At 74.2% G+C, this 111,092-nt stretch carries 102 protein-coding genes (2 of these 102 cut by a window edge); 49 read left to right on the top strand and 53 right to left on the bottom strand.

Annotation, left to right across the window (positions count from 1 at the left end; translation table 11 throughout):
- Window positions 1-758, top strand: the 3' portion of a protein-coding gene (locus tag AC07B0_RS05875) for a DeoR/GlpR family DNA-binding transcription regulator (RefSeq protein WP_356870542.1). 22 nt of this gene lie to the left of the window's left edge; 758 of the gene's 780 nt are visible here — the last part of the coding sequence; its start codon lies beyond the left edge, outside the window; its stop codon occupies window positions 756-758.
- Window positions 759-791: 33 nt separating this feature from the next.
- Here AC07B0_RS05875 and AC07B0_RS05870 read toward each other — a convergent pair whose 3' ends face one another.
- The 3 genes from AC07B0_RS05870 to tdh form a co-directional block, all read right to left on the bottom strand.
- Entirely contained in the window at window positions 792-1,706 is a 915-nt protein-coding gene (locus AC07B0_RS05870; RefSeq protein ID WP_467292411.1) for a LysR family transcriptional regulator, read from the bottom strand.
- A 12-nt stretch (window positions 1,707-1,718) separates the two neighbouring features.
- The gene (locus AC07B0_RS05865; protein ID WP_356870538.1) at window positions 1,719-2,927 is read right to left on the bottom strand and encodes a glycine C-acetyltransferase; all 1,209 of its coding nucleotides are present in this window, start codon (window positions 2,925-2,927) and stop codon (window positions 1,719-1,721) included.
- A gap of 176 nt (window positions 2,928-3,103) precedes the next feature.
- Window positions 3,104-4,132 (bottom strand): L-threonine 3-dehydrogenase, encoded by a 1,029-nt coding sequence (gene tdh / locus AC07B0_RS05860; RefSeq protein ID WP_356870536.1) that lies wholly within the window; start codon window positions 4,130-4,132, stop codon window positions 3,104-3,106.
- Window positions 4,133-4,345: 213 nt separating this feature from the next.
- Here tdh and AC07B0_RS05855 point away from each other — a divergent pair, with 213 nt between their 5' ends.
- The gene (locus AC07B0_RS05855; RefSeq protein WP_356870534.1) at window positions 4,346-5,275 is read left to right on the top strand and encodes an alpha/beta hydrolase; all 930 of its coding nucleotides are present in this window, start codon (window positions 4,346-4,348) and stop codon (window positions 5,273-5,275) included.
- A gap of 18 nt (window positions 5,276-5,293) precedes the next feature.
- Here the strand turns inward: AC07B0_RS05855 and AC07B0_RS05850 are convergent, their stop codons facing one another.
- Entirely contained in the window at window positions 5,294-6,022 is a 729-nt protein-coding gene (locus AC07B0_RS05850; protein WP_469377437.1) for a class I SAM-dependent methyltransferase, read from the bottom strand.
- A gap of 280 nt (window positions 6,023-6,302) precedes the next feature.
- On the opposite strand from AC07B0_RS05850, the gene AC07B0_RS05845 reads away from it, so the two are divergent.
- Window positions 6,303-8,474: a GAF domain-containing SpoIIE family protein phosphatase gene (locus tag AC07B0_RS05845; protein WP_478896925.1), complete on the top strand. Its 2,172-nt coding sequence runs from the start codon at window positions 6,303-6,305 to the stop codon at window positions 8,472-8,474.
- Window positions 8,475-8,482: 8 nt separating this feature from the next.
- On the opposite strand, the gene AC07B0_RS05840 is transcribed toward AC07B0_RS05845, so the two are convergent.
- Both AC07B0_RS05840 and AC07B0_RS05835 read right to left on the bottom strand, forming a co-directional pair.
- Window positions 8,483-10,285: a glycoside hydrolase family 15 protein gene (locus tag AC07B0_RS05840; RefSeq protein ID WP_478896923.1), complete on the bottom strand. Its 1,803-nt coding sequence runs from the start codon at window positions 10,283-10,285 to the stop codon at window positions 8,483-8,485.
- A gap of 46 nt (window positions 10,286-10,331) precedes the next feature.
- The gene (locus tag AC07B0_RS05835; RefSeq protein ID WP_478896921.1) at window positions 10,332-10,901 is read right to left on the bottom strand and encodes a DoxX family protein; all 570 of its coding nucleotides are present in this window, start codon (window positions 10,899-10,901) and stop codon (window positions 10,332-10,334) included.
- 111 nt (window positions 10,902-11,012) lie between these two features.
- Between AC07B0_RS05835 and AC07B0_RS05830 the strand changes: the two genes are divergently transcribed.
- A complete protein-coding gene (locus tag AC07B0_RS05830) occupies window positions 11,013-11,477 on the top strand; it encodes a MarR family winged helix-turn-helix transcriptional regulator (protein WP_356870524.1) in 465 nt (154 codons plus the stop codon).
- 17 nt (window positions 11,478-11,494) lie between these two features.
- The gene (locus AC07B0_RS05825; protein ID WP_469377443.1) at window positions 11,495-11,785 is read left to right on the top strand and encodes a YkvA family protein; all 291 of its coding nucleotides are present in this window, start codon (window positions 11,495-11,497) and stop codon (window positions 11,783-11,785) included.
- A 121-nt stretch (window positions 11,786-11,906) separates the two neighbouring features.
- Here AC07B0_RS05825 and AC07B0_RS05820 read toward each other — a convergent pair whose 3' ends face one another.
- The 4 genes from AC07B0_RS05820 to AC07B0_RS05805 all read right to left on the bottom strand — a co-directional run bounded on the left by AC07B0_RS05820 (window position 11,907) and on the right by AC07B0_RS05805 (window position 16,603).
- On the bottom strand, window positions 11,907-12,494 hold the full coding sequence (locus AC07B0_RS05820) for a hypothetical protein (protein WP_478896919.1): 588 nt from the start codon (window positions 12,492-12,494) through the stop codon (window positions 11,907-11,909).
- Between the two features lie 60 nt (window positions 12,495-12,554).
- Window positions 12,555-13,640 carry an SCO0930 family lipoprotein gene (locus AC07B0_RS05815; protein ID WP_356870518.1) on the bottom strand — a complete coding sequence of 362 codons (1,086 nt, stop codon included), beginning with the start codon at window positions 13,638-13,640 and terminating at the stop codon, window positions 12,555-12,557.
- Between the two features lie 144 nt (window positions 13,641-13,784).
- Window positions 13,785-15,233, bottom strand: coding sequence for an NADH-ubiquinone oxidoreductase-F iron-sulfur binding region domain-containing protein (locus AC07B0_RS05810; protein WP_356870516.1), 1,449 nt, complete (start codon window positions 15,231-15,233; stop codon window positions 13,785-13,787).
- The gene (locus AC07B0_RS05805; RefSeq protein ID WP_478896917.1) at window positions 15,230-16,603 is read right to left on the bottom strand and encodes a hypothetical protein; all 1,374 of its coding nucleotides are present in this window, start codon (window positions 16,601-16,603) and stop codon (window positions 15,230-15,232) included. Before AC07B0_RS05805 ends, AC07B0_RS05810 begins: the two co-directional genes overlap by 4 nt.
- Window positions 16,604-17,183: 580 nt before the next feature.
- On the opposite strand from AC07B0_RS05805, the gene AC07B0_RS05800 reads away from it, so the two are divergent.
- Entirely contained in the window at window positions 17,184-18,434 is a 1,251-nt protein-coding gene (locus AC07B0_RS05800) for a PucR family transcriptional regulator (RefSeq protein WP_356870512.1), read from the top strand.
- Between the two features lie 669 nt (window positions 18,435-19,103).
- Here the strand turns inward: AC07B0_RS05800 and AC07B0_RS05795 are convergent.
- Window positions 19,104-20,477, bottom strand: coding sequence for a DUF1996 domain-containing protein (locus AC07B0_RS05795; RefSeq protein WP_356870510.1), 1,374 nt, complete (start codon window positions 20,475-20,477; stop codon window positions 19,104-19,106).
- Between the two features lie 9 nt (window positions 20,478-20,486).
- Window positions 20,487-21,149 (bottom strand): DUF4142 domain-containing protein, encoded by a 663-nt coding sequence (locus AC07B0_RS05790; protein ID WP_467293962.1) that lies wholly within the window; start codon window positions 21,147-21,149, stop codon window positions 20,487-20,489.
- Between the two features lie 507 nt (window positions 21,150-21,656).
- Between AC07B0_RS05790 and dhaL the strand changes: the two genes are divergently transcribed.
- Together dhaL and AC07B0_RS05780 are read left to right on the top strand one after the other, a co-directional pair.
- A complete protein-coding gene (dhaL, locus tag AC07B0_RS05785) occupies window positions 21,657-22,265 on the top strand; it encodes a dihydroxyacetone kinase subunit DhaL (protein ID WP_478896915.1) in 609 nt (202 codons plus the stop codon).
- Entirely contained in the window at window positions 22,262-22,669 is a 408-nt protein-coding gene (locus AC07B0_RS05780; protein ID WP_356870504.1) for a PTS-dependent dihydroxyacetone kinase phosphotransferase subunit DhaM, read from the top strand. Before dhaL ends, AC07B0_RS05780 begins: the two co-directional genes overlap by 4 nt.
- 70 nt (window positions 22,670-22,739) lie before the next feature.
- On the opposite strand, the gene AC07B0_RS05775 is transcribed toward AC07B0_RS05780, so the two are convergent.
- Window positions 22,740-23,165 (bottom strand): RNA-binding S4 domain-containing protein, encoded by a 426-nt coding sequence (locus AC07B0_RS05775; RefSeq protein WP_467293909.1) that lies wholly within the window; start codon window positions 23,163-23,165, stop codon window positions 22,740-22,742.
- A gap of 134 nt (window positions 23,166-23,299) precedes the next feature.
- On the opposite strand from AC07B0_RS05775, the gene AC07B0_RS05770 reads away from it, so the two are divergent.
- The 4 genes from AC07B0_RS05770 to AC07B0_RS05755 all read left to right on the top strand — a co-directional run bounded on the left by AC07B0_RS05770 (window position 23,300) and on the right by AC07B0_RS05755 (window position 28,303).
- The gene (locus AC07B0_RS05770) at window positions 23,300-23,695 is read left to right on the top strand and encodes a TOBE domain-containing protein (protein WP_281210276.1); all 396 of its coding nucleotides are present in this window, start codon (window positions 23,300-23,302) and stop codon (window positions 23,693-23,695) included.
- 167 nt (window positions 23,696-23,862) lie between these two features.
- Window positions 23,863-24,672, top strand: a complete 810-nt coding sequence (modA, locus tag AC07B0_RS05765) for a molybdate ABC transporter substrate-binding protein (RefSeq protein ID WP_469377457.1) — start codon at window positions 23,863-23,865, stop codon at window positions 24,670-24,672.
- A 212-nt stretch (window positions 24,673-24,884) separates the two neighbouring features.
- Window positions 24,885-26,828, top strand: coding sequence for an ABC transporter permease (locus tag AC07B0_RS05760; RefSeq protein ID WP_478896912.1), 1,944 nt, complete (start codon window positions 24,885-24,887; stop codon window positions 26,826-26,828).
- A 371-nt stretch (window positions 26,829-27,199) separates the two neighbouring features.
- Entirely contained in the window at window positions 27,200-28,303 is a 1,104-nt protein-coding gene (locus tag AC07B0_RS05755) for a serine hydrolase domain-containing protein (RefSeq protein ID WP_478896910.1), read from the top strand.
- 11 nt (window positions 28,304-28,314) lie between these two features.
- On the opposite strand, the gene AC07B0_RS05750 is transcribed toward AC07B0_RS05755, so the two are convergent.
- The gene (locus AC07B0_RS05750) at window positions 28,315-30,501 is read right to left on the bottom strand and encodes a SpoIIE family protein phosphatase (protein ID WP_478896909.1); all 2,187 of its coding nucleotides are present in this window, start codon (window positions 30,499-30,501) and stop codon (window positions 28,315-28,317) included.
- A 167-nt stretch (window positions 30,502-30,668) separates the two neighbouring features.
- Here AC07B0_RS05750 and AC07B0_RS05745 point away from each other — a divergent pair, with 167 nt between their 5' ends.
- Window positions 30,669-31,265, top strand: coding sequence for a hypothetical protein (locus AC07B0_RS05745; protein ID WP_478896907.1), 597 nt, complete (start codon window positions 30,669-30,671; stop codon window positions 31,263-31,265).
- A gap of 27 nt (window positions 31,266-31,292) precedes the next feature.
- Here AC07B0_RS05745 and AC07B0_RS05740 read toward each other — a convergent pair whose 3' ends face one another.
- Window positions 31,293-32,483, bottom strand: coding sequence for a DUF6777 domain-containing protein (locus AC07B0_RS05740; protein ID WP_478896905.1), 1,191 nt, complete (start codon window positions 32,481-32,483; stop codon window positions 31,293-31,295).
- A 444-nt stretch (window positions 32,484-32,927) separates the two neighbouring features.
- On the opposite strand from AC07B0_RS05740, the gene AC07B0_RS05735 reads away from it, so the two are divergent.
- Entirely contained in the window at window positions 32,928-34,184 is a 1,257-nt protein-coding gene (locus AC07B0_RS05735; protein WP_478896903.1) for a streptophobe family protein, read from the top strand.
- 35 nt (window positions 34,185-34,219) lie between these two features.
- Here the strand turns inward: AC07B0_RS05735 and AC07B0_RS05730 are convergent, their stop codons facing one another.
- Genes AC07B0_RS05730 through AC07B0_RS05720 form a run of 3 tightly spaced genes read right to left on the bottom strand, consistent with a single transcriptional unit; the run spans window position 34,220 to window position 38,213 of the window.
- Complete coding sequence (locus AC07B0_RS05730) at window positions 34,220-35,179, bottom strand: serine/threonine-protein kinase (RefSeq protein ID WP_478896901.1); 960 nt, start codon at window positions 35,177-35,179, stop codon at window positions 34,220-34,222.
- Complete coding sequence (locus AC07B0_RS05725) at window positions 35,176-35,799, bottom strand: hypothetical protein (protein WP_478896899.1); 624 nt, start codon at window positions 35,797-35,799, stop codon at window positions 35,176-35,178. Before AC07B0_RS05725 ends, AC07B0_RS05730 begins: the two co-directional genes overlap by 4 nt.
- Before the next feature lie 5 nt (window positions 35,800-35,804).
- A complete protein-coding gene (locus AC07B0_RS05720) occupies window positions 35,805-38,213 on the bottom strand; it encodes an FHA domain-containing protein (protein ID WP_478896897.1) in 2,409 nt (802 codons plus the stop codon).
- Window positions 38,214-38,364: 151 nt separating this feature from the next.
- Between AC07B0_RS05720 and AC07B0_RS05715 the strand changes: the two genes are divergently transcribed.
- The 5 genes from AC07B0_RS05715 to AC07B0_RS05695 all read left to right on the top strand — a co-directional run bounded on the left by AC07B0_RS05715 (window position 38,365) and on the right by AC07B0_RS05695 (window position 43,634).
- Window positions 38,365-39,396, top strand: coding sequence for a cation diffusion facilitator family transporter (locus tag AC07B0_RS05715; RefSeq protein WP_478896895.1), 1,032 nt, complete (start codon window positions 38,365-38,367; stop codon window positions 39,394-39,396).
- Window positions 39,397-39,461: 65 nt separating this feature from the next.
- Window positions 39,462-39,956, top strand: a complete 495-nt coding sequence (locus AC07B0_RS05710) for an NUDIX hydrolase (protein WP_356870481.1) — start codon at window positions 39,462-39,464, stop codon at window positions 39,954-39,956.
- Between the two features lie 48 nt (window positions 39,957-40,004).
- The gene (locus AC07B0_RS05705) at window positions 40,005-41,261 is read left to right on the top strand and encodes a Tm-1-like ATP-binding domain-containing protein (protein ID WP_356870705.1); all 1,257 of its coding nucleotides are present in this window, start codon (window positions 40,005-40,007) and stop codon (window positions 41,259-41,261) included.
- A gap of 133 nt (window positions 41,262-41,394) precedes the next feature.
- Complete coding sequence (locus AC07B0_RS05700; RefSeq protein ID WP_469377476.1) at window positions 41,395-43,029, top strand: serine/threonine-protein kinase; 1,635 nt, start codon at window positions 41,395-41,397, stop codon at window positions 43,027-43,029.
- Complete coding sequence (locus AC07B0_RS05695; RefSeq protein WP_469377477.1) at window positions 43,026-43,634, top strand: hypothetical protein; 609 nt, start codon at window positions 43,026-43,028, stop codon at window positions 43,632-43,634. The genes AC07B0_RS05700 and AC07B0_RS05695 overlap by 4 nt, the downstream gene beginning before the upstream one ends.
- A 301-nt stretch (window positions 43,635-43,935) precedes the next feature.
- On the opposite strand, the gene AC07B0_RS05690 is transcribed toward AC07B0_RS05695, so the two are convergent.
- A complete protein-coding gene (locus tag AC07B0_RS05690; protein WP_467293880.1) occupies window positions 43,936-45,225 on the bottom strand; it encodes an ATP-binding protein in 1,290 nt (429 codons plus the stop codon).
- A gap of 160 nt (window positions 45,226-45,385) precedes the next feature.
- On the opposite strand from AC07B0_RS05690, the gene AC07B0_RS05685 reads away from it, so the two are divergent.
- The gene (locus AC07B0_RS05685) at window positions 45,386-46,837 is read left to right on the top strand and encodes a glycosyltransferase family 39 protein (protein WP_469377479.1); all 1,452 of its coding nucleotides are present in this window, start codon (window positions 45,386-45,388) and stop codon (window positions 46,835-46,837) included.
- Between the two features lie 33 nt (window positions 46,838-46,870).
- On the opposite strand, the gene AC07B0_RS05680 is transcribed toward AC07B0_RS05685, so the two are convergent.
- Entirely contained in the window at window positions 46,871-47,689 is an 819-nt protein-coding gene (locus tag AC07B0_RS05680) for an alpha/beta hydrolase (protein WP_469377481.1), read from the bottom strand.
- 179 nt (window positions 47,690-47,868) lie between these two features.
- Between AC07B0_RS05680 and AC07B0_RS05675 the strand changes: the two genes are divergently transcribed.
- Window positions 47,869-48,678 carry a trypsin-like serine peptidase gene (locus tag AC07B0_RS05675; RefSeq protein WP_469377483.1) on the top strand — a complete coding sequence of 270 codons (810 nt, stop codon included), beginning with the start codon at window positions 47,869-47,871 and terminating at the stop codon, window positions 48,676-48,678.
- An 89-nt stretch (window positions 48,679-48,767) separates the two neighbouring features.
- The gene (locus AC07B0_RS05670) at window positions 48,768-49,241 is read left to right on the top strand and encodes a carboxymuconolactone decarboxylase family protein (RefSeq protein WP_469377485.1); all 474 of its coding nucleotides are present in this window, start codon (window positions 48,768-48,770) and stop codon (window positions 49,239-49,241) included.
- 62 nt (window positions 49,242-49,303) lie between these two features.
- Here the strand turns inward: AC07B0_RS05670 and AC07B0_RS05665 are convergent, their stop codons facing one another.
- From AC07B0_RS05665 to AC07B0_RS05650, 4 genes are all read right to left on the bottom strand, one after another.
- Window positions 49,304-49,783 carry an NUDIX hydrolase gene (locus AC07B0_RS05665; RefSeq protein WP_469377487.1) on the bottom strand — a complete coding sequence of 160 codons (480 nt, stop codon included), beginning with the start codon at window positions 49,781-49,783 and terminating at the stop codon, window positions 49,304-49,306.
- Between the two features lie 37 nt (window positions 49,784-49,820).
- Window positions 49,821-51,458: an apolipoprotein N-acyltransferase gene (gene lnt / locus AC07B0_RS05660; RefSeq protein ID WP_469377489.1), complete on the bottom strand. Its 1,638-nt coding sequence runs from the start codon at window positions 51,456-51,458 to the stop codon at window positions 49,821-49,823.
- Window positions 51,459-51,555: 97 nt separating this feature from the next.
- Entirely contained in the window at window positions 51,556-52,071 is a 516-nt protein-coding gene (locus tag AC07B0_RS05655; RefSeq protein ID WP_356870463.1) for a hypothetical protein, read from the bottom strand.
- A gap of 133 nt (window positions 52,072-52,204) precedes the next feature.
- Window positions 52,205-53,275 (bottom strand): FAD-dependent oxidoreductase, encoded by a 1,071-nt coding sequence (locus AC07B0_RS05650; protein WP_469377491.1) that lies wholly within the window; start codon window positions 53,273-53,275, stop codon window positions 52,205-52,207.
- A 105-nt stretch (window positions 53,276-53,380) separates the two neighbouring features.
- On the opposite strand from AC07B0_RS05650, the gene AC07B0_RS05645 reads away from it, so the two are divergent.
- Together AC07B0_RS05645 and AC07B0_RS05640 are read left to right on the top strand one after the other, a co-directional pair.
- A complete protein-coding gene (locus tag AC07B0_RS05645; RefSeq protein WP_469377493.1) occupies window positions 53,381-53,971 on the top strand; it encodes a TetR/AcrR family transcriptional regulator in 591 nt (196 codons plus the stop codon).
- Window positions 53,971-54,888: an ADP-ribosylglycohydrolase family protein gene (locus tag AC07B0_RS05640; RefSeq protein ID WP_469377760.1), complete on the top strand. Its 918-nt coding sequence runs from the start codon at window positions 53,971-53,973 to the stop codon at window positions 54,886-54,888. Before AC07B0_RS05645 ends, AC07B0_RS05640 begins: the two co-directional genes overlap by 1 nt.
- An 81-nt stretch (window positions 54,889-54,969) precedes the next feature.
- Here the strand turns inward: AC07B0_RS05640 and AC07B0_RS05635 are convergent, their stop codons facing one another.
- Window positions 54,970-56,259 carry a hypothetical protein gene (locus AC07B0_RS05635; RefSeq protein ID WP_469377495.1) on the bottom strand — a complete coding sequence of 430 codons (1,290 nt, stop codon included), beginning with the start codon at window positions 56,257-56,259 and terminating at the stop codon, window positions 54,970-54,972.
- A 210-nt stretch (window positions 56,260-56,469) separates the two neighbouring features.
- Entirely contained in the window at window positions 56,470-57,270 is an 801-nt protein-coding gene (locus AC07B0_RS05630) for a glutamate racemase (RefSeq protein ID WP_469377497.1), read from the bottom strand.
- Window positions 57,271-58,016: 746 nt separating this feature from the next.
- On the opposite strand from AC07B0_RS05630, the gene AC07B0_RS05625 reads away from it, so the two are divergent.
- The 6 genes from AC07B0_RS05625 (at window position 58,017) to AC07B0_RS05600 (ending at window position 65,099) form a co-directional block, all read left to right on the top strand.
- Window positions 58,017-59,189 (top strand): glycosyltransferase, encoded by a 1,173-nt coding sequence (locus AC07B0_RS05625; RefSeq protein ID WP_469377499.1) that lies wholly within the window; start codon window positions 58,017-58,019, stop codon window positions 59,187-59,189.
- A 246-nt stretch (window positions 59,190-59,435) separates the two neighbouring features.
- Window positions 59,436-59,945, top strand: coding sequence for a DUF6643 family protein (locus AC07B0_RS05620; protein ID WP_356870453.1), 510 nt, complete (start codon window positions 59,436-59,438; stop codon window positions 59,943-59,945).
- Window positions 59,946-60,135: 190 nt separating this feature from the next.
- On the top strand, window positions 60,136-60,966 hold the full coding sequence (locus AC07B0_RS05615) for an MOSC domain-containing protein (RefSeq protein ID WP_478896889.1): 831 nt from the start codon (window positions 60,136-60,138) through the stop codon (window positions 60,964-60,966).
- Window positions 60,967-61,286: 320 nt separating this feature from the next.
- Window positions 61,287-61,898: an Rv1733c family protein gene (locus AC07B0_RS05610; protein ID WP_356870449.1), complete on the top strand. Its 612-nt coding sequence runs from the start codon at window positions 61,287-61,289 to the stop codon at window positions 61,896-61,898.
- Window positions 61,899-62,033: 135 nt separating this feature from the next.
- The gene (locus tag AC07B0_RS05605) at window positions 62,034-64,484 is read left to right on the top strand and encodes a right-handed parallel beta-helix repeat-containing protein (protein ID WP_478896887.1); all 2,451 of its coding nucleotides are present in this window, start codon (window positions 62,034-62,036) and stop codon (window positions 64,482-64,484) included.
- A 99-nt stretch (window positions 64,485-64,583) separates the two neighbouring features.
- A complete protein-coding gene (locus tag AC07B0_RS05600) occupies window positions 64,584-65,099 on the top strand; it encodes an SRPBCC family protein (RefSeq protein WP_469377505.1) in 516 nt (171 codons plus the stop codon).
- 24 nt (window positions 65,100-65,123) lie between these two features.
- Here AC07B0_RS05600 and AC07B0_RS05595 read toward each other — a convergent pair whose 3' ends face one another.
- Together AC07B0_RS05595 and cds1 are read right to left on the bottom strand one after the other, a co-directional pair.
- A complete protein-coding gene (locus AC07B0_RS05595; protein ID WP_478865845.1) occupies window positions 65,124-65,627 on the bottom strand; it encodes an FBP domain-containing protein in 504 nt (167 codons plus the stop codon).
- Window positions 65,628-65,701: 74 nt separating this feature from the next.
- Window positions 65,702-66,844, bottom strand: coding sequence for an L-cysteine desulfhydrase Cds1 (cds1, locus tag AC07B0_RS05590; RefSeq protein ID WP_356870441.1), 1,143 nt, complete (start codon window positions 66,842-66,844; stop codon window positions 65,702-65,704).
- A 198-nt stretch (window positions 66,845-67,042) separates the two neighbouring features.
- Between cds1 and AC07B0_RS05585 the strand changes: the two genes are divergently transcribed.
- On the top strand, window positions 67,043-67,558 hold the full coding sequence (locus tag AC07B0_RS05585; RefSeq protein ID WP_356870439.1) for an ATP-binding protein: 516 nt from the start codon (window positions 67,043-67,045) through the stop codon (window positions 67,556-67,558).
- 124 nt (window positions 67,559-67,682) lie between these two features.
- On the opposite strand, the gene AC07B0_RS05580 is transcribed toward AC07B0_RS05585, so the two are convergent.
- Both AC07B0_RS05580 and AC07B0_RS05575 read right to left on the bottom strand, forming a co-directional pair.
- Window positions 67,683-69,035 (bottom strand): ROK family protein, encoded by a 1,353-nt coding sequence (locus AC07B0_RS05580; RefSeq protein WP_478896885.1) that lies wholly within the window; start codon window positions 69,033-69,035, stop codon window positions 67,683-67,685.
- Window positions 69,036-69,076: 41 nt separating this feature from the next.
- The gene (locus AC07B0_RS05575) at window positions 69,077-69,751 is read right to left on the bottom strand and encodes an alpha-ketoglutarate-dependent dioxygenase AlkB family protein (protein WP_467293851.1); all 675 of its coding nucleotides are present in this window, start codon (window positions 69,749-69,751) and stop codon (window positions 69,077-69,079) included.
- Window positions 69,752-69,786: 35 nt separating this feature from the next.
- On the opposite strand from AC07B0_RS05575, the gene AC07B0_RS05570 reads away from it, so the two are divergent.
- Both AC07B0_RS05570 and AC07B0_RS05565 read left to right on the top strand, forming a co-directional pair.
- Complete coding sequence (locus AC07B0_RS05570) at window positions 69,787-70,530, top strand: maleylpyruvate isomerase family mycothiol-dependent enzyme (protein ID WP_356870433.1); 744 nt, start codon at window positions 69,787-69,789, stop codon at window positions 70,528-70,530.
- An 88-nt stretch (window positions 70,531-70,618) separates the two neighbouring features.
- Window positions 70,619-70,885 (top strand): DUF6332 family protein, encoded by a 267-nt coding sequence (locus AC07B0_RS05565; protein ID WP_478865848.1) that lies wholly within the window; start codon window positions 70,619-70,621, stop codon window positions 70,883-70,885.
- 88 nt (window positions 70,886-70,973) lie between these two features.
- Here AC07B0_RS05565 and AC07B0_RS05560 read toward each other — a convergent pair whose 3' ends face one another.
- Both AC07B0_RS05560 and AC07B0_RS05555 read right to left on the bottom strand, forming a co-directional pair.
- Window positions 70,974-71,996, bottom strand: coding sequence for a spherulation-specific family 4 protein (locus AC07B0_RS05560; RefSeq protein ID WP_478896882.1), 1,023 nt, complete (start codon window positions 71,994-71,996; stop codon window positions 70,974-70,976).
- A 239-nt stretch (window positions 71,997-72,235) separates the two neighbouring features.
- Complete coding sequence (locus tag AC07B0_RS05555; RefSeq protein WP_469377517.1) at window positions 72,236-72,934, bottom strand: TetR/AcrR family transcriptional regulator; 699 nt, start codon at window positions 72,932-72,934, stop codon at window positions 72,236-72,238.
- Window positions 72,935-73,083: 149 nt separating this feature from the next.
- Here AC07B0_RS05555 and AC07B0_RS05550 point away from each other — a divergent pair, with 149 nt between their 5' ends.
- On the top strand, window positions 73,084-73,560 hold the full coding sequence (locus AC07B0_RS05550; protein WP_478865850.1) for a nitroreductase/quinone reductase family protein: 477 nt from the start codon (window positions 73,084-73,086) through the stop codon (window positions 73,558-73,560).
- 108 nt (window positions 73,561-73,668) lie between these two features.
- On the opposite strand, the gene AC07B0_RS05545 is transcribed toward AC07B0_RS05550, so the two are convergent.
- Together AC07B0_RS05545 and AC07B0_RS05540 are read right to left on the bottom strand one after the other, a co-directional pair.
- Window positions 73,669-76,149: a dolichyl-phosphate beta-glucosyltransferase gene (locus AC07B0_RS05545; RefSeq protein WP_478896879.1), complete on the bottom strand. Its 2,481-nt coding sequence runs from the start codon at window positions 76,147-76,149 to the stop codon at window positions 73,669-73,671.
- A 423-nt stretch (window positions 76,150-76,572) separates the two neighbouring features.
- A complete protein-coding gene (locus AC07B0_RS05540) occupies window positions 76,573-77,934 on the bottom strand; it encodes a geranylgeranyl reductase family protein (protein ID WP_478896877.1) in 1,362 nt (453 codons plus the stop codon).
- A gap of 160 nt (window positions 77,935-78,094) precedes the next feature.
- On the opposite strand from AC07B0_RS05540, the gene AC07B0_RS05535 reads away from it, so the two are divergent.
- Window positions 78,095-79,459 carry a M20/M25/M40 family metallo-hydrolase gene (locus AC07B0_RS05535; protein ID WP_469377525.1) on the top strand — a complete coding sequence of 455 codons (1,365 nt, stop codon included), beginning with the start codon at window positions 78,095-78,097 and terminating at the stop codon, window positions 79,457-79,459.
- 492 nt (window positions 79,460-79,951) lie between these two features.
- Here the strand turns inward: AC07B0_RS05535 and AC07B0_RS05530 are convergent, their stop codons facing one another.
- A complete protein-coding gene (locus AC07B0_RS05530) occupies window positions 79,952-80,989 on the bottom strand; it encodes an NUDIX hydrolase (RefSeq protein ID WP_478896875.1) in 1,038 nt (345 codons plus the stop codon).
- Between the two features lie 198 nt (window positions 80,990-81,187).
- Here AC07B0_RS05530 and AC07B0_RS05525 point away from each other — a divergent pair, with 198 nt between their 5' ends.
- Window positions 81,188-82,174: a LacI family DNA-binding transcriptional regulator gene (locus tag AC07B0_RS05525; protein ID WP_478897239.1), complete on the top strand. Its 987-nt coding sequence runs from the start codon at window positions 81,188-81,190 to the stop codon at window positions 82,172-82,174.
- 83 nt (window positions 82,175-82,257) lie between these two features.
- On the opposite strand, the gene AC07B0_RS05520 is transcribed toward AC07B0_RS05525, so the two are convergent.
- The 6 genes from AC07B0_RS05520 to AC07B0_RS05495 form a co-directional block, all read right to left on the bottom strand.
- Window positions 82,258-83,556 carry a DUF6986 family protein gene (locus AC07B0_RS05520; RefSeq protein WP_356870415.1) on the bottom strand — a complete coding sequence of 433 codons (1,299 nt, stop codon included), beginning with the start codon at window positions 83,554-83,556 and terminating at the stop codon, window positions 82,258-82,260.
- Between the two features lie 163 nt (window positions 83,557-83,719).
- A complete protein-coding gene (locus tag AC07B0_RS05515) occupies window positions 83,720-84,682 on the bottom strand; it encodes an electron transfer flavoprotein subunit alpha/FixB family protein (RefSeq protein ID WP_356870413.1) in 963 nt (320 codons plus the stop codon).
- A gap of 60 nt (window positions 84,683-84,742) precedes the next feature.
- Complete coding sequence (locus tag AC07B0_RS05510; protein WP_356870411.1) at window positions 84,743-85,528, bottom strand: electron transfer flavoprotein subunit beta/FixA family protein; 786 nt, start codon at window positions 85,526-85,528, stop codon at window positions 84,743-84,745.
- 201 nt (window positions 85,529-85,729) lie between these two features.
- A complete protein-coding gene (locus AC07B0_RS05505; protein ID WP_356870697.1) occupies window positions 85,730-86,248 on the bottom strand; it encodes a flavin reductase family protein in 519 nt (172 codons plus the stop codon).
- Between the two features lie 83 nt (window positions 86,249-86,331).
- Window positions 86,332-86,412, bottom strand: a complete 81-nt coding sequence (locus AC07B0_RS05500; RefSeq protein WP_356870695.1) for a putative leader peptide — start codon at window positions 86,410-86,412, stop codon at window positions 86,332-86,334.
- Between the two features lie 103 nt (window positions 86,413-86,515).
- Window positions 86,516-86,869, bottom strand: a complete 354-nt coding sequence (locus AC07B0_RS05495; protein ID WP_356870409.1) for a thioredoxin family protein — start codon at window positions 86,867-86,869, stop codon at window positions 86,516-86,518.
- A gap of 243 nt (window positions 86,870-87,112) precedes the next feature.
- Between AC07B0_RS05495 and AC07B0_RS05490 the strand changes: the two genes are divergently transcribed.
- Window positions 87,113-87,835 (top strand): lysophospholipid acyltransferase family protein, encoded by a 723-nt coding sequence (locus tag AC07B0_RS05490; RefSeq protein ID WP_467293827.1) that lies wholly within the window; start codon window positions 87,113-87,115, stop codon window positions 87,833-87,835.
- Between the two features lie 37 nt (window positions 87,836-87,872).
- Here AC07B0_RS05490 and AC07B0_RS05485 read toward each other — a convergent pair whose 3' ends face one another.
- A complete protein-coding gene (locus AC07B0_RS05485) occupies window positions 87,873-88,454 on the bottom strand; it encodes a CGNR zinc finger domain-containing protein (protein ID WP_356870405.1) in 582 nt (193 codons plus the stop codon).
- An 81-nt stretch (window positions 88,455-88,535) separates the two neighbouring features.
- Between AC07B0_RS05485 and AC07B0_RS05480 the strand changes: the two genes are divergently transcribed.
- On the top strand, window positions 88,536-89,771 hold the full coding sequence (locus tag AC07B0_RS05480) for an MFS transporter (protein ID WP_356870403.1): 1,236 nt from the start codon (window positions 88,536-88,538) through the stop codon (window positions 89,769-89,771).
- On the opposite strand, the gene AC07B0_RS05475 is transcribed toward AC07B0_RS05480, so the two are convergent.
- From AC07B0_RS05475 to AC07B0_RS05455, 5 genes are all read right to left on the bottom strand, one after another.
- Entirely contained in the window at window positions 89,707-90,309 is a 603-nt protein-coding gene (locus AC07B0_RS05475) for a transglutaminase-like domain-containing protein (protein WP_356870401.1), read from the bottom strand. The two genes, AC07B0_RS05480 and AC07B0_RS05475, sit on opposite strands and share 65 nt — an antisense overlap.
- Window positions 90,310-90,369: 60 nt before the next feature.
- A complete protein-coding gene (locus tag AC07B0_RS05470; RefSeq protein ID WP_478897237.1) occupies window positions 90,370-91,431 on the bottom strand; it encodes a threonine aldolase family protein in 1,062 nt (353 codons plus the stop codon).
- A gap of 26 nt (window positions 91,432-91,457) precedes the next feature.
- On the bottom strand, window positions 91,458-92,219 hold the full coding sequence (locus AC07B0_RS05465) for an SDR family oxidoreductase (protein WP_356870399.1): 762 nt from the start codon (window positions 92,217-92,219) through the stop codon (window positions 91,458-91,460).
- A gap of 26 nt (window positions 92,220-92,245) precedes the next feature.
- Complete coding sequence (locus AC07B0_RS05460) at window positions 92,246-93,652, bottom strand: DUF6421 family protein (RefSeq protein ID WP_356870397.1); 1,407 nt, start codon at window positions 93,650-93,652, stop codon at window positions 92,246-92,248.
- 140 nt (window positions 93,653-93,792) lie between these two features.
- Window positions 93,793-94,932, bottom strand: coding sequence for an LLM class flavin-dependent oxidoreductase (locus AC07B0_RS05455; RefSeq protein ID WP_478896871.1), 1,140 nt, complete (start codon window positions 94,930-94,932; stop codon window positions 93,793-93,795).
- Window positions 94,933-94,981: 49 nt separating this feature from the next.
- On the opposite strand from AC07B0_RS05455, the gene AC07B0_RS05450 reads away from it, so the two are divergent.
- Together AC07B0_RS05450 and AC07B0_RS05445 are read left to right on the top strand one after the other, a co-directional pair.
- Complete coding sequence (locus tag AC07B0_RS05450; protein ID WP_478896869.1) at window positions 94,982-95,650, top strand: PadR family transcriptional regulator; 669 nt, start codon at window positions 94,982-94,984, stop codon at window positions 95,648-95,650.
- Window positions 95,651-96,040: 390 nt separating this feature from the next.
- Window positions 96,041-96,724, top strand: a complete 684-nt coding sequence (locus AC07B0_RS05445) for a glycerophosphodiester phosphodiesterase (RefSeq protein ID WP_478896867.1) — start codon at window positions 96,041-96,043, stop codon at window positions 96,722-96,724.
- A 16-nt stretch (window positions 96,725-96,740) separates the two neighbouring features.
- Here AC07B0_RS05445 and AC07B0_RS05440 read toward each other — a convergent pair whose 3' ends face one another.
- A complete protein-coding gene (locus AC07B0_RS05440) occupies window positions 96,741-97,280 on the bottom strand; it encodes a GNAT family N-acetyltransferase (protein ID WP_467293813.1) in 540 nt (179 codons plus the stop codon).
- Window positions 97,281-97,426: 146 nt separating this feature from the next.
- Here AC07B0_RS05440 and AC07B0_RS05435 point away from each other — a divergent pair, with 146 nt between their 5' ends.
- The 4 genes from AC07B0_RS05435 (at window position 97,427) to AC07B0_RS05420 (ending at window position 100,380) form a co-directional block, all read left to right on the top strand.
- Window positions 97,427-97,960, top strand: a complete 534-nt coding sequence (locus AC07B0_RS05435) for a DUF5134 domain-containing protein (RefSeq protein ID WP_478896865.1) — start codon at window positions 97,427-97,429, stop codon at window positions 97,958-97,960.
- Window positions 97,961-98,083: 123 nt separating this feature from the next.
- Window positions 98,084-99,022 carry a M56 family metallopeptidase gene (locus AC07B0_RS05430; protein WP_469377543.1) on the top strand — a complete coding sequence of 313 codons (939 nt, stop codon included), beginning with the start codon at window positions 98,084-98,086 and terminating at the stop codon, window positions 99,020-99,022.
- Between the two features lie 34 nt (window positions 99,023-99,056).
- Window positions 99,057-99,722, top strand: a complete 666-nt coding sequence (locus tag AC07B0_RS05425; protein WP_469377545.1) for a phosphatase PAP2 family protein — start codon at window positions 99,057-99,059, stop codon at window positions 99,720-99,722.
- A 37-nt stretch (window positions 99,723-99,759) separates the two neighbouring features.
- Window positions 99,760-100,380, top strand: coding sequence for a TetR/AcrR family transcriptional regulator (locus AC07B0_RS05420; protein WP_356870381.1), 621 nt, complete (start codon window positions 99,760-99,762; stop codon window positions 100,378-100,380).
- Window positions 100,381-100,436: 56 nt separating this feature from the next.
- Here the strand turns inward: AC07B0_RS05420 and AC07B0_RS05415 are convergent, their stop codons facing one another.
- Window positions 100,437-101,963, bottom strand: a complete 1,527-nt coding sequence (locus tag AC07B0_RS05415; RefSeq protein WP_478896862.1) for an LVIVD repeat-containing protein — start codon at window positions 101,961-101,963, stop codon at window positions 100,437-100,439.
- Window positions 101,964-102,001: 38 nt separating this feature from the next.
- On the opposite strand from AC07B0_RS05415, the gene AC07B0_RS05410 reads away from it, so the two are divergent.
- Window positions 102,002-102,655, top strand: coding sequence for a DUF305 domain-containing protein (locus AC07B0_RS05410; protein WP_356870377.1), 654 nt, complete (start codon window positions 102,002-102,004; stop codon window positions 102,653-102,655).
- A gap of 52 nt (window positions 102,656-102,707) precedes the next feature.
- Window positions 102,708-104,069, top strand: a complete 1,362-nt coding sequence (locus AC07B0_RS05405; RefSeq protein WP_478865862.1) for an FAD-dependent oxidoreductase — start codon at window positions 102,708-102,710, stop codon at window positions 104,067-104,069.
- A gap of 488 nt (window positions 104,070-104,557) precedes the next feature.
- Here AC07B0_RS05405 and AC07B0_RS05400 read toward each other — a convergent pair whose 3' ends face one another.
- Entirely contained in the window at window positions 104,558-104,914 is a 357-nt protein-coding gene (locus tag AC07B0_RS05400; protein WP_469377552.1) for an ArsR/SmtB family transcription factor, read from the bottom strand.
- 73 nt (window positions 104,915-104,987) lie between these two features.
- A complete protein-coding gene (locus AC07B0_RS05395) occupies window positions 104,988-106,088 on the bottom strand; it encodes an NADH:flavin oxidoreductase/NADH oxidase (RefSeq protein WP_469377554.1) in 1,101 nt (366 codons plus the stop codon).
- A 205-nt stretch (window positions 106,089-106,293) separates the two neighbouring features.
- On the opposite strand from AC07B0_RS05395, the gene AC07B0_RS05390 reads away from it, so the two are divergent.
- The 3 genes from AC07B0_RS05390 to AC07B0_RS05380 all read left to right on the top strand — a co-directional run bounded on the left by AC07B0_RS05390 (window position 106,294) and on the right by AC07B0_RS05380 (window position 109,123).
- Window positions 106,294-107,382: a WD40/YVTN/BNR-like repeat-containing protein gene (locus tag AC07B0_RS05390; protein ID WP_356870369.1), complete on the top strand. Its 1,089-nt coding sequence runs from the start codon at window positions 106,294-106,296 to the stop codon at window positions 107,380-107,382.
- A 27-nt stretch (window positions 107,383-107,409) separates the two neighbouring features.
- On the top strand, window positions 107,410-108,096 hold the full coding sequence (locus AC07B0_RS05385) for a uracil-DNA glycosylase (RefSeq protein WP_356870367.1): 687 nt from the start codon (window positions 107,410-107,412) through the stop codon (window positions 108,094-108,096).
- A gap of 97 nt (window positions 108,097-108,193) precedes the next feature.
- Entirely contained in the window at window positions 108,194-109,123 is a 930-nt protein-coding gene (locus tag AC07B0_RS05380) for a sirohydrochlorin chelatase (protein ID WP_356870363.1), read from the top strand.
- A 96-nt stretch (window positions 109,124-109,219) separates the two neighbouring features.
- Here the strand turns inward: AC07B0_RS05380 and AC07B0_RS05375 are convergent, their stop codons facing one another.
- Both AC07B0_RS05375 and AC07B0_RS05370 read right to left on the bottom strand, forming a co-directional pair.
- The gene (locus tag AC07B0_RS05375) at window positions 109,220-110,287 is read right to left on the bottom strand and encodes a lactonase family protein (protein WP_478896860.1); all 1,068 of its coding nucleotides are present in this window, start codon (window positions 110,285-110,287) and stop codon (window positions 109,220-109,222) included.
- A gap of 53 nt (window positions 110,288-110,340) precedes the next feature.
- A protein-coding gene (locus tag AC07B0_RS05370) for a nitric oxide synthase oxygenase (RefSeq protein ID WP_356870359.1) crosses the window boundary here: on the bottom strand, window positions 110,341-111,092 show its 3' portion. It continues 388 nt past the right edge of the window; 752 of the gene's 1,140 nt are visible here — the last part of the coding sequence; the start codon falls outside the window, past its right edge — the gene reads right to left on this strand; its stop codon occupies window positions 110,341-110,343.

The following is a 111,092-nucleotide window of genomic DNA, read 5'->3' as shown; positions in this document are numbered from 1 at the left end:
AGAGACTGCTGGATCTGCTGGTGGAGCGGGGCGGGCTGGAGGTGGAGCCGGCCGCCGGGGCACTCGGCGTGTCCGCCGCGACGATCCGCCGCGACCTCGACCAGCTCGCCGAGCAGCAGTTGCTGGTCCGTACGCGCGGCGGGGCGGTGCCGCACGGCGTGTCGTACGAACTCCCCCTGCGCTACCGGACCTCGCGCCGGGCCGCCGAGAAGCAGCGGATCAGCGAGGCGGTGGCCGCGCTGATCGCCCCGGGCGAGGTCGTCGGGCTGACCGGCGGCACCACGACGACGGAGGTGGCCCGCGCGCTGGCCGCCCGCCCGGACCTGGCCACGGGTTCCCCGGCGCTCACCGTGGTCACCAACGCCCTGAACATCGCGGGCGAACTGGTGATCCGACCCCAGTTCAAGATCGTCCTGACGGGCGGGGTGGCCCGCCCCCAGTCGTACGAACTCACCGGCCCGCTGGCCCAGCAGACGCTCGCTCAGCTCACCGTGGACACCGCGGTGGTCGGGGTCGACGCCTTCGACGCGGCGGACGGCGCCGCCACCCGGCACGAGGACGAGGCGGCGGTGAACAGCCTGCTCTGCGAGCGGGCGCGCCGCCTGGTCATCGCCGCGGACTCCTCGAAGCTCGGGGTGCGCGCCTTCGCCCGGATCTGCGCCACCGCCGCCGTGGACGTCCTGGTGACGGACACGGCCCTCTCGGACGCGGACGCCCGCCCGTTCCGCGCGGCGGGCGTAGAGGTGGTGCGGGTGTAGGAGCGGGCGGGCCGGATCAGGGCCCCGGCGGCGTCAGGGCGCCGGTACGCGCTCCGCCTCGCGGGACAGGGCGGCCAGCACCGGGGCGATCAGGGGGTGGGACTCGGCGCCGCGCCGGGTGGCGGCGAAGACGCGGCGGGTGGCGGCGGGGCCGGCGACCGGGCGGACGCGGACCTCCTTGAGGTCCATGCCGCGCAGCGCCGAACGCGGCACCAGCGCCACTCCGGCGCCGGCCCCCACCAGGGCGGTCACCGCGCGGAAGTCGTCGGAGGAGTGCAGGAACCGGGGCTGGAACCCGGCCAGTTCGCACGCCAGCAGGGTGACGTCGTGGCAGGGGTTGCCCGGGTACTGGCCCACCCAGTCCGAGTCGGAGAGGTCCGCCAGCGCGACGGCGGGGAGATCGGCCAACGGGTGGCCGGCCGGGAGGACCGCGTCGAAGGGTTCGGCGTACAGCGGCACGACCGACAGCCGGCCGTCGTCGGCGCCCGGGGCGCCCCGGTACTCCACGGCCAGCGCGAGGTCGGCCTCGCCGTCGAGGAGCAGCGGCAGGCTCTGGTCGCCCTCCGCGTCCCGGACGCGGAGCCGGATGCCCGGGTGCTCCCGCGCCAGCCGGGAGATCGCGGGGGCCAGGACCTCGGCAATGCCGGTCGCGAAGGCGGCGACGGTGACCTCGCCCGCCGCTCCGCCCGCGTACGCGGCGAGTTCGGCCTCGGCGCGCTCCAGCTGGGCGAGCACCTCGTGCGCGTGGCCCAGCAGGATCTCCCCGGCGGCGGTGAGCCGTACGCCGCGGCCGCTGCGGGTCAGCAGGACGTGGCCGGTCTCCTGCTCCAGTGCCGCGAGCTGCTGGGAGACGGCGGACGGGGTGAGGTACAGGGCTGCGGCCGCGGCGGTCACCGTACGGTGGTCCGCCACGGCCCGCAGGATGCGCAGCCGGCGGGGGTCGATCACCCCCCTATGATGTCAGCCCTGAGCAGCGGAGAGAGCCGTACGGGCGTCCACGAACGCGGCCACCGCGCGCTCCACGTCGGCCGTCGAGTGGGCCGCCGAGAGCTGCACGCGGATGCGGGCCGCGCCCAGGGGCACGACCGGGTACGAGAAGCCGATCACGTAGACGCCGCGCTCCAGCAGCAGCTCCGCCATCTTCGCCGCCTCGGCCGCGTCGCCGATCATGACGGGGGCGATGGCGTGGTCGCCGGGCAGGATCTCGAAGCCCGCCTCGGTCATCTTCGAACGGAAGAGCGCGGTGTTGGCGGCGAGGTGCTCGCGCAGGTCCCCGGCCGACTCCAGCAGGTCCAGGACCTTCAGGGAGGCCGCGGCGATCACCGGGGCGAGGGAGTTGGAGAAGAGGTAGGGGCGCGAGCGCTGGCGCAGCAGTTCCACGATCTCGGCGCGGGCCGCGACGTAGCCGCCGGAGGCGCCGCCGAGCGCCTTGCCGAGGGTGCCGGTGATGATGTCGACGCGGTCCATGACCCCGTGCAGTTCGGGGGTGCCGCGGCCGCCGGGGCCGACGAAGCCCACGGCGTGCGAGTCGTCGACCATGACCATGGCGTCGTACCGGTCGGCGAGGTCGCAGATCTCGGCGAGGGGGGCGACGTAGCCGTCCATGGAGAACACGCCGTCGGTGACGATCAGCTTGCGGCGGGCGCCGCCCTCGGTGGCTTCCTTCAGCCGGGTCTCCAGCTCGGCGAGGTCGCGGTTGGCGTACCGGAAGCGGCGGGCCTTGGAGAGGCGGATGCCGTCGATGATCGAGGCGTGGTTGAGGGCGTCGGAGATGACCGCGTCCTCGGCGCCGAGGAGGGTCTCGAAGACACCGCCGTTGGCGTCGAAGCAGGAGGAGTAGAGGATCGTGTCCTCCTGGCCGAGGAACGAGGACAGCCGTGCCTCCAGCTCCTTGTGGACCTCCTGCGTGCCGCAGATGAAGCGGACGGAGGCCATGCCGTAGCCCCAGCGGTCCAGCGCGTCCTTCGCCGCGGCGACGACCTCGGGGTGGTCCGCGAGTCCGAGGTAGTTGTTGGCGCAGAAGTTGAGGACCTCGCCCGGGGCGCCGCCCGCGGTCACGGCGACGGCGGCGTTCTGCGGGGTGCCGATGACGCGCTCGGGCTTGTGCAGGCCCGCTGCGCGGATCTCGTCGAGGGTGGAGCGGAGGTCCTCGCGGACGGACTCGAACATGATGCGGTTCTCCTAGTGCGGTGTGCCGGTGCCGGTGCCGCCCGGCGGACGGAGGAGGACGGGAAGGAGGGGGCCGGGCCCCGCGGAGGGGGGAGGGTGTGCGAGGCCCGGCCGGAGGGAGATGGTCTCGGGGCGGGCCGGGGATCCGGACCCGGGCGGGGGCCGAGCCCCGCCGCTTACGCCGTCCAGTCCAGGATGATCTTGCCGCTGCGGGCGGTGGCGGCCTCGTCGAAGGCGGCTTCGAAGTCGCGGTGCGAGTAGCGGCCGGTGATGACCGGGGACAGGTCCAGCCCGCCCTCCAGCAGCACGGTCATCGCGTACCAGGTCTCGAACATCTCGCGGCCGTAGATCCCCTTGATGGTGATCATCGAGGTGACGACCTTCGCCCAGTCGACAGGGAATTCCTGGGCCGGCAGGCCCAGCATGGCGATGCGCCCGCCGTGCGTCATGTTGTCGATCATGTCGCGCACGGCCTCGGCGCGGCCCGACATCTCCAGGCCGATGTCGAAGCCCTCGCGCAGGCCGAGCTGCGCCTGCGCGTCGGCGATCGAGGACTCGGCGACGTTGACCGCGAGGGTGGCTCCGGCCTTGCGGGCGATTTCGAGGCGCTCGGGGCTGACGTCGGTGATGACCACGTTGCGCGCACCGGCGTGCCGGGCCACGGCCGCGGCCATGATGCCGATCGGGCCGGCGCCGGTGATGAGCACGTCCTCGCCGACCAGCGGGAAGGACAGCGCGGTGTGCACGGCGTTGCCGAACGGGTCGAAGATGGCCGCCACGTCCAGGTCCACGGCCGTCCGGTGCACCCACACGTTCTGCGCGGGCAGGACCACGTACTCGGCGAAGGCGCCGTCGCGCCCCACGCCGAGACCGATCGTGCTGCGGCACAGGTGGCGGCGTCCGGCCAGGCAGTTGCGGCACTTTCCGCACACCAGGTGGCCCTCGCCGCTGACCAGGGCGCCGATCTCGATGTCGCGGACGTCCGCGCCGAGCGCCGCGACCTCGCCGACGAACTCGTGGCCGAGGACGAGCGGGGTCTTGACGGCGCCCTGCGCCCAGCCGTCCCAGGAACGGATGTGCAGGTCGGTCCCGCAGATGCCGGTCCGCAGCACCCTGATCAGCACGTCGCCGGGGCCGTATTCGGGCTCGGGGACGTCCATGAGCCACAGCCCGGGCTCGGCCTTGTGCTTGACGAGTGCCTTCATGGGTGGCTCCAGGCATGCGGAAGGGGGCGCCGGGGCCGCTGGGGCGCGGGTGGCGTCGGTGACGTGCACCAATGTGCCGAGCGGCGTGGTGATCAGTCCATCGAGACTTTCTTAAGCGGGTCGACAGCGCAGCTTCACGCCTATGCTCCTCAGGTGACGGGGCAGGGGCCCGGGACCGGGGTCCGGGGCAGGGGAAAAGGGGAGGTGAGGGGCGTGCCGAGTCTGCGCAGCAGGGCGCTTTCGGCCGCGCTGATCGCGACGGGACGGCGAAGACGGTTCGCCAGTGCCGAGGCGGTACGGGCCAGGGTCGCGGAAACGGCCCGCAGGCCCTCGTCCCACCTGCCGCCGCGCTCGCTGGGCCGGGTCGCGGAGGTCTCGCGGACCTTCGTCGGGGCCTGGCCGGTCTACGACGCCTCCCCGCGCGGGGAGGAGCCGGTGACGCGGGTGCTGTACGTGCACGGCGGCGCGTACATCAACGAGCTGGTCCGGCCGCACTGGTCGCTGATCCGCACCCTGGTCACCCGGGCGCGGGCCCGGGTCGTCGTACCGGCGTACATCCTCGCCCCGCGCGGCACCGCGGACCGGACGGTCCCGGTGGCCACCGATCTGCTCAGCGGCCTGATCGAGAGCGGCGGCGCCGGCGGGACGGTGCTGATCGGGGACTCCGCGGGTGCGGGGCTGGCGCTGGCCGCCGCGCAGCGGCTGCGGGAGCGGACCGGCGCGCAGCCGTCCCGGATCGTGCTGATCTCCCCCTGGCTGGACGTGACGATGAGCCATCCCGGCCAGGCGGCGATCGAGCCGGGCGACCCGATGCTGGCCCGGCCGGGACTGGTGGAGGCCGGCCGGCTGTACGCGGGCACGCTCGCCGCCGACGACCCCCGGGTGAGTCCGCTGCACGGGTCGTTCGCCGGGCTCGCGCCGCTGACGGTGTTCACGGGGACCCGGGACGTGCTCAGCACCGACAGCCGCGAGCTGCTGAACCGGGCCCGCGCGGCCGGGGCCGAGGTGGAGTGGCACGAGGAGCCGGGCCTGCCGCACGGGTACCCGCTCATGCCGCTCCCGGAGGGCCGGGCGGCCCGGGACCGGATCGTCGAGCTGGTGCGGGCGACCGCCACGGACGGTGCTCCTCCGGACCGGCCCTGAGGGGGTGGTCCGGGGGCATCAGGCCGTGCAGGTCATCAGGGAGCTGACCGGCCAGGCGCGGTAGGCCGTCCAGTAGGCCTCGTCGCGGGCGGCGTCGGCGGGCGGGGTCCGGCTGGGCTGCCAGCCGACGGTGCTGAAGCCGGCGTCGACCGCGGCTTCGGCGAAGTCGGCGTGCGCCCATTCGCGGTATTCGAAGTGCAGCGGGGGTTCGGTGAGGAACTGGGCCTTGAGCAGCGGCGGCGCGTCCCCGTCCGGGACCCGGTCGAGGATGCGCATCCCGTAGGGGGACCAGTCCACCCGCGGGAAGGCGCCGGGGTTGCGGACGAGCGTGAGCAGCCGCCCGCCGGGCCGCAGGTTGGCTCGGATCCCGCGGAACATGGCGTGCAGGGAGTCCCGGTCGGGGGCGTGGCTGAACAGGTAGACGGCGGTGGCCAGGTCGAAGGGGCCGAGCTTCGGCATGGAGGCGGCGTCGGCCACGACGAACTCCACGCCGCCCGCCCCGCCCGCGCCCTGCCGTTCGCGGGCGAGGCGGACGCGGTCCGGGCAGTTGTCAACGCCCACGGTCCGCCGGGCGCCGCCGCTCGCCAGCAGTCCGGCGGAGCCGCCGTGCCCGCAGGCGACGTCGAGGGTGTCGAGGTCGCGGACCCCGCCGAGGGCGTCGAGGGCGGTGCGGAGCGTGAAGGCGTCGGCCGCCGAGAAGGCCGCGCCGGGCGCCGGGTGCGGGGACGTGTCGTACGGCTGGTGCATGCCGGCATGCCTCCCCGGCGGGGGCGCGGGTGACGGCCGGGTCGGCGGTGCGTCCCTCGGACGGGGGAGGCGTTCGGGTCAGTCGCTGCGGCGTACGGGGCCCCGCGCGACGGGGCCGGACCGCCCGGGCGGTCCGTGCGGGCGCGGCAGGGAGCGCGCCCGGGGCGCCGGTCCCCTCCCCCGCGGGCGCCTCGCGGACCGGGCGCGGGGGGGGCGGCCCGGGGCCGGCGGTGCGGGTGGGCGTAGGGCCGATGCGGCCGCGGGGGCGGGGTCCGCCGGGATGCAGGTCCCGGCGGCGAGGGCGCATGCTGACTGTGTGACGGCGAGACCGGACAGCGGCGGCCCAGCCTCCGACGCCACGGCCGAGGTGCTCGTGCGTGCCACCGTCGGCGCCGTGGAGGCCCTGGGCGGGTTCGCGGGCGGGGTGTACCTGCGCTCGGACGACGAGGGGCTGCTGCGGTTGGCCGTCCTCGCCGGGCTGCCCGGGCAGCTGTTCCGCCCCTGGTGGCGGATGCAGGCCAACCGGCCCTACCCGGTCGCCGAGGCCTACCGCTCGGGCCAGTCCGTGCACCTGCACGACGGGGAGGAGGGCATGCGCCGCTTCCCCCAGCTCATGGCCGGACTGCCGTTCACCTTCGCCTCCCTGTACGAGCCGGTCACCGCCGGTTCCGAGCGGTTCGGCGTGCTGCTGGTCATGCGCTCCGCGACGCCCGGGGTGCCGGTCGGGCCCGCGGACCGGGAACGGCTGCGCGAGGCCGCCGACCGGCTGGCGCGCGAACTCGTCGCGCTGGGGGCCGCCGGTGCGCCGGTGACCTGGAACGGAGACCCGCTGTGCCCGCCCTCCTCCGCCCCGTCCGGTGGCGCCCGGCAGGCCGTGGACCGGCTCCCGCGGGCGGTGCTGTCCGTGGACCGGCGGGGCAGGATCGCCTTCGCCAACACCGCCGCCGAGGGTCTGCTGGGCCTCGGCGAGCCCCTGCTGCGGGGGCAGGTCCTGTGGGAGGTGCTGCCCTGGCTGGGGCACCCCGCCTACGAGGACCACTTCAGGGGGGCGTTCCTGTCCGGCGAACGGGTCCACTTCGCCGCCCGGCGCGCCCGCGGCCCCGACGGGGAGTGGCTGTCGGTCGGCCTGTTCCCGGGGCCGGACGGGATGACGGTGACGGTCGGATCCACGGAGAAGCCCACGTACGCGCCGGGTTCGGTCGAGCGGCCCGGCGCCGGGCTGGGATCGCCGGCCGACCGGGCCTCCGCGCTGTACCGGCCGGTGGCCCTCGCCATCGCCCTGACCGAGGCGGTCACCGCCCGCCAGGTGTCGGCCGTGGTCACCGACGAGCTGCTGCCCGCTTTCGGCGGCCGCCAGCTGGCCATCTACCTCCTCGACGAGCGGCACCTGTACCTCGCCTGGGAGACCGGTTTCCCCCAGGGGTTCCTCAACCGCTTCGACGGGGTCTCCCTCGACGTGCGGCTGCCCGGCGTGGAGACCCTGACCTCGGGGCGGCCGCTGTTCTTCGAGTCGATGGAGCGCCTGGCCGCGGCCTATCCGGGCATCCCGCTGGACGCGCACGTCGGCGCCCGGGCCTTCCTCCCGCTGATCGCCTCCGGCCGGCCGGTGGGCTCCTGCATCCTCGGCTTCGACGAGCCGCGCGGCTTCAGCCCGGAGGAGCGTACGGTCCTCACCGCGCTGGCCGGCCTGATCGCGCAGGCCCTGGAGCGGGCGCGGCGCTACGACAACGAGGCGGCCCTGGCCCGCGGACTCCAGGCGGCCCTGCTGCCGCACCGGCTGCCGGTCCTCGCGAACGTGGCCACCGTGGGCCGGTACCTGCCCGGAACCGACGGCATGGACATCGGCGGGGACTGGTACGACGTCATCGTCACCAGCGCCGGACTGCTGGCCCTGGTCATCGGCGACGTCCAGGGCCACGGGGTGTCCGCCGCCGCCACCATGGGACAACTGCGCAGCGCCGTACGGGCCTTCGCGCTCAGCGGCAACGCGCCGGAGGAAGTGATGCGGGGCACCAACCAACTGCTGATCGATCTGGACCCCGGACAGTTCGCCAGCTGCTGCTACGTCCTGCTCGACCCGGACTCCGGCCGCGCCCTCGCCGTCCGCGCCGGCCACCCCCAGCCGCTCCTGCGCCACCCCGACGGGCGTACGGAGGTACTGGACCTGCCGGGCGGGGTCGTCCTCGGCATCGACGCGGGCGGGGACTACCCGGTCACGGAGCTGCGCCTGGAGCCGGGCGCGGTGCTCGCCCTGTACACGGACGGGCTGGTGGAGAAGCCGGGCACCGACATCGACACGGGCGTGGAGCGGCTGCGGGCCGCCCTGGCCGCCGCCCGGCCGTCCCCGCTGACCGAGATGGCGGACCGGCTGGTCGCGGAGGCCGGCAACACCGCCGACCGCCCCGACGACATCGCCCTGCTGCTGGCGTCCCGCACGGACCGGCCGGGGTAGGGCGGGGATCAGGCCCCGAGCTCCTCTCCGGCCAGGGTCAGGGCGGTGTTCACCAGGCCGATGTGGCTGAACGCCTGGGGGAAGTTGCCGAGCTGGCGGCCGGCGACGGGGTCGTACTCCTCGGCCAGCAGGCCCACGTCGTTGCGGACGGCCAGGAGCCGTTCGAACAGTTCCCGGGCCTCCTTGCCGCGGCCCGTCATGTGCAGGGCGTCCACCAGCCAGAACGAGCAGGCCAGGAAGGCCCCTTCGTCCCCGGGCAGCCCGTCGACGGAGGGTCCCTCCGTGCTGTAGCGGCGGACCAGGCCGTTCCTGCCCAGCTCCGCCCGGACGGCGTCGACGGTGCCGACCACGCGCGGGTCGTCCGGCGGCAGGAAGCCCACCCGGGGGATGAGCAGGGTCGCCGCGTCGAGCTCGCGCGAGCCGTAGTACTGGGTGAAGGTGCCCCGTTCGGCGTCGTACCCGTGCTCGCAGACGTCGGCGTGGACCTCGTCCCTTATGGCCCGCCAGCGTTCCAGGTCGCCGGGGACCCCGGGGTCGCGTTCGATGGTGCGCACGGCCCGGTCGGCGGCGACCCACGCCATCACCTTGGAGTGCACGAAGTGGCGGCGGGGGCCGCGCACTTCCCAGAGCCCCTCGTCGGGCCGGTTCCAGTTCTTCTCCAGGAAGTCGAGGAGGGCGAGCTGGATCTGCCAGGCGTGCCGCTCCGCCGGGAGTCCGGAGGACCGGCCGAGGTACAGGGAGTCGATGACCTCTCCGTACACGTCGAGCTGGAGCTGGTCCACGGCGGCGTTCCCGACGCGCACGGGCGCCGAGGAGGCGTACCCGCGCAGCCAGGGCAGGTCGGTCTCGGGGATGCGGCGCTCGCCGGCGATCCCGTACATGATCTGGAGGTCGGCCGGGTCGCCGGCGGCCGCGCGCAGCAGCCAGGCCCGCCAGGCCCGGGCCTCGTCGAGGAATCCGGTGGCCAGGAGGGCGCCGAGGGTGAGGGTGGAGTCGCGCAGCCAGCAGTAGCGGTAGTCCCAGTTGCGGACTCCGCCGAGTTCCTCCGGCAGCGAGGTGGTCGCGGCGGCGACGATGCCGCCGGTCGGCGCGTACGTCAGGCCCTTGAGGGTGATCAGGGAGCGGGTGACGGCTTCGCGGTAGGGGCCCTCGTAGCGGCACCGGCCGGTCCACGCCCGCCAGTCGGCGAGGCTCTGTTCCAGTGCCGCGTACGGGTCCACGGGCTCGGGGCGCGGCTCGTGCGAGGGGTGCCAGGTCAGCACGAAGGCGACCTTGTCCCCCTCGCCGACGGTGAACTCCGAGCAGGTGCTGTTCGCCTCGCCCCAGGTCCGCACGGGGGGCTCGCTGCGGAACCAGGCCGAGTCGGGTCCGGCGACGGCGACCCGGTCGCCCTGGCTGCGCCGGACCCAGGGGACGACGTGGCCGTAGTCGAAGCGCAGGCGCAGGGTGCTGTGGACGGTGACCCGGCCGGACACTCCCTCGACGATGCGCACGACGTCGGGCGCGGTGTCGCGCTGCGGCATGAAGTCGACGACCTTGACCGTGCCGTCCGGGGTTTCCCAGAAGGACTCCAGGACGAGGGAGTCCTGGGCGTAGGCACGGCGCGTGCACCGTTCCCCGTCGGCGGCGCCGGCCGGGGCGATGCGCCAGTGGCCGTTCTCCTCGTCACCGAGGAGGGCGGCGAAGCAGGCGGCCGAGTCGAAGCGCGGCAGGCACAGCCAGTCGATGGACCCGTCGCGGCCGACCAGTGCGCTGGTCATGAGGTCGCCGATGAGTGCGTAGTCTTCGATCGCCTGTGTGGGGTGGTTCATTCATCCGCTGTTCCCCCAAACCCCCGGTGTCAATCGGCCCGTCCGGTCAGTTCCGGGCGAGGAGCGTCACGGCTGCGAGGACCACGCCGAGGGCGAGGGCGGCGGCGCCCGTCTTGAGCGTGTGGGCACGCAGGGCGGTGACGGGCAGCGCGCGGTCGACGGCGAGACGGCCGGGGCCGGTGAGGGTGAGTGCGGCGGCGGCCACGGCCAGGAGCAGCTCGTACTCCATGCCCTTGGGGGCGAAGAAGGAGCCGGTGCCGTGGACGGCGATGGCGTTGATCATCGTGCCGGTGACGGCCGCTCCGGCGAGCGGGGTGAGCAGTCCGGCCGCGAGGCCGAGGCCGCCGAGGGTTTCGGTGAGGCCGGCGACGACGGCCATGGCGTCGCCCGCCGGGTAGCCGCTGGCGGTGAAGAACTGGCCGGTGCCGCTGATGCCGCCGCCGCCGAACCAGCCGAAGAGCTTCTGGGTGCCGTGGGCGGCGATGGTCAGGCCGAGGACGAGGCGCAGGAGCAGCAGTCCGGCGTCGTAGGGTGCGGTGGTGGCCGCGGGGAGGGCGGCGGCCTGCTGAACGGCCGGGGCCGGGGCCTTCGTCGAGGTGGCGGAGGCGCTGGTCATGGGGGGATTCCTTCCGGTCGGGCCGGCTCGGCAGGAGTAGTTCAAATTCGAACCGGCAGCCCCGACCCTAGCCACTGATTCAAATTGGAACAACCTGTGTAGGCTGGACCCATGGCTGAGACGAGATGGCTGGACGACCGCGAGATGCGGGCCTGGAACGGCTTCCTGGCCGCGTCCGCCCTGGTGAACCGGCGGCTCGACCAGCAGCTCAAGGACGACTCCGGACTGTCCCACCCGCAGTACGAGATCCTCGTCCGCCTCGCCGCGGCGCCCGGCCGCGAGCTGCGCATGACGGAACTCGCCAACGGGCTGATCAACTCCAAGAGCGGGCTGACCTACCAGGTCACCCAGATGGAGAAGGCCGGACTGGTCCGGCGCCGCAGCTGCCCCTCCGACGTGCGCGGGGTCTTCGCCGTCCTCACCGACGCCGGTCAGGCCAGGCTGGAGGAGGCGGCGCCCGGGCACGTGACCACCGTCCGGGAGATCCTCGTCGACGTCCTCACCCCCGAGCAGCTCGACGCGCTCTCGGCCGGTCTGGGGGAAGTCAGCCGCCGGTTGCGGGAGCAGGGCGCCTGACGGGGTACAAGGGTCCCATGGACGGAAAAGTCTGGCTGGTCATCGCGGCGGTCCTCGCGGTCGCGCTGGCGGTCGCGGCCGCCGTGCTGCTGGTGCGGGTGTTCAAGGCCCGCAAGCTGCTGCTCGACGCCGGGATCCCGCTGCGCGACAAGGCGCTGTTCTGGGTCGCCGTCGTCTACACCGTCTCGCCGGTGGACCTGATCCCCGACCCGGTGTACCTCGACGACGTGGGCGTCCTGCTGCTCGCCCTGCGCTCCCTGCACGCGGCGGCCGTCTCCGCCGGGAAGCCCGCCGACCGGACCGTCTGACGGCACCGGGGCCGTACGGGGACGCCGCCGGGGGTACCGGATCCGGGATGCGAAGACTCCCACCGGGGCCTGGTAGGTGGGCCCCGGTGGGAGGTACGGGTGCGCCCGCGGGCGGTGGCGCTCAGGGCGCGGGCGGGCTCGCCGGCATGGAGCCGGGGCCGTGGCCGCCGCCGGCCGCGTGGCCCGCGTCCCCGGGGGTCGCGGAGGGACCACCCGGGAGGCCCCCCGGGTGGTCCTCCGGCTGCCCGGCGGCGGCGTGCGAGGCACCGTTCGCGACCGTTCCGCCGAGGCGTTCGCGCAGGGGCGCCAGGGCCTCCGCGCTGGCGGCGGTGACGACCCAGCGGTTGCCGACGAGGTAGGTGCCCCCGTACATCGAGGACTCCGTGAGCCAGGCGCGCTGGCCCTGGTCGGCGCTGAAGGTGGTCATCCGGTAGGCGTCCCGCCCCTGCCCGCAGGCCGCCTCCTTGAGTTCCTCCGCGTCGACGGTGATCTCGGGCGTGCAGCCGAGGACCGCGGCGATCTCCTGGAGGGTCGCGGGGCGGGCGGTGGACACCGGCCCCAGGTCGCCGGCAGCGCCCTGGCGGGCGCTCCCGGCGTCGTCGGGCGCCTTCTCGTGCTGTCCGGCGCATCCGCCGCACAGCAGGGAGGCGAGCAGGACGACGGCACACGGCAGGAGGTGGCGGGCGGTGATGCGGGGCGAGTCGGACACGTCTGCCTCACTGGGTTCCGGCGCGGGCTGATGGAGGTCGGTGGACACCCCCGGCGGGGGCTACTGGGGCGCCGCGACCTTCTTGCCGGCGTCGTTGACCGCGAACCAGAGGTTCTGCTTGCCGTGTCCGTTCGTCTGCCCGGGCGCGGTGTCACCGGTGAACGTGTAGACGGGCCAGCAGTCGATCGTCAATTGCATGCTGCCGTCCGGGCGTTTCACCGATCCGATCCATTCCTGGGGAATTCCCTTCACCTTCGTCTTGTCCACCACCGGGGCGGGCTTCCAGGTGTCGAGGCAGGCTCCGACGCAGCCGATCTTCATCGGCCAGGCACTGTCCTTGTCGAACCGGTAGAGCGTGTTTCCCTTTCCGTCCACGAGAATCTTTCCGAGCTTTTCATTGGCTTCCACGGCGAGCCCGGCGGCTCCGGCTTTCGCCTCGTCCGCCGCGCCGCCGCCGTACTCGTCCGCCCCCGGCTTCGCGGCTTCTTCCTTCGCCGCGTCCTCCTTGGCGCCTTCCTCCTTCGCTCCGCCGCCCTTCGCCCCGCCCTTGGCGTCGACGGCCTTCTTCCCGTCCGGCGCGAGCGCGTGCCAGGTACCGCCGACCCCTTCGCCCTTCGCCTCGCCCGGCTTGGTGTCCTTGGCGTAGCGGTAGACGGGCCAGCCCGCGAGGGTCAGCTGGCGGCTGCCGTCGGTGCGGACCACCTCGCCGAGGAGGCCGGCCTCGATGCCCGCGGAGGCCGTGGCGTCGTCCGCCGGGACCGGCGGCCAGGTCGTGGCGCAGCCTCCGTCGCAGTTGGACTTGGCGGGGTCGGGCGTGTCCTTGTCGAAGCGGTAGAGGGTGGCGCCGGCGCTGTCGGTGACCACGCTGCCGACCTCGGCGATGTCCCGGACCGCCAGCTTCCCGGCGGCGCCCGCCTTCTCCGCGGCGGAGCCCCCGGGGGCGGAACCGGAACCCGAGCCGGCCGCGGCATCCGATCCGTATCCGCCCGACCCGTATCCCGAGTCGCTCCCGATGGCCTTTCCGTCTCCGACCGGCTGTACGGAATTCACATTTCCGGCGGCGTTCGTACCGCCTCCGCAGCCAGCCGCGAACATCAGTACCGCGGCCACCGATCCGACAGATATCGCACGACGCTTGCTGTTCACGATCACTCCTTCGGTTTCTGCCCGGCGCTCTTGCGTCCTCGGTCATTCATAAGGCCTGCGGGGTCCGTCGAATTCGAATGGCCAGGAATTTGTCAGATCGCGCTAACGCCTGAACTCGGTTTCCCGGGGCCGTTCACAGCGGGCTCATTCCTGGATGCGCAGGGCGAGGGCCGGGCAGCGGCGTACGGCGCGCAGCGCCTTGGGCCGCAGCCGCCCGGGGACGGGCATGACGGCCTGCGCCGGGTACCCGTCGGCGTCCAGGCGCACGACTTCGGGCAGCAGGTCCACGCACAGGCCGTGCCCCTTGCACAGCGTCCAGTCCACGACGAGGCGTTCGGGGTTCTCGTCCGCGGGCAGGGGCAGGGCGCCCAGGACGCGCCGGCCGCAGCCGCTGCCGAGGGCGTGGTCGCGCAGTTCGTCGGGGAACGTGGCGAGCGCGGAGGCGACGAAGGAGGAGGTGCCGTCGGGGTGACTGCACGCGCCGCGGCCGCGTACGGCGCGCATGCGGGCCTCCACCGCTTCCAGGGCGCCCCTCCCGCCGCCGCCCACGAGGTTCTCCACCGCGTCGGCGAGGGAGGGCAGACCTCGCACGCAGGGCCCGCACTGGCCTGCGGATTCGTCCGCCATCCAGCGGGTCACCCGGGCCACTTCGCCCGCAGGGCAGGTGTCCTCGGGCAGCGGGAGGACCGCTCCGGCGCCCAGTACGGCGTCGTACGCGGCCAGGGACTGGCGGGACAGCGCCGCCGAACGGGCCGCCGCCGGGGGCAGCCACCGCCCGTGGTAGCCGCCCACGAGGACTCCCTGGCCGGGATCCGACCCGCACAGTTCCAGTACGTAGGCGAGGGACGTCCCGGTCGGCACCTCGACGGCGGTGGCGCCGCCGACGGTGAGCATGAGGGTGCCCGGTTCGGCGGGGAGGCCGACTTCGCAGTAGGCGTCGGCGCCGAGGCGGGCGGCGACGGCGAGCTGGGCGTAGGTCTCCGTGTTGGAGAGCAGGGTGGGCAGGCCGCCGAGGCCCCGGTCACTGGTGCGCACCTTCCGCCCGGACGGGAGGGCGGGGCCGCCTTCGATGCCGTTGATGAGGGAGGTCCCCTCGCCCGTAACGAAGCGTTCGGGGAGGCGGGCGACGCGGACCCGGCTGCCGACCGGGCCGCGTTCGGCGACGGCGGCGCGCACCGACTGTTCGACGTCCTCCCGGGTGACGCCGACGACCACGTCCTCCGCGCCGAGGGCGGCCGCCGCCAGCAGGGCCCCGTCGAGCACCAGGTGCGGTACGTGCAGCAGCAGGGCGGTGTCCTTCAGACAACTGGGCTCTCCCTCGCTGCCGTTGACGACGACCGCGGTACGGCCTTCGCGGCCGGCGGCGGTCCGGGTGACGGCCCGGACTTTGCGGGCGAAGGGGAAGCCCGCTCCGCCGCGGCCCCGCAGGTCGATGCGTTCGGCCAGTTCGATGAGCTGGTCGGGGCTGTACGGGGGCAGCGGGCCGTGGACGCTCAGGTGGGCCTCGCGGTCGAGGCGGGTGGCGGTGTCGAGTCCGGCCAGCAGGCGGGGCTGTCCGACGCAGCCGAGGGCCGGCCGCGTGACGCCGCTCATGCGCGCCCCCGCCCGCCGTCGAACGGGGCGCCGGGGCGGCCGTCGGCGGTGGTGGCGCCGCCGGGTACGAACATCATGGCGTAGGGGGCCCCATCGGGCCCGGAGGGCGGGGCGGCCCGGGCCGCCACCACGGGGCCGACGGCCCCCGTCGGTATGAGCAGGGTGTCGGCGAGCGGGTCCGCGCCCTGGGAGAGGATGCCCGGCAGCGGGACGACCGGGGGCACGGCGAACTGCTCCCGGCCGACGGGCTGTCCGGCGAACGAGGGAGGTACGCCGGGCGGCGCGGCGGGCGGCTGCGCGAACCCTGAGGGCGCGAATCCCTGCTGGCCGAAGGCGGACTGGCCGAAGTCCGGCTGTCCGAGCCCGGACTGGCCGAAGTCGGGCTGCGCGAGTGCGGACTGGCCGAACGCGTTCTGCACGAAGGCGGGCTGCGCGAACGCCGCTTGGGCGAAAGCCGGTTGGGCGAGCGGGACCTGCGGGAAGGCGGGCTGTCCGGTGGGGGCCTCGGCGTACGCGGGCTGCGCGAAGGGCATCTGGCTCGTGGCGGCCTCGGCGAACGCGGCCTGCACCGCCTCCGGTTCGGCGGCGGGGGCGGCGGAGCGGCGGTCCAGCTGCCGCGCGAGGCGGGCCGTGAGCCGTTCCCCGGACTGTTCGGCGGGCTGGCGTACGAAAGGCTTCGGGTTGCGCGGCGGCGCCTGCCCGGGGGCCTGGGGAGCGGAGGGCTGCGCGACGGCCGGGCGGGCCGGGGCCGCGCGCAGCCGGGCCCGCATCCGCAGGAAGAGCACGCCCGCCACGCCGGCCAGGCACAGCCCGTAGGCCACGGTGACCCACATGCTGGCCGGGCGTCCGGCCTTCAGTCCGTGCACCAGCGAGGCGCCCCAGGCCGGGTACGCGCCCATGTGCAGGGCCCGCCACCACATGGACCGGCCCTTGGTGGCGAAGGCGCTGCGGACGGCGCCGGAGACCGCGACGGAGACGAAGAGGTATCCGGCGAGGGTGCCCAGTCCGATGAGCACGGGCTGTTCCCGGTCCGTGAACGGCACGAACGCGGCGGTGGCTTCGGTCTGCGCCTCGGCGATCTTGACCCAGACGTGCAGGGCGAGGAAGCCGAGCCCCGAGACGGCGAGGCCGCGGTGGGCCCCCTGGGCGAGGATCCGGTGACCGGAGGTCAGCAACGTACGGTCCGTGGCCGCGAGGCCCCACAGGACGGCGGAGGTGAGCGACACGAGGGAGAGGACGCCGGCGCCGTAGTCGAGGAAGTCGAACAGGCGCGTCAGCGCGCCCGCCCTGGCCGCGACGGCCAGGGCGAGCAGGGCGGCGAGGGCCGCGGCGCAGAGGGCCGCGGGATGCGGTCCTCCGCCGGCGGACAACAGGGGCGGGCGCCGGAAGGCCCTTCGGCCACCGGCCTCCGCGGGGGCCGCACCGGCATGCCGTCTGGTGCGTCGGGCCCGGTGAGAGCGTGGCATACGGGTCTGGGACAGGGGCATCGGGTTCTCCCATACGCCCGGGCCCGAGCACTCCACCTCGCACTCGGCGCCCGGGGGTAGTCGTCGGAACTGCTCCGCGGCGGGCGGGAGATGGATGCCTCGCCGGCCGGGAGCGGGGGCCGGAGTGCAGAAGCATCGTGGAGGTTCGCAATCCCTCCACAGTATTTATCTAATCGTGACAACTTCTGGCGGCCACGGCATCATCAGCTCGAACACCCCCGGAAGATTCCCTTCCAACGGTGCGGTGGCCGACCGGGCTCACGTCTTGTCGGCTGCCACACCTCCCCGTCGGCAAAATCGAGGCAAAGCTGCGGGACTGCAAGTGGATGGCACGCTCGTGGAGGGAGTAGAGGTGCTGGACTCCCCCGTCGGCACTGGCGCCGGCGGGTGAGGGAGGCAGCTTCTACGAGGCTGGTCACCCCTCCACGGGACAGGCCGTACCCCGGCATGAACGAGGTAACAAATGTGCGAACTTCTGAACCGCATCTGGTCCCGCCCCCGCGGCGAATGGACCCGCGTCCTGCGAAGGGAACTGCCCGCGCTGGCCGCTGGGATAGTGGAGGAGCTCCGGGACGGAATCCCGGGATTCGCCGAACTGGTCGAGGAAGTCGGTGAGGACGTGGTCAGACAGCAGGTCGAGGCGGGCCTGCTCACCACCCTCGGGTACCGCGAGTCCACGGCGCCGCAGAAGGAACGACAGAAGGAAGGGGAGGGATGCCGCGACCCCGAGCCGCAACACGCCGCGGCCTCCGACTGCGACCCACCCGTCCACGACCGCTCCGGCGCCGAAGAGGGTGTGGACCGCGGCCCGGACCGCGACACCGAACAGGGCGCCGCCGCGGAGGAGTCGGGAGCGCCGCACCGGCGCGTCCGGCCGGCCTCCCTGACCGTCGTCCCCACGAGCGGGCCCGGCCCGGCTCCCGAACGTGCCCGGCGAGAGCTCTTCACCGCTCTTACGGGTGACATGTCCATGTCTGACCCGGCTTTGGCCGAACTCGCCGCGGCGGCCAACTGGCCCCTCCCCACCGCGGTCCGGGCCATCGCCATGACCACCATCGGGGAAACCCAGCAGCTGGCCGCCGCCCTGGACGACGGCCTCGCCGGGCTGGCGGGCGCCCAGCCCTGCCTGCTCGTCCCCAGCCCCGACCCCGAGGCGCGCACCCCGCTGGAGGCCGTGCTGCGCGGCCGGTACGCCGCCGTCGGCCATCCCGTCGCGGCACGGGACACCGCGTCCTCGCTGCGCTGGGCGCTGCGGCTCCTCACCCTCACCCCCGCCCGTGCCGGCATGGAGGCGCGGGCGGTCTTCGTGGACGACCACCTGTCGACCCTGCTGCTGCTCCAGGACGAGCCACTGGCCCACGCGCTGGCCGCCCGCTGGCTGCGGCCCCTCGCCAACCTGACCCCCCGCCAGAGCGAGCGCCTCGAAGTGACCCTCCTCGCCTGGCTGGAGGGCGGCGGCGCCCCCGAGGCCGCCAAGGCGCTGAGCGTGCACCCCCAGACGGTCCGCTACCGCATGCGTCAGCTGGAGAAGCTGTTCGGCCCCGGGCTGCGCGACCCCCGTACCCGCTTCGAACTGGAACTCGCCCTGCGCAGCCGCCGCCTCATGGCCCAGGTCCGGCGCCAGCACTCCCGCGTCGGCCGCCGGGCCCGCGCCGTGGCCACCGACTTCGGAGCCGTCGGCGTGGGCCGCATGGCCCGCGTCAACGGCCTGTAACCCACCCCCCGCCACCGCTCCCCCTCACGTCCCCTCACCCTCCCCCCACAGACTTCCCGGCGCCCGGGCCCTCTCCCCCGAGAGGACCCGGGCGCCGCCACGTCCCGGCCCGGACCGGCGGGGCCCGGAACCCGCCCGGCCAGCGCCCCCGTCCGCCCGACGGCCACCCCCGAAGACCCCGGCCGCCACACCCGGCCCCACCGCGACCCGCCCCCTCCGGCCCCACCGCGACCCGCCCCCTCCGGCGCCGCCCGGCACCACAAAACCCGGCCCAGGCCCGGGGCCAGGGCCAGAGCCCGGGGCCAGGGGTCGAGCCCGAGGGCCAGGGGCCGAGTACCAGGGCCACAAGGCCCGGAGGCCGAGACCCAATCCCGGAGGCGCGGGCCCAGTCCCGGAGGCCGAGGCCCAGTCCCGAAGGCGGGGGGGCCAGTCCCGGAGGCCGGGGGCCAGTCCCGAAGGCGGGGGGGCCAGTCCCGGAGGCCGGGGCCCAGTGCCGGGGGCCCGGGCCCGCGGCCCGGGGTAGCGCCCCGTGTAGCGGCGGGGGGTACCGGATGCCCCCTCCCCCACCCCCGCGCGGCAGCGCAAACGCGCGGTGCCGGCCCGAAGTCGGCTTCGGGCCGGCACCGCTCTCGAGGTGACGCGGGGGAGGGTGGCGTGCACCCCGAGGTCTCAGCGGCAGGTGCGCCCGCCGTTGATGCAGCGCACCGCTCCGGCCATCAGGCCGTCCGACATGACGTTGATGAAGTCGCCGTGGTCGGTCACCGGCTTGTGGAGCTGCTCGGGGAAGCTGTCCACGGCGATCTTCCCGCCGGGCGCCACCCCGTAGGTGATCCGCTGGACGAGCTGCGGGATGGCCTTGAAGCCGCGCGGGCAGGCGCCGTTCTTGTCCGCGAACGCCACGTGCGTGCGGTGGTTGGCGCTGTCGGTGTTGCGTCCGTCCCAGCAGTTCTGGAAGTTGAAGGTGCGCACGACGTCGCTGCCCTTGGGACAGACCGGGTACTTGTCCTTCAGCTGCCGGTTCTCGAACCCGGTGCAGCTCCAGGACGCGTTGGCGTTGGCGGTGCCGTTGGTGAACGCCTTGGCGTCACCGGTGATGATCCGCAGGAAGCGCGGCATCGCCGTGACCTTGCCGACGGGGCTGCCCTTGAAGTCGATCGTCACCTGCTTCGGCTGGAGGATCGTGCCGACGTTCCCGTCCTGCCCGCCGCCGGGCGCGGCCGCGTCCCGTTCCTTCTTCCCGTCGCGCAGCCGCAGCACCGGCCAGTAGTAGGTGGACTGGTCGCCGTTGGTGCAGGTGGTCCCGGAGGCGGCGAGGCTGTTGTTGGTGGAGAAGGCGTCGGTGGTCTTGTTGCCGACGTAGTCGTGCATGTGGTGCGCGCCGTTGCTGACGCCCGGCGCGACGATGACGTTGTCCGGGTTGAAGTGGCCGTTCTCGTTGCGTCCGCACTGGACGGAGAAGGATCCCGTGGACGCGCCGCCACGGGCCGCGGGCTTGCGCACGTTGGGCTTCACCGAGCCGATGGCGACGAAGTCGCTGCGCGCCGGGCCTCCACCGCCGCCCTTGCCCGCCGCCGGTGCGGCCCCCGCGGCCTGGGCGTTCTTGACGTCCGCGGCGTCGGCGGCCGGGGCCTCCTGCATCGAGCAGGCGCTGAGCGGCTCCAGCCCCTGGGGGCGGGCGCCGTTCCGGCCGATCGCGTCGGAGAGCCGGCCGATGGTCTTGCCGCGCTGGTTCTTCAGGTCGCCGAGCAGGGCGTTGCCCTGGGCGCGGCCCGAGGAGAGCTTGCCGTAGGCGTCGGCGACCTGGGTGTCGAGCTGGGCGAGGTTCTCGTCGACCTCCTTGCGCGCCTGCTCGGGGACGTCGCGGAGCTTGTCCCCGACGTCGGGGCAGTCGATGGTGGCGGTCGTCCGCGCCCGGTCGTCCTGTCCTGCGGACGCGCGCTGGGCGAGGAGACCTACCCCGCCGCCGCCCATGATGAGGGCGGTCACCACGGCGAGGGCCTTGTGGGACGGCCGGAGGCGGCGTTTGTGGCCCTTTTTACTCATGCGATCACTTCACTTCGTCGGTCGGGAAACGGTGGAGGACGCCGGTGGTGCGTCCGCGAGGCCGTCGAAGTCGACCAGCCCGGTGTCCTCCAGGACCGTGATGTGGTCCAGGACGGTGGCGTTGGCATCGTTGGCCAGGGCGCGGACCATGGAGTTGCGGGTCTGCGCCCGCACCTGCGCCACGAGGGCGAAGACCTTGCCGTGGGCCCGGCGCAGCAGCTGGGCGAACAGCCGCTCGTACTGGGCGCCCTGGGCCTGCTCCAGTTGGTCGAGCCAGCCCTGCTGCTGGGCGCTGGGCTGGTCCGGCAGGTCGACTCCGAGGGCCCGGCCCACTTCCAGCACCCGGCGGTCCAGCTCGGTGTGGCCCTCGACGAGGTGCTGGCCGGCGGTCTTCACCGTGGGGCGGGTGGGGCGTTGCAGGGCCTGGTTGCCCGCGGGCAGCTCCCACAGTCCGGCGAGGCGGACCTTGCGGACGAAGTCCCGGTCCGCGGGGGTCAGCGGCCCGAAGGCCGTGCTCAGGGTTCCGGCGCCGTCGTCATCACCGGCGGCCGTCGCGGCGACCGCGGACGTACCGCCGAACTTCTGCACGGGAATCAGCAACGCGATCAGGGTGAAGGCGAGGGCGCCGATGACGATGCCCGTCCCGATCACGTGCCTCGAAGCGAGCGACATGCTGCCGACGGACGACCGACGCAGTGACGGCACAGTACCTCCTTGCTCTGGGGGCCAGGAGAGCTGCGGGCCGTACCGGCGGCCACGACGGGCCGGCCGGACGTGTCCGCACTCCCGGGTGCCAAGGGACGCTAGCGCCGGTCGTGGTGACGGGGCCTCAAGGCAGTCACGATCGGATAGACATCCGGGCAAGCCCCCGAAAGGCTGGTACCGTGCCCCGGCCGTGACCGGTCCGCCGGCGGGGGCCGTCCTCGGCCCTGCCCGCGGTCCGAGCCGCGCCCGCACCGCGCGTGCGCGCGCCCGCGCGGCCGGGGCCGGAGCGCCCCTCCCGGCCGTCGGGCTCGAGCCGGGCGTGCGCGGCTCACCCGCCCCGGGCGCGACCGGAGCCGGGCCGTCGCGGCCGGGACGCGCCCGTACGGTGACGGCGCTGCGCCGGGGCCGCTGGGGGTACCGTCGGTCGTAGGGTGCGTGGGGACGGCCCAGGCAGGTGCGAGGCGAGGAGACCCGGTGCGTGACGCAGACTTCTTCCGGCGCTGGATGGACGCCGCCACCGCGGCGGTGGAACGTGAGGCGGACCGGCTGACGGACCTCGACTCCCCCATCGGGGACGCCGACCACGGGAGCAATCTGCTGCGCGGCTTCGCGGCGGTACGGGCCGCCCTGGCCGGCGCCGATCCGGCGGCCCCGCCGGGCGCGCTGCTGCAGCTGGCGGGCCGAACCCTGATCTCCACGGTCGGCGGCGCCTCCGGACCGCTGTACGGGACGCTGCTGCGGCGCACCGGCAAGGAGCTCGGCGAGGGCGCCGAGGTCTCCGACGACGAGCTGCGCAAGGCCCTGTACGCGGGCGTGGGCGCGGTGGCGCAGCTGGGCGGGGCCGCGCCGGGCGACAAGACGATGCTGGACGCGCTGGTACCCGGGGTGGCGGCGCTCGGCACCTCGTACCGCGCCGCCGCGGACGCCGCGGAGAACGGCGCGCGGGCGACGGTGCCGATGCTGGCCCGCAAGGGCCGGGCCAGCTACCTCGGCGAACGCAGCATCGGGCACCAGGATCCGGGGGCCACCTCGTCCGCCTTGCTGCTGGGCGCGCTGGCCGACACCGCGGAGGCCGCCGCGTGAGCGCCGGGCCGCTGGTCGGGATCGTGCTGGTCTCGCACAGCGCACAGGTCGCGGAGTCGGTGGCGGAGCTCGCCCGGGGACTGGCGGGCGGCGGCACGGTGGCTCCGGTGGCCCCGGCGGGAGGTACGCCCGACGGCGGGCTGGGCACGAGCGCGGACCTCATCCTGGCGGCCGCCGCAGCGGCGGACCGGGGTGCCGGGGTCGCGCTGCTGGCCGATCTGGGCAGTTCGGTGCTGACGGTGAAGGCGCTGCTGGAGGACGGGGAACTGCCGCCCGGGTCCCGGCTGGTGGACGCGCCGTTCGTGGAAGGGGCGGTGGCGGCGGTGGTCGCCGCGTCGGCCGGGGCGGACCTGGAGGCGGTCGTGGCCGTCGCCGGGGAGGCGTACGCGTACCGCAAGGCCTGACCCGGCACGGGCCGGCCGGTGGTACGGGCCGTACCGGTGCTCAGGCCGGCCCGTGTCAGGACCCGCTGCGTCAGCGGCCGCGCAGGGTCTCGATCTCCCGGCGGTCGCGCTTCGTCGGCCGGCCCGTCCCCCGGTCACGGATGCCGACCACGGCGGCCTCGACGGGAGTGGGCGGCGGCGGGCTGTTGTCGATGAAGCACTCGGCGGCGACCGGTGCGCCCACCCGCTTCGTCACGGGCCGCCGCACCACCACGACGCGTTCCCGGCCTGCGTGGAAGAGCCGTACCTCGTCGCCCGCGCGGACCGGCTGCGCGGGCTTCGCGCGCTCGCCGTTGACCTTCACGTGACCCGCCCGGCAGGCGGTCGCCGCGACCGAACGGGTTTTCGTCAGGCGGACCGACCAGATCCAGGCGTCCACCCGGGCACTCCCCGTTTCCGCCGGACCCGCGGGGGCCGTCGCCGTCGTCGTCGGCTTCTGCGTGTTTTCGTCAGCCATGCCCCGACTTTATCGAGCGGCCCGGCCGAGGACGGAATGGGTTTTGGCAGATAACACAACGCGTACCGCATCTGCGATGGAGATCGCCCCAAACGAATTGCAAATGCCGGAGTGATGCCCCTACCTTGTCGCTCATGCAGTCCTACACGATCGGACAGGCGGCGCGCCTGCTGGGCGTCAGCCCGGACACGGCACGCCGTTGGGCCGACGCCGGCCGGGTCGCGACCCATCGCGACGAGGGCGGCCGTCGCCTGATCAACGGCCGTGATCTGGCCGCCTTCTCCGTGGAGGTGGGCCAGGGCGCGCACATCGAGGACGGAGAGCCCTACACCTCGGTGCGCAACTCCTTCCCCGGCATCGTCACGGCGGTCAAGCTCGGCGACGTGTCTGCCCAGGTCGAGATCCAGGCGGGTCCCCACCGCCTGGTCTCCCTGCTGACCCGCGAGGCCGTCGAGGAACTGGGGCTGGAAGTCGGCATGCGGGCCACCGCCCGCGTGAAGTCCACCAGCGTGCACGTCGACCGCGCCTGATCCCGCACGGCCCGTCCGCGCTCCGCGCCCCTCCTCCGCTCCTCCCTTCCCCGTTCCTCTCCGCTCTCCCCCTCACCTCACCACCCGCTCCGCCCGTCACCGGCGCGGGTCACCACCACGCGGCCCGGCACCCGGCCGGCCGCCGACCCGACCGAGGAGCACCAGCCATGTCCCCGATGCTCACCCGCCGTACCGCCGCCGCCGCGCTCACCGCGGCCCTGCTCGTGCCCCTGTCGGCCTGCGGCAGCGGCGACGACAAGAAGTCCGGCACCGGCGCCTCCGCGTCCGCCTCCGCCCCGGCCGAGGCCAAGGGCGCGAACCTGACGGTCCTCGCCGCGTCCTCCCTGACCGACGTCTTCAAGACCGCGAAGGAGGCCTACGAGAAGTCCCACCCGGGCACGAAGGTCACCATCTCCTTCGCCGGCTCGCAGGAGCTCGCCGCCCAGGTCAAGCAGGGCGCCCCGGCGGACGCGCTGGTGACCGCCGACACCAAGACCATGGACGGCCTGAAGGCCGAGACCAACGACGCCTCGATCATCGCGAAGAACCGTCTCGTCATCGCGGCGGGCAAGGGCAACCCCTTCAAGATCGACGACCTGAAGGACCTGGCCGACTCCAAGATCAAGGTCGTCCTCGCGGCGCCCGAGGTCCCCGTCGGCCGTTACAGCAAGCAGATCCTCGACGCCCAGAAGATCGAGGTGAAGCCGGTCTCCCAGGAGCCCAACGTGCGCGCCGTCCTGAGCAAGGTCGAGCTCGGCGAGGCCGACGCCGGCCTCGTCTACAAGACCGACTCCGCCAAGTCCGGCGACAAGGTCGTCACGGTCGACATCCCGGACGACCAGAACGCCGTCGCCTCCTACCCGGCCGCGACGCTCAAGCAGTCCAAGAACGCCGAGGCCGCGGCCACGTTCGTGACCTGGCTGAGCAGCCCCGAGGCGCAGAAGATCCTCCAGGACGCGGGCTTCCAGAAGCCGTAACCCGCACACCGCACGACGCCGAGGGGGCTGCCCGGTCCGGGGGGACGGGCAGCCCCCTCGACGCGTGCCCCCTCCACACCCGCCTCCTCGACACCCGCCTCCTCGACACGTGCCCCCGCGGCGCGTGTCCCCGCCGCCCGCGCTCCGTAGGCTTCGTCCCCGGCGCCTCCCGGTGCCGGTCCCGGTCCCAGCAGCTCCAGCCAGGAACCCCCATGAGCAGACTCCGTACCCGCACCCGGCCCCCCTTGACGCTGGCGCTTCCCGCGCTGCTCGCCGTCGCGTTCCTGCTGCTGCCCCTCGTCGGCATCCTCACCCGCACCCAGTGGAGCGAACTCGGCACCCACCTCACCAGCCCCGGCGTGGTCGAGGCCCTGAAGCTCTCGCTGCTGGTGTCCCTGTGGGCGCTCGGCCTGTCGCTGCTCCTCGGAGTGCCGCTGGCCTGGCTGCTGGCCCGCGTCGAGTTCAGGGGCAAGGCCCTCGTGCGCTCCCTGGTCCTGCTGCCGATGGTGCTGCCCCCGACCGTCGGCGGTGTGGCCCTGCTGCTGGGCTTCGGACGGCGCGGGCTGCTCGGGCCCTGGCTCGAGGAGACCTTCGGCATCACGCTGCCCTTCCACACCTCCGGCGCCGTCGTGGCGGCCACGTTCGTCGCGATGCCCTTCCTGGTCATCAGCCTGGAGGGCGCGCTCGGCGGGCTCAAGCAGAGCTACGAGGAGACCGCGGCCTCCCTCGGCGCCTCTCCGGTACGGGTGTTCTTCACCGTGACCCTGCCCATGGTCGCCCCGGGGCTGATCGCCGGCGCGGCCCTCACCTGGGCCCGCGCGCTCGGCGAGTTCGGCGCCACCATCACCTTCGCCGGGAACCTGCCGGGCACCACGCAGACCCTCCCCCTCCAGGTCTACCTGCTGCTCCAGGACGAGCCGGAGGCCGCCACCTCGGTGTCCCTGCTGCTGCTCGCCATCGCCATGGGCGTACTGATCGCCCTGCGCGGCCGCTGGACCGGTACCCCCGTCGCCCGTACCGCGGCCGAGGCCCCGCCCGTGGCCGAGGAGCCCGCGGCGGGGACCCCCGAGGTCCCAGGCGTCCCGCCGGCGCCGGCCGGGGCCACCGGGTCCGAGGGGGAACGCTGGCCCCTGCACGCCGAGGTGACCGGCTTCAACCGGCTGACCCTCGACGCCGAACCCGGCACCACCATCGCCGTCGTCGGCGAGAACGGCGCCGGCAAGACCACCCTGCTGCGCGCCCTGCTCGGCCTCACCCCCCGCGCCCACGCCGAACTCCGCCTGGGCGACACGGACGTGACCGCCCTGCCCCCGCACAAGCGGCAGGTGGCCTGGGTGCCCCAGGACGGGGCCCTGTTCCCGCACCTCACCGCCCTCGCGAACACGGCCTACGGACTCCGCGCGCGCGGAGTCGAGCGCAAGGTCGCCCGCCACGAGGCCCGGGCGTGGCTGGAGCGGCTCGGGGTCGGCCACCTCGCCCACCGCAAGCCGTCCCAGCTGTCCGGGGGACAGGCCCAACGCGTGGCACTCGCCCGGGCGTTGGCCGCCCGCCCCCGCCTGCTCCTGCTCGACGAGCCCCTCGCCGCCCTCGACCAGACGACCCGGGCCCGCGTCCGGCACACCCTGCGCACCCACCTGGCCGGCTTCGGCGGCGTCTGCCTGATCGTCACGCACGACCCCGTCGAGGCGGTGTCGCTGGCCGACCGGGTCCTCGTACTCGCCGACGGCCGGACCCTCCAGGACGCCCCGCCGTCGGAGGTCACCCGGCATCCGCGGTCCCCGTGGGTGGCCCGGATGCTCGGCCGCAACGCCTGGCCGGGGACCGCGTCCGCCGAGGGCCTCGCCCTCGCGGGCGGCGGCCGGCTGGTGGTGGCGGAGGCACTGCCCGAGGGGGCCGAGGCGCTGGCGATCATCGCCCCGGAGGCGGTGTCGCTGTACCGGGACCGCCCGGGCGGCAGCCCCCGCAACATCTGGCCCGGCACGGTCCGGGAGATCACCGCCGTCGGAAGCCGGCTGCGCGTGCTGATCGCCTCGGCCGAAGCACCAGACCTGGTCGCGGAGATCACCCCGGAGGCGGCCGCCGAACTGGGCGTGACCGACGGCGCGGCGGTCTGGACGAGCGTGAAGGCCACCGAGGTCACGCTCGTACGGCTCTAGTGCCGTGACCGGAAAGGTCCACCGGGTCGCGACGCCCGGCACGGCACCTCTCCGCGTTGTCGGACCACGGAGGTACGTCCAGTACGAGCCGCGGCCCTCCGCCTTGAGACGGACGCCGCGACCCGGCAAACCTTCCCGGCCACGGCACTAGGCCTTGCCGTCGAACTCCTCGGAAGGGCCCGCACCCGGGGGGTATCCCCCTCTCGATCTTGGCGGTAGCGGGATCGTCCGGGGCCGCCGTGGGCGGACAGGCTGGGACCGGCGCATACCGCCGGTTTCCCCAACCTTTCCGTAGGAGTTGACACGTGCGCGAACAGTCATGGCACAGGCCTCGTTCTTCCGGCCGGCGGCGAACGGGCCGGCGCCGGGTCGTGGCGGCCGCGGCCGCGCTCGCCCTCGGCGTCCTGGCGTCGGGGGCCGTGGCGCCGCCGACGGCGTTCGCCGCTGCCCGGCCGGACACCGTCCAGCAGGGCCTGGACGCCCTGGTGCACGCCGACGGGCTGCCCGCCGCGCTGGCGAGCGTCAAGGACCGCGAGGGCCGTACCCGCAGCTATACCGCGGGGGTGGGCGACGTGACCACCGGATCGAAGGTGCCCGTCGACGGTCAGGTACGGATCGGCAGCAGCACCAAGACGTTCACCGCGGTGGTCGTCCTGCAACTGGTGGGCGAGGGCAGGATCGGCCTCGACGCCACGGTCGACACCTACCTGCCGGGTCTCGTCCGCGGGGACGGGTTCGACGGCGGCCGCATCACCGTCCGTCAACTCCTCCAGCACACCAGCGGACTTCCCGAGTACGAGGACCTCGTCGCCGACGACATCCGCGAGCACCGCTACTTCGAACCCCGCGACATCCTCGACGTCGCCTTCCGGCGCAAGGCCGTCTTCGACGCCGGGAAGGGCTGGTCGTACAGCAACACGAACTACGTGGTGGCCGGCCTGATCGTCCAGAAGGTCACCGGCCGGCCGCTCGCGGAGGAGGTGGACCGGCGCGTCGTCCGGCGCATCGGGCTGCGCCACACCTACTTCCCCGCCCCCGGGGACATGACCGTCCGGGAACGTCACCCCCACGGCTACGCCCGGGACGCGGCGGGCGCGCCCCTGCGCGACGTCACGGAACTCGACCCGTCCGTGGCCTGGGCGGCGGGCCAGATGATCTCCACCAACTCCGACGTCAACCGGTTCCTGGCCGAGCTCCTGGCCGGCCGTCTCCTTCCGCCGGCCCAGCTCGCCCAGATGCGCACCACCGTCCCCATCGGGGACACCGGCGCCGGATACGGGCTGGGGATCATGAGCAGGCCGCTGTCGTGCGGCGGTGTCCAGTGGGGCCACGGCGGTGACATCGACGGGTACGAGACCCGGGGCGGGGTCACCGACGACGGCCGCGCCGCCACCGTCACCGTGACCGCCATTCCGGTCGACGGGGCGGGCACGAGGCGCGTCGAGAAGGTCGTGGACACGGCCCTCTGCCGCTGAACGGCCGGGGTTCAGCCGTCCCGCCCCGGGACCTCGGGGTTTCCGGCCGGCCCGGGCCCCAGGTCCGGTTCCGGTTCCGGTTCCGGTTCCGGTTCCGGACGGGGGAGGCCCGGGGCCTCCCCCGCGTCCTCCCGTACGGCCGGTGCCGGGGCGGGGACGGCGAACTCGCACCAGACGCGCTTCCCGCTGCCCCGGGGCTCCACGCCCCAGGCGTCCGCGAGCCGGTCCACGAGCATCAGGCCGCGGCCGGACACCGCCCAGTCCCCGGCTTCGCGGCGGCGCGGCAGGGCGCTGCTCGTGTCCTCCACCTCGATCCGGATGCGGCCGTCCGCGGTCAGCCGGAGGCCGACCTGCCCGCCGCCGTCGGTGTGGACCAGGGCGTTGGTCATCAGCTCGTCCGCCGCCAGTTCGATCTCGTCCGCCCGTTCCCAGGCGCCCCACGCGGCGACCGCGGCCCGGATCAGGTGGCGGGCCATCGCCGGGCCGTCCGGGTCGCCGGGCGTCAGGCGCTGGCGCAGCGGGCCGCCGCCGCGCGGGCCGATGGCTCCGCGCCGGCGCAGCACGAGCAGGGCCATGTCGTCCCCGCCGCCCGCGTCCCCGACGAGGTCGCACAGTACGTCGGCGAGTTCCTCGACGTCGGCCGGGCCCGTGCGGGTGGCTTCCAGGAGTTCCCGCATGCCGGTCTCGGAGTCCCCGCCGGGCCGTTCGATCAGTCCGTCCGTGCAGAGCAGCAGGGTGTCCCCGGGGTGCAGTTCGAGGGTGGCGACGGGGTAGCCGGAGCCGGTTCCCGGCCGGTCGCGCGGGGGCAGGCCCAGGGGGAGGCCGCCCGCGACCTGGATGCGGTGGCAGCTGCCGTCACCCCGCCGTACGACCGGGTCGAGATGGCCGGCCCGGACCATGCGCAGCGTGCCGGTGTTGAGGTCGACCTCGGCGTAGGTGCAGGTGGCGAAGCGGTCGGTGGCCAGTTCGCGCAGGAAGGCGGAGGCCCGCGCCATGGCCGTGCCGGGGGTGTGGCCCTCCAGGACGTAGGCGCGCAGCACGATGCGCAACTGGCCCATGACGGCGGCCGCGTCCGTGTCGTGGCCCTCGACGTCGCCGATCATCACGCCGACGCGGCCGCCGCCGAGCGGGATCACGTCGTACCAGTCCCCGCCGACGTCCCGCCCCGTGCGGGCGGCCCGGTAGCGCACGGCGATCCGCGCGCCCGGCACGTCCGGGATGCGGCGCGGCAGCATGGCCCGTTGGAGGCTCTCGGCGAGGTCGTGTTCCTGCTCGAAGAGGATGGCCCGCTGGAGGCTCTGCGCGATGCCGCTGGCCAGCGCGACGAGGAGGTTGCGTTCCTCGGTGGTGAAGTCCCCGTCGCGCGCGTAGAGCAGTCCGAGCGCGCCGACGGGCCGGCCCTGGGCGATCAGCGGAAGGTAGACCCCGCTGCGCACGGAGAGCGGCTCGATGTACGGCCACAGCTGGGGGTAGCGCCGCAGGAACTCCTCACGGGAGGCGATGTAGACGGACTGGAGGGTCCGTACGGCCTCGCTCATCGGGAGCTGGGCGTCGATGCGCGTGTACTCGATCTCCGGTACGTACGAGCCCAGCTGGCCTTCGGCGACGAGGTGGATGCGGCCGCCGTCGACGACGCCGAGCATGACGCTGACGGCTCCGAGGTGGCTGAGGGCCTCGCGGTCCTTGAGGACGTCCGTCACGTCGTTGACGGTGCGGGCGTGGGCGAGGATCGCGGTGGTCCGTTCGACGACGCCGGTCAGCCTGCGCCGTCCCTCGTCCCGTTCCCCGGCGGCGCCGGGTTCGCCCGGGTCGCGGTCGGCGTCGCGGAGGATCCCGATGACCCGGTACGCGCGGCCGTCCGGGTCGCGCAGGATGTGGCCCTGGGCGTGGATCCAGGAGGTTCCGCCGTCGCGTGGGGTGCGGAAGTAGACCCCGTAGTGGCTGCGGCCGTCCCGGAGGGCCTCTTCGACGCGGCGGTCGTACCGGTCCTCCTCGCCCGCCGCGACACGGCCGCGCAGCCCGGCGGGAGTTCCGCTGAACTCCTCCGGGTCCAGGTCGAGGACCTCCAGGGCGGTGGCGTCCAGGTGCATCCGCCCGCTGTCGAGGTCCCAGTCGAAGGTACCCATGCGGTTGAGCGCGAGGCTCGTGTCCGGCCGCGCGGGCCAGTCGACCTCGGGGGTTCCTCCCCGCTGGTCCATGCAGCCAGGGTCTCACCCCTCCCCCGCCCTCGGCATGCGCAGAGCCGGATCACCGGCCCGTCCGACGGGCGGACCCCGGTGGACCGGCGCGCTCCCGTTCCGGCACACTGCCGCCGCACCTGTGCCGGCGGCGGAGCCGGTACGCCCGGCAGAAAGAGCGGCACGCCTTGACGGACACCGACACCACGCCCCCGGAGCCGACCGGTGGCGCGACCACGCCCGCAGGGCGCGAGGAAGCCCCGGCGGCGGTCCCGGTACTGCCCGCGCAGCCGGGACCACCCGTTCCTCCGGTTCCGGCCTCGCCCCCGGCCGTCCCCGACCCTGCCGGGGCGGCCCGACGGTGGGTGCTGCCGGTGGGCACGGGCGTGCTCGGCTTCCTCGCCGGAGCGGCGTTCGTGTGGTCGCTGCCGTGGGGCGGCGGCGGTTCGGCGGCGGAGAAGACCTTCACCCTGACCGGCACGATGGCCCTGAGCGACAGCGACGGGTTCCTGAGCCTCTCGGGCGGCGGGTGCGCGGGCAAGGGCGGCTACAAGGACATCCGGGCCGGGGCCTCGGTGACCGTCTACGACGACGCAGGAAAGGTGGTGGCCACCGGCTCGCTGGGCGACGGCGCCCGGGAAGGGCTGACGTGCGACTTCCCGGTCACCGTCACCGGCGTGCCGACGGGCGCACGCTTCTATCAGGTCGAGGTCAGCCACCGGGGGAAGGTCACCGTCCCGAAGGAGGAGGCCATGGCAGGCGGGTTCGGCGCTTCCCTCGGCTGACGCACCGCGCGGCGCCCGCGCCGTGCGTCAGGGGGTCGTGGTCAGGCCCGGGCGGGGTGGGGGCGGGGTGGTGGTCGGCCGGCCGGCGAGGCCGGGCTTCGGCGGGGCGGCCGGGCTGGACGCCGGTGTTCCCGGCGGGGTGCCGGAGTCGTCGGTGAGCCCCGGTGCCCGCGACCTCGCCGACGGTCCGTCGGAGGCGCCCGGGGACGACTCGCCGGGCGGATCGGCCGGGGAGTTCTCGGGCGGGGAGTCCTCGGGCCGGGCGGGGGACTCGTCCGAGGGGGGGTCCGCCGGGCTGTCTGAGGGGGTGGTGCCGTCGGGGCTGCCGGAATCGGTGGCGGGCGGCGAGGAATCCGGGGCCGAGGATTCCGGGGCCGACGAGTCCGGGGGCGAGGAGTCCGGCGGCGAGGAGTCGGGCGGCGGCGGGGTCACCGGTGGTGTGGTGTACACGGGCTTGGGGATGACCGGCGGCGGGACGGGCCGGTCGGGCTCGGGGTCGGCGCCGCGCTCGCGCTCGAACCAGCGGCGGCCCTCGTGGTCGTAGATGACGATCTTGTTGACGACCTTCACGGAGGGGGCGATCACCACGACGTCCTGCGGCCGGTAGGAACTCCACGGCCGCCCGTGCCTCTTGGCGTCCGGCCCGAGCGCGACCGCGACCCCGAGCGGGTTCCCGCACGCGCAGCGGACCCGCGGCACGCCCCGGTCGTCGACGAGGACGGCCGTCCCGGCCTGGAGCACCGCCTGGTAGGGGACGGCCCTGCCGTCGCGGAAGCCGTGGTTGGTGACCCGGGTGTCCAGGGCCAGCTGTACGGGGGTCAGGGCGCGCAGGTGGCCCGGTACGGCCGCCGGCCGGATGCCGAGGGCGGCGGCGAAGGCCCGGTTCTTGGCCGGTTCCGCCGACAGCACCGCGATCTGCTTCTCGACGTCGCAGCTGGCGATGTCCTGCGTGCCGCCGTACAGGCCGGGAGTGGACCCCGTGACGCTGCGGAGGGCGAGGGGGGCCCCGGTACTCCGTACGGGTGAGGGGGACGGCGGTCTGCTCGCGGGAGGCACGGTGGCCTCCTTCGCGGCCGTCGACTCGGTGAACGGGGCCGGTCCGGTCGCGGCGGCCGGCTGGAGGAACACCTCACCGCCCGCTTCGCCGGGCGTGGGGGTGCCGCCCCCGCCGGGACGCGTCAGTACCACCACCAGGGCGGCGACAGCGGCCAGCGCCACGATCGCCGTTGCCAGCCGGGGAACGGAACGCCACCAGGGTCCGCCGGACGAGCCGCCCGGGGGCACGGGCGGGCCCGGCGGAGGCGGCGGGCCCTGGCCGGCGCCGGACGAGCCATCCGCGGGCGGGCCGGCGAGCGGCCCCGAAGGCGGCCCGGTCGGCCGCTCCGGAGAGGACGGGCCCGAACCGGACGCCGAGGGCCCCGAGGGCGGCTCGCCCCCGGGCGGGGGCCGGTTCGACGGGGACGTGCCCGGCGTCGGCCGGTGAGAGGGCGGGTCGTTCGGCTGCGGCGGGCGTTCGCCGGAGGGTTGCGTGGTCACAGGCTCTCTTCCCCAGGTGAACGGGCCGCCGGCAGACCGGGCGGATACGGAGCTGTCGGACTCTCGTCGCCATTGTGTGCGGCGTTCAGGTGGTGGCCGCAAGCCGGGGATGCCTACCGTTGCAGGGTGAGCCGTACCTCTCCGAGGGCCTGGCGGGACGCCCTCGTCGCCGTCCTGGCGGGCTTCGTGGTGATGGCCGCGGTGGCCGCGGCCGGGCTGGCCTGCGCCGGGGCGGGCGACCTTCCGGGCGGCGCCTTCCCCCGGGTGGTGGCCGCGGTGGTGGTGATGGCGGCCGGCGGAGCGGTGGAGGTGACCGGCGGGGCCGGGTTCCTGGCCGAAGCGGACGCGAGCCTGTCCGTGGTTCCCCTCTCGGTGTCCCTCGCGGGCGCGCTCACCGCGGGCTCGCTCTTCCTGCGCCCCCTGCACAACCGGGCGGTCGCCGGCCCCGGCGAACTCCTGCTGCGCGCGGGCCGCCTGACGCTCCTGTGGCTGCTCGCGCTGCTCGGCACCGCCCTCCTCGCCCGCCAGGACTTCGGCCTGTCCACGGGCGACTCCCCGCTCGGCGAGATCGGCGAACTCCTCGACTCCGCGCCCACCGCGGGCTTCCGGGCCGACCTGCCCGCGACCCTCTCCTTCGGACTGCTCTGGATCCTGGGCCTGTTGCTGATCTCCCTGCTGGTCTCGCGGCGCGCTCCGCTCCCGGCCGGGCTGGTCCGCTTCCACGCGGCCGTGCGCCCGGCCGCGTTCGCCACGGCCCTGCTGCTGCTCGCGTACGTGCTCCTCGGCCTCGGCGCCGGCCTCGTGGTCGCGCTGACCCAGGGGCACGGCGGCCGCACCCTGGCGGTGCTCCTGCTCGGCCTGCCGAACCTCGCCTGGCCCGCCCTCACCCTCGGTTTCGGCGGGGCCTGGCAGGGCAGGGCCGAGGGGCCGTTCGGGCTGCCGGTGCCCCGGCTGCTGGACGAGGTCCTGCGCGGGCAGGAACGGTCCACGGTGGACGTGGCCGCCCTCGCGGAGCGGGACCCCCGGGCCTGGTGGCTGGTGCCGGTGGCGGCCGTGCTGCTGCTCGGCACGGGCGTGCTGGCCGCCGTACGCTCCCCCGCGCACGTACGGCCGCGGCAGCACGCCCTCCATCTGGCGGTGGCCCTGGCACTCGGCACGCTGACGGTGTGCCTGCTGGCCCGGGTGCAGGCCCAGTTCGGGCTCTCCCTGCTGGGCATCGGCACGGCCGACGGACTCGGCGGCTCGGTCGAGCTGCTCCCGCTGCTGGGCCGCACGGTCGGCCTCGCCCTGCTCTGGGGCGCCCTGGCGGGCTTCCTCGGCGCCCTCCTGGCCCGCCGCCCGCACCGCCGCGGCCCGGTCGACGACGCCCCTGCCCGGCCATGAGGCCCTGAGGCCCTGACCCCGCGGCCGGGACCGGCTCACGCCGTCCGCGGCCTCTGCCCCGTCCCCTCCCGCCCCCCGAACACCGGCAGGGCCCAGGCCGGGGGCGGCGGGGGATGCTCCGGGGCGTGCAGGCGGTGGCGGGCCGGTCCGGCGCGGCGCAGGGCCGTCGTGAAGGCCAGGCAGTCGTCCCAGCGGTCCCCGGGGGACTTGGCGAGGGCCTTCGCCAGGACGGCGTCGACCTCCGGGGACAAGTCCGGCCTGGCCTCGGAGGGCGGCGGCGGGGCGTCGTACTGGTGGGCCCAGAGCAGGGCCAGGTCGTCGTCGCGCCGGAAGGGCGGCCCGCCCGTCAGCATCTCGTGGACCACGCAGCCCAGGCTGTAGACGTCGCAGCGGCCGTCCACCGGCTTGCCGGCGATCTGCTCCGGCGCCACGTAGTCCAGGGTCCCGACGAACTGCCCGACGGTCGTGAACCCGGTCAGCGACAGCGATTTCTTCGTCAGCCCGAAGTCCGTGAGGTACACGTGCTCCGGGTGTTCGCTGTCGGTGCCCTCCGCGACGAGGATGTTGCCGGGCTTCACGTCACGGTGGACCAGGTCGTGGGCGTGCGCCGCGTCCAGCGCCGAGGCGACCTGGCCGGCGATCCGCGCCGCCGTCGCGACCGGCAGGGGGCCCGTCCGGTCGAGGAGGGCGCGCAGGTCCTGGCCGGCGACGTACCGCATGGCGATGTACAGGAGGCCCTCCGCCTCGCCGGCCTCGAACACCGGGACGATGTGGGGGTGGTCGATGGCCGCGGCGACCTTCGACTCGTGGGCGAAGCGCTGCCGGAAGGTGTCGTTGCGGGCCAGTTCGGGGGCCAGCAGTTTCAGTGCGACCGTCCGGTCCAGGCGCAGGTCCCGGGCCCGGTAGACGACGGCCATGCCGCCCCGGCCGATCTCGCCCTCCACGAGGTACCCGGCGATCCGTTCGCCGACCGGCCCGGAGGGCCCGCCCGTCACGGCCCTCCCCCGTCGGGCGGTCCGGCGACGCGCGTGGCCTCGTGCGGCACTTCCGGTACGTCGGCCCCTGCCCCGGGGTCCGGTCCCGGCGGCCGCGGCTCCGGCGCGGGCGGGGCTCCCGGTCCCGCGTCGGCGGCGTAGGTCGTCAGACGGCCCCCGTCCGTGTACATCCACCGTCCCGCCGTGTCGTCGTAGACCCACAGCCGGTCCCCGTCGAGCACGATCCCGGCCCGCAGTCCGAGGGTGGCGCGCCGGAAGCCCTCGGGGTCGACGCGGCCCGCGGCGAGGTCCGCGGCGGCCCGGCGGACGCGCTCCAGCGCATCGGCGGTCCGGGCGAGCAGCGGCGCGGGGTCCTCGGCCGGCCCGAGGGGCCGGCCGGCCGTCGGGGGCGGCTGCGGCACCGCCACCAGGAGCCGTCCGTCGACCCACGCGGACCATCCGTTGGAGCAGAGGATCTCCGCCCATTCCCCGCGCCGGGTCAGCAGCCGTACCGGCAGGAAGGCGTCGAGGGGGGCGGTGGGCCGGGTGGCGTCGGGGGCCTCCCAGGCGGGCAGTCCGTCGCCCGGGACGACGTGCGTGGGCCGGAAGCCGGCGCCGGGCCCGCCCGGTGCGCTGTTCATCCGGCCTACTTCCGCATGATCGCGGGCTCGTGCCGGCGCAGCAGCCGGGAGACGAGCACCCCGAACAGGACCGCCAGGGCCACCAGCATGCCGACGTTCAGCAGCCATACGCCGCCGGAGTGGGCGAACAGGGGGTCGTCGGTGAGCGGCCCGGGCACGATCCGGCCGAGGTCGATGGTGCCGGCCATCGCGCCGAGCGCCCAGCGCGAGGGCACGAACCAGGCGAGCTGTTCGATGACCGGGACCCCGTCGAGCTGGAGCAGCGCCCCGCAGAAGACCACCTGCACGATGGCGAGGAGGACCAGCAGGGGCATGGTGACCTCCTCCTTCTTCACGAGGGCGGAGACCAGCAGTCCGAGCGTCATCGCGGTGAACGACAGCAGGGCGACGGCCAGGATGATTTCGAGGAGCGGCGGCAGGAAGACCCCCTGGCCGCCGGGGGCGCCGAGTTCCACCCCCAGGAGGGCGACGAGGGTCAGGACCACGGCCTGCGCGACGGTGACGGTGCCCAGTACGACGACCTTGGACATCAGGTAGGCCGATCTGGACAGTCCGACGGCCCGTTCCCGCTGGTAGATCACCCGTTCCTTGACGAGTTCCCGGACGGCGTTCGCGGCGCCGGTCAGGACGCCGCCGACGCACAGGATGAGCAGGGCGTTGATCGCGGTCTCCTGGGTCAGGCTGCTGCCCGCCAGAGCGCGGGCCATGGCTCCCATGACGAACGGCAGCGCGATCATGATGGCGAGGAAGGTGCGGTCGGCGCCGAGGGCCGCCGCGTAGCGGCGGACCAGGGTGGAGAGCTGCGAGCCCCAGCTCTGCGCCTTGGGCGGGGGCGTCACCGCGGTGGCCGGGCCGGGTCCGGCTCCGTCGGGCAGGAGGGGGCGGGCGACGGCGGCGACGTACCGGAGGTGCTGGGGTGAGGCCGCGTACTGGGCCGCCCAGTCGCGTCCCCGCTCGTTCTCGAACGCCTCGAAGGCCTCGGGCCACTGCGCGAAGCCGAAGTAGCCGAGCGCCTCGGCGGGCGGTCCGAAGTAGGCGATGCGTCCGCCGGGGGCGAGGACGAGCAGGCGGTCGCAGACGTCCAGGCTGAGCACGCTGTGGGTGACGACGATGACGGTGCGGCCGTCGTCGGCGAGGCCGCGCAGCATGTGCATCACGGAGCGGTCCATGCCGGGGTCGAGCCCGGAGGTGGGTTCGTCGAGGAACAGCAGGGAGGGTTTCGTCAGCAGTTCCAGGGCGACGGAGACCCGCTTGCGCTGGCCTCCGGAGAGGCTGTGGATGGGCTGGTCGGCGCGCTGGCCGAGGCCGAGTTCGGAGATCACCTCGTCCACCCGGGCCTGCCGTTCGGCTTTCGCGGTGTCCTGGGGGAAGCGGAGTTCGGCCGCGTAGGTGAGGGCCCGGCGGACGGTGAGCTGCGCGTGGAGGATGTCGTCCTGCGGGACGAGGCCGATGCGGCTGCGGAGTTCGGCGTAGTCGCGGTAGAGGTCGCGGCCGTCGTAGAGGACGCTGCCGTGGTCGGCGGGGCGCAGTCCGGTGAGGGCGCCGAGGAGGGTGGACTTGCCGGCGCCGCTGGGGCCGACGACGGCGAGCAGGCACTTCGCGCCGACGGGGAAGGAGACCTGGTCGAGGAGGGTCTTGCGGCCGTGGTCGACGGTGACGGCGAGGTCCTGCACGTCGAGGGAGACCTCGCCGGTGTCGACGTACTCCTGGAGGCGGTCGCCGACGAGGCAGAACGCCGAGTGTCCGATGCCGACGATGTCGCCCTCGGTGACGGGGGCCCGTTCGACGCGGGTCCCGTTGAGGTAGGTGCCGTTGTGGCTGCCGAGGTCGGTGATCTCGTAGGTGCCGTCGGCGAGGGCGCGCAGTTCGGCGTGCCGGCGGGAGACGACGAGGTCGTCGAGGACGAGGTCGCTGCCGGGGTCCCGGCCGATGCGGACGGCGGTCCGCGCGGGGAGCGGGCGGACGCTGGTGGGGCGGCGGAAGGTGCCGGTCAGGGAGGGGCCCCGGACGCCGGAGGGCCGGGCGCCGACGGCGGGATCCAGCACGGGATCCGGGGCCGGGGCGGAGGCAGGTGCCGGGGTCGGGGCCGGGGGCGGACGGCCGACGAGGACGGCGCGCGGGCCGTCGTCGGCGCTGCCGAAGCGCAGTTCGCTGCCGGGGCCGACGCTCCACGCGTGGACGCGGTGGCCGTCGGCCCAGGTGCCGTTGGTGCTGCCCTCGTCCTCGACGGTCCAGTGGTCTCCGTCGGGGCGCAGGACGGCGTGGTGCCAGGAGACGCGGGCGTCGTCGAGGCAGATCTCGCAGAGGGGGTCGCGGCCGACGTGGTAGGTCCGTCCCGGGCTCATCTCGGTGGAGCCGCGGGCGGTTTCCAGGACGAGTTCGGGTGCGGTCGGCACACCGGGGCGCTGGACCATGGACAGATTTTCCCATGAGCCGGACCGACCGGCATAACCGCAGGTCAGAAGGGCCTTAAAGGTAATGACAACGGTCCCCGTTGCAGCCTTTGCCGATCTCGTCGAGGTGCGCTTCACTTCACGCGTCGGAACCGAACAGACGGGGGAAACGATGAGCGGGCACGAACACGCGCACGATCACGGCGGGCGCGCGCACGGGGGCCACGAGCACGGCCCCGGCGGGCACGGCCACGGCGTCGATCCGGACGCGGACCGCCGCTGGCTGGCGATCGCCCTCACCCTGATCTGCGGGTTCATGGCCGTCGAGGTGGTCATCGGCGTCATGGCGCACTCGCTGGCGCTGATCTCCGACGCCGCGCACATGCTGACCGACGCGGTGTCGATCGTCCTCGCGCTGATCGCGATGCGGCTGGCGGCCCGGCCGGCCCGCGGCGGTTTCACGTACGGCCTCAAGCGGGCCGAGATACTGTCCGCGCAGGCCAACGGACTGACGCTGCTGCTGCTCGCGGTCTGGCTGGCGTACGAGGCGGTACGCCGCCTCCTGGATCCGCCGCCGGTCGAGGGCGGGCTGGTGCTGGTGACGGCGCTCGCCGGCATCGTGGTCAACATCGCGGCGGCCTGGTGCATCTCCCGGGCGAACCGGTCCTCGCTGGCCGTCGAGGGCGCCTACCAGCACATCCTGAACGACCTGTTCGCCTTCATCGGGACGGCCGTGGCCGGTCTGATCGTGCTCACCACCGGTTTCGTCCAGGCCGACGCGATCGCCTCGCTCGTCGTGGTGGTGCTGATGGTCAAGGCGGGCTACGGGCTGGTCCGCGAGTCGGGCCGGATCTTCCTGGAGGCCGCGCCGGCCAACGTGGACCCCGACGCGGTCGGTGACCGGCTCGTGGGGCACCCCCCGGTGACCGAGGTGCACGACCTGCACATCTGGACGATCACTTCCGGCCAGGCGGCGCTCTCCGCGCACGTCCTGGTGGAGCCGGAGGGCGACTGCCACGCGGTGCGCCGCGACCTGGAGGCCCTGCTGGAGAAGGAGTACGGGATCACCCACACGACCCTCCAGGTGGACCACGTCCAGGAGGAGCTGCTCTCCGTCGGCCGGGCGGGCGAGGCCCCGGCGGGCGATCCGCACTGCGCGGACGCCCACGGGCCGGTGCACCGGCAGGGCCCGCACGCGCACTGACCCGCGGGACACGGAGCGTGGAATCCGATCACTGAGAGTGCTCCCGGCGGGGCATGGATGGATCCGTGACGGAACCGAAGAGGTACAAGCGCAGTGCCGGACTGCTCCTGTTCCGGCGGACCGCCGACGGCGGGCCCGGCCCCGCGATCGAGGTGCTGCTGGGCCACATGGGCGGCCCGCTGTGGGCCGGGCGGGACGCGGGGGGCTGGGCCATCCCGAAGGGCGAGTACGGGCCGGACGAGGCCCCGCGCGACGCGGCCCGCCGGGAGTTCACCGAGGAGATCGGGCTGCCGCCGCCCGAGGGCGACTACCTGCCGCTGGGCGAGGTACGGCTGACGAGCGGCAAGCTGGTGACCATCTGGGCGGTCGAGGCGGACCTCGACCCCGCGCTGATGGTGCCCGGGACCTTCACCATGGAGTGGCCGCCGCACTCGGGCCGCGAGGAGGAGTTCCCCGAACTGGACCGGGTGGCCTGGTTCACTCCCCCGATGGCCAGAAACAAACTGATGGGCGCCCAAGTCCCGTTCCTGGAGCGCCTGTTGGTACTTCTGAAGGGTTGACCCGACCTTTACTTGCCAACAAACCCCACCTGCATGGACATTGCACATATGACGAACGTCGTGCTGGTGGGAACCCTGGACACCAAGGGTGTCGAGTACGGCTGGCTGCGCGAGAGGCTGTCGCGCGCCGGCGTCGAAGTGGTGCTGGTCGACACAGGGATCATGGGAAAACCCAAGGTGCCCGCGGACGTGCCGCGCGAAGCGGTGGCCCGGGCAGCGGGAACGGAACTGACGGAACTGCGCGCGGCCGCCGACCGGGGCGCGGCCGTGACCACGATGGCCCAGGGCGCGGAGGCGACCCTGTTACGCCTGCACGCCGAGGGCCGGCTGCACGGGGTCCTCGCGATCGGGGGCAGCGGCGGCACCTCCATCGCGACCCGCGCGATGCGGGCCCTGCCGCTGGGCGTGCCGAAGGTGATGGTCTCCTCCATGGCGTCCGGGGACGTGGCCCCCTACGTCGGCTCCGCCGACATCACGATGATGTACAGCGTCGTGGACATCGCGGGGATCAACAGCATCTCCGCCCCGGTACTGGCCAACGCCGTGGAGGCCGTCGCCGGGATGGCGAAGGGCTACGCGCGCGCCGCCTCGGACCGGGACCGCCCGGCCCGGCTCGGCGCGGGCCCGCGGCCGCTGATCGCCGCGAGCATGGCGGGGGTGACGACGACCGGCGTGGACGCGGCCCGGGAGCGGCTGACGGAACTGGGCTACGAGGTCCTGGTCTTCCACGTCAGCGGCACCGGCGGCCGCACCCTGGAGACCCTGGCCGGTCAGGGGATCTTCGCGGGCGTGCTGGACCTCACGCTCAGCGAGCTCGCCGACGACCTGTGCGGCGGCATCCTCACCGCCGGACCGGACCGGCTCACCGCGGCCGGGCGGGCGGGGATCCCGCAGGTGGTGAGCCTGGGCGCGCTGGACATGGTGAAGTTCGGGCCGCTGGAGAGCCTGCCGGAACGGGCCCGCTACCGCAGGGTCCGCGTCCACAACCCCTCGATCACGGTGATCCGTACGACGGAGTCCGAATGCACGGAGCTCGGACGCCGGGTCGCCGCCAAACTCCGCGGCGCGACGGGTCCCACGGCGGTCTGCGTCCCACTGCGCGGACTGTCCACGCTCGGCGCGCCGGGCGGGCCCTACCATGACCCCGGCGCGGACCGGGCCCTGTTCTCGGCGCTGCGCGACGGATTGCGGGGCAGTGCCGCCCGGCTCTACGACTACGACACCCACATCAACGACCCGTCCTTCGGGCGGGCCGCGGCCGACCGGTTGCACGCCATGATCGGCGCGGTCGCGGCCGCGGCCTGACCGGACCGCTCACCACGCTTCGAGACACCCCCTCCGGTTGGGAACCGGCCGTGGCGGAAACCGTGTCCCTGGTGGTGGCCGGTCGGGTTCGACCGGTGCGGGGACGCGGCGATGCCACGGACGGGGGCGAACGATGAGCGGTGAATGGACGGTACCGGGCTACAGCGAGGTCCGGGAGCTCGGTGCGGGCGGCAGCGGCCGGGTGGTGCTCGCCGTCCACGACGGCACGGGCACCGCGGTCGCCGTGAAGTACCTCAGCGACCGGCTGCGCGAGGACCCCGCCTTCGTCCGGGAGTTCCGGGCGGAGGCGCGGCTCCTCGGCGGCCTCGGCTCCCCGTACGTGGTGGGACTGTACGAGTACGTCGAGGCGCCGGGCGGCGCCGCGATCGTGATGGAACTGGTCGACGGGATCTCCCTGCGCGCGCTCCTCAAGCAGTCCGGGCGCTCCGAGCCCGAGGCCGCGCTGGTGGTGCTGAAGGGGTCCCTGCTGGGGCTGGCCGCCGCGCACCGGGCCGGCGTGGTCCACCGCGACTACAAGCCGGAGAACGTCCTGGTCTCCGCGGACGGCTCCTCCAAGCTCGTGGACTTCGGGATCGCGGCGGGCCGCGGCACGACCCCGGGCGTCGCGGGCACGCCCGCCTACATGGCCCCCGAGCAGTGGCAGGGCCGGCCCGCCTCGCCGACGGCGGACGTGTACGCGGCGACCGCGACCTTCTTCGAGTTCCTGACGGGCCGCAAGCCCTACGACGGGGAGAACTTCGCGGAGCTGGCCGTCCAGCACATCGAGGCGCCGGTCCCGGAGACCGAGGCCCCGGAGCCGGTGCGCCCGCTGATCCGGCGCGGTCTCGCCAAGCTGCCGGAGCAGCGACCGGAGAACGCCGAGGCGTTCGTGGCCGAGCTGGAGGGGGTCGCCCTGGCCGCCTACGGTCCGGACTGGGAGCAGCGCGGGCAGCGCAAGCTGGCCGCGCTGGCCGCCCTGCTGCCGCTGCTGTTCCCCTCGGCGGGCGCCGCGGCGGCGGGCACCACCTCGGTGGCCTCGACCTCGGTCGGGGGTCCGTCGGGCTGGGCGCCGGGGCGCGGCGGCTGGATCGCGACGGGCCTGGCGCTGGTGCTGGGCACGCTGCTGGTGTTCACGACCGATGCCATCGGCGGTACTCCGCCGGGTGCCTCGGCGCTCAGTGACTTCGCCACCACGAGCCCGGCGCCGCCGGGCGGGTCCCCGCACCCGGCCCCTTCGGCGACCGCGTCCGCCTCCCCGAGTCCCTCGCCGTCGCCGAGCGCCTCCCCCACGTCGTCGCCGTCGCCTTCGCCTTCGCCGTCCGTGACCCCGTCGCCCTCGTACTCGGACGCGCACACGCCGAGCCCGAGCCACTCGACGAGCCCCACGCCGACGGTGAGCTGGTCCCCGACGCCGACCCCGAGCCCCACCCCGACGCTCAAGGTGACCCACGTCGGCGTCTCGCTCAAGCCGGGCGTCTACCGGGGGGACGCGACCGTGTCGGTCGCGTCGCAGGGCAGCGGCGCCGTCACGGTGACGGTGGAGTGGTTCCTCGGCGCGACGCCGGGCGCCCTCGGCGTGGCCGACGGCAGCGAGACGTTCACCGTGCCGGCGGGGTCCGCCGCGCCGGTGGTCCGCACCCACTTCTTCAGCCGTGGCCACGGCTGCTACGGCGGGGTCCGGGTCACCACCAAGCCCGCCGCCGGGAACTCCTCGGCGTCCGACTCGCAGCTGCTGTACCGCTGCCAGCAGCCGGAGCCGCCGCGATGAGCGATTCCCGCGCCCCGCACGCGGGCGACGACGACGAGTACAGCGCCACCGTCCTCGGCAGTCACTGGTTCTCCGGTCCCCCGCCGCCCGCGGACGCCGCCCCCGACCGGGTCGAGGGTTCCGTACTGCGCTTCGGTCCCGGGGTGACGGCCGCCATGCCCGCCCCGTTCCCGCTGGTCCCGGGTCCGGCGGCGCCCCGGCCGCGCCGGGGCGGGGGCTGGCGCCGGTACACCCTCGCCGTCGTGGTGCTGGCCCTGGTCCTCGGGTTCCTGGGCTGGCAGCGGTACGGGCCGTCCGTCGAGGTACGGGAGCTGAAGGTCAGCACCGACCAGCAGGGGCCCGGCTGCGACGCGGCCGCCGACGTGGTGGCCTTCGTCTCGACGAACGGGCGCCCGGGCACCCTCGTCTACCGCTGGGTCCGCAGCGACGGCACCCGGTCGGAGGAGCTCACGGAGCGGGTGCCGAGCGGCCGGAAGCAGGCCACGCTGCACCTGCTGTGGACCTTCCACGGCACGGGCAGCTACCCGGCCCGGGCCGAACTCCAGCTGATCGAGCCCGTACGGCGCTCGGCGTCGGTGGAGTTCACCTACCGCTGCCGCCCATAAGGGAAAGCCGGGCCGGAAGGCCCGCCGTCGTCCCGTCCCGTCCTCCTTCCGGCCGGGTGGACGTGGCCGTCCGGCCGAAGCGCCGCGGTACCGCCCGCTGGTTGACTCGCAGGTGTTGACGAGGGCGTGCAGGACGCCCTCAGGCACCCCTGCGCGTCACGTTCCAGCCGGCGACACCCCAACCGGAACGTGGCCGTCCCGCACGGATGCCGAGTCCGCGCGGGGAGGCCCGCAGCCGCTTTGGGGAGTGGCTGCGGGCCGCTTCGTTCCCGTCCCCCCGCCGCAACCGGGGGGACGGAGTTCAGAACCGGGCGTGGGCGGTGATGTCCGCCTCGAACTCGCCCGTCATCGCCGGGGTCACCGTCGGCCGGCACTGGGCGACCGCCTCCAGGTAGTCCCGGGTGGTCGCGCCGAGCTGCGCGGCGGCCGCGCCCCGCGCCCCCACCGCCTCCAGGTCCCGCTCGAAGGACACCTGCGCCGCGATCCGCGCCGCGTGCTCGATGTCGGCCGGGGTGAACAGCTCGGTCGCCGCCACCAGCGCCGGCACGTCCACGTCGGCCCGCCCGGCCGTGTAGCGCGACCAGATCGCGGCGCGCGCTCCGGCGTCCGGGGTGCCGATCGGGATCAGGTAGTCGAAGCGCCCGGGCCGCAGGAAGGCCGGGTCGAGCGAGCGGACGGAGTTCGTCGCGCAGACCAGCAGCCGCTCGTCGCCCTCCCGGAAGCCGGGTATCAGCTTGAGGAGTTCGTTCGTGACGCCGTGGATGCCGCCCGGCTGGGCGGGCTCGGTGCGCACGGGCGCGATCTCCTCGACCTCGTCGATGAAGACGAGCACCCGTTCCAGTTCGGCGATCCGGGCGAAGGCGTCGCGCAGCGCGGCCGCCAGGTTGCCCTCGTCGGCGAGGCGGGAGGGCAGCAGCTCCACGAAGGGCCAGCCCAGCCGGGAGGCGATCGCCCGCGCGAAGGTGGTCTTGCCGGTTCCGGGCGGGCCGAAGAGGGTGATGGCCCGCGGCGGGCGCACGCCGTGCGAGGCGGCCCGCTCCGGCTCGGCGAGGGGCAGCACCACGCGCCGCTCGATGAGGTCCTTCTCCCTCTCCATGCCGGCGACCTTGTCCCACAGGTCGCTCGGGAGGAAGCGGCCGCCGAGGTCGTCGAGGAGGCCGGCGGCCGGTCCGTGCAGCGGCTCCGTCTTCTCGAAGTAGGCGACGGCGGGCTGCCGGGTGTAGCCGGCGTTGAGGAGGCCCTCGCCGAGCATGTCCTCCTCGGGCAGGACGTACGCGATCCGGCCGACGCGGGCGGCGATGAGCCGGCGTTCCAGCTCGACGAGCAGGGCACTGGCCAGTCCCCGGCCGCGCCAGCCTGCGGCGATCGCGATGCGCATCACCCAGGCCCGCTCGCCCGTCACGCAGGCGAGCGCCGCGCCGATCGGGACGCCCTGGTGGACGGCGACCACGCAGGGCTGCCGGTCGGTGAGGGCGCTGATGCACTCGGCCAGGGAGAAGACGGATTCCTGGCCGAGTTCGGCCGTGGTGTCGATCAGGTGGACCACCGCTGCGAGATCGCTCTCGCGGTAGTCGTGGATGAGCCAGTTCACCGGGTACCGCCCCTCGTTCGTGCTCCTGCGGCGAGGCTAGGGGCGGGCGGGCCCGCTGATCACGCTCCGTCGTGCACAACACCGTGTCCGGAAACCGTCCGTGTCGTCCATAGACTGGTGTCTTCAGACCGAACACCAGACCGAGGATCCGCACACCTTCATGCTTTGCCACATAACCGCGGCCCGACGCGGGCTCCTCGTCTGGCTCCTTCCGGTCCTGTGGACGCTGGCACTCGGTCTCTGGGGGCTCTCCCGCCAGGACAGCGTGTGGCGGGACGAGGCGGCGACCTGGCAGGTGGCCGGCCGGTCGGCGGGTGAGATATGGGCGATGCTCGGCAACGTGGACGCGGTGCACGGCCTCTACTACCTGCTGATGCACGGCCTCTTCGAGGTGTTCGGGCCGGGTACGACGACCCTGCGGCTGCCGTCCGTGCTCGCGGTGGCGGCGGCCGCCGCCTGTGTGGCGCTGATCGGGAACAGGCTGGCCGGCTTTACGGCCGGCCTCGGGGGCGGGCTCGCCCTCGGGCTGCTGCCCGCCGTGCAGTTCCACCTCCAGGAGGGGCGGCCCTACGCGCTGGTCGCGGCCGGGGCCGGCGTGTCGGCCCTGCTGCTCGTGTCCCTCGTGTCGGGCGGGCCCGGGGGGCGGGCGTGGCCGCGCTGGACGGCGTACGGGCTCCTCGTGCTGGTCTGCGCCCTGCTGAACTGGCTGTCGCTGCTGGCGCTGCCCGCGCACGCGGTGACCCTGTGGTGGGTGCGGGCCGGGCGCGGGGTGTGGCTGCGCTGGGCGGCGGCCGCAGCGGGAGCCGTCGCGGGGGCGCTGCCGCTGATCCTGTTCAGCCGGGGCCAGTCCGACCAGGTGTCCTGGATACCGCCGCTGACCTGGCACATGCTCATCGGGCCGGGCATCCTGCTGGCCATCGGGGGGCTCGGGGCGTGGTCGGACCGCCCGGCCCGCGGCCGGCTGTCGGTGGCGGCCGTCGGGCTGCCGCTGCTGGCGGTGCCGCAGCTCGGGCTGATCGGACTGTCGCTGGTGCAGCCGCTGTTCCTGGACCGGTACGTGCTGTTCGGCATGCTGGGGCTGGCCCTGCTGATCGGCGCCGCGCTGGGCGCTGCCGCCCGGGCCGCCGCGCCGCGCTTCCCGAGGGCGTCGGCGCTGCTCGTACCGGTGGTGACCGGGGCGGCGGTGGTGGCGCTGCTGCCCGTGGAACTCGGCAAGCGGGCTCCGGCCAGCCGCGTGGACGACGTACTGGCCGTGGCCGGTGAGGTGGCCCGGCTGGGCCGCGACGGGGACGCGGTGCTCTTCGTACCGGCCGCGCGGCGGGACACCGCCCTGGTCTCGCCCGGCGCGTTCCGGGGCCTGGCGGACGTGGCGCTGGCCGAGAGCCCCGAGGACTCCGCGACCCTCAAGGGGGAGGAGACCGACCCGGCCCGGATCCGCTCGGCCCTGCTGGAGCGGCGCCGGGTCCTGCTGGTGACGGACGCGGAGCGGGTCGCCCGGCCCGCGGGCGCGCAGCGCGACAAGACGAAGGCGGCGGTCCTGCGGGAGTACTTCACGGTGGTGGAGGACCACCAGATGCGGGGCCGCCGCGTGACGGTGTACGAACGCCGGTAGCTTCCGCGCCGGGGCGTGCGGAGCCCCGGCGCCTCAGCGGGCGCTTGCCAGGGGGCGGGCGTGGGTGCCGAGCCAGGACAGGGAGGCGGCGGCCAGGTCGGGCCAGCCGCGGTCGATGGTCAGGGAGTGGCCCCGGTCCTCGAAGCACTGGTACTCGGTGGTGGCCGGGGAGTGCCGGTACTGCTTGTACGTGGAGCGGGTCAGCACGTCGGGGACGGTGTGGTCGAGCTTGCCGGACATCAGGAGCAGCGGACCGCGCGAGGCGTTGTCGGTGTTCACCCTGTTCGCGGAGTGCGGGGTGAAGTTGCCGAGGGCCAGCTGGAACAGCGGCCTGGCCGGGCTCGGGATGGTCCAGGCGTCGAAGAGCGCGTCCGAGTCCGGCTGGGAGACGGCGTTGGCGAAGGCGTAGCGGAACTGCTCGCGGTTCAGGGACACCGCGCGGTGGATGTTGCCGGGGTCGCGGAGGAAGGCGAACGCCGACTTCGCCTGGGCCGGGGCGAGGGCCTTCACCCCCTTGATCTGGCCGGGGCAGATCGCCACGGCGGCGGAGGCCAGGCCCTCGCCGAGCAGGTGCTGGGCGATGAAACCGCCGACGGAGTGCCCGACCAGCACCGGCGGGGCGGCGAGCGTGCGGATCACCCGGGCGTGCGCCTCCGCGATCTCGGCCAGGCCGACGCCCGCCTGCGCGTCGGGCAGCCGGCGGGCCCCGGTGACGGTGTCGGGTACCCCCGGCCACTCCGGCATCAGGGGCTCGTACCCGGCGTCGTGGAAGGTGTCGGCCCAGCCCTGCCAGCTCGTCGAGTGCAGCCACAGGCCGTGGATGAAGATCACCGGTGTGCGCCGTGTCGTCATGTCGGGACCTCCTGAAGGACCTCGGCCCCCCTGGAACCACACCTCTGCCAGTCTCGCCCCGCGGGCCGGGTCCCGCCTGTGCGGGCGCGGCCCCCGGTTCCGGGCCGCTCCCGGATTCACAGCGGATTCATATGGAATTCCGGGCTCCGCACATGGTTTCGGCGGGGAGGCTCGGAAACATGATCCACGGCATCCTCCCCCGACAGGTCGGCCGCCCCCGCGCCCGGCGCGCCACCCGGATCCTGCTCGCCCTGTGCGCGACGGCCGCCCTGCTGGGCGTGGACGTGCCCGACCCGGCGTCCGCGCCGCCCCTGGGCGTCACCGCCGCCGCCCGGCCCGGCACGTCCGCCGACCGCGTGGGCGCGCTGTTCGCGGGCGGGCTCGACGGCGGCCACTTCTGCACCGCCGCCGTGGTGCGCAGCGCCGGCCGGGACGTCATCGCGACGGCCGCGCACTGCCTGGACCACCCCGACACCACCGTCTTCGTCCCGGGCTACCGGGACGGCGAGGCCCCGTACGGGGTGTGGCGGCTGTCCGGCGCGTACGTCGCCCCGGGCTGGCGGGACGGTCAGGACCCGGACGAGGACATCGCGTTCGCGACCCTCGCCCCGCTCGACGGAGCCCTGATCGAGGACGTCGTGGGCGGTTTCCCGGTGGCCGGGGAGCAGCCGGACGACGTGTCGGTGACGGTCCTCGGCTATCCGAGCACGCGGGAGACGCCGCTGCGCTGCGCCAACACCACGGAGCTGCTGTCGGCGACGCAGCGCCGGATCGAGTGCCCCGACCTCAGCGGCGGCACCAGCGGCAGCCCGTGGCTGGCGGACGGGGCGCTGGCCGGTGTGCTCGGCGGGTACGAGGGCGGCGGCACGGTCCCGGAGGTCTCGTACAGCGCGGTGATGGGCGAGGGGGCGCTGGAGCTGTACCGGGAGGCGTCGGCCCGGGGGGCCCTCGCCCTCGGCTCCCCCGCGCAGGGGCCCACGGCGTGGTGACCCACGTCACTCGCCGCAGGTGTCACGTTCGGCCGGTCCGGTCTGTCACAGGGGTGTAGGCAGCACCGACCTCGACCGAGGAGACCGTCATGGACGCCCGTCTGAACCTGTTCGCCAGCCCCGTCGCCGGCAAGATCCTGAAGCACTTCATCGCGGCGAACCGGGTGATCGCGGAATCGTCGCTGCCGGCCGTGACGCAGGAACTGGTGAAGATCCGCGCCAGTCAGATCAACGGCTGCGGCTTTTGCACCGACATGCACACGAAGGACGCCGTCGCGGCGGGTGAGGACTCGGTACGCCTCCACCTGGTGGCGGCGTGGCGGGAGGCCACCGTCTTCACCGAGGCCGAGCGCGCCGCGCTGGAGCTCGCGGAGCAGGGCACCCGGATCGCGGACGCGGCCGGCGGGATCACGGACGAGGCCTGGGCGGAGGCGGCCCGGCACTTCGACGAGGAGCAGCTCGCCGCCCTGGTGGGACTGATCGCCGTCATCAACAGCTTCAACCGGGTGAACGTCGCCGTACGGCAGCCCGCCGGTGACTACCAGCCGGGCCAGTTCGGCTGACCCTCGGGTTCGGCTGGCCCTCGGGTTCGGCTGACCTTCGGGTTCGCGCGCCGCCGGCCGGTTCACCGTCCGTCGGCGGCCGCGAACCAGGTCGGCTCGTCGAGGAAGGCGCGCCGGATCCGCTCCAGGGCGAACGGTTCCAGCGGCGGCAGCGCCGACGCCTCGAACCAGGCCACCTCCAGGAGCTCCCCGTCGTGGGCGCGCGCCTCGCCGCCGGTCGCACGGCAGCGGAAGGTGATGTCCTGGAACTGGCAGACGTCGCCGTTGGGGTACGTGATCGGCTGGAGCATCTCGACGAGGACGACCCGCTCCGGAACGCACCGCACGGCCGTCTCCTCGTACACCTCGCGCACGGCGGTCGTGGCGGGCTGCTCGCCCGGCTCGGCGATGCCGCCGATCACCGACCACCGTCCGGTGTCGGCGCGGCGGCCGAGCAGGACCCGGCCCGCGTCGTCGACGACCACGGCGGTGACTCCGGGCAGCAGGAGCAGCTGCTGCCCGGCACCGGCCCGGATCTCGCGGATGAACTGGGGGGTGCTCATGCCACGACCTTACGAGGGAGGACGGGGGCGGCCGTCGTCATGCGGACCGCCCGGCGCGAATGCGACGGGCCAGGACCAGGCCGAGCCCGCCGGCCGCGACCAGGAGCAGCGCGTACTCGGGCAGCGGGCCGAAGCGGGTGGCGGGGGTCTCGGTGGAGCGCAGCGGGATCTCGGCCACCAGCGCGTCGGCGGTGAACATCTTCGTCCGCTCGGTGATCGTGCCGTCGGGCCGGATGACGGCGCTGACGCCGCTGGTGACGGGGACCAGGACCGTCCGGCTGTGCTCGACGGCCCGGATCTGGTCCATCGCGAGCTGCTGGTAGGTCATCTGGCTGCGGCCGAAGGTGGCGTTGTTGCTGGGCACGGCGATGACCTGGGCGCCGGCCCGGACGGTGGAGCGCACGGCGTCGTCGAAGGCGGCCTCGTAGCAGGTGACCATGCCGATGCCGCTGCCGGCCATGTCGAAGACGCCGGGTTCCTTGCCGGGGCCGAAGTCCCGGCGGACGCGGTCCACGTCTGCGCTGAAGAGCCGGACGAAGGAGCGCATCGGGATGCGCTCGCCGAACGGCTGGATCTTGCGCTTGTCGTAGGTGTCCACGGGGCCCTTGACCGGGTCCCACAGGATCATCGTGTTGCGCAGCGGACCGGTTTCGGGTGCCAGTACGGAGCCGATCGCGACGGGTACGCCGATGGCCTTCACGGCCCGGTCGATGGCGGCGTACGCGTCGGGCTGGGTGAAGGGGTCGATGTCGGAGGAGTTCTCCGGCCACAGGACGAAGTCGGGCTTGGGGACCCGGCCGGCCTTGACGTCCTCGGCCAGCTGGACGGTCCGGTTGGCGTGGTTGTCCAGGACCTGGCGGCGCTGGGCGTTGAAGTCGAAGCCGAGGCGCGGGACGTTGCCCTGGATGACGGCGGCGACGGCGGTGCCGTCCTCCGCTGCGGCGGAGACCAGGGGGCGGGAGGCGAGGGCCACGCCGACCGGGGCGGCGACGGCCAGCGCGGCGAGCGCGGCGGTGGTCTGCCGGGGGTGTTCGCGGGTGGTGCGCAGGACCTCGTACAGCCCGAACCCGCACAGGGCGACGCCGAAGGAGAGCAGCGGGGTGCCGCCGAGGGCGGCGAGCGGGACGAAGATCCCGTCGGCCTGGCCGAAGGCGAGCTTGCCCCAGGGGAAGCCGCCGAAGGGGGCCCGGGCCCGCAGGGCCTCGTCCGCGACCCAGACGGCGGCGGCCCACAGCGGCCAGGCGGGCAGCCGGCTGACGAGGGCGATGCCGAGGCCGCCGAGGCCGATGAACAGGGCTTCGAGGGTGACGAGGGCGAGCCACGGCACCGGGCCCACGCCCTCGCTGGTCCAGACGAGGAGCGGCAGCAGGTAGCCGAGCCCGAAGAGGAACCCGAGGCCGAACCCGGCGCGGGCCCGGCGGCCGCGCAGGCAGCCCGCGAGCAGGGCGAGGGCGAAGGGCGCCAGCCACCACAGCGGGCGGGGCGGGAAGCTCAGGTAGAGCAGCACTCCGGCGAGGACGGCGAGTACGGGCCGAGCCAGTCGGGCGGCCCTCCGCGACAGGGCCCCGGCTCGGGGTGCGCCGGCTCCGGCGGTCTTCGCGTCGGCCGCCTCGGATGCTGCGAGGGGCGACGGCGAGGGGTCGTTCCCGGCGTCGCGGGTGACACTGCTGCTCATCTGGCGGAGTGTACGTCCCCGCACGCCAAAGGCTGGTAAGGACCTGGACCGCGGGCCCCGCCGCCGGTACCGGCGTACCGGTGCGGCCGCGGTGGGGTCAGCCGGCGAGGGCGCGCAGGTGGGCGCGGATGACGCGGACGGCGTTCTCGGCGTCGTCGACGGTGACCGTGAACAGCTTTCCGTCCCCGAGCCGCAGTTCCACGCCCTCGCCGCGGCGCACGATGATGGCGGTCCCCTTCTCGGGGCGCCAGCGGTATCCCCAGCCGCCCCACTGCTGCGGGGTGATGCGGGGCACGAACTCGGCGGAGGTGACGTCCGAGAGCCGGATGGTGCGGCGGGGCAGCCCGACGTGACCGCAGCGCACCTCCAGCGCCTGGGAGTCGACGGTGACGGCGACGTACACGAAGGCGAGGGTGCCGTAGAGGATCAGCAGGCCCGCGGCGAGGCAGCCGACCACGGACATGAGCAGCGGGGCGATCCCGGAGGTCCAGGAACCGCCGACGGCGAGGTGGATCCCGAGCGCGACGCACGCGGCGCCGGCGGCGGCGAGGAGCCACTGCACACGGTTGGAGGCCCGGCCCGTCCAGAGCGGACCCGGGGGGTGATCCGTCATGTGTAGCAGCGTACTCACGTTCCGCATGGACGCCACCGCCTCTCGCCCAGTCGGTCCACGGCCGCCCGTTCGCGCGGGTCCGGCGTCTGCGCCTGCCCGGAGCCGCCCCGGGCAAACGGCCGGGGCGGGCGCCTCAGCCGGGGAGCAGCCGGACCAGGGCGTCGCGCCGGGCCGTGCGGCGGACGGTCATGAACCGGTGCAGGGTCCGGGAGCCGAAGGCGACCCGCTGGGCGCTGCGGCGGCGCTCGGCGTCGTACGCGCGCAGGGCGGCGGGCAGCCCCGTACGCCCGTGCGCGGCGACGGCGCGGGTCAGGGCCTCGGCGTCGAGGAGGGCGGTGCACGCGCCCTGGCCGAGGTTCGGGGTCATGGCGTGCGCGGCGTCGCCGACGAGTGCGGTCCGGCCGCCGGTGACGAAGGAGGGGAGCGCCGGGTGGAGGTGGCGCATCTCGTAGCGGATCCATGCCGAGGGGTCGGTGTCGGCGAGCACGCGGGGGATCGGGTCGTGCCAGTCCGCGAAGGCGGCCCGCAGCTCTTCGGCGGTGGTGGCCCCGGGGACGGTGGCGTACCAGTTGGTGCGGCCCGGCTCCACGGGGGTCATGCCGAAGAAGCGGCCGCGGCCCCAGGTCTCGCCGTACACCCCGGTCTCGAAACCGGCGGTGCCGATCCAGGCGACGGAGCCGACGGCCCGCACCGCGGCGGAGCCCGGGAAGTGGCCGGTGCGGACCGCGCTGTTGATGCCGTCGGCGCCGACGACGAGATCGGCGGCGCCAGCGCCGGAGTACTCCCGGCCGTAGGTGACGGCCGGGCCGCCGAGCCGGTCGAGTGCGGCGAGCAGCGCGTCGATCAGGTGGGGCCGGGAGACGAGCAGCTCGGGGCGGCCCGCCTTGCGTTCGATGCGTTCCAGGGGCAGCGCGGCGAGCACCGTGCCGTCCGGGCGGCGGATCCACGCGTCCCGGTAGGGAACGGCGCGGGCCCGCAGGGCGGGGCCGAGGCCGAGCCGGTCGAGGGCCGCCTGGGCGGTGGGGTGGATGCCGAAGGCGGTGCCGTAGCGCTCCAGGGCCGCGCGGCGTTCCAGGACCGTCACCTCCCAGCCGGCGCGGCGCAGTCCGATGGCGGTGGCGAGCCCGCCGACGCCGGCTCCGACCACGAGGGCCGTGCCCGCCGGTCCGTCGCCGTCGCGGTTCCTCCGTACGGGGTCCTGCATGACAGCCCCTCTCATCGGGCTCCGATCCGGTCGTCCGTCCCCCGACCGGCCACCACAGCCGTGGTACCTCATCCGTGGTACCACGGCTGTGGTTATCCTGGCAAGGTGAATCAGGACCGGAGGGACCGGCTGCGCGACGCGGCCGTCGCCGTGCTGGGCGAGGCGGGCGGGCGGGGGCTGACCCACCGGGCCGTCGACGCCGCCGCCGAGGTGCCGCTGGGCACGGCCAAGAACTACTTCCCGAGCCGCGACGCCCTGCTGCGGGCCGTCGCCGAACGCTGCCTGGAGCAGTACCGGGCGGTGGCCGCGGACCTCGCGGGGGCCGGACCGGGACCGTCCGGCCGGGAGGAACTGGCCGCGTTCCTGGCGGGGCTGCTGCGGGACGTCGCCGGGCCCGGGCGACCGCGCACCCTCGCCTACCTGGAACTGCAGACCGAGGCGACCCGGCGACCGTGGCTGGCCGCGCTGCTCGACCCGATCGCCGCCGGCGACTTCGCCGCGCACCGGCACCTGCTGGCGACGGCCGGACTGCCCGCCGGACCCGACACGGCCCGTACCCTGACCCTCGCCCTGCACGGCGCCCTCCCGCACCTGCTGGCGGGCGCCCCCGGCACCCTGACGGCCGCCGGGCTCGACGACCTGAACACCTTCACGCGCGGCCTGCTGGACGCCGTGTGCCCCGAGGAGGCTCCGTGATCACCCGGCTCGACCGCGCCGTGGGCGCCGTGCTCGGTTCGGCCGCGGGCGACGCCCTCGGCGCGCCGTACGAGTTCGGCCCGGCGGGACAACTGACCGCACGGGGCGAGGAGATGCTCGGGGGCGGCGGCTGGGATCCCGGCGAGGCGACCGACGACACCCAGATGGCCGTCCTCGTCGGGGAATCGCTGCTGGAGCGGGGCGGCCTCGAACTCCCCGACGTCTTCGGCCGGTTCCAGCGGTGGGCCGCCGGGCACCCCAAGGACATCGGCCTCCAGACCGAGGACGTGCTGACCGGCGGCCAGCCCTGGGACCTGGCCGCCGCGCTGCACTTCCAGGTCAACGCCCGGGCGGCGGGCAACGGTTCCCTGATGCGGGCCTCCACCTCGGCGGTGTACTTCGCCCCCGCCGGGCGCGGGGCCACCATGGACGCCGCCCGGCGGATCGCGGCGCTCACCCACGGCGACCGGGCCGCCTGGGAGGGCACCGCCGTCCTGCACGAACTCGTACGCGTGGCCCTGGACGGGGCCGATCCGCTGGCCGCGCTGCCCGGCGTGCTCGACGCGGTGCACGCGGACCACCGCGAGCGGTACGCCCGCGTGCTCGACCCCGCCTGGCACCCGGAACTGGCCACCGAGTTCAACGGGGCGGTGTGGCCCTGCCTCGGCTCGGCGGTGTGGGCCCTGCGGACCACCACCGGCTTCGCGGAGGCCGTACGGGCCGCGGTGGACCTGGGCGGCGACACCGACACCGTCGCCGCGGTCACCGGCACCCTGGCCGGCGCCGTTTACGGTCAGGCGGCGGTCCCGGCGTCCTGGACCGCTCCCCTGCACGTCCCCCTCCCCGGCTTCGGCGGCCGCGTCCTGGACACGGAGGCGCTGCGCACGCTCGCGGTACGGCTGACGGCCGGCTCCTGACCGGACCGCGAACCCTCGGCCGCTCACCCTCGCCGGCGACCCCGCACCGCCCGCCGCCGATGGGTGGCGGGCGGTGCGGGGTCAGCCGCAGCCGCAGCCGCCGCATCCCCCGCCGTCACCGCCACAGCTCGAACCGCCGCCGCAGCCGCCCGCGGTCTCGTTGGTCCGCCGGTCCTTCTCCCGGTCCGCCGCGCGCTGCCGCTGCCGCTCCCGGCTGCGTTCCTCCGCGCGGGCGCGTACCCGCGCCGTGCTCTCCCGGTGGGACACCCCGGCCGGGACCCAGACGTCCAGTCCGTGCCGGCGGCGCGGAAGCAGCGGGGCCGCGGTGAGGTGGGAGCTGATGGTGCGGCCGTAGCCGTCGTGCACCGCGTACTCCAGGACCACCTCGGCCCCCTCGCGGAGCACCCCGTACAGCACCGCCTCGAAGGGCTCGCTGCGGGCGTCGACGTCGTGCACCCCGCGCCGCGTTCCCGTCTCGGGGCCGCCGGCCAGCAGCCGCACCCCGCCCCGCGTGTCCCCGCCGCGGGCCCGGTAGGCGATCAGGGGCCGCCCGGCGGTCTCGTCGGCGTCCGGGTACAGCCAGAAGTGCCCCGACGGGGAGACCCGTACGCCGACGACCAGGGCGGGCTGGCGGTCGTCGTGCAGCCGCCGCGCGGCCCGGTCCGCGGTCCAGCCCCGGCCGAGCAGGACGCTGCCGGGCACCAGGAACAGCAGGGCGAACCGCTGCTGGCCCACGGCGTCGTAGGCGACGGCCGCGCCGTGCCCGCCGAAGTCCTGCACGAGGCCGTCGAGGAGGACGCCCCCGCCCGCGAGGCAGAGGAACACGCCGCCCAGGATCGCCGGGATGCCACGGCGGCCGTGCGCGTCGGGCAGCGGCCCCGGCGCCGGGAAGCGCGCCCTGCCGGCCGCCAGGAGGGCCCGTTCGCCCTGGCGGCGGCGGGCCCGCAGCCGCAGCAGCGCCCCGGCGAGCGCCCAGAGTCCCGCGAGGCCGACGAGACCGAGGCCGAAGCGCGTCCGGCCCGCGCCGCCGCCCCGTGCGGCGAGGGACGCGGCCGAATCCAGGGCGATCAGCGCGGCGGACACGGCGGCCGCGCCCGGCAGGTACCGGAACCAGAAGGGCAGGGCCACCAGCAGGACGGTCCCGGGATAGGCCCGCCAGGCGGTGCCGACCGCCCCGTCCGGCGCCCCGGTCCAGAAGGCGGGCAGGAAGGACACCGCGACGAGGACGCCGAGCGCCCAACTCCCGGCGCCCGGCGTGAAGAAGAGCGGCACGCGTTCCTTCAGCCAGTGCTCGGCCGCCGGAACACCCCATGTACGTACGCCGGTTGCGGGTATCACCCCGCTCGGCACGTGCTTGGCGTAGGCAGTCACGGCCCCAGTATGCGAGCACCCCGACGGCAACGGAACGGCTCCCGGCGACCGGGCCCGGCGACCCTGCCGACGGCCCCGGCCCGGGAGTCACGACGCGGTGCGCGCGAGCCCCCGCGACACCCGCCGGACCGGTCCGGCCCGGCAAGCGGCCGCCGCACGGGCCGGGTTGGGGTCAGCCCGCACCGGCCGCGGTACCCGCGGACCCGGGGGTCATCCCCCGACGGACGCGTTCCGCTCCAGCTCGGCGAGCAGCCGGCCTTCGGCGTAGCCGAGCGCGGCGTGCGGCAGCTCGCCGGGACGCCCGCTGAGCATGACGGTCAGCCCGCCCGTGCGCGGCAGGCCGGGCCGGGGTTCGGCGCCGACGCGGCGCAGCGCCTGGAGCGCGACTGCCTCGGCGGAGCCGTGGAAGGTCAGCGGCGCGCCGCCGGTGCGCGCGTCGAGGGCGGCCCGGATGGCCGCTTCGACCAGCTCGTAGTGGGTGCAGCCGAGCACCACGTCCGTGACGTCGGCCGGGGTCAGCGCGGCCGCCGCGGCGACGGCGCGTACGACGGCCGCCTCGTCGGCGGCCTCGACGGCGTCGGCGAGACCCGGGCAGGGCACCTCGGTCACCTCCGCGCCGCCGGCGAAGTCGCGGATCAGCCCGCGCTGGTAGGGGCTGCCGGTGGTGGCGGGGGTGGCCCAGATCGCGACGCGCCCGCCGGCGGCCGCGGCGGGCTTGATCGCCGGGACGGTGCCGATGACGGGGACGGCGGGCTCCAGATCGGCCCGCAGGGCGGGCAGGCTGTGCACGGAGGCGGTGTTGCAGGCCACGATCAGCGCGTCCGGGCGGTGCGCGGCGGCGGCCCGGGCGACGGCGCGGGCCCGCTCGGTGAGGTCGGCGGGGGTACGCGGCCCCCAGGGCATCCCGTCGGGGTCGCAGGACAGCACCAGATCGGCGTCCGGCCGCAGCCGACGCGTCGCGGCGGCCGCCGCAAGGAGGCCGATTCCCGAGTCCATGAGCGCGATCTTCACCCGCCCACCATAGTCGAAGCCCCCACCCCACCCCCGCCCGAACCCACCCCCCGCCCCCCCACGAACCCGGGACCGAGACCGGGTCCGGGGCCGGGGCCGAGGGGCAGGAGCGGGGCGGGACGAAGACCGACCCAGGACCCCGGGCCCAAGGACCAACCCAGGACCGACGGCCGCCCCGAAACCCGAAAGCCCACCAGGACCGGGTCCGGGGCCGCGGCCGGGAGCGGGGCCGGGGGCGGGGAACCGGAACCGAGACCAGGACCGGGGCCGAGACCAGGCGCGGGAGTGGGGCCAGGGGCGGGAGTGGGGCCAGGGCCAAGGCCGGGACCAGGGGCCGAAGACCGGGGCGGGGCCCCGGGGGCGGAGACCGGGGCCGAGACCAGGACCGGGGCCGAGACCAGGACCGGGGCTGGCGCCGGGGAACCGGGGCCGAGACCAGGGGCGGGGGTGGGGCCGAAGGCCGGGCCCGTGCCCGGGAGCCGCGCCATGGCCGGGGACCGAGGCCGGGGTCCAGGGCGGCGACCGAGGCCGGGAACCGGGCCAGAGGCCAGGGGTCCGAGGAACGAGCCGGGGACCGGGCCAGAGCCAGGGGCCCGGGGAACGGGCCGGGGGCGGGGACCCGGCCGGGGCCGCGGGGTGGGCCGGGGCGGTTGCCGGGGGTGGTCCCGGGTGGGCGGGAAAACCCCGGCCAGGGGAGCGGCCCCGACGCGCGACAACCCCCGGCGGGCTTCGGCACACTGCGGGGCATGGGCCTCCTCCTGATCGCCGCCAGTGCCTCGCTCGCCGCCTGGCTCTGGCTCACCCTCGCCCAGGGCATGTTCTGGCGCACCGACGTCCGCCTCCCGCCGCGCACCGCCCCCGCCCGCTGGCCGTCGGTGGTGATCGTCGTGCCCGCCCGGGACGAGGCCGAGGTCCTGCCCCGCAGCCTGCCCTCGCTCCTCGCCCAGGACTATCCAGGCACGGCCGAGGTCGTCCTCGTCGACGACGGCAGTACGGACGGCACCGCCGAGCTCGCCCGGCGGCTGGCCGCCGCGCACCCGGGGCTTCCGCTGACGGTGGTGTCGCCCGGCGACCCCGCGCCGGGGTGGACGGGGAAGCTCTGGGCCCTGCGCCACGGCATCGCCCACGCCCGTACCGCCCGCGCCGCCGAGCCCGACTACCTCCTGCTGACCGACGCGGACATCGCCCACGCGCCCGACAGCCTGCGCGAGCTGGTCTCCGCCGCGACCAGCGCCGGCCTCGACCTGGTCTCCCAGATGGCCCGGCTGCGCGTCGCGAGCACCTGGGAGCGGCTCGTCGTACCGGCCTTCGTGTACTTCTTCGCCCAGCTGTACCCCTTCCGCCGGATCAACCGTCCCGCCGCCCGGACGACCGCGGCCGCCGGCGGCTGCGTCCTGCTGCGCACGGAGACGGCGGTGCGCGCCGGGGTCCCGGACTCCATCCGCCAGGCGGTGATCGACGACGTCTCGCTGGCCCGCGCCGTCCGCGCCGCGGGCGGCCGGATCTGGCTCGGGCTGGCGGAGCGGGTGGACAGCGTGCGCCCGTACCCCGCCCTGGGGGACCTCTGGCGGATGGTGTCGCGCAGCGCGTACGCCCAACTGCGCCACCAGCCACTGCTGCTGGCCGGTACGGTGGCGGGCCTGGTGCTCGTCTACCTGGTCCCGCCGGCCGCGCTCCTCGCGGGTCTCGCGGCCGGGCGTCCCGCGGTCGCCTGGGCGGGCGGGCTCGCCTGGCTGCTGATGGCCGGGACCTACCTGCCGATGCTGCGCTACTACCGGCAGCCCGCCGTCCTCGCGCCGCTGCTTCCGTTCACCGCGCTGCTCTACCTCCTGATGACGGTCGACTCGGCCGTGCAGCACTACCGGGGCCGCGGCGCCGCCTGGAAGGGCCGCACCTATGCCCGGCCCACCGACGCCTGACACCGGGCCGGGGTGCCTGAAGGGGCGTCATCCGAGGTCACCGCGTTGTGACGCTGCGTCAGCACCACATAGGTGCAAGGGCCAACCAGTGAGTACGAGTGCGAACAAGGCGGGGTGGAAGTGACGAATCGTGCACGTGAACGTGAAGTGAAAGCTGTGGCTCTGACCTGGGAATATGCAGGTCAGGGCGGGGTTGACGGCACCTCGCTATGGACCCCGTGAAGTCGTGGGCTTAACTTAGGTCCCATGACCTCCCCCCGCTCCACTTATGGCGGCGGTTACTACTCCGCGCCCTCCTTCCCGGACACCCCCATCTACGACTCCCTCGTCGCCGAACGCGGCACTCCGCAGATCGCCCCGATCCGCGTTCCGGCCGCCTACGAGTCCCCCAGTGCCGGTTACTCGAGCGGTGGTTACCTGCCGGCCCTCGCCTCCTCCATGCCCGCCCTGCCGCCGGCCATGCCCCAGCAGCAGGCCCCGGGCTACGGGTACCCGTACCCGCAGCAGGCGGCGCCCGTACAGCAGATGCCCGTGCCGCTCCAGCACGCGCCCGCGCCGTACATCCCGCAGCAGCAGCCGGTCGCCGCCCTCGCGGGCTACGTGCCGCAGCAGCAGCCGCAGCAGCCCCGTCCGATGGCCGCGGCCACCGGGTACGAGGCGATGCGTCCGGCGGCTCCGCGCCCGGTGCAGTCCCCCGCGCAGGTCCCCGCGTACGAGGACCCGTACGGCCGCCAGTACCAGGGGCGCGGCTACTGACGGGCGGACGCCCGTAGGGCACGGCGGGGAAGGAACCGCGGCCGCGGTCCCCGCACGGACCGCGGCGCCCCGGACCCCGGCCCGCCCCCGGACCGCGACGCCGGGAAGGGGAGGCCCCGTGGAGGGCTCCCCCTCGGGGCGCCCTCGAACGGGGAGGCCGGCGGAAGGGGGAGGCTGGCAAAATGCCCCCATGCCGAACTTGTACGTCCAGTCGCTCCACGTCCACCCCGTCAAATCGGTGGCGGGGACCGCTCCCGACGAGGCGACCGTGGAGCCCTGGGGGCTGTCCGGGGACCGGCGCTGGGCCGTGATCGACACCGAGGGCGCGGTCATCAGCCAGCGCCAGGAGGCCCGCATGGCCCTGGCCGCCGCCCGCCCGCTGGAGGGCGGGCGGGTCGCGCTGTCGGCGCCGGGCATGCCGGAGCTGGTCGTGGAGGTCCCGGAACCGGGCCCGCGGGAGCCCGCCGCGATCTTCGGCAACAAGATCGAGACCGTGGTCGCGGCGCGCGGCGCCGCCGACTGGTTCAGCGCCTTCCTCGGCCGGAGCGCCCGGCTGGTGTACATGGACGATCCGGCCGAGCGCCGGCCCGTGGACCCGCGCTACGCGCTGCCGGGCGAAACGGTGAGCCTCGCCGACGCCTACCCGGTGCTGACGACCACCGCCGCCTCCCTCGACGCCCTCAACGAGCTGATCGCCGGGGGCGACCACCCGGAGGAGGGCCCGCTGCCGATGAACCGCTTCCGGCCCAATCTGGTCGTCGCCGGGGACGGAGCCGACGCCTGGGCCGAGGACGGCTGGCGGCGCATCGCGGTCGGGGACGCCGTCTTCCGCGGGGTGCGCGAGTGCGGGCGCTGCGTCGTCACCACGACCGACCAGAGCACGGCGGTGCGCGGCAGGGAACCGTTGAAGACGCTGGCCCGGCACCGGCGGATCGGGAAGTCCCTGGCCTTCGGCCGGCACATGGTGCCGGTCGTCCTCGGCACGGTGCGCGTGGGCGACGAGGTGCGGATCCTGGAGTGAGCCGGGGGCCGTGAGCCTCCGTCGGGGGGGGTCGTCCGTGGGGAATCGCCGTGACCGGGCGGGCGGAATGACACCTTCGAGGGGCTCGGGGCCTTCTCTGGAACCAACGGACCGCACGGTGCCGTTGGTGCATGCGGGACGTGTGGAAGCCCACCGGAAGACGACCGCGGGAAGACGACCGCGGGAAGACGACCGCGGGAAGTCGGCCGCGGATCGGGTGGCACGGGTCCCGCGCGTCCCGGAATGCGCGTCCGCGGGGCGTGTGCCGGACCGGGACGCGCGGACAGACGGAAACTGGCGGAGGCAGGGGGAGCCGGACCGTGCGGACAGCAATGGGTGTGTGGCGCTGGCGGCGCAATCCGCTGCGCCGGCCGACCGATCTCTTCGAGGCGTGGGTGGCGTTCGCCGCGCTGGTGTGCGTGCTGCTGGTGGCCCCGGCCGTCGGCTGGGTCGCGGGCCTGCGCGTGGACGGCACCCTCCAGCGGGCCGCCCAGGAGCAGCGGCACGAGCGCTATCTGGTACCGGCCGTGGTGGTGCGGCCCGCGCCGGGCTCACCGGCCGGCGCGGAGACCGATCCGGCGGCGCGGCGGCAGGCCCCGGAGCGGAGCCGGATCGTGGCCGCGTGGACGGCTCCCGACGGCAGCAGCCACGAGGGGACGGTCCCGGCGGCCGAGGAACCGCCGCTTCCCGGCGACCGGTTCCGCATATGGACCGACGTCCGGGGGCGGCTGGTGGGGCAGCCGCTCGACCCGTCCGCCGCCTCGTTCCACGCGGGTCTGGCCGGGCTGGCGGCCGCGCTCGCGGCGGGCGCACTGGTGGAGACGGTCCGGCGGCTGGTCGTACGCCGGCTCATGCATCGGCGGTACCTCCGTCTGGACCGCGCGTGGGCGGCGGCCGGACCGGACTGGGGCCGGGCGGGCGCGGGCAGCTGACCTGGCAACTCACCGGCCCCGCGCGCGCTACGGTGGGGCGGAGGCCGGTTCGGATCGCTTCAGCCGCTTTGAACGGCTTCAATCACTTCGGCCGCTCCGGCGGCGCGAATACGAGGGTGGGGGCACGACAGCACCATGGCTCAGGGCACGGTCCAGGTGACGCACGGCGGGGCCTCGCGGTGGCGGCGCCGCTCGGGTGAGTATCCGACGCTGTCCGCCGCTCTCGCCGTCGCGGGCGACGGCGACGTGCTGTCGATCGCCCCGGGCACCTACCGGGAGAACCTGGTGCTCCATCACGCCGTCACGCTGCGCGGGCCCGAAGGGGGCGCGATCGGCTCGGTGCGGATCGCCCCGCTCGACGGGGTCGCGCTGACGGTGCGCGCCTCGGCCTTCATCCAGGACCTGTACGTGGAGGGAGCGGACAGGGCGGCGCCGGCGGTCCTCGTCGAGGAGGGCTCTCCCGAGCTCACCGACCTGCGCGTGAGCACCCGCTCGTCCGCGGGGATCGAGGTGCGCGGCGGCGCCCGGCCGCTGGTGCGCCGGTGCACGGTGGAGAACCCGGCGGGCGTCGGCATCTCCGTACTGGACGGCGGCGGCGGGGTGTTCGAGGAGTGTGAGGTCGTCGCCGCCGGACAGGCCGGGATCTCGGTCCGCGGCGGCGCCCACCCCCGTCTGGAGCGCTGCCGGATCCACCACGCCACGGGCGCCGGCATCGGCGTCACGGGCGAGGGATCGGGCCTGGAGGCGCTGGGCTGCGAGGTGTACGAGATCAAGGGCGCCGGGGTGCAGATCGCGGCGCGGGCGGCGGCCCGGCTCACCGACTGCGCCGTGCACCGCACCTCGGCCGACGGGGTCACCCTCGACACCGACGCCGTCCTGACCCTGGCCGGCTGCGACATCCACGACATCCCGGAGAACGCCGTCGACCTGCGGTCCCGTTCGGTGCTCACGCTGAGCCGCACCACGGTCCGCCGGTTCGGGCGCAACGGCCTGTCGGTGTGGGATCCGGGCACCCGGGTCGACGCCGAGTCCTGCGAGATCCACGACAGCACGGGCGACTACCCGGCGGTGTGGGTCAGTGACGGGGCCACGGCCTCCCTGGACTCGTGCCGGGTCCACGACGTGCCGGACGCGCTGTTCGTGCTGGACCGGGGTTCGCGCGTCGACGTGGTCGACAGCGACCTGTCCCAGGTGCGGAACACGGCCGTGTCGGTGAGCGACGGAGCCACCGCGCAGGTCGACGACTGCCGGATCCGGGAGGCGGGCACCGGGGCGTGGTTCCGCGACCACGGCAGCGGCGGCACCCTCGCCAACTGCACCATCGACGACGTCCAGACGGGTGTGATCGTCACCAAGGGCGCCGACCCGTCCCTGGAGCGGTGCACGGTCACCAACCCCACCGAGGCCGGGTTCTACGTCTCGGCGGGCGGCCGGGGCACGTTCCGGGCGTGCCGGGTGAGCGGCAGCTCCGGTTTCGGTTTCCACGTCATCGACGGCTGCCGCACCACGCTCTCCACCTGCCACACCGAGCGCTGTGCGCGCGGGGGCTACGAGTTCGCGGAGGACGGCCCGCTCGCCGAAGGCTGCACCAGCGACGAGTCCGGGCCGCGGCTCGCCGCCCGGTCGGCGGCCGGCAGCACTACCTCCGGGGCGCAGACGGGGATCCGTACGGTCACGGCCGCGCAGGCCCCCGCGGGGCCGGGGGGCGGGGTGCCCGCGGCGCGGCCCGCGGACCTGCCGGACGCGACGGCGGAGTCGCGCGGCTCGGTAGAGGTACTGGGGCAGCTCGACGCGCTGGTGGGGCTGGACAGCGTCAAGCGGGAGGTCCGGGCCCTGACCGACATGATCGAGGTCGGGCGCAGACGGCAGCAGGCGGGCCTCAAGGCGGCCTCGGTCCGCCGCCACCTGGTCTTCACGGGCTCCCCGGGTACGGGCAAGACCACCGTCGCCCGGCTCTACGGAGAGATCCTCGCCTCGCTGGGGGTGCTGGAGCGGGGTCACCTGGTCGAGGTGTCGCGGGTGGACCTGGTGGGCGAGCACATCGGTTCCACGGCGATCCGCACCCAGGAGGCCTTCGACCGGGCGCGCGGCGGGGTCCTCTTCATCGACGAGGCGTACGCGCTGGCTCCGGAGGACTCGGGGCGGGACTTCGGGCGCGAGGCGATCGACACCCTCGTGAAGCTGATGGAGGACCACCGGGACGCCGTGGTGGTGATCGTCGCCGGGTACACGGCGGAGATGGAACGGTTCCTGACGGTCAACCCGGGGGTCGCCTCCCGGTTCTCCCGGACGATCACCTTCGGCGACTACGGGCCCGGGGAGCTGCTGCGGATCGTCGAGCAGCAGGCGGAGGAGCACGAGTACCGGCTGGGCGAGGGCACCGGGAAGGCGCTGCTGGCGTACTTCACGGAGCTGCCCAAGGGCCCCGCGTTCGGCAACGGGCGGACCGCGCGCCAGACCTTCGAGTCGATGGTGGAACGGCACGCGGGCCGGGTCGCGCAGCTGGCGGAGCCGAGTACCGACGACCTCACCCTGCTGTTCCCGGAGGACCTCCCCGTGCTGCCGGTCCTGCCGGCGCCCTGCTGATCCGCCCGGGGGCGGCGGCCCGTACGGGACATCTGACGGGGCGCCAGCTAGTGTGACGCGGCACGTACCGACCGCGCCGCCACCTCAGGGGGTAACGCCATGGCCCGCCGACTCCGCCGACTTCGCCCCGTGGAACCGGACTTCGCCGAGAAGGCCCCGGTGCGCCTGGTCTTCACCGCCCGGGCCGCCGCCGCGCCGGAGGCCGTGTACCGGGCACTGGCGGAGGACGTGACGGGCTGGCCGCTGTGGTTCGGGGCGGTCACGCTGGCCCGGCCGACGCGGGGCGGCGCGGGCCGGGAGATCGGGCTGCGGGGCGGAGTCCGCTTCCAGGAGACGGTGATGACCACGGAGCCGGGGCGGCGCTACGCGTACCGGGTCGACGGGACGAACGCCCCCGGCGTGCGCGCCCTGCTGGAGGAATGGCGCCTCACCGCCGCCCCCGCGACGGCCGGCGCCCCCGCGGGCGGCACCCTGGTCCGCTGGACCTTCGCCGCCGACGGCCCGGCCGCCTTCCGCCTGGCCCTGACCGCCGCGCGCCCCGGCCTCGGCCGCTCCTTCCGTTCCGCGGTCCGCGCCCTGGACACCCGGCTCGCGGCCCACAGCCGGAACGGGTGAGGCCGCTGCCCGGGTGAGGTCGGGTCAGGCCGCGGTGATCCTGGCGGCGAAGGCGTCCAGGTTCGCCGCCATCCGGTCGAGGCGCTCCTCCAGGGTGAGGGACTCCTCGTACTGGCCGGTGCGCAGTTTGGGCTGCCGCTCGCCCCGTACGTACAGGGAGCAGGCGAGGTCCGCGCAGACGTAGACGCCGACCGTGTTGCCCTCCCGGCCGCGTACGCCCGCCAGGGGTGCCGCGAGGAGGGTGACGCCGGAGGAGGCGTGGCCCGTGAGGCAGATCTGGCAGAGGCTGGACTTGACCGCGCTGGTGCGGCCCACGGAGGGCACCCGCAGCGAGATGCCGAGCGGTCCCCCCTCGCGGGGCAGGACGAGGTGCGCCCTGAGGGGCGCACCCGGGTCCACCCATCCCAGGAAGTCCAGGCTCTCCCAGGGGAGTTCGGCGAAGTCGAGCGGCAGTCGCAGCCGGGTCGCCTCGCCCTTGGTGCAGTTCACGAAGGACGAACGGATCTGTTTTTCGCTGAGCGGTTCCACGGGCGTCGACTCTACGTGTCCGGCCTGGCCGCACGCATCCGCATTCCTGCTGGTCCGTGCGGCGCCGGCGGCCGTCAGGCGGTGGGCTCGCGCCACTCCCCCGTCGTCAGCAGGGTGTCGATCGTCTTCGCGTACGGGGTGATGTCGAGGCCCTGGGCCGCCAGCCAGTCGTCCGAGTAGTACTTGTCGAGGTAGCGGTCGCCCGGGTCGCAGAGGAGGGTCACGACGCTGCCCGTGCGGCCCTCGGCCACCATCTCCGAAATGATCTTCAGGGCGCTCCACAGGCCGGTGCCCGTGGAGCCGCCCGCCTTGCGCCCTATGGCCTGCTCCAGGGCCCGGCACGCGGCGACGCTCGCGGCGTCGGGGACCCTCATCATGCGGTCGATGGCGCCCGGTACGAAGCTCGGTTCCATGCGGGGCCGGCCGATCCCCTCGATGCGCGAGCCGCAGTCGCTGGTGGCGTGCGGGTCGTTGCGCGTCCAGCCGTCGAAGAAACAGGAGTTCTCCGGGTCGGGGACGCAGATGCGGGTGTCGTGCTGCATGTAGTGCACGTACCGCGCGATGGTCGCGGAGGTGCCGCCGGTGCCGGCGGTCGCCACGATCCAGGCCGGTTCCGGGTACCGCTCCAGGCGCAGTTGCTGGTACATGGACTCGGCGATGTTGTTGTTGCCGCGCCAGTCCGTCGCGCGTTCCGCGTAGGTGAACTGGTCCATGTAGTGGCCGCCGGTGCGGGCCGCGAGTTCGGCCGATTCCTCGTACATCTTCATCGAGTCGTCGACGAAGTGGCATTCCCCGCCGTGGAATTCGATGAGCCGGCACTTCTCCGGGCTGGTCGTGCGCGGCATCACGGCGATGAACGGGACGCCGATCAGCTTGGCGAAGTAGGCCTCGGAGACGGCGGTGGAGCCGCTGGAGGCCTCGATGACCGGTCTGCCGGGGCGGATCCAGCCGTTGCACAGGGCGTACAGGAAGAGGGAGCGGGCCAGGCGGTGCTTCAGGGAGCCCGTGGGGTGCGTGGACTCGTCCTTGAGGTAGAGGTCGATGCCCCAGGCCTCCGGGAGCGGGAAGCGCAGCAGGTGCGTATCCGCGGACCGGTTGGCGTCGGCCTGGACCTTGCGGACGGCCTCGTTGAGCCAGGCCCGGTATTCCGCGTCGCTGCGGTCGACGTCGACGGTCGTCATCACGGGCGTCGTACCGGTGGTACCGGTGGTGCTCATGCGCCTTGCTCCTTTGTCTGTTCCGCGGCCCCCCGCTTTCGAAATGTACCCCCCTCACCTGCGCAAACGATTACTTTGGGTTTCCATACCGATCGCTTTCGGTCGCATTCGGTTGCAGAACGCGGCACGTTAGGTGACGCTTGTGGTGTTTTACCGAGGGTGCAGCACCCGTAACTCACATCTCGGGGAGTCGCAGCCGTGATACGTCATTCCCGCAGGCACTGCGTCGTCGAACTGCAGGCCCTGCCCGCGCGGATCGGCCAGATCCGCCGCATCGTCACCGCGCAACTGCGCCACTGGCAGCTCGATCCGCTCATAGACCGGGCTGCGCTCGGCGTGACGGAGCTGCTCAGCAACGTGCACCGCCACGCGCAGCCGGACAAGGTCTGCTCGGTCGAGATCGAGCTCCGCCTCGGGCGGCTCACCGTCGCGGTCTACGACAGCGATCCGCGGCTGCCCGTCCTGCGGGAGGCCGGGACCCTGGAGACCTGCGGGCGGGGGCTGGCGCTCGTCGAGGCGGTCAGCGAAGCCTGGGGGGCCCGGCCCCAGCCGGACGGCGCCGGGAAGATGGTCTGGTTCTCGCTGCGGGCGGCCCCCGCTCCGGCGGCTCCGGCCGGTACGGTCCGCATCACCGCCGAGAGCGTACGGGAGCCCCTGCGCCCGGTGCTCGTCGCCGTGGACGCCGAGGCCGTCAGGACCGGCGTGCCGGTGTAGCCCCCGGTCGGCACCGGGCCCGGCCGGCCACCGCCCGCCGCAGCCCTCCGCACCCGCCGTACCCTCCGCACCCGACCGGCCAGACCGGCCCGCCCGGGCAGCGGACCGGAGGTCGCGCGCTGGGTCAGGCGGGGGTGCCGAGCGTGCCCAGCGGGTCGTCCAGTACCGGCTGCCAGGCCAGCTCCGCCGCCCCGACCAGGCTGTTGTGGTCCAGGGTGCACGGCAGGATCGGCACGCCCCCGCTGCGCCCCCACAGGCTGCGGTCCGCGACGACCGCGCGCAGCCGCTCGGGGTCGGCGTACAGCAGTTCCCGGTGCAGGCCGCCGAGGATGATCCGGTCCGGGTTCAGGATGTTCACCAGGCCCGCGAGCCCGAGTCCGAGCCGGTCGATCAGCTCCTCGGAGGCCGCCCGGACCCCCGGATCGGCGTACTCCGCGCGCAGCAGGTCGCGGGCCTGCTGGAGCAGCGACACCTCCGGGCCCGGCGTGCGGCCCGCCGCCGTGAGGAAGGCCAGCGGGTCCGCCTCCACGTCCAGGCAGCCCCGGCTGCCGCAGTGACAGGCCCGCCCCTCCGGGTTCACGGTCAGGTGGCCGACCTCCAGGGCCAGACCGGCGCTGCCGCTGTGCAGCCGGCCGTCGAGGACCAGCGCCCCGCCGACGCCCCGGTGCCCGGTGGCCACGCACAGCAGGTGCTGCGCGCTGCGCCCGGCGCCGTGCCGGTGCTCGGCGAGGGCGGCGAGGTTGACGTCGTTCCCGGTCAGGGCCGGACCGTCGATCCCGGCCGCCTTCACGCACTCCGCGAAGATCGCGCGTACGGGAGAACCGGCCGGCCAGGCCAGGTGCAGCGGATTGAGCGCCGTACCGTCGGGTTCCGCGACCGCCGAGGGCACGGCGAGGCCCGCGCCGATGCAGCGCCGCCCGGACTCGGCGAGCAGCGCCGCGCCCGCCTCGACGACCGCGCCGAGCACCTGCGCCGGGTCGGCGGAGACGGTGACCTTGCCGGGTGCGGTGGCCACGATGCGCCCGCCGAGGCCCACCAGTGCGGCCCGGAACCCGTCCGGGTGCACCTGCGCCGCCAGCGCCACGGGGCCGTTCTCCTCGACCGCCAGCCGGTGCGAGGGGCGGCCCTGGGCGCCGCCGGCCCCGCCGGGGCGGGAGTCGACCCGGATCAGGCCGAGCGCTTCCAGTTCGGCGGCGACGGCACCGGCGGTGGCGCGGGTGACCCCGAGCTCGGCCGTCAGGACCGCGCGGGTGGGGGCCCGGCCGGTGTGGACGAGTTCGAGGGCCGGGCCGAGCGCGCCGCGGCCCCGCTCCAGCTTGGTCCTCGCCGAAGCGGCTGAAGCGGCCGAAGCGGCCGAAGCCGTCGGACCAGCGGTACCCGCCGACCCCTCCGAATCCGCGGTACCCGCGGTACCCGCCGTCCCCGTGGACACCGTGGTCACGTCCCCCACCCGCGGCGGGGCCCCGTTGCCGTTCATGACATGGATCCTCGCATGATCGGGAGGTACCGGACGCCCTCCTACGGCCCCAGGCCGCCGACCCGCAGTGTGATGTTGAGCCGCCCGTCGAGGCCGAGGCCGGGCGGTGCGGTGCCGGGCAGGACCTTCGGCACCCCGTGATGGGCCAGACGGCTCGGGCCGCCGAAGACGAACAGGTCCCCGCTGCGCAGCGGAACGTCCCGGAACGGACGTCCGCGCGAGTGGGTGTTGCCGAAGCGGAAGAGACAGGTGTCACCGAGGCTGAGCGAGACGACCGGCGCCGGTGACCTCTCCTCGGCGTCGCGGTGCATGCCCATGCGGGAGTCGCCGCCGTAGAAGTTGATCAGCGCGATGTCGTACTCCTCCACCTGCTCCGGGGACGTCCCGTACGCGTCGGCGACCGCCCGGCGCCCGAGTTCGGACAGCCGGCGGGGCATCGGCTTGACCGGCGCCCCGTCACCGTCGACGGCGGTGCTCGCGTAGCCGTACGGGTACCAGTGCCACCCCAGGCACACCTGCCGGGCGCTCATCGTCCCGCCGCCGGGGGTGCGTACGGTCCGCAGGCCGGCGGGCGGACGCGCCCACGCCCGGCAGGCGGCGAGCAGCTCCCGCTGGTCCTGCGGGCCGAGCCAGTCGGGCAGGTGGACGGCTCCCGGGGCGATCTCGGCGCGTTCGCGCGGGAAGAGTTCCTCCGGCGCGAAGAGTTCTTCTCCCATCCCTCCATGGTGGCCCTGCTGGCAGACTCCTGGGCATGAAGATCACCGAATACGTGGAGACGCTGGTCCGGGAGGGCGAGCTGCTCGCCGAGACGGCCGGGCGGACGGGTACCGACGCCGCGGTGCCGACCTGTCCCCAGTGGCGGGTCGCGGACCTGCTGCGGCACACCGGGTCCGTGCACCGCTGGGCCGCCGGGTTCGTCGGGGAGCCCCGGGTGGACCCGACGCCGCTGCCGGACGCGCCGGAGCTGGCCGGGGCGGAGCTGCTCTCCTGGTTCCGGGAAGGGCACGAGGCGCTGGTCCGCACCCTGACCGGGGCTCCGGACGACGTGGTGTGCTGGACGTTCCTGCCGACGGCTCCGCCGTCGCCGCTGGCGTTCTGGGCGCGGCGTCAGGCCCACGAGACGACCGTGCACCGCTTCGACGCGGAGTCCGCGCAGGGGACGGAGTTCTCCCCGGTGACACCGGAGTTCGCGGAGGACGGGGTGGACGAACTGCTCACCGGCTTCCACGCCCGGCCCCGCAGCCGGGTCCGGACCGAGGAGCCCCGGGTGCTGCGCGTCCGGGCGGCGGACACGGGCGCGGTGTGGACGGTCCACCTGTCGCGGGAGCCGGCCCGCGCGGTGCCGGGCGACACCGGGGACCGGGCGGACTGCGAGGTGACCGGTGAGGCGGCCTGGCTGTACGCGGCCCTGTGGAACCGGCTCCCCCTGGCCGGGCCGCAGGTGAGCGGCGACGACTCGCTGGCCCGGCTGTGGAGCGGCACGTCCGGGATCTGAGGGGAGGCCGGCCGGCGACGACCGTCCCCCGCGGCGACACCGGTCCGGCCCTCTTGTGACCCGCGGTGCACGCTGTGACACTGCCCGCATGGAGCGACGTACACAGGCGGAGCGGGACGCGGTCACCGTCGAGATCGGCTACGCCTTCGTCAGCGGTTGCTTCGCCGCCGTGCTGGTGTTCGGGGCGGTCTACGGCGCGGCACCGGCTCTGGACCTCTCTCCGGCCGCGCACCGGACACTGGCGGTGGCGGGCGGCGGGCTGGCCGCCGTGGCGTTCCTGCTGCGCGTCACGCACGTGCTGTGGCGCTTCGGCCGTCGGCCGCGGGAGGACGGGCCGGACCTGTCGGAAGGCTGAACCGGGGGGGGCTGAACCGGCGGGCTGGACCGCGGGGGCCGTACGGGTCAGGCGGCGCGGGACCGGGGGCGCCCGGGCCGGGTGCGCGTCAGCCGAGGGTGGCGGCGTGTTCGGTCTGGCTGCGGTAGCGCCAGGTGGGGCCGGTGTTCCAGGGGTTGGGCATGACCGTGTTCGTCGCGTAGGCGTAGCCGGCGCCCCGCTCGAAGGCCGTGCGCAGGGTGTCCCGCATCGTCGCCTCGTCCGGGACGTCGTGCACGAGGTGCCAGAACGCGGTGCCGCTCGGGTCGAATTCGGAGCCCGCCCGGTAGCCGGTGCGCGCGTTGAACACGTTGCCGCCGAGCCAGCCGCCCGAGAGGTACTCCGCGTACGTGTCCTCGTAGGTCACGAAGGTGTCGGCGGTGCGGTGCCCGGGCTCCAGGTAGCAGTCGGCGATGGCCGTGCCCGGGTTGTTGACGACCAGGTCGGGGACGTCCGGGTCGACGGTGTCCATCACCTCCTGGACGTAGCGGCGCAGCTCGGCGTAGTGGTCGCGGGTCGCGTTGTCCGGGCCGCAGTCCCGGCTGACGACGTCGAAGAAGATGCCGTCGACGTGGAGGCGGCCGTCGCCGCCGTCGGCGGGTCTGAGGTAGTTGTCGACGGAGGCCTTGACGGCGGCGATGTCGCGGTTGCCGTGGTCGGTGTGGACGTAGCCGAGGACCTTGGTGCGTTCGCCCGTGGCGGTGGTGCCGGCGCGCAGGGCGTCCGCCCGGGCCCGCCAGGCCGCGTCGAAGGGGGAGTCTCCGTTGCCGGGATTGAGGACGACGACGGAGGCGGCCGGGCCGGTGGCGGTGAGGTCGGCGAGCATCGGGGCGTCGGCCCAGACGTAGGCGGGGACGGCGATGTCCAGGCCGCGGACGCCGGGCATCCGGGGGGTGGGGGTGATCGTGGGGGCCGGTATCGCGCTCGGCGGCGGCGAGGAGGGGGCCCGCCCGTCGGGCGGCGCGGTTCCCGCCGGGCGCCGGGCGGCCGCGTGCGTCCCGTCGGCCGCGGCCTTCACCACGGCCGCCGCGGCGGCGAGCAACACGGCCAGCAGGACGGCGTACAAGGCCGTCACGGAGCGGGCGGGGGCCATGGATGTTCCTCCGGCTGCGGGGGCGCGACCCGACGAACACTAGGCGCGCGGCAACTCGGTGAAAGGCGAACCACCCACTTTGGTGTGAGGAACAGAAAAGCGATCTGTCACCTCATCATGTGAACCACCGTCAGATTCCAGCCAAGCCAGGGTCCGCCCGGTCCGCGCCAGGGGGCCGGACCGGAGCCGGACCGGGAGCCGGACCGGGGACCCGCGCCGCGGATCCGGGGCCGCCGGGTTCACGCGGCCGGCAGGCCGACTCCGTGTGCGAGCTGCCCGGCGGCGTGGGCGAAGAAGGCGGCCCGCTCCTCGACGACCCGCTCGAACTGGCCGAACAGCTCGCAGGAGACCAGCCCGACGAGCTGCGCCCAGGCGGCGACGAGGGCGGCCGTCACCTCGGGCGGCAGCCCTTCGGCGAAGTCCGCCGCCATCCGGCCGGCTTCGGGGCGCAGGGCGGCGGGCAGCGGGGGCAGGGCCAGGCCGCGGCCCTCGTAGGCGGAGCGGAGGATGCCGATGAGGGTGTTGGCGACGCGGGAGGCGGGGCCCACGGTGTCGAGGGGGGCGCTGTAGCCGGGGACCGGGGAACCGTAGACGAGGGCGTACTCGTGCGGGTGCGCGAGCGCCCAGCCGCGCACGGCCTCGCAGACGGCGATCCAGCGGGCGCGGGGGCCGGCACCGGCGGCGAGGGCGGCCCGTTCGGCCTCCTCGGCGGCGGCGCCCAGGCTGTCGTAGGCGTCGATGATCAGCGCGGTGAGCAGCTCGTCGCGGCTGGGGAAGTAGCGGTAGAGGGCGGACGAGACCATGCCGAGCTCGCGGGCGACGGCGCGCAGCGACAGTTTGGCGGCTCCTTCGGCCGCGAGCCTGCGGCGCGCCTCGTCCTTGATGGCGGCGGTGACCTCGACGCGGGCCCGCTCCCTGGCCCCTCGCACGGTGCTCATGCGGATCAGTGTGCCATGCGGGTGGAGCAGTGCACGAAAATCGGAGCATCGCTCTTTTCGGAGAGCACTGCTCTTGCTTCGGCGCACCGATCCGCGCACACTGGTCTCAAGCGAGAGCACCGCTCTCTCACAGGTCCCGGAGGCCCGCCGTGAACGCGCCCACCCCGTACTACGTCCAGGCCGGCCCGTTCGGTGTCCGCTTCAACGCGCTCTTCGGGAAGCTCGCCCGCCTCGGCATCAGCCTCGCCGGAACGGCCGAACTGTCGGTCCGCGGCCGCACGTCCGGCGCGATGCAGCGGATCCCGGTCAACCCCCACCGCCACGAAGGCGCGCAGTACCTGGTCTCCGCCCGGGGCCACTCCCAGTGGGTCCGCAACATGCGCGTCGCGGGCGGCGGTCAACTCCGCGTCGGCCGCACGGTGCGCGCCTTCACGGCCACGGAGCTCACCGACCCCGCGGAGAAGGCGGCCGTGCTGCGCACGTACCTGGCGAAGTGGGGCTGGGAGGTCAACCGCTTCTTCCAGGGCGTCACCGCCAAGTCCTCGGACGCGGAACTGCGGGCCGCCGCGGCCGACCACCCCGTCTTCCGCATCACGGTCACGGACCAGGGGGCGCCCGCGAAGTAGCGCCGTACGCCCGGAGGGCGTGGCGGGACTTCGCGGACGCCCCCTGGGAGCGCCGCCGCGGGAGGTGTTCCCCCGCGGCCGGGCGGGCTGCTCGCTGCTGCGGGCGGGTTACTCGGGGCCGACCTGCCAGATGAGGCAGTCGGCGACCCTCTTGGGCTCCTTGCCGAGGAGGGCGGTGATGGTGCCGCTCAGTTCGGGGGTGCGCTCGGCCTTCTCGGGGAGGACCACCAGCCCGGCCTTCCATGCGGCGAGGTCCTGGCGGGCCTCGTCGCGCATCTCGGGGGTGACGGCCGGCGGGGGGACGGCGCCCCAGCGCATGTCGCGGAGCAGGGTGGACAGCATGCGCGGCTTGGCGCCGTAGATCCCCACCCGGTCGGGGCCGTCCGGGCCGTTGAAGTAGCCGCCGGCGAGCTTGAAGCCGAATCCGGTGTTGCTCTGCCAGCGGAGGGCCGCGGCGTAGCGGGGGTCGGGCAGCGGCACCGGGACGAGGGAACGGCCGTCCTTCAGGTGGTCCTTGTAGAGGCCCTGGGTGATGAAGGCGGGTACGGGTTCGCGGGACTCGGTGACCAGGGGCAGCGGCAGGACGGGGATGAGCGCGGCCGCGGCCGCCATGTAGCCCACGACGCGGTGCTCGCGGGCCCGGAAGCCCGCGGCCCGGTCCAGTGCCAGCGCGAGCAGCATGCCGAAGACGGGCGCGCAGACCATCGCGACCCGGCTCTCGATGACCGACTCCAGCAGCGGCAGGTGGCGCAGGAGGATCCACGGGCCGGGGATCGTGAAGCCGAACTTGTCGATCTCCACGTGGGGGCCGAGGGAGAGCACGGCCATGACGAGGGCGGTGATGCCCAGGGCGCGGACGAGGGGGCGCCGCCACATCCACAGCGTGATGCCGGCGGCCAGGGTCAGCAGCGGCCAGCCGTAGAAGGCGTTCTGCTCGGTGGTGTTCAGCGACAGCCTGCCGGCGGTTTCCGCGTTGCCGAACAGGGAGCGGGCCGAGTACTCGGTCAGCGCGCGCAGCGGATTGCCGGCGCCGTTCTCACCGTGCAGCACCGAGTGGTAGCTCTGCGGTCCGAAGAACTGCCAGTAGAGGGGGAAGGCAACCAGGGGGACGGACACGGCCATGGCGATGCCCAGGCCCTTGGCGAGCGGCTTGACCGCTTTGCGGGCCGTCTCGCGGTCGTAGAGCCCATGCGCGACGGCGAAGACCATCATGCCCATGGCTGCCAGCAGGAAGGGTTCCTCACCGAGGAAGACCTGGTAGGCGGAGAACAGGCCCAGCAGCAGACCGTCGCGGACGACGTTCCTGCCCTCGCACAGGCGCAGCGCCCGGTCGATGATGACCGGGATCATGAAGAGCACGACGAAGTTCGGGTGCGCGTTGGCGTGCGAGATCATCGGCGGCGCGAACGCGGCCAGGGCGCCGCCCGCGGCGGCCGCCCAGCGGCTGTCCGTCAGCCGGCGGTGGATCAGCCGGTACCAGGCCCAGGCCGTCACCGCGATCCCGAGGGTGAACACCAGCGCGAGGGTGAACGTCGGCCCGAACAGGAGCGTGACGGGGGTCAGCGGCACGGACAGCCCGAGCATGACCGTGTTGCCCATCAGGTTCACGCCGTCGGGCATGTTCTGGAAATCGGTGAACAGCGGGTTGCGCAGGTGGGAAATGTTGTCGGCGGTGATGCCGAAGAACCACTCCCACTGGTTCTGGTCCTGGAGCGAGTGCGCCAGGATCGCGCCGTCCAGGTCGCCCCACAGCCCCTTGTACAGGTAGAGCGAGGCCAGTACGTACAGGGCGGCGACGGCTATGCCGCCGGCGTTGAGGCGCATCAGCTCGCCGAGCGTGCGGAAGTAGTCCAGGAGCTGGACCTTCGAGCCGTCCTGGTGCGCCCAGCGCACGGGAACCTCGGCCACGGGCCACCCCTTGCGCCGGTAGTACTGGAGGATCTCCACGTCGATGGCCCAGCCGTCGAGCCGGGCGGCACCGAACGCGGCGCGCGCCTGATCGCCGTCGAACAGCTTGAACCCGCACTGCGTGTCCCGGATCCCGCGGACGGCCACCATGCGTATGACGCGGTTGCCCACCCACCCCAAGACCTCGCGCAGCACGCTCTGCTGCCGCTCGATCGCCGAGTCGCGGTGTGCGCGGGAGCCGATGGCGGCGCCGGCGCCCCGGTCGTCGGCCAGCGCCCGCTCCAGCTTGGCGAGTTCCTCGATGGGAGTGGCCAGGTCGGCGTCCATGATCAGTACGCGTCGGCCCAGGGAAGCGGCGACGCCGAGGCGCAGGGCGCTTCCCTTGCCGCGGTTCTGCTCGGACTGCACGAGCCGGATCCTGGGCTCGTCCTCGCCCGCCTCCAGGGCGATCGCGGCGGTCCTGTCGGGCGAGCCGTCGTCGACGACGAGCACCTCCCAGTCACCGGAGCCGCCGCCCACGTGCGCGTCGAGGTACTTCCGGACGACTTCCAGGGTCGGGGCGAGCCGGTCCTCCTCCCGATAGGCCGGAATGACCACGGACAGGCCGACGGACCCGGGCCCCCGGTCCGTGGGTCTGGTCGCGGTGGTGACACCACGGGCCCCGAGCGTGCCGTTCTGCATGTTCAAGCCATTCCTTCAGTTGTCCCGCCCCTGTCACCCGTCACGCCGCGACCTGGCGCTCAGCCGTACGTCCCCACGCATGTGGTGCGACGAAGACACGGCAGGGAGAGGCTCCGATCGATTCGCGCGGAAATACCTCGGTCAAGGAATTCCGGAATCGAGGACCGCCGACCGGCGGCAGCGGACGCGCTCGGAACCGACTGGTCTGAGACAAAGCCTTTCGTAGGGCTGCCACGCCTACCCCCGTGTCGCAATACACCCCTCCCCCTCGGAGCGATGCCAGATGCCCACGTATTTCGGCGTGACGAGGTGGGCAGCCCGGACCAATATAGATCAACCCCGAAAAGGGCCGCCCACCGGTGGGCGGCACGGGCCCCGCCCCGCCTGCGGAAAGGGCGGGGCAGGGCGGGGCGGGCCGGAGGGTCAGCCGCGGCCGTTGCGCGCCTGGCGGGCGTCCAGCAGGTGCAGGGCCTTGCCCGCCAGCGGGTACGTACGCACCAGGTCGGCCAGCGTCGTCGAGCCGCGGGTGATGCGGGCGAAGGCGAGCCACGCGGGCCGCAGGCCGGTGATCGCCGCGTGCAGGACGCCCGGCCGCGCCTCGAACACGGTCAGCATGCGCTTGCCGACGCCCATTTCCACGCCCAGCCCGGCCTTGACCGCGAAGGCGTAGTTCAGCGCCTGGCGCCGCGCGTCCACCGCGTCCTGCGCCTCGGAGATCTTGACGGCCCACTCCCCCGCGAGCCGGCCGGAGCGCAGGGCGAAGGAGATGCCCTCCCGGGTCCACGGCTCCAGCAGCCCGGCGGCGTCGCCCGCCACCAGGACCCGGCCGCGCGACAGCGGCGAGTCGGGCTTGCGGCAGCGCGTCAGGTGCCCGGAGGAGATCGCCGGCTCGAAGCCCGCCAGCCCCAGCCGGGCGATGAAGTCGTCCAGGTACCGCTTGGTGGCGGCGCCCTCACCCTTCGCCGAGATCACACCGACGGTGAGGGTGTCGCCCTTGGGGAAGACCCAGCCGTAACTGCCGGGCAGCGGACCCCAGTCGATGAGGACCCGGCCCTTCCAGTCCTCGGCCACCGTCTCCGGCACCGGGATCTCCGCCTCCAGGCCGAGGTCGACCTGGTCCATCTCCACCCCTACGTGCGCCCCGATGCGGCTGGCGCTGCCGTCGGCGCCGACCACGGCCCGGGCCAGCACGGTCTCCCCGTCCGCGAGGACCACGGCGACGGTGCGCCGGTCGGGAACCGCCGCGCCGTGCTGCTCGACCCGGGTCACCGCCGTCCCCGTGCGGACGGTCGCGCCGGCCTTCTCGGCCTCCGCGACCAGGGCCGCGTCGAACTCGGGCCGGTTGATGAGCCCGAAGAGCATGCCCTTCGAGCGGCGGGTCCGCGTCAGCTTCCCGTTCATCGAGAAGGTGACCGCGTGGATGCGGTCCTTGAACGGCAGCACGAAGCCCGGGGGCAGGGCGTCGCGCGAGGGGCCGATGATGCCGCCGCCGCAGGTCTTGTACCGGGGGAGTTCGGCCTTCTCCAGCAGCAGGACGCGCCGGCCCGCGGTCGCCGCGGCGTGGGCCGCCGAGGCCCCGGCCGGACCGGCGCCGACCACGACCACGTCCCACACCTCGCCCGTGCCGTCGTCCGCGGCCCTCGCCGCCCCGTCGGCCGGCTCGTGGTCCGGCCCACCGGCCGGCTCGTCGAGCGGCCCGTCGGCCGGCTCCCGCGCCGTCCCTTCGTCCGCCCCCTGAGCGGCCTGCCCTGCGCTTGCGCCGTGTACGTCGTCGTCGCTGCTCACGATGTGCTGCTGCTCCTGATCACGCGATTGCTCGGATGCCGTGGAAATCCTACGGCGAGAGTCCGCCCGCCCCTCTGTGCGAGGATCGGAACTGTATTTCGCCTTGCTTTCGCCGTAACCCGGCACCTTTCACAACGTCGCACCCACGAGGAGCGTGCCCATGACCCAGAATCCGATCGCCGAGACCATCGCCTCGCTGATGCCCCGCGCCAAGGCGGAGCTGACCGAGCTGGTGGCGTTCCAGTCGGTGGCGGACTGGGCCCAGTTCCCGAAGAGCGAGAGCGAGGCCGCCGCGAACTGGGTGGCCGACGCCCTGCGCGTCGAGGGCTTCCAGGACGTGGCGCTCCTCGACACCCCCGACGGCACCCAGTCGGTGTACGGGTTCCTGCCCGGCCCCGAGGGCGCCCCGACCGTCTTGCTCTACGCGCACTACGACGTGCAGCCGCCGCTGGACGACGCCGCCTGGATCTCCCCCGCCTTCGAGCTCACCGAGCGGAACGGCCGCTGGTACGGGCGCGGCGCCGCCGACTGCAAGGGCGGGTTCATCATGCACCTGCTGGCGCTGCGCGCCCTGAAGGCGAACGGCGGCGTGCCGGTCTCCGTCAAGGTCATCGTCGAGGGCTCCGAGGAGCAGGGCACCGGCGGCCTCCAGCAGTACGCCGAGGCGAACCCGGAGCTGCTGGCCGCCGACACGATCGTGATCGGCGACGCGGGCAACTTCCGTACGGGCCTGCCGACGGTGACCGCCACGCTGCGCGGGATGACCCTCCTCAAGGTGAAGATCGACACCCTGGGCGGGAACCTGCACTCCGGCATGTTCGGCGGGGTCGCCCCCGACGCACTGGCCGCGCTGATCCACACCCTGGCCTCGCTGCGCGCGGCGGACGGCTCGACGACCGTGGACGGCCTCGACTCCGACGCGGTGTGGGAGGGCCTGCAGTACCCGGAGGACGAGTTCCGCGCCGACGCGAAGGTGCTGGACGGGGTCGGGCTGATCGGTGAGGGCACGATCGCGGACCGTCTGTGGGCCCGGCCGGCCGTCACCGTGCTCGGCATCGACTGCCCGCCGGTGATCGGCGCGACCCCCTCGGTGCACGCGAGCGCGGGCGCGCTGATCAGCCTGCGCGTGCCGCCGGGCGTGGACACGACCCGGGCCATCAAGCTGCTGGAGGCGCACCTGGTGGCGCACACTCCGTGGGGCGCCCGCCTCGGCATCGAGGTCGTGGGCCAGGGCCAGCCCTTCCAGGCCGACACGAGCAGCCCGGCCTACGCGTCGATGGCGGCGGCCATGCGGGTGGCGTACCCGGGCCAGGAGATGCAGGTCAGCGGCATGGGCGGGTCCATTCCGCTGTGCAACACGCTGACGTCCCTGTACCCGGCGGCGGAGATGCTCCTGATCGGCCTGAGCGAGCCGGAGGCCCAGATCCACGCGGTGAACGAGAGCGTCTCGCCGGAGGAGCTGGAGCGCCTGTCGGTGGCGGAGGCACTCTTCCTGGTGAACTACGCCGAGTCCAAGCGCGGCTGACGCGGCGCGAGCGGCAACACCCGTCCGCCCGGGGCGGAGTGCGCCCCGGTGTACTCCGCCCCGGGCGGAGGCACGTGCCGGGGCGCGGCCGGGTGCCCGGTCCGCGTGCCGGGTCCGCGTGCCGGGGTCCGCGTGCCCGGGTCCGGGGCGCGGATCCCGTCGGAGTGTTCCCGGACCGGCTCCGCATGCGCGACCGCGTCGGCGCCGCCGGCGAACTCGCCGCCCGCTGGGGCGCGCTGGTGCCGGCGTACCGGCCGGACGCCCCGGTCGTCCGCGGCGATCGGCCCGTCCCGGACCCGGTGCTGCCGGACCGGAAAACCGCCGCTCTGCGCACACGGCTGACCGTCCACGAGGCCCCGCCGGCCCCGGTCGACCGAGAGCCGGAGGACGGCGGGGTGCCGCCCTCCGGCGGCGGGGCGGTGGCGGGTCCGCTCCCCCGGTCACGCCGCAGGCCGGCACCCACCGCGTCGCGGGCTCACCGCGTCGCAGGGCTCACGGCGTCGGGCGGCCCGCCTCCAGGTACAGGGGGCGGGCGCGTTCACGGGCCCGCAGGGCCCAGCGCAGGCGTTCGTAGCGCTGCGGCGGCAGCAGCCCGGCGGCCTCCGGTTCGGTGACGAAGCGCCAGGCCCGCAGTTCGGGGCCGGGCAGGCGCAGCGCGCCGATCTGCGGCGGGGTCAGCGGCCCGCCGTCGAAGAGGAGCCGCAGTCCCCCGTACGCGGGACGCAGCGGCGGTTCCCAGTCGACGACGAGCAGCGGCGGGGCGTGGTCCAGTTCCAGGCCCAGTTCCTCCGCCACCTCCCGTACGCCCGCGCAGCCGGGTGCCTCTCCGGGCTCGACGACGCCGCCCGGGAACTCCCAGCCCGCCTTGTACGTCGGGTCGACGAGGAGGACCCGGTCCTGGTCGTCGAAGAGCAGGACGCCCGCCGCCACGGTCTCGCGCGTCGGCTCCGGGGTCTGCACGATGTCGCAGATCCCGGCCGCGTCCGTCCGTACGGCCTCGGCGATCCGCCCGGCCGTCTCCCGTGCGGTCAGCCGCCCGTTGTCGATGACGTGGGCGTCGGCCGTCAGCCAGCCCAGTGCCTCCCGGTAGGCGGGGACGTGGTCGTGCGCCCGCTGCCGGTCCCGTACGTCCGCGAGGCCGGGGCCGCCCGGCCCCCGGCGGGCCGCGACGCGCTCGCGCAGGATCGTTTCCGCCGGGGCGAGCAGCACGTGCCGTACGGGGATCCGGCGGGCCGCGAGGGCTCCGAAGATCTCGTCGCGGTACTCCTGGCGCAGCAGGGTCATCGGCACCACCAGCACCCCGCCGAGCTCCGCCAGCATCGCGGCCGCGGTGTCGACGACCAGGCGCCGCCAGCTCGGCAGGTCCTGGTAGTCGCTCACCTCCGCGAGGCGTTCGGGCGGCAGGAGCCGGCGCAGTGCGTCACCGATGAGCTCCGGGTCGAACAGGGTGCTGTCCGGCAGCAGTCCGGCCAGTTCGCGGGCCGTGCTGGTCTTCCCGGCACCGAACGCGCCGTTGATCCAGACAATCACGTCTACCCCTCTCCCAATGGCTCGCCTCCGCAGCCCCCAGTGGCTTGCCCGCCCCACCCTGCCACGGAAACCCGCTCCTCGGCGGAGTGCTTATCCTCAAGGTCAGAGCCCTGTCCGAGCCGCCCCGCCTCCGGAGGTTTCCCCACCGTGCCGCACACCCGCCACCCGTCCGAGCCCCGCTACGGCAACCGGCCGACCATGAAGGACGTGGCGTCACGGGCGGGCGTGGGCCTGAAGACGGTCTCACGGGTCGTCAACGGCGAGCCGGGGGTGACCCCCGACACCGAGAGGCGGGTCCAGGAGGCCATCGACGCGCTGGGTTTCCGCCGCAACGACAGCGCGCGCGTGCTCCGCAAGGGCCGTACGGCGACGGTCGGTCTGGTCCTGGAGGACCTCGCGGACCCCTTCTACGGTCCGCTCAACCGGGCCGTGGAGGAGGTGGCCCGGACGCACGGCGCGCTCCTCATCAACGGCTCCAGCGCCGAGGACCCGGACCGCGAGCGGGAGTTGGCGCTCGCGCTGTGCGCCCGCCGGGTGGACGGCCTGATCGTGATCCCGGCCGGGGACGACCACCGGTACCTGGAGCCGGAAATCCGGGCGGGCGTGGCGACGGTGTTCGTGGACCGGCCCGCGGGCCGGATCGACGCCGACGTCGTACTGTCGGACAGTTTCGGCGGCGCGCGCGACGGGGTGGCGCACCTGATCGCGGGCGGGCACCGGCGGATCGGGTTCATCGGCGACCACCCGCGCATCCACACGGCGACGGAGCGCCTGCGCGGTTACCGCGAGGCCATGGAGCGGGCGGGCCTGCCGGTGTCCGGCTCCTGGGTCTCGCTCGGCTCGACCTCCCCGGAGCGGGTGGCGGACGCGGCGCGGGCGATGCTCCGCGGCCCGGACGCGGTCACGGCCGTCTTCGCGGGCAACAACCGGGTGACCGTCACGGTCGTACGGGTCCTCGCGGCGCGGACCCGCCCGGTGGCGCTGGTCGGCTTCGACGACTTCGAGCTGGCCGACCTGCTGAACCCCGGCGTCACGGTGGTGGCGCAGGACGCGGCGGCCCTGGGCCGGGTGGCCACGGACCGCCTCTTCCAGCGCCTGGCGGGCGCCGGCCTCCCCCCGACCCGCATCGAACTGCCGACCCACCTGATCCCCCGCGGCTCGGGCGAACTCCCCCCGGCCGGCTGAGGCCCCGGCTCCGGGCTCCGGTTCCGGAAACGGCGTACGGCCCGGCAGGGGGTCCCCGGCCGGGCCGTACGCGGAGCCGCGGATCAGGCGGAGGCCGTCAGTGTCGCCGAGCGGCGGGGGATGGCGAAGGCGTCGAGTTCGGCGCGGGTCAGGCCGGTGAGGGCCGTGACCTCGTCGGCGCCGACGGCGCCGCAGTCGAGGCCGCGGACGAGGTAGCCGGCCAGGGCCTTGGCGGTGGCGGGCTCGTCCATGACGTCGCCCTCGATCTTGGCGACGTACGCCTTCAGGCGGGCGGCGGCGGTCTCCAGGCCCTCGCGGTAGAAGGTGAAGACGGCCGCGTAGCGGGTCGGCAGGTGCGCCGGGTGCATGTCCCAGCCCTGGTAGTAGGCGCGGGCCAGGGCGCGGCGGGTGAGGCCGTAGTGGAGCTTCCAGGCCTCGTGGACGTGCTCGGTGGTGCCGATGGGCAGGACGTTCGTCGAGCCGTCGGAGACGCGTACGCCGGTGCCGGCGGCCGCGACCTGCATGATCGCCTTGGCGTGGTCGGCGGCCGGGTGGTCGCTGGACTGGTAGGCGGCGGAGACGCCGACGCAGGCGCTGTAGTCGAAGGTGCCGTAGTGCAGGCCGGTGGCGCGGCCCTTCGAGGCCTCGATCATGCGGGCGACGGTGGCGGTGCCGTCCGAGGCGACGATGGACTGGCTGGTCTCGATCTGGATCTCGAAACCGATCCGGCCCTGGCGCAGGCCGCGGGCGCTCTCGAAGGCCTCCAGCAGCTTGACGAAGGCGCTGACCTGCTCGGCGTAGGTGACCTTGGGCAGGGTCAGGACGAGGCCCTCGGGGAGGCCGCCGTTCGCGAGCAGGCCGGAGAGGAAGATGTCGGTGGTGCGGATGCCGCGGTCGCGGACGTTGGACTCCATGCACTTCATGCGGATGCCCATGTACGGGGCGTTCGTGCCGTTGGCGAACGCCTCCGAGACGAGGCGGGCGGCGCGGGCCGCGGCCTGGTCCTCCTCCTCGTCGGAGCGGACGCCGAAGCCGTCCTCGAAGTCGACGCGGAGGTCCTCGACGGGCTCGCTCGCCAGCTTGGCGCGGACCCGCTCGTAGACGGGTACGGCCAGCTCGTCGGAGATGCCCAGCACCTTGGCGAAGGTGGCGGCGTCCGGGGCGTGCTCGTCGAGGGCCGCGAGGGCCTGGTCGCCCCAGGAGCGGATGGTGTCGGCGGCGAAGACGTCACCGGGCACGTAGACCGTGTGGATGGGCTGACGGGTGCCGGGGTCGCCCGGGTAGTGGCGCGCGAGTTCCGCGTCCACCGGCGCGAGGGAGGCGCTGATGCCCTCGCTGACCGCGCCTGCGAGGCTCGTCGCCACCTTCTCCTGCTGACCCATCGTGCACTCTCCTCTTTTCCGCTTCACGGAAGCTTAGATCCGCATAGCAGAATTTAGTCACGGGGTTCCGCTCCGTCAATGGTCCCCCGGCCCGGAGGGGGAAACGACTCGGGGCCGTGCGGTGACAAACACCACACGGCCCCGGAGAAGACTTCCTCGCAGGTCAGCCCTTGCGGGCCTGGATCTGCTCGGTCAGCTGGGGGACGACCGCGAAGAGGTCGCCGACCACGCCGTAGTCGACGAGGTCGAAGATCGGGGCCTCGGCGTCCTTGTTGATGGCCACGATGGTCTTCGAGGTCTGCATGCCGGCCCGGTGCTGGATCGCGCCCGAGATGCCGGAGGCGATGTACAGCTGCGGGGAGACCGACTTGCCGGTCTGGCCGACCTGGTTCGCGTGCGGGTACCAGCCGGCGTCGACCGCGGCGCGCGAGGCGCCGACCGCGGCACCGAGGGAGTCCGCGAGGGCCTCGATGATGCCGAAGTTCTCGGCACCGTTGACGCCGCGGCCGCCGGAGACGACGATCGCGGCCTCGGTCAGCTCGGGGCGGCCGGTCGACTCGCGCGGGGTGCGCGAGGTGACCTTGGTGCCGGTGGCCAGGGCGCCGAAGGTGACGGCGAGCGCCTCGACGGTGCCGGCGGCCGGAGCAGCCTCGACCGGGGCCGAGTTCGGCTTCACGGTGATGACCGGGGTGCCCTTGGAGACACGGGACTTGGTGGTGAACGACGCGGCGAAGGCGGCCTGCGTCGCGACCGGACCCTCGTCACCGGCCTCCAGGTCGACGGCGTCGGTGATGATGCCGGAACCGATGCGCACGGCGAGGCGGGCGGCGATCTCCTTGCCCTCGGCGGAGGACGGGACGAGCACGGCGGCCGGGGAGACGGCCTCGTACGCGGCCTGGAGCGCGTCCACCTTCGGTACGACGAGGTAGTCGGCGAACTCGGGGGCGTCGGCCGTGAGGACCTTGACGGCGCCGTGCTCGGCGAGCACCGCGGCGGTGTCGGCGGCGCCGGCACCCAGGGCGACGGCGACGGGCTCGCCGATGCGGCGGGCCAGCGTCAGCAGCTCGAGGGTGGGCTTGCGGACGGCACCGTCCGCGTGGTCGACGAAGACGAGAACTTCAGCCATGGGACTGCTCTCCTGCGATTGCGAAGTATCTGGGGGCTAAGAGGGGGATGGCCGAAGCTCTTAGATGAACTTCTGGCCGGCCAGGAACTCGGCCAGCTGCTTGCCGCCCTCGCCCTCGTCCTTGACGATCGTGCCGGCGGTGCGGGCCGGACGCTGCGCCGCGGAGTCGACCGCGGTCCAGGCGCCCTCGAGGCCGACCTCTTCGGCTTCCAGGTCCAGGTCCGACAGGTCCCAGGACTCCACCGGCTTCTTCTTGGCGGCCATGATGCCCTTGAAGGACGGGTAGCGGGCCTCGCCCGACTGGTCCGTCACCGAGACGAGCGCGGGGAGGGAGGCCTCCAGCTGCTCGCTCGCGGAGTCGCCGTCGCGGCGGCCGGTCACGACGCCGTCCTCGACCTTGACCTCGGAGAGCAGGGTGACCTGCGGGACGCCCAGGCGCTCGGCCAGGATGGCCGGCAGCACGCCCATGACGCCGTCGGTGGAGGCCATGCCGGTGATGATCAGGTCGTAGCCGGCCTTCTCGACGGCCTTGGCGAGCACCAGCGAGGTGCCCATGACGTCCGAGCCGTGCAGGTCGTCGTCCTCGACGTGGATCGCCTTGTCGGCGCCCATCGACAGCGCCTTGCGCAGCGCGTCCTTGGCGTCCTCGGGACCCACGGTCAGGACGGTGATCTCCGCGTCGTCCGCCTCGTCGGCGATCTGCAGCGCCTGCTCGACGGCGTACTCGTCGAGCTCCGACAGCAGGCCGTCGACGTCGTCACGGTTGACGGTCAGGTCCTCGGTGAACTGCCGGTCGCCGGTGGCGTCGGGCACGTACTTCACACAGACAACGATCCTCAGGCTCACGCCGGCTCTCCTACCGCATCGTCTTTTTTGGTACCGCCTTGTGCAGGCAGCATAGGCGCCATGTCGGGCGGATCCCGGTCGGGGCGGCCCGCGCTCCGATGGGAATGTTACTCGTCAGTACACCGTGGGTGCCCGCCGGGTGCAAGGCCGCCGAACTGTGACCTTGACAACGCCGCCCGAACCCGCCCCAGCAGGGACGATTCAGTCCCGCAACGCGTTGAAACGCCCCTGGTGGTACAGCAGCGGACGGCCTTCCCCGGCCGGGTCCCCGGCCACCGCCTCCGCGATGATCACACGGTGGGCGCCCGCGGGCACCCTCGCCACCACCCGGCACACCAGCCAGGCGAGCACCCCGTCGAGGAGCGGGACGCCCTGCGGACCCTCGGCCCAGCGGGTGCCGAGACCGAAACGGTCGGCGCCGCTGGTCGCGAAGAGGCCCGCCAGGTCCTGCTGGTGCTCGCCGAGTATGTGGACGCCCAGGTGCTCGGAGTCCCGTATCGCGGGCCAGCTGGAGGATCCGGTGCCGATCGTGAACGAGAGCAGGGGCGGCTCGGCGGACACCGAGTTGAGCGAGGTGGCGGTGAATCCGGTCGGCCTGCCGCCGTTCTCCGCGGTGATCACCGCGACGCCCGCGGCGTGACGGCGGAAGACGGAACGGAGCAGTTCGGGCGAGCCGGGGAGGCCGGAGCGGTCGGCGCCGAAGGGCGCGGGCGAGGCCATCGGGGCCGTCGGGGCGGTCATGGGAGGGCTTCCTTCTGCCGCGGGAGTCGCGGGCGCAGTCGGGGATCGGGGGTCGGGGGCGTTCAGTGATCCCAACAGCGCGCGCTCGCGTAGCGGACGAGGTCCACATGGACCCGCCCGTAAAGCAGGAGTTCATACCGCATGTCGTCAGCCTGACGATCTCACGCGTACACAGTCAAGCCGCATCGGCCAGATGTCAGGCGCGTCACGCTGCGTACGGGCGCGCGCACCGGCGCACCGCCCCCGTCATACCGCCGCTCCCAGCGCGGCGATCACGTCCGCCTTGCGGGGCATCCCCTCGGCCCTGCGCACGATCCGGCCCGCCGCGTCCAGGACGAGGACGGTCGGGGTCTTCTCGATGCGGAGGGCGCGCACCAGCCCCAGGTTCCGTTCGGCGTCGACCTCGATGTGCGCGACGCCCTCCACCATGGCGGCCACCTCGGCCAGGATCCGCCGGGTCGCCCGGCAGGGCTGGCAGAAGGCGCTGGAGAACTGGACCAGGCTGGCCCGCTCCCCCGGTTCCGCGCCCAGTTCGGCGGCGCCCAGCGGCGCGCCCGCCTCCCGGCCGGCGTCGTACCCGTCCCCTTCGTGCCCGCGCACGTGTGCTCCTGTCTACCCTGTCCGTATGTTCGCACCCGCCCGGCGGGAGCCGGGAGAGCCCCCTGTCCGAGCGCACCGCCGCCGCGCGGCATTCCCCGCGTGACGAGAATCTCTTCGGGCACGGGCGTCTGGGCTGGCCAGCGGGCCGTGTTTGGGGCACGATCCCCACATGGTCGCGTACCTACGCTTCCGTAACTTCCGGCCGGGAGCACCTCCCCAGGCAGAAAGCGGGGTCTCCCCACCATGGCTGAGCTCGTATACCCCCCAGTGATCGGCGCCGCGCACACCCTGTTCCGTGCGCTGGACATCCGGATCGACATGAAGGGCACCGAGAACATCCCGCGCCAGGGCGGGGCGGTCCTGGTGTCGAACCACATCGGCTACCTCGACTTCATCTTCGCCGGCCTGACGGCCCGGCCGCAGAAGCGCCTGGTGCGGTTCATGGCGAAGGAGTCGGTGTTCCGGCACAAGGTCTCCGGCCCGCTGATGCGCGCGATGAAGCACATCCCGGTGGACCGCACGCAGGGTGAGTCCGCGTACCAGCACGCCCTGGACTCCCTGCGGTCGGGCGAGATCATCGGGGTGTTCCCCGAGGCCACGATCTCCCAGTCGTTCACGCTCAAGAGCTTCAAGTCGGGTGCGGCGCGCATGGCGCAGGAGGCGGGCGTCCCGCTGATCCCGGTGGCGCTGTGGGGCACGCAGCGGCTGTGGACCAAGGGCCGCCCGAAAAACCTCAAGCGCAGCCACATCCCGGTGACCATGCGGATCGGCGAGCCCATCGAGGCCCCGTCCGACCAGTACGCCGGGGCCATCACGCGCCGGCTGCGCGAGCGGGTCCAGGAGTTGCTGGAGGCGGCGCAGCGCGCCTACCCGGCCAAGCCCTCGGGCCCCGAGGACTCCTGGTGGCTCCCGGCCCACCTGGGCGGTACCGCGCCGACGGCGGCGCAGGTCAAGGAAGCCGGCTGAGCCGTCGGCACGGCCGCGCCGGAGTGCGGCCGTGTCCTCAGCCCCCGGCGTCCTCGCGCTTGCGGCGCCGGTGCGCCGCGACCCGGGCGCGCGTGGCGCAGGTGGTGGAGCAGTAGCGGCGGGCACTGCCCGGACCGGCGCCGAGGAAGAGCCGCCCGCAGCCCGCGGCGGCGCAGGCACCCCACACGATGCGCCCGTGCTCGGTGAGCAGTTGGGCCAGGGCGAGGGCGCCCGAGGCCAGGAACCAGTCACCCCAGTGCGCCCCGTCGCCCCGGTCGACGTGGAGGTGCCAGGGATGGCCGTCGTGCCGGGTCAGCCGGGGCCGGGTTCCGCACTCCTCCAGCAGCGCGTTCAGGGCGCCGGCCGCACGGTCCTCGTCCGTCTCGGCCAGCACCCGGGCCATCCGCAGCGCCGCGGCCCGCAGTTCGGCCGCGTCCGCCTCGCCGAACGCCCCGGGGGCGAGGTCCGCGGGGTGCTCCCCGTGCCGGGCGAGCAGGGCCGCGAGGGCGTCCCGCGCCAGTTCGGGGTCCGCGCGGACCGCCTCGGCGCACTCGACCAGCCGCCGCGCCGCCGAGAAGCCCTCCCCCGCCGGACCGCCCGCGCTCCGCGCGTCCGCCATCGCCGGATCCTTTCGCCGTACACCCACATGACGTAACGTCTTTTGCGGATATCACGTTACCCATCGCGGAGGGGGCCGGGCATGGGCGGGTTCGGGCGGTACCTGGGGGCGGCGCTGGCCGCGCGCTTCGCCTCCGAGGGCATGGGCATGGCGGTGGTGCTGCTGGCCCTGGAACGCACCGGCAGCGCGGCGCACGGGGCGTTCGTCCTGACCGCCTGGCTGGCTCCGCACGTACTGGCGGCTCCCCTCGCGGGCGCGGCGGCGGCCCGGACCCGGCGGCCGCGGCTGTTCTACGCGGGCGCCCTGGCCGGCTTCACGGCCGCGACCGGGGTACTGGCCGCGCTGCTGGGGCGGGCCCCCTGGCCGGTGGTGCTGGCCGTGGCGGTACTCGGGGGCACCTGCGGGCCGATGGTGACGGGCGGGCTGTCCAGCCTGGTGGCGGGGCTGGTGCCGGAGGGGCCGGGCCGCGACCGGGCGTACGGCTGGGACGCGTCCACCTACAACGCGGCGGCGGTGACGGCTCCGGCCGCCGTCGGGACGGTCACGGCACTGGCCTCGGCGGGGCCCGCGATGGCGCTGCTGACGTGCTCCGGCGCCCTGGCGGTGGTCCTGGCGGCGACCCTCCCGTACGGGGACCCGGGCGCGGCCCGGCCGCAGGACGGACCCCGGGCCGGGCTCGGCGCGGGCCTCGCCGCACTGTGGCGGGTACGGGAGCTGCGCGCCGTCACCTCGGCGACGACCCTGGCCTTCGTCGGCATCGGGGCGCTGACCACCAGCGCGGTGCTGCTGGCCACGGAACGCGGCAGCCCGGGCGCGGGCGGGGTCCTGATGACGGCGTTCGCGGTGGGCGCCCTGGGCGGCTCCCTGACGCTGGGCCGGATCACCTCGGTGGCCCCGGGCCGGCTGGCGCGCTGGGCGATGGCCGGAACGGGGGCGGCCCTGGCGGCGGCCGCGTTCACCCCGTCGGTGGCGGCGACGGCGGTGCTGTTCGCGGCGGCCGGGGTGTGCGACGGGCCGCTGCTGACGGCCACGCTGCGGATCCGGTCGCGGTACGCGCCGGACGGGGCGCGGGCGCAGGTGTTCACCCTGGGCGCGGGGCTCAAGCTGACGGCGGCCTCGGCCGGCGCCGCCCTCGTGGGGCTGGCGGCCGCGGCGCCGGCGTGGGCGCTGCTGCTCGGGATCGCGGCGCTCCAGCTCGCGGCCGCCGCCCTGCACGTACTGGTGGCGGCCCGGGGGCCCGTACCGGAGGCCGCTACAGAGCCGTCGGCAGGTTCTCCCACAGCCGCGTCCGGTCCGCGGACTCCCGGAGCGCCTTGAGCGCGGCGGGGTGCGGGGCGGCGTACAGCCCGGGGTAGTCGGCCTCGCCCAGCTCGGGGCGGACGGGGAAGGCCAGCCGCTCGTGTTCCAGGTCGAAGCGGGCGTCGACGCCGGGTTTGTTCCCGCGCGGGTCGAGCCGGGACCAGCGGGCGGTGCCGGGCAGCCGGAGGGCGATCAGCCCGTGGAGCAGGTGCCGCGTCCCGGTGTCGTCGTCGGCGAGGCGCTGGTAGCACAGGGCGGCCGGGATGCCGCGGGCGCGCAGCAGGGCGGCGAGGGCGTGGGACTTGGCGAGGCAGATGCCGTTGCGGGTGCTCAGGGTGTCGGAGGCCCGCCAGGTGACGCGCTGGTCGCCGGAGTCCGCGGAGTGCGCGACGGTGTCGCGGACGAACTCGAAGGCCACTTGGGCGTAGGCCCGGTCCTCGCCCGTGGCCGTCCAGAGGGCGTCGGCGGTTTCGAGGACGAAGGGGTGGTCGTGGTCGACTGCCTCGTCCGCCGCCAGGTAGGCGGAGAGGTCGGAATGCTCCTGGATCATTTCCATGATCCAGGAGCATACCTATGCGCTTTCGCGCATTTCTATCGAATTATCGGCGCGTGGAATTCAGCGCGCCAGCTCTTCCTTCAGCGCCTGGAGGAAGCCGTCCACGTCCTCTTCCTGGGTGTCGAAACCGCACATCCAGCGGACGTCGCCGGCGGCCTCGTCCCAGAAGTAGAAGCGGTAGCGCTCCTGGAGCCGCCGGGTGACCTCGTGCGGCAGCCGGGCGAACACCGCGTTCGCCTGCACCGGGTAGAGGATCTCCACGCCGTCGGTCTCGCGCACGCCTGCCGCGAGCCGCTGCGCCATCGCGTTGCCGTGGCGGGCGTTGCGCAGCCACAGGTCCTTCGCGAGGAGCGCCTCCAGCTGCACGGAGACGAAGCGCATCTTCGACGCGAGCTGCATCGACATCTTGCGGATGTGCTTCATCTTGCGGACGGCGTCCGGGTTCAGCACGACCACGGCCTCGCCGAACATCATGCCGTTCTTGGTGCCGCCGTACGACAGCACGTCCACGCCGACCGTGTTCGTGAAGGTGCGCATCGGCACGTCCAGCGAGGCCGCGGCGTTGGCTATGCGGGCGCCGTCGAGGTGCACCTTCATGCCGAGGCCGTGGGCGTGGTCGCAGATCGCCTTGATCTCGTCCGGCGTGTAGACCGTGCCGAGCTCGGTGTTCTGGGTGATCGAGACGACCTGGGGCATGGCCCGGTGCTCGTCCTCGAAGCCCCAGGCCTCCTGGTCGATCAGCTCGGGGGTGAGCTTGCCGTCGGGCGTGGGGACGGCGAGCAGCTTGAGGCCGGCCATGCGCTCGGGCGCGCCGCCCTCGTCCACGTTGATGTGGGCGCTCTTGGCGCAGATCACGGCGCCCCACCGGTCGGTCATGGCCTGGAGGGCGACGACGTTGGCGCCCGTGCCGTTGAAGACCGGGAAGGTTTCCGCGTACGGCCCGAAGTGACTGCGGAAGATCTTCTGCAGGTTTTCGGTGTACTCGTCCTCGCCGTACGAGACCTGGTGGCCGCCGTTGGCGAGGGTGAGGGCCGCGAGGACCTCCGGGTGCACCCCGGCGTAGTTGTCGCTCGCGAACCCGCGCACCGCCGGATCGTGGTGGCGCCGGGCGTCGGTCTTCACGGCATCGGTCCTCACGGCATCGGTCCTCACGGTTGCGGAGTGAGCCACAGACGCTGTCCGTTCACATCGGAGGCGGGCCGCTCCCACACGCCGGCGATGGCCTCGGCCAGCTCCTTGACGTCGGTGAAGCCCGCGAACTTCGCATTGGGACGCTCGGCGCGCATCGCGTCGTGCACCAGTGCCTTGATGACCAGGATCGCAGCCGCGGCGCTCGGGCCGTCCTCGCCCCCCGCCTTGCGGAAGGAGTCCGCCATGGCGAGGGTCCAGGCCTCGGCGGCCGCCTTGCCGGCGTTGTAGGCGGCGTTGTTGGCGACCGGCTTGTGCGCGCCGGACTGGCTGATCAGCACGTAGCGTCCGCGGTCACTGCGCAGCAGGCCGTCGTGGAAGGCGAGCGAGGTGTGCTGGACGGTGCGGATGAGGAGCTTCTCCAGGAAGTCCCAGTCGGCGAGGTCCACGTCGGTGAAGGTCTTGCTGCCGCGCCAGCCGCCGACGAGGTGGACGACGCCGTCGATCCGGCCGAAGTCCTTCTCGATCTGCTCGGCCCAGGCCCGGGTGGCGGCCAGGTCGAGCAGGTCCACGGTGTCGCCGGTGATGGTGGCGCCGCCGTGGGCGTACCGGGCCGCGTCGACGGCCTCCGCGAGGCGTTCGGGGTTCGCGTCGGAGGCGACGACCACGGCGCCCGCCTCGGCGAGGCGGAGCAGGGTGGCGCGGCCGGCGGGTCCGCCGGCTCCCGCCACCGCGACCACCGCTCCGTGGAGCTTGCCGTTGCCGTTCACGGAGCCGTTCATCTCTGCAGCCTCCTGCGGGGCGTCGCTCATGCGGCGGCCTGGCCGGCCGTCTCGGCGTTCAGGGCGGTGATGCCCTTGGTCGAGGCGATCACACCCTTGAGCTTCTTGGCGAGGGCCTCGTAGAACATGCTGAGCGGAAACTCGTCCGGAAGCACGTCGTCCACGAGCTTGCGCGGCGGCTGCGTCGTGTCGAGGGCGTCGGGGCCCTTGGCCCACTTGGATCCCGGGTGCGGGGCCAGGTAGGTGGAGACGAGCTCGTACGCCTTGAACCAGTGGACGAGCTTCGGGCGGTCGATGCCGGCCCGGTACAGCTCCTCGATCTCGGCGCAGAGCTGGTTGGTGACCTGCGGGGCACGCATCCAGTCGATCTTCAGCTTGTTGTCCGTCCAGCGCACCACGTCGTGCTTGTGGAGGTAGGCGAAGAGCAGCTGGCCGCCGAGGCCGTCGTAGTTGCGGTTGCGGTCGCCGGAGACCGGGAAGCGGAACATCCGGTCGAACAGGACGGCGTACTGCACGTCACGGCCGTGCTCGTTGCCCTCGGACTCCAGCTTCACGGCCTCCTTGAAGGCGGTGAGGTCGCAGCGCAGCTCCTCCAGGCCGTACATCCAGAACGGCTGGCGCTGCTTGATCATGAAGGGGTCGAACGGCAGGTCGCCGTGGCTGTGGGTGCGGTCGTGGACCATGTCCCACAGGACGAAGGCCTTCTCGCAGCGCTCCTGGTCCTCGACCATGGCCGCGATGTCCTCGGGCAGCTCGATGCCGAGGATGTCCACGGCGGCGGCGGTCACCTTGCGGTAGCGCGCGGCCTCGCGGTCACAGAAGATGCCGCCCCAGGTGAAGCGCTCGGGGGCCTCGCGGACGGCGATGGTCTCCGGGAAGAGCACGGCGGAGTTGGTGTCGTAGCCCGGGGTGAAGTCCTCGAAGGTGATGCCGAGGAACAGCGGGTTGTCGTAGCGGGTGCGCTCCAGCTCGGCGAGCCACTCGGGCCACACCATCTTGAGCGCCACGGCCTCCAGGTTGCGGTCCGGGTTGCCGTTCTGCGTGTACATCGGGAAGACCACGAGGTGCTGGAGCCCGTCGGCGCGCTCGGCGGCCGGCTGGAAGGCCATCAGGGAGTCGAGGAAGTCCGGCACGCGGAAGTCGTCGGCGGCCCACTTGCGCAGGTCGGCGACGAGCGCCTCGTGGTAGGCCGTGGCGTGCGGGAGCAGCGGCGACAGCGTCTCGACGGCGCTGATCACGCGCTCCAGGGCGGCCAGGACGGTGGCGCGGGCGTGGGCGCCCTCCGCCTCGAAGTCGATGGAGCCGTCCGCGCTCTGCCAGGGGCGGATCTCCTCCACGGCGGCCTTGAGCTCGGGCCACGCGGGGTGGTCGACCACCCGCGCCCCAGCGGTTATCACGGCACCGCCGGCACCCGGCACAAGAGTTTCCGTCATGTCACTTCCTCCACAGGAGAACCTCACGTCGGGACAGGGTAGGCATGTGAGGCTCTCCCACTCAAGAGGAAACCCAGGAAATTATCCTGCGTCACCCCCCAATCCACCGGAAGTCTTCCCGTTACTCAGCGTGGAGGCCATCACTCCGCATCGTTCGCACCGCGGTGGGCGAACCGCGGGATGACCTTCTCGCCCCACTGCCGGATGGTCTCCATGCAGGCTTCCTGCGGCACGGTGCCCATCTGGATCAGGCACATCACCTCGTCCGCCCCGGCGGCCTCCAGGCGCTCCACGTACGCGATCGCGTCGTCCGCGCTCCCGTAGGCGTGGTCGGCGTTGAAGGTGGCCGTCGCCGTGGGCCGGACGGGGATGTCCAGCTCGTGCAGCCGGGCCACCACCTGCTCGGCGGCCCGCCTCATCCGGGCCGCCTCGTCGGCGCCCGCCACCACCGCCTCGTCCGGGACGCCCGCGCCCCCGTACCAGTGGCCGATGGACTGCGCGAAGAAGCGCTGGCCGCGGATCCCGACGCGGCGGGCCTCGTCCGGGTCCTCCAGCACGATCGTCGGGCACAGCACCGAGAAGTGGTCGTTGACCGCGCTCGACACGAAGGCGCTCCCGTCCCGCCCCGCGATCGCCGCGTCGTACACGGCACGCATCCCGGCGACCGCCTCCGGCCCCGCGAAGCCCATGACCAGCGCCCCCACGCCCAGCTCCGCCGCCCGCACCAGGGTCTCGCCCCGGCTGCACGCGAGGAACAGCGGCGGGTGGGGGGTCTGCGCCGGGCGCGGCAGGATCGGGTGCGGGGCGATGTCGAGCAGCTCGCCGTGGTACTCCAGCTCCTCCTCCCGCCAGGCCCTCCCGATGATCCGCAGCGCCTCCTCCACCTCCGCGGCGGTGCGCTCGCGGTCCACCCCGCACAGCGAGGTCTCCTGCTCCGTCCCGCCGCGCCCGGCCCCGAGGTCGAGCCGGCCGCCGGACAGCAGGTCGAGCATGGCCGCCCGCTCGGCGACGCGGACCGGGTGGTTGAAGTTGAACGGCATGCACACGACGCCGTGCCCGATGCGTATGGTGTGCGTCCGGGCCGCGACGAAGCTAAGGAAGACCTCCGGAGCCGAAAGGTGTGAGTACCACTTCAGCGAGTGGTGCTCGACGGCCCAGATCCGGTCGAATCCCATGCGTTCGGCCAGTACGGCCTGCTCGACGCAGTCGCGGATGACCTGGTGCTCACGCTCCACGGTCGGGTCGGCCAGCTGAGCTTCGAAGATGACGGAGAACTTCACGATGCCTCCAGGGTTGCGTCCCGTGCCCGGTCTCACTTCGATTCGGAATATGACTAATAGTCAGGAACCGAAGAAGCAAGAGCTCCCGCCGACCACGTGGGCGGTGCTCGGCCTGCTGTCGTTCCCCGGCGAGCGCACCGGGTACGAGCTGAAGAAGTGGGCGGACTCCTCCCTGCGCTTCTTCTACTGGTCGCCCGCTATCAGCCAGATCTACGCGGAACTGCGGCGGCTGGAGGAGCTGGGGTACGCGGTCTCCGTACGCTCGGGGCCCGAGGAGGCCCGCGCGAAGCGCCGGTACGCGATCACCGGGGCGGGCCGCGAGGCGCTGACCGGATGGGCGGGCGACGCGGCGCAGGCGGGCCCGCCGGTGCTCAAGCACGGACTGCTGCTGCGGATCTGGCTCGGACACCTCGCGGAGCCCGAGCGGCTGCGCGCCATGGTGAACGAGCACATGGAGCGGACCCGGGGCGAACTGGCCGCCGTACGGGAGGCGATGGAGCACGCGGCGGAGGTCCGGGAGTGGGCCTTCCCCACCCTGGTCCTGCGCTGGAGCGAACGCCAGCACCTGGCCGAACTGGAGCTGGCCGGCGCCCTGTTGGCCGACCTCACGGAGGCGGAGACGGCGAAGACGACGGGCACGGCGCAGCCGGCGGACACGACCGGGACCGGGCCGGAGCCCGAAGCGGGAACCGGAGCGGATACCGCGCCCGGAGCCTGAGCCGCGGGCGGCGACCCGGACGAGGAGCGGGGGCGTACGGAGCCCGGCCCCGGGACCGGACCGGGAAGGGTCCCGGACCCGCGCGGAGCCGCCCCGGTCTCACCCTGGACCTGAGGTCGAGGGTCCCCCGGAAGCAGGGCCTCCGAAAGCTCCGCGCGGCGGGCCGTCAAGGCTGCGAGGACGCGCCCACGCCCGGGTGACGCGGCGGGCCCGCACCGCACCGCCCCAGCGCGTACGGCCCCGGCGGGAAGCCGCCGTACGGCCGATCCGGGCCCCCGCACGCCCGGTCCCTTCGCGGGCGGCGCGCACTAGCATGCGTCCTCACCGCGCGCGGCCGGTCGGGACACCGCGACCGCGCGGGGAGCCGCCGTCGACGGAAGCGAGAGAACCTTGACTTTCCTCACCATCGGTCATCGCGGGGTCATGGGTGTCGAACCGGAGAACACCCTGCGGTCGTTCGTCCGCGCGGAACGCTGCGGGATGGACGCCATCGCGCTGGACGTCCGACTCAGCAAGGACGGCGTCCTCGTCGTCCTGCACGACGCCGAAGTGGACCGCACCACCGACGGCGCGGGCGCCGTCGCCGACCTGACCCTCGCCGAGCTGCGCGCCCTGGACGCCGGCCAGGGGGAGCGCGTGCCCGTCCCGGAGGAGGTCCTGGACGCCGTCCGGGTCCCGCTGCGGGTGTCGGTGCACGACCAGCGGACCGCGGCCGCGCTCGCGGAACTCCTCGTGCGCGGGGACCTGACCTCCCGGGTGGAGGTGGCCTCGCGCGACGGCGCGGTGCTCACCACCGCCGCCCACCTCGCGCCGGGCCTGCGGACGGTCCTGCACGCGGAGCGGCACGGGGCGGACGTCGTCGACCGGGCGCTGGCCGCGGGAGCGGGGACGCTCGACCTGGACCTGCGCCGCATCACCCTGGAGACGGTGGAGGCGGCGCACGCGGCCGGGCTGCGGGTGACGGGGCGGACGGTCGACACCCTGGATCAGCTGCGGCTGGCGCGGGCGCTCCAGCTGGACGGCGCGGTCACCGGTCTCCCGGAGATCCGCAGCACCGGCCGCTTCACGGCCTGAGCGGACGCCCGGGCCGTCAGAGCGACTTGACGAGGAGCTCGAAGGCCAGGTCGTCGCGGCGCGGCTCGCCGAAGCGCGCGTCGCCGTAGGGGAAGGGGCTCAGCTCGCCGGTGCGCAGGTAGCCGCGGCGCACGTAGTAGGCGATGAGCTCCTCCCGTACGTTGATCACCGTCATCCGCATCTCCTTGGCCTCCCACGTCTCGCGTGCGCGGCGTTCCGCCTCGGCCAGGATCTCCTTGCCGAGGCCGCCGCCCTGGAGGCCGGGGCGGACGGCGAACATGCCGAAGTAGGCGTGGTCCCCGCGGTGTTCGAGCTGGCAGCAGGCGATGAGTTCACCCGCGCGCTCGACGACGAGCAGCACGCCGTCCGGGTTGGCGATGACCGCGCGGACCCCGTCCGGGTCCGTGCGCTGGCCGTCCAGGTAGTCGGCCTCGGTGGTCCAGCCCGCCCGGCTGGCGTCTCCGCGGTAGGCGGATTCGACGAGGGCCACCAGTTCCGGTACGTCCGCGTCCACGGCGGAGCGGAAACTGAGGGCGGCGGGCTGGGCGGTGGACATCGGGCGCTCCGTTCGATGCGGCGGCATATGACATGCCTGGTGCGGCAGGGAGAGCGTAACGCGGGGCGGCGTGAGCGCGGTGTGAGAGGGGCATCCCTTCCCGTGACGCCGACGAACCGGGAGGTTCCGCCGTGCACGGTCCCGCCATGTCGTTCTCCCCCTTCTCCGCCTCCGCCGTGTCCTCCTGGCTGCTCGTGCTGCTGTGCGCCGTGAGCGGTGCGTACTGTCTGCTGCGGGCGCGCAGAGCGGGGCGGCCGGAGCGCGGGCCGGCGGCGGGCGAGGCCGTGATGGGGTTCGGGATGGCGGCGATGGCCGTGCCCTCGGGGACCGGCCCGTTGGGCCCGGGGATCCTGCTGGCGGTCTTCTGCGGAGCGGCGGTGCACGCGCTGTGGATGCTGCGCGACGGGGTCCACCACGCCCACCACCTGGTGGGCTCGCTGGCGATGGCGTACATGGCGCTGTCGATGACCGCCGGGCACGGGCACGGCCGCGCGGGACTCCCGGTGGTGACGGGGGCGCTGCTGCTCTACTACGCGGGCTACGTGCTGCTCGGCGGGGCCCGGCTGGTGGCGGCGGGCGGCGGGCAGCCCCCGGTGGCGGCGGGCGGCCCGGAGGACTTGGCCCGGGCGTGCCGACTCGCCATGGGTACGGGGATGTTGGCCATGCTGGCGGCCATGTGAGGGCCGCGCCGGGGCGGGCCCGCCGGGCGGCGGCCGCGCCGGGTGCGCGGGGAAACGTGTCCTGCGTCACCAAAGCCCCGGGGGCGTACCCGTAGGTAGGGGTGCGCTCATAGGCTGGCGGACATGATGGTCCCCGCCGTTCTCCTGCTGCTCGGCGCACTGACCGCGGTGCTCGCACCCCGCCTCCTGGCCCGGGCCCAGTGGCCCGAGCGCGAACCCGTCGTCGCGCTGTGGGCGTGGCAGTGCGTGGTGGGCGCGACGCTCCTGTGCCTGGCCCTGTCGATGCTGCTGAGCGCGGCCGCCGCCTGGCAGGCGGTCCGGGGCCGGCTCTTCGCGGTCGCCCCGCACGGGGTGGTCGACGCGTACGAGCTGGGCGCGGCGGGCGGTCCGTGGGCGACCGCCACCGCCCTGGCGCTGGCCTGCGGGGGCCTGTGGACCGGCGCGATGCTGACGAGGGAGGTGCTGCGGGCGCGGGCCCGGCGCCGCACCCAGGGGGCCGAACTGCTGGTCCGCGCTCCGCTGCTGCCCGGCGAGGAGCCGGAGGCCGGACGGCTCGTGGTCCTGGAGGGGCCGCGGCCGGAGGCCTGGTGGCAGCCGGGGGCGGTCCCGCAGCTGGTGGTGACCACGGCGGCGCTCGGCCGTCTCAAGGGCAGCCAGCTGGATGCCGTACTGGCGCACGAGCAGGGGCACGCCGCGGCCCGGCACGACTGGCTGCTGCACTGCTCGCGGGCGCTGTCGCGGGGGTTCCCGCAGGTGCCGGTGTTCGCCGCGTTCGAGGCGGAGATGCACCGGCTGGTCGAGCTGGCCGCCGACGACGTGGCCTCGCGGCGCTACGGACGTCTGACGATCGCGCTGGCCCTGGTCGGACTGAACGAGGACCGGGGGGTCTTCGGCCCCTCCCCCATGGCGCAGGCGCACGTCCCGCAGCGCGTGCGGCGCCTGCTGTCGGCCTCGCCCCGGCTCTCCCCGGGACGCCGGCTGCGGCTGACGGCGCTGGCCACCCTGGTGCCGGCGGTACCCCTGCTGGTGGCCTTCGTACCGGGACTCAGCGCGCTGAGGTGAAGGTTGCGTTCCGCATGCTGCGAGGATCGGGGGCATGCGGAACGACCAGCTGGGGAGAGCGGGGGCGGCCTGTGCGCTGGCCGCGGCCGTGCTGACCGTCCTGGTGGTGGTGGCGTGGCCGCCGCTCATCGACTTCGACGAACGGATCGCCGGGGCACTGCACCCGTACGCCGTCTCGCACCCGGCGGTCACCGGTCTGACGCGGGTGTTCAGCGACTGGGTGTGGGACCCCTGGACCATGCGGGCCCTGGCCGCGGCGGCCTGCGCGTGGCTGTGGTGGCACGGTGACCGCTCGCGGGCCGTGCGCGTGGCGGTGGTGACGCTGGTCGCGTCGGCGGTGCAGCAGGGGCTGAAGGCCCTCGTGGGCCGGGAGCGGCCGCAGTGGCCGGATCCCGTCGACTCCGCGCAGTACGCGGCCTATCCGTCGGGGCACGCGATGACGGCGACGGTGGTGTGCGGAGTGCTGCTGTGGCTGCTGCCGGCGAAGGCCCCGCGGGGGCTGGTGTACGGCGCGTGGGCGGTGGCCGCGGTCTCGGTGCTCGGGGTCGGCTTCACCCGGCTCTACCTCGGCGTCCACTGGTTCTCGGACGTGCTCGCGGGCTGGCTCCTGGGGGTGGCCCTGGTGGCGCTCGCGGCGTGCCGGTGTGCCTGCCCGGGGCGATCCCCCGCGTCGCCCCGAACAGACGACACCGTGCGCTGAGTATATTGGCCGAGAGCCAGTCAACGCAGGAGTAAGCATGTCCCCGCGCAGCGCATCGGTCAATGAAGAATTGCGCAGACGTTCCCGGGAGCGGCTGCTCCGCGCGACGGTCGAGCTGGTGTCCGAACGGGGCTTCGAGGCCACGACGCTCGGCGACATCGCCGACCGTGCGGGCGCGGCCCGCGGCCTGGTCTCGTACTACTTCCCGGGGAAGCGGCAGCTGTTGCAGTCCGCCGTGCACCGGCTGATGCACATGACGCTGGAGGAGGCGCTGGAGCGGGAGCCGCGTACGGACGACGGCCGCGAGCGGCTCGCCCGGGCGATCGACGCGGTCCTCGGGCTGGCCCGGGACCACCCCCGGCTGATGCGCACGCACATGGCGGGGATCCTCCAGGCCGAGGGCTTCATCCAGTGCCCGGAGCAGCAGCGCCTCGCGGAGCTGCTGCGGGACACCGTCGCCCGGTACGGCTCGGCGGACGTGGACGCCGACTACCCGCTGCTGCGGGCCCTGCTGATGGGAGCGGTGGTGGCGGTCCTGCTGCCGGGGGCGCCGATGCCCGGACCGCGGCTGCGGGCCGAGCTCTTCCAGCGGTACGGACTGGACTGGGAGCTGGGCGTCCCGCCGGACGGCGGACCGCCCGGCGGGACGTTCGTGTGACGGCTTCGCGTGTGGGTACGAGCTACGGGCTTCGGGTGACGGGTGGGCGGTCGGGGTCAGTGGTAGTCGGGCTGGGTCTGCACGTTGAGGCGGTCCATCCGCACCCACTTGGCGCTGTCGGTGCGCCAGTCGTCGAGCCTCAGCACGTCGAGCCCCTTGACGATGTCGTTCGAGTAGATGTGCCCGTTGTAGTAGTACGCCGACCAGGAGCCGCCGAGGCCGAGCCGGTCGGTGGTCAGCGGACCGCGTTCGAAGTAGCCGATCTCCTTGGGGCGGGTGGAGTCGGTGAAGTCCCACACCGAGACGCCGCCCTGGTACCAGGCCTGGACCATGATGTCGCGACCGCCTCCGACCGGGACCAGCGAGCCGTTGTGGGCCACGCAGTTCTCGGTGTCGGCCTGGTGGCGCGGGATCTTGAAGTAGCTCTTGAACACGAGCTTGCGCTGGTCGCCGCGGCCGGTGATGTCGTAGATGCCGTCGGCGCCGCGGTCGGGTCCGGTCGCCTCGTTGCAGGTGGCGCCGCCGCCTCCGCCGAGCTCGTCGGTGAAGACCACCTTGTTCGCCCGCTCGTTGAAGGTGGCCGAGTGCCAGAAGGCGAAGTTCACGTTGTCCTGGACCCGGTCGATGACCCTCGGCTGCTCGGGCTCGGTGATGTCGAAGAGGATGCCGTCGCCCATGCAGGCGCCGGCGGCCAGGTTCCTGGAGGGCAGCACCGTGATGTCGTGGCAGCCCGTGGTCTTGGAGACGCCCGGGTTGGCGGGCGCGCCCGGGTTGCCGCCGTCCGGGAAGAGGACGGGGAAGCCGACGACGGCCGCCTTGGCCGGGGCCTTCTTGGGGACCTTCACGACCGAGATGCCGTCGTGCGGGGGCCTGCAGTCCGGGAAGGCCTCGTTCGGGGAGTACGAGGCGACGTAGAGGTAGAGGTCACGGCCGCCGGGCACCAGGGTGTGGGTGTGGGAGCCGCAGGCGGTCTCGACGGACTTGACGTACTTCGGGTTCTTCTTGTCCTTGATGTCGAAGATCTTGATGCCCTCCCACGACGACTTCTCCGTCGCGGGCTGCGAGACGCTGTTGCAGGAGTCGTCGCTGCGCGAGGAGTCCGTGGAGAGGAAGAGGAGGTCCCCCGAGACCGAGATGTCGTTCTGGCCGCCGGGGCACAGGACGCGGCTGACCACCTTCGGGGCCTTGGGGTTGGCGATGTCGTAGATCGTGAAGCCGTCGTAGTTGCCGGCGTAGGCGTACCTGCCCTCGAACGCCAGGTCGGAGTTGACGGCGGCGGGGTTGGCGCTGGGGATGTTGGCCAGGGGCTTGATGTTGCGGCTGTGGACGATCTCGTCCTGGCCGGGTATCTCGCCGGGGGCGAGTTCGCGGTCCGGGGCGGGAGCGGCGCTCTGCCCGGAGCCGGCGCCGGGCCGCAGGTCTCCGGGGTCGGGGGTGGCGGCCGCCGGTCCGGCGGTGGCCAGGAGCGTGGTGAGGAGTCCGGCGGCGGCCAAGGCCACCCCCAGGCTCCGGTGGCGCACTCTGACGGTGTGCAGCGAGGTCACTGTGCCTCCCGTGGGGGCCCGAACGTCCCGCTTCCTCATGGGAACGGAACCTGGACCCCGGCAGTATCTTCCTTTCCATGGACATGGCAAATGCGTTAGTCAGCCGATTCCTGGGGGCGGCCCTGGCCGCCGGACTCCTCCTCGCGCTCACCGGCTGCGAGGACGACGGCGCCGCGGCCGCGGCGGGAGGCGACGGGCCGGTGGTGGTCGCACCCGGCAGACCGGGCGAGAAGGCCCGCACCCTCTCCCCCGAACAGGCGGCGAAGGAACGGCCCGACGACAGCCCGAACGCGGCCGACCGCGCGTACGTGCGGAACATGACCGAACACCACCGCCAGGCCCTCGTGATGAGCGCGCTCGCCCCCGAGCGGGCCTCGGCCGAAGGCGTCAAGCGGGTCGCGGAACGGATCGCGGCGGCCCAGGGCCCCGAGATCGGCGCGATGGAGAGGTGGGGCGCCCTCCACCCCGCGCCCGCCCCGGACCCGGGCGCCCACGACCACGGGTCCATGCCGGGGATGGCGACGCCGCAGCAGCTGGACGAGCTGCGCAGCGCCAGGGGCGCCGATTTCGACCGGCTCTTCCTGAAGCTGATGACCGCCCACCACGAGGGCGCCCTGAAGATGGCCGGCGAGGCCCTCGCCCGGGGCAACAACGTCGCCGTCGAGGAGATGGCGACCGAGGTGGTGGCCACCCAGAGCGCCGAGATCCACCGGATGCGCGCGATGGGCTGACGGGTCCGGGGGCCGGTGTCATGCTGGGAACACCTGCGGGAGGAGCTCCGCCGTGCTTCGTGTCGCCGTCGTCGGTTCGGGCCCGAGCGGGGTCTACGCCGCCCAGGCCCTGGTCCAGCAGCGTGAGGTCCCCGGCGTGCGGGTCGACGTCCTGGACCGGCTGCCGGCCCCGTACGGACTCGTGCGGTACGGGGTGGCCCCCGACCACGAGAAGATCAAATCGCTGACCGGAAGCCTTCGCTCGGTGCTGGAGGACGACCGGATCCGCTTCCTCGGGAACGTGGAGGTCGGCACCGGACCCCTGACCACGGACCGGCTCCTGGAGCTCTACCACGCGGTCGTCTACTGCGTGGGCGCCGCCCGTGACCGGCCCCTCGGCATCCCGGGCGAGGAACTGGCCGGGGTGCACTCCGCCACGGCCTTCGTGTCCTGGTACAGCGGCCATCCGGACGCCGGGGCCTTCGACCTGGGCGGGGTCCGCTCGGCCGTGGTGGTCGGCGCCGGGAACGTCGCGGTGGACGTGACCCGGATCCTCGCCCGGGGCGCGGCGGAGCTGGCGCCGACGGACATGCCCGCGGCGGCCCTCGGCGTCCTTGCCGGCAGCGGGGTCCGCGAGGTGTCGATGGTGGCCCGGCGCGGACCCTCGCAGGGCCGTTTCACCACCAAGGAGCTCCGCGAACTGGGCACGCTGCCGGGGGTGGCGACGCGGGTGGATCCCGCCGAGGCGGCCCTCGACCCGGCGTACGGGGACCCGGAGGCGGCGGCCGCGCTGCCCGCCGCGGCCCGGCGGAACCTGGAGGTGCTGCGCGGCTGGGCCCGGCCGGACACCGGCCCGGCGGCCGGGGAGGAGCGCCGCATCACGCTGCGCTTCTACCTGAGGCCGGTCGAGGTGTTGGGCACCGGGGAGGGCCGGGTGCGCGCGCTGCGCTTCGAGCGGACCGCCCCCGACGGCCGGGGCGGGGTCACGGGGACGGGCACCTACGAGGACGTCCCGGCCGACCTGGTGCTGCGCTCGGTGGGGTACCTGGGGGTGCCGCTGCCCGGCCTGCCGTTCGACGCGGCGAAGGGGACCGTGCCGCACGCGGCGGGCCGGGTGCTCCGCGCGGGCCGGGCTCCGGTCGGCGAGTACGTGGCGGGCTGGATCAAGCGCGGGCCGACCGGGGTGATCGGCACGAACCGGCCGTGCGCGAAGGAGACGGTGTCCTCGCTGCTCCAGGACGCGGGGGCGCTGGCACGCCGCGAACTCACGCGGGACCCGCTGGACGCGCTGCGGGCGGCGGGGCTGCGCCCCGTGGAGTGGCCGGGCTGGCTGGCCATCGAGTCGGCCGAGGCGGAACTCGGACTCTCCCTGGGCCGCCGCTCGGTGAAGATCCCCGACTGGGCCGGCCTGCGGGGCGCGGCCGGCCTCGCATAGGGTCGCCGAATCCCTTACCAGTCAGGGGAGTTGGCGACGGGGCGGACGGTACGACGGGGTGCGTACGCGGCACTGACGGCGGCGGCGGGAGCGGCGCTGCTCGCGGGCTGCACGGAGGAACCGGAAGGGCCCGCCGGGTCGCGGCGTCCGCCCCTAGTGCCGTGGCCGGGAAGGTGTGCCGGGTCGCGGCGTCTGGTGCGGTGCGTCTCAAGGCGGAGGGCCGCGGCTCGTACTGGACGTACCTCCGTGGTCCGACAACGCGGAGAGGTGCCGTGCCGGGCGTCGCGACCCGGTGGACCTTTCCGGTCACGGCACTAGGGCCTGTCGTCAAACTCCCGTCGTCGCCCGGAGGGCGGCCCTGCGGCGTCTGGTGCGTGCTCTCGGTGCGCCGGGCGGAAGCCCGCGTACTGGACGTACTTGGCTTTCGCCCGGTGCGGCGAGAGCGCGTGCCAGGCGTCGCGGGGCAGACAGGAGTTTGACGACAGGCACTAGGTCGCGAGCCCTCCGAGCCGGGAGGCCTCGGCGGCCGCCGCGGCGAGGACGCTGTCCAGGAGGCCGGGGAAGAGGGTCTGGAGTTCCTCGCGGCGCAGGCCGTTCATCTTGGCCGTGCCGCGGTAGGTCTGGCGTACGACGCCGCTCTCGCGCAGGACGCGGAAGTGGTGGGTCGTCGTCGACTTGGTGACCGGCAGGTCGAAGTACGAGCAGGCCAGTTCGGCGTCCGTGGCGGCGAGGTCGCGGACGATGGACAGCCGGACCGGGTCGGACAGCGCGTGCAGCACGCTCTCCAGCCTGATCCCGGCCGCCTCGGGGTGGGCGAGGACACGGGCCGCGTCACGTTCCGTCATGTCCTGCTCCACTCGTTCGTCTTGCCGTGCCCGTGTCCCTATCGTACGAGAACCGTCGTAGGACCGTCGCCGGTCACCAGGCGCGGTGGTACTGGTCCGGGGTACGGATCTCCGCACCGAGTTCGGCGGCCGCGCGGCGGGCCCAGAACGGGTCGCGCAGCAGTTCCCGGCCGAGCAGGACCGCGTCCGCCTCACCGTTGGCGAGGATCTTCTCGGCCTGCTCCGGTTCGGTGATCAGGCCGACGGCGGCGACGGGCAGGCTCGTCTCCGCCTTGACCCTGGCGGCGAAGGGCACCTGGTAGCCGGGGCCGAGCGGGATCGTGACGCCGGGGGCGAGGCCGCCGGTGGACACGTCGAGCAGGTCGACCCCGCGGCTTTGGAGGAGTCCGGCCAGCTCGACCGTGTCATCGGCGGTCCAGCCGTCCTGTTCCAGCCAGTCGGTGGCGGAGATGCGGAAGAACAGCGGGAGGTCCTCGGGCCACTCGGCGCGCACGGCCTCGACGACCTCCAGGGCGAAGCGGGTCCGGTTCTCGAAGGAGCCGCCGTAGGCGTCGGTGCGCCGGTTGCTGTGCGGGGAGAGGAACTCCCCGATGAGGTAGCCGTGGGCGCCGTGGATCTCCACGACCTCGTAGCCCGCGGCGAGGGCGCGCCGGGTGGCGGCCGCGAACTCGCCGGTGATCGTACGGATCTCCTCGACGGTGAGCGCGTGCGGCACGGGGTGGCCCTCGGCGAACGGTACGGCGCTCGGCGCACCGGGCTGCCAGCCGTGCGCCTCGGCGCCCACGGGGCGGCCGCCCTTCCAGGGGCGGTCGGTGGAGGCCTTGCGGCCCGCGTGGGCGATCTGGATTCCGGGGACGGTGCCCTGGGCCTTCAGGAAGGCGGTGATGCGGCGGAGCGCCTCGACCTGGGTGTCGTTCCAGATGCCGAGGTCGTAGGGGCTGATCCGGCCCTCGGGGGAGACGGCGGTCGCCTCCTGGACGATCAGGCCCGTACCGCCGGTGGCCCGGGCCGCGTAGTGCGCGAAGTGCCACTCCGTGGCCACGCCGGCCGCCGGACCGGCGGGCTCGGCGCTGTACTGGCACATCGCGGCCATCCACACGCGGTTCGGGACCGTCACCGAACGGAGGGTGTAGGGCCGGAAAAGGGCGGCAAAGGCAGCGGGGGCAGCGCTCATGGGGCTCTCCAGACGTCACCGGACGCGCACCGGGGATCGGCGGCTAAGTACGAGAACTACCGTACTACGAAATCTCTCGTAGTACGAGGGATCCCGTACAAGCGGCCGGCCCCGGCCGCGCGTGCCGCACGGCCGGTGTCGGCGGTCGGGTGCACACTGGCCGAAAAGCTGCCGTGAAGGACCAGGACGTCCGGAGGTGTCGGCGATGACCGACGTACTGCTGCTCGCGGGGACCCGCAAGGGGCTCTTCATCGGACGGCGCGAGGGCGCCGGCCCCTGGGAGTTCGACGGGCCCCATTTCAACGCCCAGGCCGTGTCGGCGGTCGCGATCGACCGGCGGGGGCCCGCGCCGAGGCTCCTGGTCGGCGGCGACAGCTCGCACTGGGGACCGTCCGTCTTCAGCTCCGACGACCTCGGGGCGACCTGGCGCGAACCCACCGCCGCCGCCGTGAAGTTCCCGCAGGACACCGGGGCCTCCCTGGAGCGGGTCTGGCAGCTGCATCCGGCCGGACCGGAGGCCCCGGACGTGGTCTACGCGGGGACCGAGCCCGCCGCCCTCTTCCGCTCCACCGACCGCGGCGAGTCCTTCGAGCTGGTCCGCCCCCTGTGGGAGCACCCGACCCGGTCGGCCTGGGAGCCGGGCGGCGGCGGTGAGGGGCTGCACACCGTGATCACCGACCCCGCGGACCCCCGGGCGGTGACGGTCGCCGTCTCCACCGCCGGGGTCTTCCGCACCCGCGACGGCGGGGAGAGCTGGGAGCCGTCCAACCACGGGGTGTCGGCGGTGTTCCTCCCCGATCCGGATCCCGAATTCGGCCAGTGCGTCCACAAGATCGCCCAGGACGCCGGGAACACGGACCGGCTGTACCTCCAGAACCACTGGGGGGTCTACCGCAGCGACGACGCGGGCACGGAGTGGACCGACATCGGCGCCGGACTGCCCTCCGACTTCGGCTTCGCCGTGGCCGCGCACCCGCACCGGCCCGACACCGCCTACGTCTTCCCGCTCAACGCCGACTCCGACCGCGTCCCGGCGCAGCACCGCTGCCGGGTCTTCCGCACCCGGGACGCGGGCGCCACCTGGGAGCCGCTGTCGAAGGGCCTGCCGGCCGGGGACCACTACGGCACGGTGCTGCGCGACGCCCTGTGCACGGACGACGCCGACCCGGCGGGCGTCTACTTCGGCAACCGCAACGGAGAGCTGTACGCGAGCCACGACGACGGCGACAGCTGGCAGCTGCTCGCCGGGCACCTGCCCGACGTGCTGTGCGTCCGGGCGGCCGTACTGCCCTGAGCCGTTGAGCCACTAGAGTGATCCACTGTGGCAGCGAGACCCTTGAACGAGATCGTCGAGCCGGGCTGGGCCCGGGCTCTGGAACCGGTGGCGGCCCAGGTCGCCGCGATGGGCGACTTCCTGCGCGCCGAGATCGCGGCGGGCAGAACCTACCTCCCGTCCGGGGCGAACGTGCTGCGCGCGTTCCAGCAGCCCTTCGACGAGGTGAAGGTGCTCATCGTCGGACAGGACCCGTACCCCACCCCGGGGCACGCGATGGGCCTGTCCTTCTCGGTGGCCCCCGACGTCCAGCCGGTGCCGCCGAGTCTGGACAACATCTTCCGGGAGCTGCACACGGACCTCGGCGTGCCCCGCCCGGCCAACGGCGATCTGACGCCGTGGACCCGGCAGGGCGTGCTGCTGCTGAACCGCGCCCTGACCACCGCCCCGCGCAAGACCGGCGGGCACCGCGGCAAGGGCTGGGAGGCGGTCACCGAGCAGGCGATCCGGGCCCTCGCCGCGCGCGGAAAGCCCCTGGTGTCGGTGCTGTGGGGACGTGACGCCCGCAACCTGCGGCCGCTGCTGGGCGAGCTGCCGGCCGTGGAGTCCGTCCACCCCTCCCCCATGTCCGCCGCCAACGGCTTCTTCGGCTCCCGGCCCTTCAGCAGGACCAACGACCTGCTGGTCAGGCAGGGAGCACAGCCCGTCGACTGGCACTTGCCCACAGTCAGTTGAACCTTATATGACATTCAACGGATAAATACGGACAGATGCCGCCCGTCCAGGCCCTGCCCGAACACCCCGTTCCGATAAACCAGTAGCATGCGGCGCCATGAGCTCCCCCACTGGGCCCGCAAATGGCCTGCCCGTACGAATGCCGCGACCCCGCCAGACCGGACGGCACCGCCGGCCCGAGCCCGCGGTGGCGCCCGAGGGCGCACCCGCGCTGGTGCTCGCCGTGCCCGGTGCCCCCTCGGCCGCCTCGCGCGGTCTCGCGGAAGAGATCATCAGCATCGGCCGCTCCGAACTGCCCGGCCTGGACGCCCGGATCGGCTACCTCGAAGGCACCGACGGCGAGGACGCCGCCTCTTGCGAGTTCCCCTCGCTCGCCGGCGTGCTGACCGCCGTCGCGAACGAGCGTGCCGCGCGCGCCGAGTTCGCCCGCGCCGCCGGTCACGAGGTGCCCGCGCCGACCGGCCCGGACGCCGTGGTCGTGCCCCTGCTGGCCGGCCCCGACGGCGACCTGCTGCGCCGCGTGCGCCAGGCGCTGATGGACTCCTCGGCCGCCGCCGAGCTGGCCGACGTACTGGGCCCGCACCCGCTGCTCGCCGAGGGCCTGCACGTGCGCCTCTCCGAGGCCGGCCTCGCCCGCGCCGACCGGGCCCGGCTGTTCACCGTGGCCACCGCCGCCGACGGCATCATCCTGGCCACCACCGGCGGCGAGGAGGCCGTCCAGGCCGCCGGGATCACCGGCATGCTGCTGGCCGCCCGTCTCGCGGTGCCCGTCATGGCCGCCGCCCTGGACCAGGAGGGTTCGGTGGCCGCCGTCGCCGCCGAGCTGCGCGGTTCCGGTTCGGCGCAGCTCGCGCTGGCCCCCTACCTGATCGGCCCCGAGGCGGCCGAGGGCCTGCTCGACACGGCTTGCAAGGAGGCCGACTGCGCCACCGCCGAGGTGCTCGGCGCCTACCCGGCGCTCGGCAAGCTCGCCGTCGCCCAGTACAGCGCCGCCCTCGGGATCACCCTGGGCGCTGTCACCCAGTAGCCGCCGCGGGCGCTCTGGACGCAGTGAAGGGCCCGTCCCCGGGATCTCGGGGGCGGGCCCTTCCGCACGTCCCGGGATCCCCCGGCGCGGGCGCCGTCAGCCGAAGACCACGCAGGTCGCGGCCGGGGCGGGGACGGATCCGGACCGGTGGGGCCGTCCGGTCAGCGGGTCCACGTCGAACCAGGTGACGTCCCCGGACCGCTCGTTGGCCGCGTACAGGCGGCGGCCGGAGGGGTCCACCGCGAGGTCGCGCGGCCAGCTGCCGCCGCAGCCGACGGTGCTCGTGAGCCGCGGCTCCTCGGCGCCGCCCGCGAGCGAGAAGGTGACGAGGACGTCGGTGCCGCGCACCGAGGCCCACAGGAAGCGGCCGTCCGGTGAGGCGACGAGCGCCGAGGGGTAGGCCCGTACGGCCCCTGGGGCGCCGCTGGAGGCGACCGGAACCTCGGAGACCGGTTCCAGTTGCCCGGAGGCCGCGTTCCAGCGGCAGACGGTCAGCTGTGGCTCCAGTTCGTGCAGGACGTACGCCACCGGGTCGGCCGGGTGGAAGACGAGGTGGCGCGGTCCGGTCCCGGCGCGCAGGGCGGTCTCGGAGTGCGGCCGGAGCGCGCCGGCGGCCGGATCGAGCGCGCAGACCCGTACGGAGTCGGTCCCGAGGTCGACGCTGAGCACCCAGCGGCCGGCCGGGTCGGGCAGCACCTGGTGCGCGTGCGGGGCCTCCTGGCGGTCGGCGTCGACGCCCGAGCCCCGGTGCGCGAGGACCGAGGCCGGTCCGGACGGGCTGCCGTCGGCGGCCAGGGGCAGGCTGCTGACGCTGCCGGAGGTGTAGTTGGCGGTGAGCAGCCGGCCGCCGGCCAGGCTGAGGTGGGTGGGGCCGGATCCACCGACGCGGACCGGGGGGCCGGCCGGGGCCAGCCCTTCGGCGGTGGGCCGGAAGGCCGCCACCGCGCCCTGTTCGGCCTCGCTCACCGCGTAGAGCAGGCCGGTGGTCCGGGAGAAGGCCAGGTACGAGGGGTCCGCGAGGGACCCGGTGGCCGCGAGCGGGGTCAGCGCCCCGGTGGCCGGATCCACGGCCGCGGCGGTGATGCCGCGGCCGCCCCCCGAGGTGAACGAGCCGATGTAGGCCCGGTGCCCGCCGCTGTGGTCCGTACTGTCCGCGCCGCTCACTGGTGCCCTCTCCGCCGCTCCGGATCCGTTCGGAGCCGACGGTAACAGAAGGTCTAGACCAAGTCCCGCCCCTTGGCGCGTTCCTGTGCGCCGGAGTGGTGGACGTACGCCGTGGTGCTCGGCCGGTCCTCGAAGGTCCGGTGGAACACGGGGGTGGCGGAGCCGGAGATCGGCGGGACGATCCAGGACCAGTCCGCCCCGACGTCACGGCCCTTGCGCTCCTCCCGCTCCAGGTGGGAGAGGAACCGCCGGGACTCGCTGTGGTGGTCGGCGATGGTGACCCCGGCCCGGTCGAAGGAGTCCAGCACCGCCCGGTTCAGTTCCACCAGCGCCCGGTCCTTCCAGAGGGAGCGGTCGCTGGAGGTGTCCAGACCGAGCCTGCGGGCCACGGCCGGGAGGAGGTTGTAGCGGTCGGTGTCGGCGAGGTTGCGGGCGCCGATCTCGGTGCCCATGTACCAGCCGTTGAACGGGGCGGCCGGGTAGTGGACGCCGCCGATCTCCAGGCACATGTTGGAGATGGCCGGTACGGCGTGCCAGCGCAGTCCCCAGTCGCTCCAGTCGTCCCGCTCGTCGGGGTGCCGGATGGGCACCTCCAGTACGGCGTCCGCGGGGGTGTCGAACCAGCGGGGTTTGTCGTCGACGCCCTGGACCACGAGCGGGAGCAGGTCGAAGGGGGTGCCCGGGCCGCCGGCCCAGCCGAGCCTCAACAGGGCTTCCGTGAGCGGGGCGTTGCGGGCGTCGCCCACGGTGACGGAGGGGTGGTCGCCGTACCCGGCGTACCGCACCAGCTGCTCGCTCCAGATCA

The organism is Streptomyces sp. NPDC044704, assembly GCF_056433525.1.
The sequence above is the reverse complement of the archived record's forward strand: the minus strand, read 5'-3'. Positions and strand labels throughout refer to the sequence as shown.

Bases quoted from the DNA above. Each gene is read 5' to 3' on its own strand.
- AC07B0_RS05865 (WP_356870538.1), bottom strand. From the start codon at position 2,927: ATGTTCGAGTCCGTCCGCGAGGACCTCCGCTCCACCCTCGACGAGATC.
- tdh (WP_356870536.1), bottom strand. From the start codon at position 4,132: ATGAAGGCACTCGTCAAGCACAAGGCCGAGCCCGGGCTGTGGCTCATG.
- AC07B0_RS05850 (WP_469377437.1), bottom strand. From the start codon at position 6,022: ATGCACCAGCCGTACGACACGTCCCCGCACCCGGCGCCCGGCGCGGCC.
- AC07B0_RS05845 (WP_478896925.1), top strand. From the start codon at position 6,303: ATGCAGGTCCCGGCGGCGAGGGCGCATGCTGACTGTGTGACGGCGAGA.
- AC07B0_RS05840 (WP_478896923.1), bottom strand. From the start codon at position 10,285: ATGAACCACCCCACACAGGCGATCGAAGACTACGCACTCATCGGCGAC.
- AC07B0_RS05835 (WP_478896921.1), bottom strand. From the start codon at position 10,901: ATGACCAGCGCCTCCGCCACCTCGACGAAGGCCCCGGCCCCGGCCGTT.
- AC07B0_RS05830 (WP_356870524.1), top strand. From the start codon at position 11,013: ATGGCTGAGACGAGATGGCTGGACGACCGCGAGATGCGGGCCTGGAAC.
- AC07B0_RS05825 (WP_469377443.1), top strand. From the start codon at position 11,495: ATGGACGGAAAAGTCTGGCTGGTCATCGCGGCGGTCCTCGCGGTCGCG.
- AC07B0_RS05810 (WP_356870516.1), bottom strand. From the start codon at position 15,233: ATGAGCGGCGTCACGCGGCCGGCCCTCGGCTGCGTCGGACAGCCCCGC.
- AC07B0_RS05800 (WP_356870512.1), top strand. From the start codon at position 17,184: ATGTGCGAACTTCTGAACCGCATCTGGTCCCGCCCCCGCGGCGAATGG.
- AC07B0_RS05795 (WP_356870510.1), bottom strand. From the start codon at position 20,477: ATGAGTAAAAAGGGCCACAAACGCCGCCTCCGGCCGTCCCACAAGGCC.
- AC07B0_RS05790 (WP_467293962.1), bottom strand. From the start codon at position 21,149: ATGTCGCTCGCTTCGAGGCACGTGATCGGGACGGGCATCGTCATCGGC.
- AC07B0_RS05775 (WP_467293909.1), bottom strand. From the start codon at position 23,165: ATGGCTGACGAAAACACGCAGAAGCCGACGACGACGGCGACGGCCCCC.
- AC07B0_RS05770 (WP_281210276.1), top strand. From the start codon at position 23,300: ATGCAGTCCTACACGATCGGACAGGCGGCGCGCCTGCTGGGCGTCAGC.
- modA (WP_469377457.1), top strand. From the start codon at position 23,863: ATGTCCCCGATGCTCACCCGCCGTACCGCCGCCGCCGCGCTCACCGCG.
- AC07B0_RS05760 (WP_478896912.1), top strand. From the start codon at position 24,885: ATGAGCAGACTCCGTACCCGCACCCGGCCCCCCTTGACGCTGGCGCTT.
- AC07B0_RS05750 (WP_478896909.1), bottom strand. From the start codon at position 30,501: ATGGACCAGCGGGGAGGAACCCCCGAGGTCGACTGGCCCGCGCGGCCG.
- AC07B0_RS05725 (WP_478896899.1), bottom strand. From the start codon at position 35,799: ATGAACAGCGCACCGGGCGGGCCCGGCGCCGGCTTCCGGCCCACGCAC.
- AC07B0_RS05720 (WP_478896897.1), bottom strand. From the start codon at position 38,213: ATGGTCCAGCGCCCCGGTGTGCCGACCGCACCCGAACTCGTCCTGGAA.
- AC07B0_RS05715 (WP_478896895.1), top strand. From the start codon at position 38,365: ATGAGCGGGCACGAACACGCGCACGATCACGGCGGGCGCGCGCACGGG.
- AC07B0_RS05705 (WP_356870705.1), top strand. From the start codon at position 40,005: ATGACGAACGTCGTGCTGGTGGGAACCCTGGACACCAAGGGTGTCGAG.
- AC07B0_RS05700 (WP_469377476.1), top strand. From the start codon at position 41,395: ATGAGCGGTGAATGGACGGTACCGGGCTACAGCGAGGTCCGGGAGCTC.
- AC07B0_RS05695 (WP_469377477.1), top strand. From the start codon at position 43,026: ATGAGCGATTCCCGCGCCCCGCACGCGGGCGACGACGACGAGTACAGC.
- AC07B0_RS05685 (WP_469377479.1), top strand. From the start codon at position 45,386: ATGCTTTGCCACATAACCGCGGCCCGACGCGGGCTCCTCGTCTGGCTC.
- AC07B0_RS05680 (WP_469377481.1), bottom strand. From the start codon at position 47,689: ATGACGACACGGCGCACACCGGTGATCTTCATCCACGGCCTGTGGCTG.
- AC07B0_RS05675 (WP_469377483.1), top strand. From the start codon at position 47,869: ATGATCCACGGCATCCTCCCCCGACAGGTCGGCCGCCCCCGCGCCCGG.
- AC07B0_RS05670 (WP_469377485.1), top strand. From the start codon at position 48,768: ATGGACGCCCGTCTGAACCTGTTCGCCAGCCCCGTCGCCGGCAAGATC.
- AC07B0_RS05665 (WP_469377487.1), bottom strand. From the start codon at position 49,783: ATGAGCACCCCCCAGTTCATCCGCGAGATCCGGGCCGGTGCCGGGCAG.
- lnt (WP_469377489.1), bottom strand. From the start codon at position 51,458: ATGAGCAGCAGTGTCACCCGCGACGCCGGGAACGACCCCTCGCCGTCG.
- AC07B0_RS05655 (WP_356870463.1), bottom strand. From the start codon at position 52,071: ATGACGGATCACCCCCCGGGTCCGCTCTGGACGGGCCGGGCCTCCAAC.
- AC07B0_RS05650 (WP_469377491.1), bottom strand. From the start codon at position 53,275: ATGCAGGACCCCGTACGGAGGAACCGCGACGGCGACGGACCGGCGGGC.
- AC07B0_RS05625 (WP_469377499.1), top strand. From the start codon at position 58,017: ATGGGCCTCCTCCTGATCGCCGCCAGTGCCTCGCTCGCCGCCTGGCTC.
- AC07B0_RS05620 (WP_356870453.1), top strand. From the start codon at position 59,436: ATGACCTCCCCCCGCTCCACTTATGGCGGCGGTTACTACTCCGCGCCC.
- AC07B0_RS05615 (WP_478896889.1), top strand. From the start codon at position 60,136: ATGCCGAACTTGTACGTCCAGTCGCTCCACGTCCACCCCGTCAAATCG.
- AC07B0_RS05605 (WP_478896887.1), top strand. From the start codon at position 62,034: ATGGCTCAGGGCACGGTCCAGGTGACGCACGGCGGGGCCTCGCGGTGG.
- AC07B0_RS05600 (WP_469377505.1), top strand. From the start codon at position 64,584: ATGGCCCGCCGACTCCGCCGACTTCGCCCCGTGGAACCGGACTTCGCC.
- cds1 (WP_356870441.1), bottom strand. From the start codon at position 66,844: ATGAGCACCACCGGTACCACCGGTACGACGCCCGTGATGACGACCGTC.
- AC07B0_RS05580 (WP_478896885.1), bottom strand. From the start codon at position 69,035: ATGAACGGCAACGGGGCCCCGCCGCGGGTGGGGGACGTGACCACGGTG.
- AC07B0_RS05575 (WP_467293851.1), bottom strand. From the start codon at position 69,751: ATGGGAGAAGAACTCTTCGCGCCGGAGGAACTCTTCCCGCGCGAACGC.
- AC07B0_RS05570 (WP_356870433.1), top strand. From the start codon at position 69,787: ATGAAGATCACCGAATACGTGGAGACGCTGGTCCGGGAGGGCGAGCTG.
- AC07B0_RS05565 (WP_478865848.1), top strand. From the start codon at position 70,619: ATGGAGCGACGTACACAGGCGGAGCGGGACGCGGTCACCGTCGAGATC.
- AC07B0_RS05560 (WP_478896882.1), bottom strand. From the start codon at position 71,996: ATGGCCCCCGCCCGCTCCGTGACGGCCTTGTACGCCGTCCTGCTGGCC.
- AC07B0_RS05555 (WP_469377517.1), bottom strand. From the start codon at position 72,934: ATGAGCACCGTGCGAGGGGCCAGGGAGCGGGCCCGCGTCGAGGTCACC.
- AC07B0_RS05545 (WP_478896879.1), bottom strand. From the start codon at position 76,149: ATGCAGAACGGCACGCTCGGGGCCCGTGGTGTCACCACCGCGACCAGA.
- AC07B0_RS05535 (WP_469377525.1), top strand. From the start codon at position 78,095: ATGACCCAGAATCCGATCGCCGAGACCATCGCCTCGCTGATGCCCCGC.
- AC07B0_RS05525 (WP_478897239.1), top strand. From the start codon at position 81,188: ATGAAGGACGTGGCGTCACGGGCGGGCGTGGGCCTGAAGACGGTCTCA.
- AC07B0_RS05520 (WP_356870415.1), bottom strand. From the start codon at position 83,556: ATGGGTCAGCAGGAGAAGGTGGCGACGAGCCTCGCAGGCGCGGTCAGC.
- AC07B0_RS05515 (WP_356870413.1), bottom strand. From the start codon at position 84,682: ATGGCTGAAGTTCTCGTCTTCGTCGACCACGCGGACGGTGCCGTCCGC.
- AC07B0_RS05505 (WP_356870697.1), bottom strand. From the start codon at position 86,248: ATGGCCTCGCCCGCGCCCTTCGGCGCCGACCGCTCCGGCCTCCCCGGC.
- AC07B0_RS05500 (WP_356870695.1), bottom strand. From the start codon at position 86,412: ATGCGGTATGAACTCCTGCTTTACGGGCGGGTCCATGTGGACCTCGTC.
- AC07B0_RS05490 (WP_467293827.1), top strand. From the start codon at position 87,113: ATGGCTGAGCTCGTATACCCCCCAGTGATCGGCGCCGCGCACACCCTG.
- AC07B0_RS05485 (WP_356870405.1), bottom strand. From the start codon at position 88,454: ATGGCGGACGCGCGGAGCGCGGGCGGTCCGGCGGGGGAGGGCTTCTCG.
- AC07B0_RS05480 (WP_356870403.1), top strand. From the start codon at position 88,536: ATGGGCGGGTTCGGGCGGTACCTGGGGGCGGCGCTGGCCGCGCGCTTC.
- AC07B0_RS05475 (WP_356870401.1), bottom strand. From the start codon at position 90,309: ATGGAAATGATCCAGGAGCATTCCGACCTCTCCGCCTACCTGGCGGCG.
- AC07B0_RS05465 (WP_356870399.1), bottom strand. From the start codon at position 92,219: ATGAACGGCTCCGTGAACGGCAACGGCAAGCTCCACGGAGCGGTGGTC.
- AC07B0_RS05460 (WP_356870397.1), bottom strand. From the start codon at position 93,652: ATGACGGAAACTCTTGTGCCGGGTGCCGGCGGTGCCGTGATAACCGCT.
- AC07B0_RS05450 (WP_478896869.1), top strand. From the start codon at position 94,982: ATGACTAATAGTCAGGAACCGAAGAAGCAAGAGCTCCCGCCGACCACG.
- AC07B0_RS05440 (WP_467293813.1), bottom strand. From the start codon at position 97,280: ATGTCCACCGCCCAGCCCGCCGCCCTCAGTTTCCGCTCCGCCGTGGAC.
- AC07B0_RS05435 (WP_478896865.1), top strand. From the start codon at position 97,427: ATGTCGTTCTCCCCCTTCTCCGCCTCCGCCGTGTCCTCCTGGCTGCTC.
- AC07B0_RS05430 (WP_469377543.1), top strand. From the start codon at position 98,084: ATGATGGTCCCCGCCGTTCTCCTGCTGCTCGGCGCACTGACCGCGGTG.
- AC07B0_RS05425 (WP_469377545.1), top strand. From the start codon at position 99,057: ATGCGGAACGACCAGCTGGGGAGAGCGGGGGCGGCCTGTGCGCTGGCC.
- AC07B0_RS05420 (WP_356870381.1), top strand. From the start codon at position 99,760: ATGTCCCCGCGCAGCGCATCGGTCAATGAAGAATTGCGCAGACGTTCC.
- AC07B0_RS05415 (WP_478896862.1), bottom strand. From the start codon at position 101,963: ATGAGGAAGCGGGACGTTCGGGCCCCCACGGGAGGCACAGTGACCTCG.
- AC07B0_RS05410 (WP_356870377.1), top strand. From the start codon at position 102,002: ATGGACATGGCAAATGCGTTAGTCAGCCGATTCCTGGGGGCGGCCCTG.
- AC07B0_RS05400 (WP_469377552.1), bottom strand. From the start codon at position 104,914: ATGACGGAACGTGACGCGGCCCGTGTCCTCGCCCACCCCGAGGCGGCC.
- AC07B0_RS05395 (WP_469377554.1), bottom strand. From the start codon at position 106,088: ATGAGCGCTGCCCCCGCTGCCTTTGCCGCCCTTTTCCGGCCCTACACC.
- AC07B0_RS05390 (WP_356870369.1), top strand. From the start codon at position 106,294: ATGACCGACGTACTGCTGCTCGCGGGGACCCGCAAGGGGCTCTTCATC.
- AC07B0_RS05380 (WP_356870363.1), top strand. From the start codon at position 108,194: ATGAGCTCCCCCACTGGGCCCGCAAATGGCCTGCCCGTACGAATGCCG.